General features: G+C 53.3%; 98 protein-coding genes, 1 pseudogene and 2 other annotated features (1 of these 101 only partly in view). Of the genes and pseudogenes, 82 read left to right on the forward strand and 17 right to left on the reverse strand.

Going from position 1 to position 96,859, the window contains the following annotated elements; genetic code table 11:
• A protein-coding gene (locus N0M98_RS04615) for a transglycosylase domain-containing protein (protein WP_259617072.1) crosses the window boundary here: on the reverse strand, window positions 1-496 show its 5' portion. It extends 2,639 nt beyond the left edge of the window; 496 of the gene's 3,135 nt are visible here — the first part of the coding sequence; the start codon lies at window positions 494-496; its stop codon lies off the left edge, out of view.
• A gap of 184 nt (window positions 497-680) precedes the next feature.
• Window positions 681-960 (forward strand) — a binding site (T-box leader).
• Window positions 961-1,011: 51 nt separating this feature from the next.
• On the opposite strand from N0M98_RS04615, the gene tyrS reads away from it, so the two are divergent.
• The 3 genes from tyrS to N0M98_RS04630 all read left to right on the forward strand — a co-directional run bounded on the left by tyrS (window position 1,012) and on the right by N0M98_RS04630 (window position 3,751).
• A complete protein-coding gene (gene tyrS, locus N0M98_RS04620) occupies window positions 1,012-2,268 on the forward strand; it encodes a tyrosine--tRNA ligase (protein ID WP_310943159.1) in 1,257 nt (418 codons plus the stop codon).
• Window positions 2,269-2,772: 504 nt separating this feature from the next.
• Window positions 2,773-2,958, forward strand: coding sequence for a DUF4177 domain-containing protein (locus tag N0M98_RS04625; RefSeq protein WP_249862696.1), 186 nt, complete (start codon window positions 2,773-2,775; stop codon window positions 2,956-2,958).
• 307 nt (window positions 2,959-3,265) lie between these two features.
• Window positions 3,266-3,751 carry an NUDIX hydrolase gene (locus tag N0M98_RS04630; protein ID WP_249862697.1) on the forward strand — a complete coding sequence of 162 codons (486 nt, stop codon included), beginning with the start codon at window positions 3,266-3,268 and terminating at the stop codon, window positions 3,749-3,751.
• Window positions 3,752-4,060: 309 nt separating this feature from the next.
• On the opposite strand, the gene rpsD is transcribed toward N0M98_RS04630, so the two are convergent.
• Window positions 4,061-4,660, reverse strand: a complete 600-nt coding sequence (gene rpsD / locus N0M98_RS04635; protein ID WP_249862698.1) for a 30S ribosomal protein S4 — start codon at window positions 4,658-4,660, stop codon at window positions 4,061-4,063.
• A gap of 355 nt (window positions 4,661-5,015) precedes the next feature.
• Between rpsD and N0M98_RS04640 the strand changes: the two genes are divergently transcribed.
• The 4 genes from N0M98_RS04640 to N0M98_RS04655 all read left to right on the forward strand — a co-directional run bounded on the left by N0M98_RS04640 (window position 5,016) and on the right by N0M98_RS04655 (window position 7,743).
• Window positions 5,016-5,609: a TVP38/TMEM64 family protein gene (locus tag N0M98_RS04640; protein WP_259617074.1), complete on the forward strand. Its 594-nt coding sequence runs from the start codon at window positions 5,016-5,018 to the stop codon at window positions 5,607-5,609.
• 30 nt (window positions 5,610-5,639) lie between these two features.
• Window positions 5,640-6,755 carry an aminopeptidase gene (locus N0M98_RS04645; RefSeq protein ID WP_249862700.1) on the forward strand — a complete coding sequence of 372 codons (1,116 nt, stop codon included), beginning with the start codon at window positions 5,640-5,642 and terminating at the stop codon, window positions 6,753-6,755.
• Window positions 6,756-6,846: 91 nt separating this feature from the next.
• Window positions 6,847-7,095: an HPr family phosphocarrier protein gene (locus N0M98_RS04650; RefSeq protein WP_249862701.1), complete on the forward strand. Its 249-nt coding sequence runs from the start codon at window positions 6,847-6,849 to the stop codon at window positions 7,093-7,095.
• 360 nt (window positions 7,096-7,455) lie between these two features.
• Window positions 7,456-7,743, forward strand: coding sequence for an Fpa/YlaN family protein (locus tag N0M98_RS04655; protein ID WP_249862702.1), 288 nt, complete (start codon window positions 7,456-7,458; stop codon window positions 7,741-7,743).
• A gap of 53 nt (window positions 7,744-7,796) precedes the next feature.
• Here the strand turns inward: N0M98_RS04655 and cax are convergent, their stop codons facing one another.
• Window positions 7,797-8,831 carry a calcium/proton exchanger gene (gene cax / locus N0M98_RS04660; RefSeq protein ID WP_249866510.1) on the reverse strand — a complete coding sequence of 345 codons (1,035 nt, stop codon included), beginning with the start codon at window positions 8,829-8,831 and terminating at the stop codon, window positions 7,797-7,799.
• 119 nt (window positions 8,832-8,950) lie between these two features.
• Between cax and N0M98_RS04665 the strand changes: the two genes are divergently transcribed.
• Together N0M98_RS04665 and N0M98_RS04670 are read left to right on the forward strand one after the other, a co-directional pair.
• Window positions 8,951-9,736 carry an SDR family oxidoreductase gene (locus N0M98_RS04665; RefSeq protein WP_249862703.1) on the forward strand — a complete coding sequence of 262 codons (786 nt, stop codon included), beginning with the start codon at window positions 8,951-8,953 and terminating at the stop codon, window positions 9,734-9,736.
• Between the two features lie 89 nt (window positions 9,737-9,825).
• Window positions 9,826-10,212 (forward strand): Asp23/Gls24 family envelope stress response protein, encoded by a 387-nt coding sequence (locus tag N0M98_RS04670; protein WP_249862704.1) that lies wholly within the window; start codon window positions 9,826-9,828, stop codon window positions 10,210-10,212.
• Window positions 10,213-10,368: 156 nt separating this feature from the next.
• Here the strand turns inward: N0M98_RS04670 and ftsW are convergent, their stop codons facing one another.
• On the reverse strand, window positions 10,369-11,544 hold the full coding sequence (ftsW, locus tag N0M98_RS04675; RefSeq protein ID WP_249862705.1) for a putative lipid II flippase FtsW: 1,176 nt from the start codon (window positions 11,542-11,544) through the stop codon (window positions 10,369-10,371).
• A gap of 13 nt (window positions 11,545-11,557) precedes the next feature.
• Window positions 11,558-11,905, reverse strand: a complete 348-nt coding sequence (locus tag N0M98_RS04680; RefSeq protein ID WP_249862706.1) for a YugN family protein — start codon at window positions 11,903-11,905, stop codon at window positions 11,558-11,560.
• Between the two features lie 201 nt (window positions 11,906-12,106).
• On the opposite strand from N0M98_RS04680, the gene N0M98_RS04685 reads away from it, so the two are divergent.
• The 7 genes from N0M98_RS04685 to N0M98_RS04715 all read left to right on the forward strand — a co-directional run bounded on the left by N0M98_RS04685 (window position 12,107) and on the right by N0M98_RS04715 (window position 23,223).
• Window positions 12,107-13,288: an amidohydrolase gene (locus N0M98_RS04685; protein ID WP_375295439.1), complete on the forward strand. Its 1,182-nt coding sequence runs from the start codon at window positions 12,107-12,109 to the stop codon at window positions 13,286-13,288.
• Between the two features lie 116 nt (window positions 13,289-13,404).
• A complete protein-coding gene (locus tag N0M98_RS04690) occupies window positions 13,405-13,839 on the forward strand; it encodes a CBS domain-containing protein (protein WP_259617075.1) in 435 nt (144 codons plus the stop codon).
• Window positions 13,840-14,015: 176 nt separating this feature from the next.
• On the forward strand, window positions 14,016-15,182 hold the full coding sequence (locus N0M98_RS04695) for a Gfo/Idh/MocA family protein (RefSeq protein WP_249862708.1): 1,167 nt from the start codon (window positions 14,016-14,018) through the stop codon (window positions 15,180-15,182).
• Window positions 15,183-15,304: 122 nt separating this feature from the next.
• Window positions 15,305-15,579, forward strand: a binding site (T-box leader).
• 51 nt (window positions 15,580-15,630) lie between these two features.
• A complete protein-coding gene (gene ileS / locus N0M98_RS04700) occupies window positions 15,631-18,723 on the forward strand; it encodes an isoleucine--tRNA ligase (RefSeq protein ID WP_259617076.1) in 3,093 nt (1,030 codons plus the stop codon).
• A gap of 150 nt (window positions 18,724-18,873) precedes the next feature.
• Window positions 18,874-20,673 carry a DNA repair helicase XPB gene (locus N0M98_RS04705; protein WP_375295440.1) on the forward strand — a complete coding sequence of 600 codons (1,800 nt, stop codon included), beginning with the start codon at window positions 18,874-18,876 and terminating at the stop codon, window positions 20,671-20,673.
• Window positions 20,670-22,691, forward strand: coding sequence for a helicase-associated domain-containing protein (locus tag N0M98_RS04710; protein WP_259617077.1), 2,022 nt, complete (start codon window positions 20,670-20,672; stop codon window positions 22,689-22,691). The genes N0M98_RS04705 and N0M98_RS04710 overlap by 4 nt, the downstream gene beginning before the upstream one ends.
• Before the next feature lie 79 nt (window positions 22,692-22,770).
• On the forward strand, window positions 22,771-23,223 hold the full coding sequence (locus tag N0M98_RS04715) for a YlbF/YmcA family competence regulator (RefSeq protein ID WP_249862710.1): 453 nt from the start codon (window positions 22,771-22,773) through the stop codon (window positions 23,221-23,223).
• 1 nt (window position 23,224) lies between these two features.
• Here the strand turns inward: N0M98_RS04715 and N0M98_RS04720 are convergent, their stop codons facing one another.
• A complete protein-coding gene (locus N0M98_RS04720; RefSeq protein ID WP_259617078.1) occupies window positions 23,225-24,244 on the reverse strand; it encodes an asparaginase in 1,020 nt (339 codons plus the stop codon).
• Window positions 24,245-24,292: 48 nt separating this feature from the next.
• On the opposite strand from N0M98_RS04720, the gene N0M98_RS04725 reads away from it, so the two are divergent.
• The 5 genes from N0M98_RS04725 (at window position 24,293) to galU (ending at window position 28,175) form a co-directional block, all read left to right on the forward strand.
• On the forward strand, window positions 24,293-24,559 hold the full coding sequence (locus tag N0M98_RS04725; protein ID WP_249862712.1) for a YlbG family protein: 267 nt from the start codon (window positions 24,293-24,295) through the stop codon (window positions 24,557-24,559).
• 262 nt (window positions 24,560-24,821) lie between these two features.
• Window positions 24,822-25,259 carry a hypothetical protein gene (locus N0M98_RS04730; protein WP_259617079.1) on the forward strand — a complete coding sequence of 146 codons (438 nt, stop codon included), beginning with the start codon at window positions 24,822-24,824 and terminating at the stop codon, window positions 25,257-25,259.
• Window positions 25,260-25,449: 190 nt separating this feature from the next.
• Window positions 25,450-26,361, forward strand: a complete 912-nt coding sequence (locus tag N0M98_RS04735; protein WP_249862714.1) for a selenium metabolism-associated LysR family transcriptional regulator — start codon at window positions 25,450-25,452, stop codon at window positions 26,359-26,361.
• A gap of 87 nt (window positions 26,362-26,448) precedes the next feature.
• The gene (locus N0M98_RS04740) at window positions 26,449-27,297 is read left to right on the forward strand and encodes a PHP domain-containing protein (RefSeq protein ID WP_249862715.1); all 849 of its coding nucleotides are present in this window, start codon (window positions 26,449-26,451) and stop codon (window positions 27,295-27,297) included.
• Window positions 27,294-28,175, forward strand: a complete 882-nt coding sequence (gene galU / locus N0M98_RS04745) for a UTP--glucose-1-phosphate uridylyltransferase GalU (RefSeq protein ID WP_249862716.1) — start codon at window positions 27,294-27,296, stop codon at window positions 28,173-28,175. Before N0M98_RS04740 ends, galU begins: the two co-directional genes overlap by 4 nt.
• A 198-nt stretch (window positions 28,176-28,373) precedes the next feature.
• Here galU and N0M98_RS04750 read toward each other — a convergent pair whose 3' ends face one another.
• Window positions 28,374-30,170 carry an Rqc2 family fibronectin-binding protein gene (locus N0M98_RS04750; RefSeq protein WP_259617080.1) on the reverse strand — a complete coding sequence of 599 codons (1,797 nt, stop codon included), beginning with the start codon at window positions 30,168-30,170 and terminating at the stop codon, window positions 28,374-28,376.
• Between the two features lie 224 nt (window positions 30,171-30,394).
• Here N0M98_RS04750 and N0M98_RS04755 point away from each other — a divergent pair, with 224 nt between their 5' ends.
• The 19 genes from N0M98_RS04755 (at window position 30,395) to spoVM (ending at window position 51,434) form a co-directional block, all read left to right on the forward strand.
• Entirely contained in the window at window positions 30,395-33,181 is a 2,787-nt protein-coding gene (locus N0M98_RS04755) for a calcium-translocating P-type ATPase, SERCA-type (RefSeq protein ID WP_249862717.1), read from the forward strand.
• 176 nt (window positions 33,182-33,357) lie between these two features.
• Window positions 33,358-34,227, forward strand: coding sequence for a diaminopimelate epimerase (gene dapF / locus N0M98_RS04760; RefSeq protein WP_259617081.1), 870 nt, complete (start codon window positions 33,358-33,360; stop codon window positions 34,225-34,227).
• 35 nt (window positions 34,228-34,262) lie between these two features.
• A complete protein-coding gene (locus tag N0M98_RS04765) occupies window positions 34,263-36,161 on the forward strand; it encodes a bifunctional homocysteine S-methyltransferase/methylenetetrahydrofolate reductase (protein WP_259617082.1) in 1,899 nt (632 codons plus the stop codon).
• A gap of 37 nt (window positions 36,162-36,198) precedes the next feature.
• Window positions 36,199-37,080, forward strand: coding sequence for a YicC/YloC family endoribonuclease (locus N0M98_RS04770; protein ID WP_249862720.1), 882 nt, complete (start codon window positions 36,199-36,201; stop codon window positions 37,078-37,080).
• A 134-nt stretch (window positions 37,081-37,214) separates the two neighbouring features.
• Window positions 37,215-37,475, forward strand: coding sequence for an extracellular matrix/biofilm regulator RemA (remA, locus tag N0M98_RS04775; RefSeq protein WP_009672664.1), 261 nt, complete (start codon window positions 37,215-37,217; stop codon window positions 37,473-37,475).
• Window positions 37,465-38,085, forward strand: a complete 621-nt coding sequence (gene gmk, locus N0M98_RS04780) for a guanylate kinase (protein WP_259617083.1) — start codon at window positions 37,465-37,467, stop codon at window positions 38,083-38,085. The genes remA and gmk overlap by 11 nt, the downstream gene beginning before the upstream one ends.
• Window positions 38,086-38,087: 2 nt before the next feature.
• Window positions 38,088-38,303, forward strand: a complete 216-nt coding sequence (gene rpoZ, locus N0M98_RS04785) for a DNA-directed RNA polymerase subunit omega (RefSeq protein ID WP_249862722.1) — start codon at window positions 38,088-38,090, stop codon at window positions 38,301-38,303.
• 58 nt (window positions 38,304-38,361) lie between these two features.
• Window positions 38,362-39,564: a bifunctional phosphopantothenoylcysteine decarboxylase/phosphopantothenate--cysteine ligase CoaBC gene (gene coaBC, locus N0M98_RS04790; RefSeq protein ID WP_259617084.1), complete on the forward strand. Its 1,203-nt coding sequence runs from the start codon at window positions 38,362-38,364 to the stop codon at window positions 39,562-39,564.
• Between the two features lie 9 nt (window positions 39,565-39,573).
• A complete protein-coding gene (priA, locus tag N0M98_RS04795; RefSeq protein ID WP_259617085.1) occupies window positions 39,574-42,150 on the forward strand; it encodes a primosomal protein N' in 2,577 nt (858 codons plus the stop codon).
• Window positions 42,151-42,225: 75 nt separating this feature from the next.
• Window positions 42,226-42,705 (forward strand): peptide deformylase, encoded by a 480-nt coding sequence (gene def, locus N0M98_RS04800; protein ID WP_249862725.1) that lies wholly within the window; start codon window positions 42,226-42,228, stop codon window positions 42,703-42,705.
• Window positions 42,702-43,643 (forward strand): methionyl-tRNA formyltransferase, encoded by a 942-nt coding sequence (gene fmt, locus N0M98_RS04805; protein ID WP_259617086.1) that lies wholly within the window; start codon window positions 42,702-42,704, stop codon window positions 43,641-43,643. Before def ends, fmt begins: the two co-directional genes overlap by 4 nt.
• A gap of 30 nt (window positions 43,644-43,673) precedes the next feature.
• Window positions 43,674-45,047, forward strand: coding sequence for a 16S rRNA (cytosine(967)-C(5))-methyltransferase RsmB (gene rsmB, locus N0M98_RS04810; protein ID WP_375295441.1), 1,374 nt, complete (start codon window positions 43,674-43,676; stop codon window positions 45,045-45,047).
• Window positions 45,048-45,107: 60 nt separating this feature from the next.
• Complete coding sequence (rlmN, locus tag N0M98_RS04815; protein ID WP_249862728.1) at window positions 45,108-46,193, forward strand: dual-specificity RNA methyltransferase RlmN; 1,086 nt, start codon at window positions 45,108-45,110, stop codon at window positions 46,191-46,193.
• Window positions 46,194-46,201: 8 nt separating this feature from the next.
• The gene (locus N0M98_RS04820; protein ID WP_259617116.1) at window positions 46,202-46,984 is read left to right on the forward strand and encodes a Stp1/IreP family PP2C-type Ser/Thr phosphatase; all 783 of its coding nucleotides are present in this window, start codon (window positions 46,202-46,204) and stop codon (window positions 46,982-46,984) included.
• Between the two features lie 6 nt (window positions 46,985-46,990).
• Window positions 46,991-49,219 (forward strand): Stk1 family PASTA domain-containing Ser/Thr kinase, encoded by a 2,229-nt coding sequence (gene pknB, locus N0M98_RS04825; protein WP_259617087.1) that lies wholly within the window; start codon window positions 46,991-46,993, stop codon window positions 49,217-49,219.
• Window positions 49,219-50,151, forward strand: a complete 933-nt coding sequence (gene rsgA, locus N0M98_RS04830; protein ID WP_259617088.1) for a ribosome small subunit-dependent GTPase A — start codon at window positions 49,219-49,221, stop codon at window positions 50,149-50,151. The genes pknB and rsgA overlap by 1 nt, the downstream gene beginning before the upstream one ends.
• Before the next feature lies 1 nt (window position 50,152).
• Window positions 50,153-50,806, forward strand: a complete 654-nt coding sequence (gene rpe / locus N0M98_RS04835) for a ribulose-phosphate 3-epimerase (protein ID WP_259617089.1) — start codon at window positions 50,153-50,155, stop codon at window positions 50,804-50,806.
• Window positions 50,807-50,813: 7 nt separating this feature from the next.
• Window positions 50,814-51,071 carry a hypothetical protein gene (locus N0M98_RS04840; RefSeq protein ID WP_249862731.1) on the forward strand — a complete coding sequence of 86 codons (258 nt, stop codon included), beginning with the start codon at window positions 50,814-50,816 and terminating at the stop codon, window positions 51,069-51,071.
• A 282-nt stretch (window positions 51,072-51,353) separates the two neighbouring features.
• The gene (gene spoVM, locus N0M98_RS04845) at window positions 51,354-51,434 is read left to right on the forward strand and encodes a stage V sporulation protein SpoVM (protein WP_014652194.1); all 81 of its coding nucleotides are present in this window, start codon (window positions 51,354-51,356) and stop codon (window positions 51,432-51,434) included.
• A gap of 161 nt (window positions 51,435-51,595) precedes the next feature.
• On the opposite strand, the gene rpmB is transcribed toward spoVM, so the two are convergent.
• Window positions 51,596-51,784 (reverse strand): 50S ribosomal protein L28, encoded by a 189-nt coding sequence (gene rpmB, locus N0M98_RS04850; RefSeq protein ID WP_028550362.1) that lies wholly within the window; start codon window positions 51,782-51,784, stop codon window positions 51,596-51,598.
• A 233-nt stretch (window positions 51,785-52,017) separates the two neighbouring features.
• Here rpmB and N0M98_RS04855 point away from each other — a divergent pair, with 233 nt between their 5' ends.
• The 7 genes from N0M98_RS04855 (at window position 52,018) to N0M98_RS04885 (ending at window position 59,566) form a co-directional block, all read left to right on the forward strand.
• Window positions 52,018-52,380, forward strand: a complete 363-nt coding sequence (locus tag N0M98_RS04855) for an Asp23/Gls24 family envelope stress response protein (protein ID WP_249862732.1) — start codon at window positions 52,018-52,020, stop codon at window positions 52,378-52,380.
• Window positions 52,381-52,446: 66 nt separating this feature from the next.
• Complete coding sequence (gene fakA / locus N0M98_RS04860) at window positions 52,447-54,204, forward strand: fatty acid kinase ATP-binding subunit FakA (RefSeq protein WP_510823043.1); 1,758 nt, start codon at window positions 52,447-52,449, stop codon at window positions 54,202-54,204.
• Between the two features lie 47 nt (window positions 54,205-54,251).
• Window positions 54,252-55,103 (forward strand): fatty acid kinase binding subunit FakB, encoded by an 852-nt coding sequence (fakB, locus tag N0M98_RS04865; protein ID WP_259617091.1) that lies wholly within the window; start codon window positions 54,252-54,254, stop codon window positions 55,101-55,103.
• Between the two features lies 1 nt (window position 55,104).
• Complete coding sequence (gene recG, locus N0M98_RS04870; RefSeq protein WP_259617092.1) at window positions 55,105-57,159, forward strand: ATP-dependent DNA helicase RecG; 2,055 nt, start codon at window positions 55,105-55,107, stop codon at window positions 57,157-57,159.
• 109 nt (window positions 57,160-57,268) lie between these two features.
• Window positions 57,269-57,556, forward strand: coding sequence for a stage VI sporulation protein F (locus N0M98_RS04875; RefSeq protein WP_249862735.1), 288 nt, complete (start codon window positions 57,269-57,271; stop codon window positions 57,554-57,556).
• A gap of 340 nt (window positions 57,557-57,896) precedes the next feature.
• Complete coding sequence (locus tag N0M98_RS04880; protein ID WP_259617093.1) at window positions 57,897-59,225, forward strand: right-handed parallel beta-helix repeat-containing protein; 1,329 nt, start codon at window positions 57,897-57,899, stop codon at window positions 59,223-59,225.
• Window positions 59,226-59,311: 86 nt separating this feature from the next.
• On the forward strand, window positions 59,312-59,566 hold the full coding sequence (locus N0M98_RS04885) for a DUF2164 domain-containing protein (protein WP_259617094.1): 255 nt from the start codon (window positions 59,312-59,314) through the stop codon (window positions 59,564-59,566).
• 42 nt (window positions 59,567-59,608) lie between these two features.
• Here the strand turns inward: N0M98_RS04885 and N0M98_RS04890 are convergent, their stop codons facing one another.
• Window positions 59,609-60,112: a Crp/Fnr family transcriptional regulator gene (locus N0M98_RS04890; RefSeq protein ID WP_249862738.1), complete on the reverse strand. Its 504-nt coding sequence runs from the start codon at window positions 60,110-60,112 to the stop codon at window positions 59,609-59,611.
• A 115-nt stretch (window positions 60,113-60,227) separates the two neighbouring features.
• Here N0M98_RS04890 and N0M98_RS04895 point away from each other — a divergent pair, with 115 nt between their 5' ends.
• A complete protein-coding gene (locus tag N0M98_RS04895) occupies window positions 60,228-60,941 on the forward strand; it encodes a DedA family protein (RefSeq protein WP_249862739.1) in 714 nt (237 codons plus the stop codon).
• Here N0M98_RS04895 and N0M98_RS04900 read toward each other — a convergent pair whose 3' ends face one another.
• The gene (locus tag N0M98_RS04900; RefSeq protein ID WP_249862740.1) at window positions 60,942-61,205 is read right to left on the reverse strand and encodes a YolD-like family protein; all 264 of its coding nucleotides are present in this window, start codon (window positions 61,203-61,205) and stop codon (window positions 60,942-60,944) included.
• A 194-nt stretch (window positions 61,206-61,399) separates the two neighbouring features.
• On the opposite strand from N0M98_RS04900, the gene N0M98_RS04905 reads away from it, so the two are divergent.
• From N0M98_RS04905 to N0M98_RS04935, 7 genes are all read left to right on the forward strand, one after another.
• Window positions 61,400-61,930 (forward strand): hypothetical protein, encoded by a 531-nt coding sequence (locus N0M98_RS04905; RefSeq protein WP_249862741.1) that lies wholly within the window; start codon window positions 61,400-61,402, stop codon window positions 61,928-61,930.
• A gap of 86 nt (window positions 61,931-62,016) precedes the next feature.
• Window positions 62,017-62,673 (forward strand): hypothetical protein, encoded by a 657-nt coding sequence (locus tag N0M98_RS04910; RefSeq protein ID WP_259617095.1) that lies wholly within the window; start codon window positions 62,017-62,019, stop codon window positions 62,671-62,673.
• A 338-nt stretch (window positions 62,674-63,011) separates the two neighbouring features.
• Window positions 63,012-63,467, forward strand: a complete 456-nt coding sequence (locus tag N0M98_RS04915) for a hypothetical protein (protein ID WP_259617096.1) — start codon at window positions 63,012-63,014, stop codon at window positions 63,465-63,467.
• A gap of 77 nt (window positions 63,468-63,544) precedes the next feature.
• Window positions 63,545-63,829 carry a hypothetical protein gene (locus N0M98_RS04920; protein WP_259617097.1) on the forward strand — a complete coding sequence of 95 codons (285 nt, stop codon included), beginning with the start codon at window positions 63,545-63,547 and terminating at the stop codon, window positions 63,827-63,829.
• A 9-nt stretch (window positions 63,830-63,838) separates the two neighbouring features.
• On the forward strand, window positions 63,839-65,119 hold the full coding sequence (locus tag N0M98_RS04925) for a glutathionylspermidine synthase family protein (protein WP_259617098.1): 1,281 nt from the start codon (window positions 63,839-63,841) through the stop codon (window positions 65,117-65,119).
• 17 nt (window positions 65,120-65,136) lie between these two features.
• Complete coding sequence (locus tag N0M98_RS04930; protein ID WP_249862747.1) at window positions 65,137-65,571, forward strand: DUF350 domain-containing protein; 435 nt, start codon at window positions 65,137-65,139, stop codon at window positions 65,569-65,571.
• A 27-nt stretch (window positions 65,572-65,598) separates the two neighbouring features.
• Window positions 65,599-66,477: an RNA polymerase sigma-70 factor gene (locus N0M98_RS04935; RefSeq protein WP_259617099.1), complete on the forward strand. Its 879-nt coding sequence runs from the start codon at window positions 65,599-65,601 to the stop codon at window positions 66,475-66,477.
• A 120-nt stretch (window positions 66,478-66,597) separates the two neighbouring features.
• On the opposite strand, the gene N0M98_RS04940 is transcribed toward N0M98_RS04935, so the two are convergent.
• Window positions 66,598-67,269: an SOS response-associated peptidase family protein gene (locus N0M98_RS04940; protein ID WP_249862749.1), complete on the reverse strand. Its 672-nt coding sequence runs from the start codon at window positions 67,267-67,269 to the stop codon at window positions 66,598-66,600.
• Between the two features lie 429 nt (window positions 67,270-67,698).
• The gene (locus tag N0M98_RS04945; protein WP_259617100.1) at window positions 67,699-68,040 is read right to left on the reverse strand and encodes a hypothetical protein; all 342 of its coding nucleotides are present in this window, start codon (window positions 68,038-68,040) and stop codon (window positions 67,699-67,701) included.
• A gap of 296 nt (window positions 68,041-68,336) precedes the next feature.
• On the opposite strand from N0M98_RS04945, the gene N0M98_RS04950 reads away from it, so the two are divergent.
• Window positions 68,337-68,756 carry an ester cyclase gene (locus N0M98_RS04950; RefSeq protein ID WP_259617101.1) on the forward strand — a complete coding sequence of 140 codons (420 nt, stop codon included), beginning with the start codon at window positions 68,337-68,339 and terminating at the stop codon, window positions 68,754-68,756.
• Window positions 68,757-68,788: 32 nt separating this feature from the next.
• On the opposite strand, the gene N0M98_RS04955 is transcribed toward N0M98_RS04950, so the two are convergent.
• From N0M98_RS04955 to N0M98_RS04965, 3 genes and pseudogenes are all read right to left on the reverse strand, one after another.
• Window positions 68,789-68,992 (reverse strand): hypothetical protein, encoded by a 204-nt coding sequence (locus N0M98_RS04955; RefSeq protein ID WP_259617102.1) that lies wholly within the window; start codon window positions 68,990-68,992, stop codon window positions 68,789-68,791.
• A 29-nt stretch (window positions 68,993-69,021) separates the two neighbouring features.
• On the reverse strand, window positions 69,022-69,936 hold the full coding sequence (locus N0M98_RS04960; protein WP_259617103.1) for a phosphotransferase: 915 nt from the start codon (window positions 69,934-69,936) through the stop codon (window positions 69,022-69,024).
• Between the two features lie 39 nt (window positions 69,937-69,975).
• Window positions 69,976-70,583: pseudogene (locus tag N0M98_RS04965) on the reverse strand (IS1595 family transposase); the annotation flags it as partial.
• A 592-nt stretch (window positions 70,584-71,175) separates the two neighbouring features.
• On the opposite strand from N0M98_RS04965, the gene rsmD reads away from it, so the two are divergent.
• Both rsmD and coaD read left to right on the forward strand, forming a co-directional pair.
• Window positions 71,176-71,736 (forward strand): 16S rRNA (guanine(966)-N(2))-methyltransferase RsmD, encoded by a 561-nt coding sequence (rsmD, locus tag N0M98_RS04970; RefSeq protein ID WP_249862756.1) that lies wholly within the window; start codon window positions 71,176-71,178, stop codon window positions 71,734-71,736.
• Between the two features lie 30 nt (window positions 71,737-71,766).
• The gene (coaD, locus tag N0M98_RS04975; protein ID WP_249862757.1) at window positions 71,767-72,270 is read left to right on the forward strand and encodes a pantetheine-phosphate adenylyltransferase; all 504 of its coding nucleotides are present in this window, start codon (window positions 71,767-71,769) and stop codon (window positions 72,268-72,270) included.
• Here coaD and N0M98_RS04980 read toward each other — a convergent pair.
• Entirely contained in the window at window positions 72,267-73,553 is a 1,287-nt protein-coding gene (locus N0M98_RS04980; protein ID WP_259617104.1) for a nucleoside recognition domain-containing protein, read from the reverse strand. The genes coaD and N0M98_RS04980 overlap by 4 nt on opposite strands.
• A gap of 135 nt (window positions 73,554-73,688) precedes the next feature.
• On the opposite strand from N0M98_RS04980, the gene N0M98_RS04985 reads away from it, so the two are divergent.
• The gene (locus tag N0M98_RS04985) at window positions 73,689-74,795 is read left to right on the forward strand and encodes a YlbL family protein (RefSeq protein WP_249862759.1); all 1,107 of its coding nucleotides are present in this window, start codon (window positions 73,689-73,691) and stop codon (window positions 74,793-74,795) included.
• On the opposite strand, the gene N0M98_RS04990 is transcribed toward N0M98_RS04985, so the two are convergent.
• Window positions 74,785-76,026: a nucleotidyltransferase gene (locus N0M98_RS04990; RefSeq protein ID WP_259617105.1), complete on the reverse strand. Its 1,242-nt coding sequence runs from the start codon at window positions 76,024-76,026 to the stop codon at window positions 74,785-74,787. The two genes, N0M98_RS04985 and N0M98_RS04990, sit on opposite strands and share 11 nt — an antisense overlap.
• A 122-nt stretch (window positions 76,027-76,148) precedes the next feature.
• On the opposite strand from N0M98_RS04990, the gene N0M98_RS04995 reads away from it, so the two are divergent.
• The 23 genes from N0M98_RS04995 to N0M98_RS05105 all read left to right on the forward strand — a co-directional run.
• A complete protein-coding gene (locus N0M98_RS04995; protein WP_249862761.1) occupies window positions 76,149-76,661 on the forward strand; it encodes a YceD family protein in 513 nt (170 codons plus the stop codon).
• Between the two features lie 36 nt (window positions 76,662-76,697).
• A complete protein-coding gene (rpmF, locus tag N0M98_RS05000) occupies window positions 76,698-76,871 on the forward strand; it encodes a 50S ribosomal protein L32 (RefSeq protein WP_171651660.1) in 174 nt (57 codons plus the stop codon).
• A 592-nt stretch (window positions 76,872-77,463) separates the two neighbouring features.
• Window positions 77,464-78,072 (forward strand): transcription factor FapR, encoded by a 609-nt coding sequence (fapR, locus tag N0M98_RS05005; protein ID WP_249862762.1) that lies wholly within the window; start codon window positions 77,464-77,466, stop codon window positions 78,070-78,072.
• A complete protein-coding gene (gene plsX / locus N0M98_RS05010) occupies window positions 78,056-79,054 on the forward strand; it encodes a phosphate acyltransferase PlsX (RefSeq protein WP_249862763.1) in 999 nt (332 codons plus the stop codon). Before fapR ends, plsX begins: the two co-directional genes overlap by 17 nt.
• Window positions 79,055-79,056: 2 nt before the next feature.
• On the forward strand, window positions 79,057-80,043 hold the full coding sequence (locus tag N0M98_RS05015; protein WP_249862764.1) for a beta-ketoacyl-ACP synthase III: 987 nt from the start codon (window positions 79,057-79,059) through the stop codon (window positions 80,041-80,043).
• Between the two features lie 114 nt (window positions 80,044-80,157).
• On the forward strand, window positions 80,158-81,084 hold the full coding sequence (gene fabD / locus N0M98_RS05020; protein ID WP_249862765.1) for an ACP S-malonyltransferase: 927 nt from the start codon (window positions 80,158-80,160) through the stop codon (window positions 81,082-81,084).
• A 40-nt stretch (window positions 81,085-81,124) separates the two neighbouring features.
• A complete protein-coding gene (gene fabG / locus N0M98_RS05025; protein ID WP_249862766.1) occupies window positions 81,125-81,865 on the forward strand; it encodes a 3-oxoacyl-[acyl-carrier-protein] reductase in 741 nt (246 codons plus the stop codon).
• Between the two features lie 124 nt (window positions 81,866-81,989).
• Entirely contained in the window at window positions 81,990-82,223 is a 234-nt protein-coding gene (gene acpP, locus N0M98_RS05030; RefSeq protein WP_249862767.1) for an acyl carrier protein, read from the forward strand.
• A gap of 148 nt (window positions 82,224-82,371) precedes the next feature.
• Window positions 82,372-83,610: a beta-ketoacyl-ACP synthase II gene (gene fabF / locus N0M98_RS05035; RefSeq protein ID WP_249862768.1), complete on the forward strand. Its 1,239-nt coding sequence runs from the start codon at window positions 82,372-82,374 to the stop codon at window positions 83,608-83,610.
• 89 nt (window positions 83,611-83,699) lie between these two features.
• Window positions 83,700-84,398, forward strand: coding sequence for a ribonuclease III (gene rnc / locus N0M98_RS05040; RefSeq protein ID WP_249862769.1), 699 nt, complete (start codon window positions 83,700-83,702; stop codon window positions 84,396-84,398).
• Between the two features lie 162 nt (window positions 84,399-84,560).
• A complete protein-coding gene (gene smc, locus N0M98_RS05045) occupies window positions 84,561-88,133 on the forward strand; it encodes a chromosome segregation protein SMC (RefSeq protein WP_259617106.1) in 3,573 nt (1,190 codons plus the stop codon).
• An 80-nt stretch (window positions 88,134-88,213) separates the two neighbouring features.
• The gene (ftsY, locus tag N0M98_RS05050; RefSeq protein WP_249862771.1) at window positions 88,214-89,224 is read left to right on the forward strand and encodes a signal recognition particle-docking protein FtsY; all 1,011 of its coding nucleotides are present in this window, start codon (window positions 88,214-88,216) and stop codon (window positions 89,222-89,224) included.
• A 116-nt stretch (window positions 89,225-89,340) separates the two neighbouring features.
• Window positions 89,341-89,691, forward strand: a complete 351-nt coding sequence (locus tag N0M98_RS05055; protein ID WP_249862772.1) for a putative DNA-binding protein — start codon at window positions 89,341-89,343, stop codon at window positions 89,689-89,691.
• Window positions 89,692-89,712: 21 nt separating this feature from the next.
• Window positions 89,713-91,086, forward strand: coding sequence for a signal recognition particle protein (gene ffh / locus N0M98_RS05060; protein ID WP_249866518.1), 1,374 nt, complete (start codon window positions 89,713-89,715; stop codon window positions 91,084-91,086).
• A 53-nt stretch (window positions 91,087-91,139) separates the two neighbouring features.
• Window positions 91,140-91,412 (forward strand): 30S ribosomal protein S16, encoded by a 273-nt coding sequence (gene rpsP, locus N0M98_RS05065; protein WP_249862773.1) that lies wholly within the window; start codon window positions 91,140-91,142, stop codon window positions 91,410-91,412.
• A 24-nt stretch (window positions 91,413-91,436) separates the two neighbouring features.
• Complete coding sequence (locus N0M98_RS05070) at window positions 91,437-91,667, forward strand: KH domain-containing protein (protein WP_249862774.1); 231 nt, start codon at window positions 91,437-91,439, stop codon at window positions 91,665-91,667.
• Window positions 91,668-91,816: 149 nt separating this feature from the next.
• Window positions 91,817-92,338 carry a ribosome maturation factor RimM gene (gene rimM / locus N0M98_RS05075; protein WP_259617107.1) on the forward strand — a complete coding sequence of 174 codons (522 nt, stop codon included), beginning with the start codon at window positions 91,817-91,819 and terminating at the stop codon, window positions 92,336-92,338.
• Window positions 92,338-93,084: a tRNA (guanosine(37)-N1)-methyltransferase TrmD gene (gene trmD / locus N0M98_RS05080; RefSeq protein WP_249862776.1), complete on the forward strand. Its 747-nt coding sequence runs from the start codon at window positions 92,338-92,340 to the stop codon at window positions 93,082-93,084. Before rimM ends, trmD begins: the two co-directional genes overlap by 1 nt.
• A 166-nt stretch (window positions 93,085-93,250) precedes the next feature.
• A complete protein-coding gene (rplS, locus tag N0M98_RS05085) occupies window positions 93,251-93,592 on the forward strand; it encodes a 50S ribosomal protein L19 (protein ID WP_249862777.1) in 342 nt (113 codons plus the stop codon).
• A 77-nt stretch (window positions 93,593-93,669) separates the two neighbouring features.
• The gene (gene lepB, locus N0M98_RS05090) at window positions 93,670-94,242 is read left to right on the forward strand and encodes a signal peptidase I (RefSeq protein WP_249862778.1); all 573 of its coding nucleotides are present in this window, start codon (window positions 93,670-93,672) and stop codon (window positions 94,240-94,242) included.
• 32 nt (window positions 94,243-94,274) lie between these two features.
• The gene (ylqF, locus tag N0M98_RS05095) at window positions 94,275-95,162 is read left to right on the forward strand and encodes a ribosome biogenesis GTPase YlqF (protein ID WP_259617108.1); all 888 of its coding nucleotides are present in this window, start codon (window positions 94,275-94,277) and stop codon (window positions 95,160-95,162) included.
• 79 nt (window positions 95,163-95,241) lie between these two features.
• Window positions 95,242-95,925 (forward strand): ribonuclease HII, encoded by a 684-nt coding sequence (rnhB, locus tag N0M98_RS05100; protein ID WP_259617109.1) that lies wholly within the window; start codon window positions 95,242-95,244, stop codon window positions 95,923-95,925.
• A 117-nt stretch (window positions 95,926-96,042) separates the two neighbouring features.
• The coding region (locus tag N0M98_RS05105; RefSeq protein WP_510823059.1) for a TP0910 N-terminal domain-containing protein at window positions 96,043-96,859 on the forward strand (817 nt) is incomplete at its 3' end.

The raw sequence follows: 96,859 nt of genomic DNA on the forward strand, positions 1-96,859 counted from the left end.
TCCGGCTGTCTTCACGGTCCAGGGACAAGAAAACGCGTCTGGCAAGCTGCTGGGTAATCGTGCTGCCGCCGGTCTGGACGTTCTCCCTTAACAGCTTCTGTACGACCGCTCGCGCCGTACTCCTGAAATCGATGCCGTGATGCTCGTAAAAATTGTTGTCCTCGATGGCGAACACCGCATCGAGCATAATTTGGGGAATGTCCTTCAGCTCGGCCATTCTGCGGTCTTCCTCCGAGCGCAGCTGGCCGATTACGGTATCGTCGTTAAAATAGACGAAGCCGGTCATCGCATTTTCCTGTACTTGCTCCATCATAAAATCTTTGCTGCGGACAGGGTCGTCCTTGACCAGCGCAGAGACGTATCCGAATGCGGCTCCGCCTCCGAGAAATCCCGCAATGATGCCGGCTATGAACATCCATTTGAGCGTGATCAGCGTGTATTTGCCTATGTTCCATAATATCTTTCCGGCCTTACGTTCTTTTTTCTCCATCTCCATGCCGATAAAAATCCTCCCGATTTTGGAAAACATACGTAGTTTATTATAGCACAAAGGATCATCGCATGGACACTGGCGTTGCTGACGATTCAATGACGCATGTTTGACAATCGAATCCATCTTGTGATATAACTTGGGTTAATCGCATACGACAAATGCTTTGAAGGACTTGGCGACCGGGCAGGAATGAGCTGTGCCGCCGCCGCGAGTAGAGTCGGGAATTCAGCTTGCAGAGAACCGGTGGGTGGTGCGAACCGGCAGTTGACCTTGATTCGAATTACCGTCCGGAGCAGGGGAAGGGAACGTTAGACCTTAACAAGTAGCTTCCTGCCGGGTTTGACCCGTTATCGTTTCAAAGTGAAAGCATACGACTTTTTCCCCGGTGATACCGGCTGCGGAAGAAGCCTCGTTATCAATGCTTTAATTAGGGTGGTACCGCGAGCAACAGCCTTCTCGTCCCTTTGTGGATGAGAGGGCTTTTTGTATTTTATTTTACTTACGAAAGGGAGTAGAGCATTGTGGACATTTTACAGGAACTGAATTACAGAGGATTGATTCATCAGTTGACCGACGAAGAGGGATTGGCCAAAAAGATCAGCGAAGAGCCTATCGTGCTGTATGCCGGGTTCGACCCGACGGCGGACAGCTTGCATATCGGCCATTTGCTGCCGATTTTATGCTTGAAGCGTTTCCAGATGGCGGGGCATTTGCCGGTCGCTTTGGTAGGCGGCGGCACCGGGCTCATCGGAGACCCGAGCGGAAGATCGACGGAGCGTTCGTTAAATACGCAGGATATCGTCGTTGAGTGGACCGACAAGCTGAAGAAGCAGCTGTCCCGCTTCTTGGATTTCGATTCGAGCGTGAATCCGGCACGGATGGAAAACAACTACAACTGGCTCGGCGATCTGAACGTCATTACCTTCCTGCGAGACATCGGCAAAAACTTCTCGGTCAATTACATGCTGGCCAAAGACAGCGTGGATTCCCGCTTAAGCAACGGAATTTCCTTTACCGAGTTCAGCTACATGATTTTGCAGGCTTACGACTTTTTCCGCATGAACAGCGATATCAACTGCTCCCTGCAGGTGGGAGGAAGCGACCAGTGGGGCAACATTACGGCAGGTCTGGAGCTGATCGGCAAATCGACGGGCAACAAGGCGTTCGGCTTGACGATGCCTCTCGTTACGAAAAGCGACGGCACCAAGTTCGGCAAAACGGCCGGAGGCGCGGTCTGGCTCGACGCCGACAAAACGTCTCCGTACCAGTTCTACCAGTTCTGGATCAATACGCACGATAACGATGTCGTGAAGTTCCTCAAATACTTCACCTTCCTCGCTCCGGAGGAAATTGCCCGCCTGGAAGAACAGGTGAGCGCAAGTCCGGAGAAGCGCGAGGCGCAGCGCGTTCTGGCCAAAGAAGTAACGGAACTTGTGCACGGAGCGGATGCGGCTCTGAGCGCAATTAAAATTTCCGAAGTTTTGTTCAGCGGCAACGTGGACACTCTGTCGGGCCGCGAGATCGAGGATGCGTTCCAGGATGTACCTTCGGCGGAAGTGACGGGCGAGATTGCGCTGATCGATTTGCTGCTGGCGGTCAAAGCGGCGCCTTCGAAGCGCCAGGCGAAGCAGGATATCGAGAGCGGAGCGGTTTCCGTGAACGGGGCGAAGGTGACGGATCTGAATAAAGCGCTGACGGCCGGCGACGGGATGGAAGGTAAATATATCGTCATCCGCCGCGGCAAGCGTAATTACTACCTCGCCAAGTTCGTGTAAAACGCGCTAAAGCCATGATAGGCTCGCGATAGTTGCATAGCTATAAACGGAAAGGTCTCGGGTCCCGTTCATCGCAAGATGAGCCGGGACGAGGCCTTTTTTAGTGTTTATGAATGCTGCCTGCAAGAACGAAGGGGACAAGCAAAGCGGAAGAGAGCTCCCGTTTGCCCTTCAGCAACCCAAAAGCCGCCCTCCATTAAAATGAAGGGCAGCCTTGAAGTCATCGATTACCGGCTGCAGAACTCGCTGACGACAAAAATCCCTGATATTTAAGGGCTTGCGGTCGTTGCCAAATCAATTAGCCCCACTCCGCTCATTATGTTTTGTTTTGTGAAGTTCCATCCATACCCGTCCTTTTGCGTGGGTAGACGCTCTTGGGGACGCAAGATAAAGGCGGCATTAAAGAAGCGAACACATGGTACTAAGGAGGGAAAGTGCTTTGTGGATTATTTCTGTTAATATGGTACCATAGTGAAAAAGCATGGTAGGGAGGTGGCAATTGGAGTGTACGAATACAAATATGTAGAAACATCATTAGGTGGAATTTTCACATCCGCAAAGCATCGAGAAACAATTGACGAAAATGCCAAAGAAGGATGGAAATTAGTACAGGTTTTACCGACAAACTATAATGGATATGGTAAACCTACTTCATACGAGATCATTTTTGAACGTCTCATTCAAAAATGATTTAGGAATAAGGATTGGACGGTTCATTAAATAAACGAGATACGCTCATAAATTAAAGCACTCAGCAGAGTGCTTTTTTTGCTATTGAAGTTCGCAAGTCAGCAGGTCTGGACGGAACTTATTGAATGAAGGGCAGATTAATTTAATGCTTGCAGCGCTCAAGATAAATTTGATAATGTATAAATACACAATTTTACATATAATTATGTGGAGTGGCTGGCTTAAGTAAAGTGCGACAGAATTTTTTCTCCTTTGTGTTCAAAAGGGCCAACGAGGAACGTTAGTGGAATGTTGAGGGGGGATTTCAATGTCAATAAGAACCAGAGTTGCATGTGTTGCAGTAAAAGATGGACATATAGTTCTCATGGAAAAGCTGATCCCTAGCTACTTCAACTATAATCAATTAACCCCACCTGGAGGTGGGTTGGAGCTCCATGAAACCCTTGAGGAAGCATGCATTCGAGAAATGGATGAGGAGACGGGATTAAGGATACATTGCCCCATTCTTAAAGGAGTTGTTTCATATATCAACTACAGTAACAACGATCATGCTGTAACATTTTTCTTTGTTACCGATGAAGTACACGGTGAGCTTATTACCAAAGAGCCTGAGAAGCATATTCCAAGGTGGGTCGAAATTGAAACATTAGCAGATAATAAGTTGGTTCCTTGTTATTATAAAGAATTCATAAAAATCATGCTAGACGAAAACAGTGGCATGCTCAATGCACGGTTAGAATGGAATAAGAAAGACTCTGATAAGAACTTTATTTGGAGTGTAAGTTTGAAATAACGGAGAACGATAGATGAAATACATGAGGGCACCTACATATTGTTGGCACAACGAAAATCACCGAATTTCAACGGAAATCGTTGAATTTATAGCGGATATGAAGTTAAATACAATATGGAAGTGTTCGTTCGTTATTCTGTGTGGAATAGGAGTATATGTTCGTGTTATTATGTCGGGAGGTTGCATTGAGATGAGCATGGGCGCATTATAATGCATTAAATTGCAATGTTTATTGTATAAAAAAAGCCCGAAACCGCTGATAACAGTGGTTTTGGGCTTTTTGTCGTAGCATCTTGCGCGTTAATTTTATTAACGGCTGTAGAACTCGACGATTTGCTTTTCGTCAATTTCTTGAGGCAATTCGGAACGCTCAGGAAGACGAGTGTATTTACCTTCTACGGAAGCGTCGTTGAATTCCAGGTAAGCCGGCAAGTAGTTGCGGTTTGCCAAAGCTTCTTTAACGGAAGACAAGCCGCGGCTTCTTTCGCGAAGGCCGATTACGTCGCCAGTGCTCACAAGGTAGGAAGCGATGTCCACTTTTTTACCGTTAACGGTAACGTGGCCGTGAGCTACCAATTGACGAGCGCCTGCACGGGAGTTAGCGAAGCCAAGACGGTAAACCAGGTTGTCCAGACGGCTTTCAAGCAGGATCATGAAGTTTTCGCCCGCGATACCTTGTTGCTTAGTTGCTTTGTCAAACAGGTTGCGGAATTGTTTTTCGTTTACTCCGTACATATGACGAAGCTTTTGTTTTTCTTGCAGCTGAATGCCGTAGCCGCTCATTTTTTTACGTTGTCCCGGACCGTGTTGTCCTGGAGGGAACGGACGTTTCAATTCTTTTCCTGTGCCGCTGAGGGAAATACCCAGACGACGGCTAAGTTTAAATTTAGGACCTGTGTAGCGTGCCATGTATAATGAGCTCCTTTTGGTTATAAAATGGTGGGTGGTTTCCTCGGGTGAAACATATGCCCGATTTCATTCAAAGCCCTAGACCGGAAACGGTCCGGCACCTGACAAGAATCTCAGCCGCTGTCTTGTCAGCAATGAAACCAGTGAGGGTGACACATGCCTCCACCATAATCGTGAGTCCCGTCGCCGGGAAGACGATCATCTCGACTTCTAATTCTATAAAAATTGCCTATCTATGTCAAGTGGTTCACTGATTTTGCATATCTGCTCCAAGAAAGCGGACAATGGCGCGCCGAATATGGAAATGAAGCGGAAAAGTGGTACAATGGTAGAATGAAAGAAGGGGGTATGTTTTTTGGCCGAATGGAATGTCAGGCATTTGTCCGACATTTTGCAATCTTGGGGACTGTTAGGACATGTGGCGGGGATGATGCTGGCTTATTTGCAGACTGTGCTGCCGTTTATCCCTTTTGTCATCGTCGCCGGGGCCAACGTGCTGATTTTCGGATTATGGCTCGGCTTTGCCGTCAATTATGTGATGGCGGTCTTGGGGGCTGTAAGCACATTTCTGGTGGCTCGCAATTACGCAAGAGGATGGGTGGAGAAAAAGCTTGAAAAATACGCTTATATCGAGAAATTCAACCAAAAATTAGAGCAAAACGGATTTCTTTACATAGCTGTTTCAAGGGTCATTCCGGTGCTGCCTTCCTTCGGAATCAATTTGGCGGCGGCGGTGATGAAGGTAAGAACGCGGGATTTCGTGCTCGGTACGATGGTCGGCAAATTTCCGATGATTTTTTTGGAATCGCTCATCGGGCATGATTTGTTGCATTTTCATCACAATAAAGGCAGACTCTTTCTGCTGCTGCTCATTTTTGTCGTTCTGATTCTCATCGGCAACATCTACAAGAAAAAATGGTTTGACAGCGGCAATAATAAAATAGGTTGAAACAAACTTGAAGCGAAAAGGAGAATGGACATGCGTGATCCCCGTTTACAACAGCTGGCCCGCAATATTGTCGGCTATTCGCTGGACGTGCAGGCCGGCGAAAAAGTTCTGATTGAAATGATCGGAGCGGAGCGCGAGATTGTTAAATGCCTCGTCGAGGAGGTTTATGCCAGAGGGGGCCTGCCTTATGTGGAGCTGATCGAGCCGTCCGTGCAGAGCGCTTTGCTGCAATCGGCGACTAAGGAGCATATCGAGCATTGGGCCGAAATGGATTTGAAGCGGATGAAGGATATGAACTGCTATGTGGCGATTCGCAGCGGCTCCAACGTCAGCGAAATGTCCGACGTGCCCAAAGACCAGATGAAGCTGTACGAAATGTATTACAGCAAGCCGGTACATTTGGAGCAGCGCGTGAAGAAAACCCGCTGGGTCGTCCTTCGCTATCCGAGCCCGTCGATGGCCCAATTGGCGAATATGAGCACGGCGAAATTCGAGGACTTTTATTTTGACGTGTGCAATCTCGATTACGCCAAAATGTCGGAAGCGATGAACCCGCTGCAGGAGCTGATGAACCGGACCGACCGCGTCCGCATCGTTTCTCCGGGAACGGACATTCAGTTCTCCATCAAAGGCATCGGCTCGGTCAAATGCTGCGGCCGCCGCAACATTCCCGACGGGGAAGTATACACCGCTCCGGTACGCGATTCCGTTAACGGGGTCATCCGCTACAATACGCCTTCCGTCAAAGCGGGAATTACGTTCGAGAACATTACGTTCCGCTTCGAAAACGGCAAAATCGTCGAAGCCTCCTGCAACGACACGGATCGTTTGAACGAAATTTTGAACTCGGATGAAGGCGCGCGTTATATCGGGGAATTCAGCCTTGGCTTCAACCCGCATATTTCCACGCCGATGAAGGATACGCTGTTCGACGAGAAGATCGACGGAAGTCTGCACTTTACGCCGGGTCAAGCCTATGAGCAGGCGGATAACGGCAACCGTTCCTCCGTTCATTGGGACCTTGTGCTAATCCAGCGTCCTGAGTACGGCGGAGGGGAAATTTACTTCGACGACGTGCTGATCCGCAAAGACGGCAGATTCGTCATACCCGAGCTGGAAGGATTGAACCCGGAACATTTGAAATAGTTGTTGCGTGTTATTCCTTTCCAATGTATCATGAAAAAGAAAGCGATTTATCTTTTTGATAAATGCTAGTAGTCGCATGGAGGGATTAGATATGACAAGTGCCAATAACGCTGCAATCGTAGAAATTTCACAAACCGCAAACAAATTCAGATCGTCCATCGTTTTACAGTACGATAACAAGTACATCGACGTGAAAAGTATTCTCGGCTTGTTCACAACGCTGCTAACAAGCAGCAATTACGATCTGCACGTTCACGGTCCGGATGCAGAGGAAGCCAAGAAGGCTATGGCTGAAGTGTTTAACAAACACAATCTTCAAATCAACAGCATTCAAGACTAAACCTGCCTACGACGGTATTTCCATTTCAGGATGGAAATGCCGTTTTTTTGTTGTTTAGGAAATGCTGCGCAGTAAATTCCTATGGATATCCGCGGGCTCCCCCGAAAGTAATGTCTAACTATAAGAACGATCGCAGCGGAATGGTTAGACGCCGAGCCAGTTGAAGCCGGATGCGGACGGAATAAGCTTCGGGGAAATCGCGTCGCTTTTGGGGGATTCGTTCTATAAAAGCCCGTTGTTGGCGGTGCTGAGCAGGAAATATAAGGCAAGTACGAAACTACGTGGTCAACTCTCTTGTGTATTGGTTCATTTTCGACTAATATTAAGCTATGAACTCGTACGTACAGGGGGGAAAGCTTGATGTCATCATCCGATTTGTTACTTGGCCTATCGCAGAAAGCGCTCCATCTTCTCCAAGAGGATGCCGATAAAATTGAAAAGCTCATCGAAGTACAGATGGAAAACTTAACAACACGCAAATGTCCTCTGTATGAAGAGGTGTTAGATACACAAATGTACGGGTTGTCCAGAGAAATCGATTTTGCCATAAGGGCAGAGCTGATTACGGAAAATGTAGGCAAACAGATCTTGGTTAAGCTCGAGCGCAACTTGGCACAGCTATATGAAGCCTTGAACAAAAAAGAGTAGCCTTCTTCATCGAAGGCCACTCTTTTTTCTTTTTTGGAGGCAGGATTACAAGATTACACCAGGAAAAAGGCGATGCCGAGGATGCAATAAACGACGAGTAGCAGAACGCCCTCGTACCAGTTGGTCGTGCCGTCCTGGGAGATCGACTTGGCGATAATGACGGACACGCCGATCGCTACAAGCTCGAAGGTGCTGAAAACGATGTTCATCGTTTTGCCGAAGAGCAGCGAGACGAGCACGAGAACGGGAGCGACGAACAGCGCGATCTGCAGACTGCTGCCGACGGCGATTTCGACGGCCGCTCCGATTTTGTTCTTGCGCGCCATCATCACCGCTGCGCTATGTTCCGCGGCATTGCCGATAATAGCGATCAGGAAGGCGCCTACGAACAGCTCGGACAAACCGAATTGATGGGTAATCGTCTCCAGCGTGCCGACCAGCCATTCGCTGGTGAAGGCGACCATGGCCGTCGCGATAATCAGGAACAGAATGGAAGCTTTCTTGGACCAGGCCGGTTCGCCGTGCTCGACGGCTTCGTCGGAAAGTTCATTTTTATGAGTAACCATCGAGAAATATAACCACAGCAAATAAGCCGCGATGAGGATGCATGCAACCAATACGCTTAAGTTGGACGTCTCGAAGTTGGTCAAGCTCTTGGCGAACGCCGCGGGGACGAATAGAGCGATGACGGCAAGCGTCATCAGCGAGCCGTTATGGCTGGCCAGCTTGACATTGAAATGCTGCTCTTTGTATTTGAGTCCGCCAAGAAACAGGCTCAGACCAAGCACCAGCAGCAGGTTCCCGATGATCGAGCCGGTAATGCTCGCTTTGACGATATCGAACATGCCGTCCTTCACCAGGAAGATAGCGATGATCAATTCCGCCGCATTGCCGAATGTGGCGTTCAGAAATCCGCCGAGCCGCTCTCCGGCGTAATGAGCCACGCTTTCCGTCGCTTTGCCGAGAAATCCGGCGACGAACACGATGGCGATACAAGAGATAATAAACTGCACTGTAGCGGACGCTATGCCGGTGTAATGGGCCAGCGCGCTGAGAACGAAGCTTGCGATCAGCCCGATGGAAAACATGCGATTCAAAACGATCACCTCTTATGGTAGAGTATACCTAAATGAGCAAAACCTATTCTAATATAACCATATTTTAGGATGATGTAAACTCGAAAAAAAGCCCAAGGAGCGTGCGTACAATGGATTTAATGCTGAGGGGAAAAACGGCGGTCGTCACCGCATCCAGCAAAGGTTTGGGAAGGGCCGTGGCGGAGCAATTGGCGGCGGAAGGAGCCGATCTGCTGCTGTGCAGCCGCAGCGAAGAGGCGATTCGGAAGACGGCGGACGACATACATAAACGATACGGCGTAAGAGTGGAATCGCTGGCTGTCGACGTCGGGAAAGCGGGGGATATTGCCAGGCTTGTCGAGACGGCCGCCGCTCGCTTCGAGACGGTCGACGCGCTAGTATGCAATGCGGGAGGGCCGCCGAGCGGAAGCTTCTTATCGTTTGACGATGAGGCATGGGAGAAAGCGTTCTTCGGCAATATGATGAGCGTCGTGCGTCTGATCCGCGGCTTCCATCCGCTGCTTGCCCGGCAAGGAGGACGGATCGTGACCGTCGCTTCCACCTCGGTCAAGACGCCGATTCCCGGGCTTGTCCTGTCGAATACGCTGCGTACGGGCGTTGTCGGTTTAATGAAGACGCTGTCGATTGAATTCGCACCGGACGGCATTCTGCTCAATACCGTTTGTCCCGGCCGAATTATGACGGACCGGATCGTCGAGCTGGATTCCATCCGGGCAGAACGGGATCAAGTGCCGCTGGAAGCCGTACAGGAGAAGCTGCGGCAGGATATTCCGCTCGGACGCTACGGGGAGCCGGAAGAGCTGGCGACGATAGCCGCTTACCTGCTTTCGCCGCGCAACAGCTATATGACAGGATCTGTGTTTTATGTCGACGGGGGAGCTGTTAAATCGCTCTAATCGGCTCAATTTGCCAAGATTCGGCCAAGTTTGCTTTCAGGCCGGGAAGCCATTACAATGGAACTATAACCCATTAAGGAGTGATCCGTATGTCCGAAGAAATTCAAGCAGGTCTCATTCGCATTTCCGATGATGTCGTTTCGACAATCGCAGGCTTGGCTGCGTTGGAGACTCCTGGGATCGCTGCAATGTCGGGAGGAATATCCGAAGGCTTGGCCAAACGACTCAGCGGCAAAAATGTGCAAAAAGGCGTTTCCGTCGAAGTAGGGCAGGTGGAAGCTGCCATCGATTTGCGAGTTATCGTCCACTATGGAAGCAAAATTCAAGAGGTTTGTCATGATCTTCAGCTCAACGTTCGCGAAGCGGTGGAGAACATGACCGGCTTGAACGTAGTGGAAGTGAACGTGAAAGTGGAAGGCGTCGCATTCCGTGAAGAAGAGAATGCCGCCATTGAAGACCCGCAGCGTGTGAAATAGGAGTTTGTCCGGCAAAATAGGCAGTCATTGTTCATTTGCCATGCACGAAAGCAACTCCGTCGGACAAACTCATAGACGAGTGGTTAATCCCCTTTCTACATACAGGAATCGGTCTAAGACGCACAACCCTTGAGCAAACACAAACAAAGAGAGCCCTTAGGCTCTCTTTTTCGTTGCGTTTTCTTTGTCCGGCTTGTTATGTTCGCGAGATAAGCTGAGCAAAATACCGATGCTGACTAACGTCACCAGCATGGATGATCCCCCATAGCTGATTAGCGGGAGTGTAACGCCGGTAAGCGGAATGCTGCCGGTAACGCCGCCGAGATTAATCAAGGCTTGTACCCCGATCATCCCGATGATGCCGATTCCCGCCAATGTGCCGAACGTATCGCTGCAGCGCAGAGCGATGAACAGCCCGCGCCATAAAAAAGCGAGATAAATCAAAAGGAATAGCGATGATCCGAGAAATCCCAGTTCTTCTCCGATAATAGCAAAAATAAAATCATTGTGCGCTTCCGGCAAATAATGCAGCTTTTGGATGCTTTGCCCGAAGCCTGCTCCGGTGAAGCCGCCGTGGCCGAACGCATATAAAGACTGGATCAGATGGTATCCGGTATCAAGCGGATCGTTCCACGGATTCATAAAGGACGTAAAGCGGTCCAGACGATAGTTTTTGCCCGGTTTCATCAAAGACGCGACGGCAACTACCGAAATGGCCGCGGCTCCCGCTGTTCCCAGATAGAACAAGTGCTTGAAGTTGGCGCCTCCGGCAATAATGACGATGGCGGAGCACATAACCAATATCATCGTCGAGCCCAAATCCGGCTGCAGCATGATCAGCGCCGAGATGAAGCCGACGATGACCAGCGCCGGGAGCAGCCCGCTGCGGAACTCCTGGAATTTATCCTCTTTCTTGGATATCAAGGAAGCCAAGTATAAAATAACCGACAGCTTGGCGAATTCCGCCGGCTGTATCCCGAAGCCTCCGATATAAAACCAGCTTTTGGCGCCGTTCACTTCTCTTCCTATAATGGGAACGAGCAGCAGCATGACTACGACCGCAATAAAGGAAGGGCGCACCCAATTTTTCAGCTTGCGAAAATCGATGTTCATGCAAAAAAACATGGCTACGGTACCCATCGCAACGAAGATCGCTTGTCGCACAACCAAGTACGAAGGGTCGTTAACCGATACCTTCGTATCCGGATCAATCTGTACAACTCGTACATATCCCATGCTTGCGCTGAATACCATAGCCAGACCGAAACAAACGAGTAAAAACGTTAAAAATAACAGCAAAAAATCCGGAGTGCCTCTTCGTGGGGAAGTCATGATGACCTCCGCTTTACTCGGACAATTCGGTTTTCAGCTGCGAAATTTTTTGCTGGGCGATTTTCAACACCGAATCGGGAATCGGCGATTGGTAGTCAAGACCGTGCGGGAATGTCGCTTTTCCGATGTAAACGTCTTCTATGTAAAGAATAGCATAGGGCGACTCCAGCTTACCGGTCTCCACACGGGCGTTCATGCGCAGGAAGTAATCGTTATGGGATGCTTTATCTTCAATTTTCAAATCATAAGTGGCGCGGTAATATTCCCACTGCCAGCGAACAAAGCCCAGCTTTGCGGTAACTTCGTCCAGATGGGCAAGATCGCTTTTAAGCCCTTTTAAGCCGTTGTTTTCAATAATCACTTGTTAAAGCCCTCCTAGAAAGTCAAGTCCAACTTTATCTAATTCTTTATTCATGATAGTATGTTTCCCAAACTTGTGCAAGCCTATTGCTAAATGTACAAGCGAAGTCTCAAGAAAAATTTGAAATTCTTGTGACACATGGATGTAAGAAAGCTTGGCATTTGGTAAAATGAAAAGAAAGTGAAACCGGAGGTAATGGCCATGGAACATTTGCTGCAAAAAGTGGATCTGTTATATCCGGAAATGGTCGGCTGGAGAAGATATTTGCACCAGCACCCGGAGCTCTCGTATCAGGAGACGGAAACGGCGGCCTATGTTGCCCGGCATTTGCGGGAATGGGGCTTGGACGTGGAGACGGGCGTCGGCGGAGGCGGCGTCGTAGGACGCCTGCGCGGCGGGGCCGAGGGTCCGACGATCGCTCTGCGCGCCGATATGGACGCGCTGCCGATTCAGGATGAGAAAACCTGTGAGTTCGCATCGAAGGTAAAAGGCGTCATGCACGCTTGCGGTCACGACGCGCATACGGCGACTTTGCTTGGCGTAGCCAAAATTATGGCGGAGCACCGCGAAGAGTGGAAAGGGAATATGGTGTTTCTGTTCCAGCATGCGGAAGAGCTGAGTCCCGGAGGGGCTCATGCAATGATAGAACAAGGCGCGCTGGAAGGCGTCGATTTTGTCTACGGCATTCATTTATGGACACCCTTTCCTGTCGGTACTGTTTATAGCAAGCCGGGGGCTATGATGGCCGCCGCGGATGAGTTCGAAATTACAATTAAAGGCAAAGGCGGCCATGGCGGCCTCCCCCATGAAACGATCGACAGCATTGCCGTCGCTTCGCATCTTGTCGTCAACCTGCAAACGATCGTCAGCCGCAGCGTCGATCCGACGCAGCCCTGCGTCGTGTCGGTCGGCTCGTTCCACAGCGGCACCGGCTTTAACGTCATCGCCGAGAAAGCGGTGCTGATCGGCACCGTGAGAACATTCGATCCGGAATTGCGCATGCAGGTGAAGGAAAGACTCGAAACGTACGTCGAGCAAACCTGTCGGATGTTCGGCGCCGATCATGCCGTAGAGTATAAGCTCGGCTATCCGCCGGTCGTTAACGATGCCGGCGAGGTGGAGCGCTTCTACCGTGCAGGCGCTTCTGTAGCCCCGGTGCAGACGTCGCCGCTTATTATGGCGGGGGAAGATTTCGCCTATTACCTGCATCACCGCAAAGGCTGCTTCATGTTTGTCGGAGCGGGAAACCCGGAGCTCGGCATTACGCATCCGCATCATCATCCCAAATTCGATATTGACGAAAGCTCCATGGCGATTGCGGCCAAATTGTTTATCAGCATGGCGGCGGACTGCCAAAACGGCTGGAATGCCGATAAGTGCTAAGCGCTTGTGCGCATGGACACCGTAGTTTCGGGAAAATCTATGTCTGCGCGGAAGAACGTCCAGCCGGCGGCTGCGGCGCGTCTGTCCGGGACTATACTCTTCAGGAGGGATTTTCCTTGAGCAGACCTTTAAAGGAAATAATGACAAAGGATTGCGCGACGGTGACACTGAAGGACAACGTCTATGAAGTAGCCGTCAAGATGAAGCAGGAAGATACGGGCTTTATTCCGGTCGTAGAAGGGAAAAAGCTGATCGGCGTCATTACCGACCGCGACCTGGTAATCCGCGGGTATGCGGCTAAGAAGGAAGGCTCTACGGCTGTCAAAGACGTGATGAGCAGCAACCAGATTACTTGCGCATCGCCGGAGACGACGGTGGATGAAGCGGCCAAATTGATGGCCAAGCAGCAAATCCGCCGTCTGCCGGTATGCGAAAACGGGGAGCTGGTAGGGATCGTGTCGATCGGCGACCTGGCGGTTCGCGACAAGTTCGAAGATGAGGCCGGCGAAGCGCTGAGCCAAATTTCCGAGAAAGACAAAATTCAGGTATAATTTATCTTGCTGTTATTAAAGGAAGAAGATCGGTCTTTATAAGATCGGTTTTCTTTTTTGTTGACTTTGAAAAATTTTTCATATTGTAATGTTCACGTGTGCATTATATAATGGAGGAGAACCGAAAATGCTTACATACGTTTTCGAATATAAGAATTGAGAGGCAGGGGACACGAATGGATAAAGTGCGCATCGGATTGATCGGTGTGGGCAATATGGGCAAAGGCCATACCGAGTACTTGGTGGGCAATCAAGTCAAAGGCGCAGAGCTGACAGCCATTGTGGATACGGATGCATCCCGTCTGGATTGGGTTCGAACGAACTATGGAGACAAGAACATTCAATTATTTGACGACTTGGACGCATTCTTCGCATCCAAAGCGTTCGACGCAGTGATTGTGGCGACGCCTCACTACGATCACCCTGAATCCGCCAAGCAGGCATTCTCTCACGGTTATCATGTACTGGTTGAGAAGCCGGCGGGCGTTTATACCAAACAAGTTCGCGAAATGAACGAAGCGGCCGCGAAATCCGGCAAAGCCTTCGGCATTATGTATAATCAACGGACGAATCCGTTGTATCAGAAGCTCAGAGACTTGATCACGTCCGGAGAGCTTGGCGAAGTTCGCCGCACCAACTGGATCATTACGAACTGGTACCGCTCGCAGAGCTACTACGATTCGGGCGGCTGGCGCGCGACTTGGGCCGGCGAAGGCGGCGGCGTGCTGATCAACCAAGACCCGCATCAGCTCGATTTGTGGCAATGGACGATCGATATGATGCCCAAACGCGTCAGAGCGTTCTGCGGCTTCGGCAAATACCGCAACATTGAAGTCGAAGACGATGTGACCGCTTATGTGGAATACGAGAACGGAGCGACCGGCTTGTTCGTTACAACGACGGGCGAAGCGCCGGGAACGAACCGCTTTGAAGTATCGGGCGACCGCGGCAAAATTGTGATCGAGGACAACAAGCTGACGTTCTGGCGTCTGCGCGTACCTGAGCCGGAATTCAACCGCGAATATAAAGGCGGCTTCGGTTCTCCGGAATGCTGGAAATGCGATGTGCCGATTGTCGGAGCTCCGGGTCCGGGCCACAAAGGCATTACGCAAAACTTCGTGAACCATATTTTGAACGGAACGCCGCTGCTTGCACCTGGCGAAGAAGGCATCAAAGGGTTGACCTTGTCCAACGCCATGCATTTGTCTTCCTGGATCGATAACTGGGTAGATCTTCCGATCAACGAGGATTTGTATTACGAAAAGCTGCAAGAACGCATTCAAAGCTCTACGGTCAAGAAAGAAGTCAAAGCCGTAGAAATGGACGTAAAAGGAACTCATTAATCGTTCATGAAAAGGCAACTTTCGGTCAAGCCGAGGTTGTCTTTTTTTGTAATATGAGCTTAAACTGACTTGACATCCGCGGCAAAATGTTTTATAAATGGATCAATGCAATAACCGATAAGTTACATTCGATGACGAGAAAGAGTAAGCCACGATCATGATCCCCAGAGAGCCGGCGCTTTGCTGAAAGCCGGCGTTCATGCCGCAGCCGAAAATCATCTCTGAGAAGTGAAGCTAAACGCGCTTGTTCGAATGGGCGCAAGTAAGCTTAACCGGGGGTCCGCCGTTACAAGGAACGCGTATGATGGTACGTTGACGAGTGCTGTGACAGTTCGCTTTTCCGGCGAAGCTGCCGCGGAACAAGGGTGGTAACGCGAGCTATAGACTCGTCCCTTCAGAGGGACGGGTCTTTTTTGTTGTTCAAATTTAAGTGAAGCAGGTGACGTTCATGCAAAAGGTCGATCCGAAAGAAAAGGCGAGAAGCCGGGAATTAAGAGTGCTGGAGCAGTGGCAGAAGGATGGAACGTTCAGGAAGTCGATGGCAAACCGGGAAGGCCGACCGAATTTCGTGTTCTACGAAGGACCGCCGACCGCTAACGGCGCTCCCCATATCGGGCATGTGCTGGGCAGGGTGATCAAAGATTTTATCGGCCGCTACAAAACGATGAAAGGATATCGAGTCGTTCGCAAAGCGGGCTGGGATACCCATGGCTTACCGGTCGAGCTTGGGGTGGAGAAGCAGCTCGGCATCTCCGGCAAACAGGAAATCGAGCGCTACGGCGTGGCGGAATTCGTGCAAAAATGCAAGGACAGCGTGTTTACGTACGAGAAGCAGTGGCGCGAGCTGACCGAGGCTATCGGCTATTGGACAGATATGGACCATCCTTATATAACGCTCGACAATCAATATATCGAGAGCGTATGGCACTTACTGTCGGAAATTCATAAGAAGGAGCTGCTGTACAAGGGACATCGGGTCAGCCCGTACTGCCCTTGCTGTCAGACGACGCTGAGCTCTCATGAAGTGGCGCAGGGCTATGAGGATGTGAAGGATTTGACCGCTACGGTCAAATTCAAACTGGAAGCAAGCGGGGAGGTTATCCTCGCCTGGACGACGACGCCTTGGACGCTGCCCGCCAATGTGGCGCTTGCGGTAAACGAACGCATCACTTACGCCAAAGTGAGGCAGCAGGGGGAAGTCTACATCGTCGCCGACAATTTGCTGGAGAGCGTGATGAAGGGCGAGTACGAGAAGCTAGGCACGCTGCAAGGGTCCGAGCTTGTCGGTCTTCGCTATATCCCGCCGTTCCGCTATGTCGAGGTTCCGCATGCGCATGTCGTCATCGAAGGCGATTTTGTAACGGACAACAGCGGCACAGGGATTGTCCATATTGCGCCGGCTCACGGCGAGGATGATTATAAAGCGGCGATGAAGCACGGCATCAGCATGCTGAGCGTGGTGAACGCGGCGGGGCGCTATATCGACGAGGTGACGGACCTGGCCGGCAAATTCGTCAAAGACTGCGACGTCGATATCGTCAAGCTGCTGGCGGAACGCGGACTGCTCTACGACAAGGAGCGCATGGAGCATAGTTATCCGTTCTGTTGGCGCTGCAAGTCGCCTTTGTTGTATTATGCGACCGAAAGCTGGTTTATCCGCACGACGGCGGTCAAGGAGCAGCTGATTGCGAACAACCGGCAGGTCGACTGGTATCCGGAACATATTCGCGAAGGACGCTTCGGCAACTTCCTGGAGGAGCTGGTCGATTGGAACATCAGCCGCAACCGCTACTGGGGGACGCCGCTGAATGTATGGCAGTGTCCGGACTGCGGCGGACAGCATGTGCCGGGAAGCATCCGCGATCTGCGCGAACACTCCGTAAACGAGCTGCCCGCCGAGCTTGATCTGCACAAGCCTTACGTCGACGAAATCAAGCTGAAGTGCCCTCACTGCGAGCGCGGCGTGATGGAGCGGACTTCTGAGGTGATCGACGTATGGTTCGACAGCGGCTCCATGCCGTTTGCGCAATACCACGTTCCGTTCGAGAACGATGACGTCTTTGCCGAGCAGTATCCGGCCGATATGATTTGCGAAGGGATCGATCAGACGCGCGGATGGTTTTTCAGTCTGCTGGCGGTGTCGACCTTGTTTAACGGGCAAGCGCCGTATAAAGCGGTTTTGTCCACGGGACATATTCTGGACGAGAACGGTCAAAAAATGTCCAAGAGCAAGGGCAACGTCATCGATCCGTGGGAAATCATCGGCGATTACGGAACCGACGCATTCCGCTGGGCCTTGCTCGCGGACAGCGCTCCGTGGAACAGCAAACGGTTTTCCAAGCAGATTGTCGCCGAAGCGAAGTCCAAGGTGATCGATACTATAGTCAACGCTCATGCATTTTATACGCTGTATGCCGCTATCGACGGGTATAAGCCGGAGGAGCACGCCGAAGAAGTCAGCGGCAATCGGCTGGACCGGTGGATTTTGTCCCGTCTCGCTCATTTGGTACAGGACGTAGGCAAAGGGCTGGAGGCGGTCGACTTCTTGAATCCGGCCAAGGCGATCGAAGCGTTCGTGGACGAAATGAGCAACTGGTACATCCGCCGCTCCCGCGACCGCTTCTGGGGCAGCGGCTTGTCAAACGACAAGCTGTGGGCGTACCAGACGCTGCACGAGGTGCTTCTGACGCTGGCGAAGCTGATGGCGCCGTACACGCCGTTTCTGTCCGACGATCTGTATCGTAATCTTGCGGGAGGCAGAGAGAGCGTGCACCTGGAAGACTATCCGGAAGCGGACGCTTCCCGGATCGATGCTGAGCTGGAGAGGGACATGGAAACCGTGCGCAATATGGTCGAGCTTGCCCGCAGCGTGCGCAGCGAAACCGGAGTGAAGACGCGCCAGCCGCTGTCCGAGCTGATCGTCGCGTTAGACGCGCCGCTCGATCTGACGGTTTATGCGCCGATCATTCAGGAGGAGCTGAATGTCAAATCGATTCGGACGGAGACGAGCGAGAACGGGCTGGTCGACGTTACGCTGAAGCTGAATTTGAAAGCGGCCGGGCCCAAATACGGCAAGCGGGTCGGCGAGCTGCAGCAGGCTTTGAAGGCGATGAACGCAGCGGAAGCGGCGGCGATCGTCAAGGCGGGCTCTTATGCTCACAGGCTGCAGAACGGGGAGACCGTGGAGCTGCCGCTTGAGGATCTCTTGGTCGAGAAGGTCGCCAAGCCGGGCTTCGCTTCCGCTTCCGGCTACGGGATGACGGTCGCTTTGAATACGGCGCTGACGCCCGAGCTGAAACAGGAAGGGCTCGTTCGCGAGCTGGTGCGGGCCGTGCAGGATTATCGCAAGAAGCTGGAGCTGCCCGTCGAGCAAAGGATCGATTTGCTGATGGACACGGATGAAGAGATGCGGGAGGCGGTTCAGGCCTTTGAATCGGTGCTGCTGGATAATGTTCTCATCAACCGCTACGAATTTGCCGGAACGGATGTCATGGATTATGTAGCCGCCGGGGAGAAGACGGTCGGCTTATCGATTCAATAAAGGGGATATACGAGGAAGGGGCTGCTCAGCCGAGCCGCTCCCTTTTTATCGTTTCATAATGAAGGCGATGTTTAATTTTTCCTGTTTTCCCTCATACTAAAATGAATAGAGCATTCGAGAAAATACGACAAACTTCGGGAGGGAACGGACATGCAGATGGATCCTAAACGACCGCTTATCGTACAAAGTGATTTTACCGTATTGCTGGAGGTGCGCCATCCCGAGTTCGACGTAGTCCGCGCGGGGCTGTCCCGGTTTGCGGATCTGGTCAAAACGCCGGAGCATATTCATACGTACCGGATGTCGGCGCTGTCGCTGTGGAATGCGGCCGCGGCCGGCATGAAGACGGAGGAAATCGCCGATTTTCTGGAACGCCATGCCAAGTTCGGCGTGCCGCCGCATATTAAACAGGACATACGCCGCTTCGTGGAGCGTTACGGTCTGATCCGGATCGAGAGCATGGGCGAAGATCTGCTGCTTATCTCCGACGATGTGGAGGCGATCAAAGAGATGGTTTCGTTTAAATCGCTCCGCTCCTACGGTTTATGCCAGTTGGACGCAAGAACGCTTCGCTTCTCTTCCTCCTTCCGCGGCGTGCTGAAGCAGGAGCTGATCAAACTCGGTTATCCGGTGGAGGATTTGGCCGGTTACTCCCGCGGCGAGGAGCTGCCGATCCGGTTGAAGTCGGACGGCTCGGCCGGGAAGGCGTTCCAGCTGCGCGATTATCAGCGTTCGGCCGTCGATTCGTTCTACCGCGAAGGAAGCATGCAGGGCGGAAGCGGAGTGCTCGTGCTGCCTTGCGGGGCGGGCAAGACGATTATCGGGATTGCGGCTATGGGCAAACTCAGCTGCGCCACGCTTATTTTGACGACGAACAGCACTTCGGTACGCCAATGGAAGCGCGAAATATTGGAGAAAACCGATGTGACCGAGGAGATGGTCGGCGAATATACGGGGACGATGAAGGACGTGAAGCCGATTACGATCGCCACCTATCAAATTTTGACGTACCGCAAATCGAAGGATGATTTGTTCGTTCATATGGATTTATTCAATAAACGGGATTGGGGCTTGATCGTGTACGACGAAGTGCACCTGCTTCCCGCTCCCGTCTTTCGCGTGACGGCCGATATTCAAGCTACGCGGCGGCTGGGGCTTACTGCTACGCTGGTACGAGAGGACGGGAGGGAGGAGGACGTATTCTCGCTGGTCGGCCCGAAGCGCTATGAGATGCCGTGGAAGGAGCTGGAGGGCAAAGGCTGGATCGCATCGGTCACATGCACCGAAATTCGGATTGCCCTGCCGGATGATGAAAAAGAACGCTATTTGACGGCGGAGCCCAGACAGCGAATCCGTATCGCCAGCGAAAACCCGGCCAAGCTCGGGATCGTGCGGGAGCTGCTTGTGAAGCATGCGGACGATTCAATCATTGTTATAGGACAGTATCTCGATCAGCTTAAAGAAGTTTCTGAAGCGATCGGAGCGCCGCTTATTTACGGGCAAATGCCCCATGAGGAACGGGAGGAGCTGTACCGCCGGTTTCGCTCCGGCGAGCTAAGGACGATCGTCGTCTCCAAGGTCGCCAATTTTGCCGTCGATTTGCCCGATGCCAGCGTAGCGATTCAAATATCAGGCAGCTTCGGCTCGCGGCAGGAGGAAGCTCAGCGGCTCGGACGCATTCTGCGCCCGAAAGCCGAAGTCAATGAGGCCAGCTTCTATTCCATTGTGTCCGCAGATACGAAAGAGCAGGATTTTGCCTTGAACCGACAGCTGTTTCTGATCGAGCAAGGCTACCGGTATACGATTGAAGACAGGACGGCCGAAGCCGCGGACAAGCGGGAGGACAAGAGCTTGATGCGCGTCCTTGACGAAACGGTACAAGGATCGTCCGGTCTGCATCGGACAGAGCCGCCGTATCGGGCGGAGGAAGAGGGGGCTGCAGCAAGATGAATCACGCCTATTTTTTGACTAGAATGCCGCAGACGCTGCGCCTGCAAATCGAGGCCGAAAGCGTCTATGCGCCTTGGCTGAAGCAGGGCGAGACGCTGGAGCGAATTTTCGCGAATCCGGCGATTATGGAGACGGTTTATAACCAAATGACGCTGCGGGAGCGCAAAGTGCTGCGGCTTATCGTCTCCTGCATCGGCTGCGAGCCGTTCGATGCGGCAAGGCTGGAGAAGCTGGCTCAGCCCGTCATGTCGGGGGCGGATGCGAAAGTCGGCTTTTTGCTGCTGCTCAGAAAAGGAATTTGCTATACGTTCCGCAAATCGTGGGGAGAGCATGTGTACGTCATGTCGCCGGACGCGCTGGCTTTATGGCAGCCGATTCTCTTGGAGGAAACGGCGGCTTCGGGCGGAGAAACGGCCGCGGAGCTGACGGTAACGGGGGGAGCGGGTCTTGCCAGGGAGCTTTTTCATACGCTGGTCTTTATCAGGGATCATCCGATCCGGCTCACCAAATCCGGCGCACTGCATAAAAGGCAGCTGCAAAAACTGGTCGAACTGTCCTCTCTGCAAGACGAATGGTTCACAGGCACAGGCATAAAATATGCTTATGCCGATACGTATCCTTACTCTATCGCCGTTATTTTGGAATTTTTGACACGGCTCGGTTTGCTCGATAAGCAAGGAGAGGAAATGCCGCTTAAGGATAGCGCCGTCAGCGGCTGGCTGTCTTTAAGCGAAGAAGAGCAGACGGCCGTCTTATACCGGATTTGGCAGCCTGTCGCCTTCCCCGGCGCGGTGTGGCTGCAGCATGCCGCATTATGGCTCGAGCGGCGCCAGGAAGGCCAGTGGATACAAGCTGCGGAGCTGCTGCAGTGGCTGATCGCTCATCAATTGGTCCATGCGGATGCAGCCGAGGGAGACGGCGCTGCGGTCGTCGATATGCTGGAGCGGCAATGGCTGTTTCCTTTGATTGCGTTCGGCTGGCTGGAGAAGGGAGAAACGGCAACTGGCAAGGCATGCTACCGGTGGCGCATCCGGCCGGGGAAAGACGGTTTTTCGTCCGACGAAGTTGATGCCGGCGAAGGGCGCTGGTATGTCCAACCGGATTTCGAGGTGCTCGTTCCGTCCGACGTGACGCTCGCCGCCCGCTGGGAGCTGTCGTATTTCGCCGACCATATCAAATCCGACCATGTCTCGATTTACAAGCTGAGCAAGGAAAGTGTGCAGCGGGGGCTTGAGAGCGGCCGCAGTCTTGAAGAGATGGCCGGACTTCTGGCGGATCACGCTCATTACGGGCTCCCCGACAACGTGCAATTGACGCTGGAGCAGTGGGCGAAGCCGTTCGGTCGGCTGCAGTTCGAGCAAGCGGTGCTGCTGCGCTGCCGCGACCAAGAGGCGGCCGATACGGTCCGCAAGCTGACGGCCGCAGCCGATTGCCTCGCGGAGGAGCTAGGAGAACGCGTATGGATCGTTCGTCCGGACCAGATTAACCGCTTGACCGGACTCCTGGACAAAGCGGGCTGGATGCCCGGCAAGTTGGCCATATCGAGCGGCAATCCCGCAGCGGCATCTCATTCCAGCGAGGCGGAGGAAGAAGGCGGCAAGGAGAACATTCGCTCCGGCAAGGCGCCGGAGGAACCGTGGAGGCCCGAGCCGGGGGACAAAGGTTTTATCTACGCCCGACATGCCATAGGCTACTTTGAGATGGAGCAGCGGCTGCCGAACGTCGCCGAATTGTATCCGGATTTGAACGGGATTCCCACCGGCTGGATGAAGGATTATCGGACCTATCACGCGTCGACGCGAAGGGAAATGGTGGAGAAGGCTATGGAATGGAAAGCGGCCCTGCAGGTAAGGCATAACGGCAAAGACCGGCTTATCGCGCCGCGCAAGCTGCAGGAAACCCGCGGCACATGGAGCATGACCGGACTTGACCAGGCGGAGCTGCAGGAAGTTTGCTGGCTTGCCGACGACGTGCAGGAGATGAAGATCATCTTACCTGGCATTAATGATAAATATTGATGCAACAAACCGGGCGAATGTATGTTATGATAGACTTGTCTACCAAGATGCAAAACAAACGGATAAGGCAGGTGCTACTATGGCAGTAATGGAAGCTCAGGCGTTGGATATGTCTGCCATTTTGACGCAGGCTTATGACTTGGGGGATATGATCAACGGCTCGGCCGAAACGGCCGATTACTTATATTGGAAGAAAGTTAAGGACGAAGACCCGCAGGTGAAAGAGCTGCTGAGGCTGTTTCAGAAAAAAAAGGATTTGTTCGAGGAATGCCAGCGATTCGGGCATTTTCATCCCGATTATCACAGCGCGCTCGATCAGGCCAAACAAATTCAGGAGCAGCTCGACAGCCTGGAGTCGGTCAAGCGGTACAAGGAGGCGGAGCGTCGCCTGGACGATCTTCTGTTTACCGTGTCGGAAATGATCGCCCGCAGCGTGTCGGATTCGATCAAGGTGCCCGGCAACGAGCTGCTTGCCTCAGGAGGAAGCTGCTCCACCGGGGGCTGTTCCGGCGGCTGCTCCAGCTGCGGTTAACCTATTTGATTCCGGGCGATAGCTTGAACACGGGAATTAGGCGTCCGACTTCGCGTTCATGGCGGTTTATAACAGCAGGGCGGTGAAATTCGCTTAAGCTGGCGATTTCGTGATCCAGCAGAGCGTCGAGCTGAATCAGCGCCTCCATCACGGCGGGGTACAGCGCGCGGGCCGACCCGTCCTCGATTTTGAGTGCGAGTCCCCAGCCTCTCTCGGGGATGGTCAGCGCGTATACGCCTTCGGCGCCCATCTTGCCGATGACTCGCCCGCGGGTAACCTCGGCGAGCCGGGTGTCGAACCGCCCCGTGCCGGCTACATAGTACGGCTGTGCGGCGATGGCCGCTACGATTCGCCTGCAGGCTTCCGCCCGCTGGGCGGGCAACGAATCCGGCGAGCCGAGTCTTGCGAAGGCATAAGCCAGCGCCGCAAGCGGCATGGCGAAGACGGGGACGCCGCAGCCGTCAACGGCAAGCGTAATTTGCGCCTCTGGCAGCCCGCACATCTCCGATACCGTCTGCAGCATAAGCCGCTGCACCGGGTGATCGGCCGATGTATACGTTTGCGCGGGAGCCTGCAGCCACAGGGAGAGAGCGAGCATGCCCGCATGCTTGCCCGAGCAGTTATTGCGAAGCGGGGTGAGAGGAACGCCATCCCGTTTGAGACGGTCGGCCGTCGGACGGTGGTAAGGTTCATGAACGCCGCAGCGCAAAGCCGATTCATCCAAACCGAGCGCACGCAGCGTTTGCAAGACGCAGGAGGCGTGCTCATCCTCCCCGTTATGGGAAGCGCAGATTAAAGCGATTTGGCGGTCGTCGAACGCATACTGCGCGGCCCCGCCCGACTCCAATAACGGAATCGCTTGCAGAAGCTTGGCGGCCGAGCGTGCGAACGTATAGTGAAGCGGGCTGCCGACGCTCGCGACGCACCGGCGTTCCGTATCAATGACGGCGAGATGCCCGCGATGCGCGCTTTCGGTCAATGCGCCGCGGACCGCTTCGACCATAATTTCCGAATCCATCATGATGGACCTCATCCTTTCATCTCCATTATAGAAAGAAGGTATTATAGCATGTTTACCGAACGAAGCGGACTGATTGTCTGGTTCAGCGATTTGAAAGCCGCGACCAAGCAACTGGAGCGTTATGGCAGCGTTCACTTTATTTCTAAGCGGCTGCATTACGCTGCCTTATATATTCATGCGAGCAAGCTGGAGGAAACCGTCAAGCAGCTGCAGAAGCTGCCGTTCGTCAAAAAAGTCGAACGCTCTTACCGTAACGAAATCAAAACGGAATATAGTAGTAATATGCCTGATAAAACAAGATTTTACACCCTCTAGAAGCGCGATGAAAAAGTGGCCGAAGATTCGATAGAGAGTTGGAACAGCGTAAGCGTTCGTCTTTGTCTCCTACGGATTTCTGCCTAAGGCAAAAAAAGTTGTAGAAAGCCTCCGTTTCCGGAGGCTTTTTCTTTTTTCTAAAGAAATTCTAAAGATTTTTTTATTTGGAATCTATTTTTAAATCAAGTACAATTGGAAATACATGCATTTATTTTGTACATAGGCGAAAAGGACTATTTTGCTGGGTGAGGGGTTGTGATTTATGAGGGATAAAACAGCACACCGTACAAGCAACAGCGATCCGTACTTCGTTGCCCTCGGCGACAAAAACATTGCGGACATCGTAATCACGAATCATGCCCGAATCCGTTGGGCCGATAGAGTTGAAAGCCGAAAGACCGGGTTTGACGACATCTGCGATTTTTTGTGGAGCCGGCTCAGAGAAGGGCAGATCAAATCCTATTACAAAAACGGGCAAGACGTCTATTTGGTGGAGGACGATCTTGTGATGGTGGCTGAATTCGTCCCCTGTGACATAAACGGCGCGACGGATTGCCCGCCGCTGCACCGGATGGTGATCGTCACTTTCCTCGGACGCATGTCCGAAACGATCGAATTGAGAGATTTGAAATCTTACTACTCCTGGCTGAGACATTCCCGCCGAATGACGCTTATCAAAAACAGCCGCAAACGCAGATAGTTTATTTATGAATCGATTGTGGGGCGTTCCGCTAACCGGAAGGCTCCTTTTTAGTTTTGGCGGATGCGGGCAACAGACGACTCGGAAAACGGCGGGCCGCAGACGAATTTTGCAGGAATGGCGGCAGCGGCTTTTGGGGGATGCGTTTCTTTGCTATAATAGGGGCTACCAAGCAGGCTGGAGGTAGGCGATGGCACTTAATTTTCATCAGCTTCATATTTTCTACACCGTTGCGGAAAAAGGCAGCTTTTCTCATGCGGCGCAAGCGCTTCATATGACGCAGCCGGCAGTTACGATGCAGGTGCAATCACTGGAGGAATATTTCGGCACGAAGCTGTTTAACCGCTCCACCAAAAAAATCGAGCTTTCGGAAGCGGGAAGAACGCTGCTGCCTTACGCCAAGCGGAGCATCGATCTGATGAAGGAAACGGATATCGGGATGTCCAAATTCACCCATATGCTGGAGGACCGGCTCTATTTGGGCGCAAGCATGACGGTCGGAGAATATATTTTGCCGCGGCTGCTCGGTCCGTTCGGTAAGGAATATCCGAACATTTCGGTCAGTATGAAAGTGATCAATACCCGGCAAATCCTAGAGGAAGTATTGAACCATCAGCTGAATTTCGGCTTGGTGGAGGCGGAGGTGCAGCATCCGGACGTTCATGTCGAAGCAGTGATGAACGACGAGCTGGTGCTCATTCTTCCGAAGGAGCATCCGCTGTCCGCCTGTCCGTCCGTCCAGCTTGAGGACGTTTTGCAATATTCGTTCGTGCTGCGGGAACAGGGCTCCGGCACCCGCAGAGTGATGGAGGAGGAGCTGGCCAAGGCGGGCATCGATCCCGGCGAGATGAAAATCGTTATGGAGCTGGGCAGTACGGGAGCGGTGAAATCGGCCGTGGAAGCGGGACTCGGCATTTCGATATTATCCCAATCGTCGGTCAAGCATGAAGCGGCGCTCGGCGTGCTTCAAGTCAAAGACATCGAAGGAATCCGCTTCTCGCGGAGCTTTTATGCGATTTATTTGAACTCGACCATTTTGCCGATTTCCGCGGTAACGTTCGTCTCGTTTCTTCGCGAGCGCGATTTAAGCCAGTGGCTATAATAATATAGGAAATGATACGCAAAATCCGCGCATAGAGTTGAACGCGGCATGAATCCAGGTTCGTTAGACAAAGGAGAGAAGCGGAACATGAAGTATGCCGATTTACATACCCATACGCTTGCTTCGGACGGGACGCAAGCGCCGTCCGACAACGTAAGATTGGCCGCGGAAGCAGGGCTTGCCGCCATTGCGATCACCGATCACGATACGGTGGCGGGCGTGGCGGAAGCGCTCGAAGCGGGCCTGCGTTACGGAGTCGAAGTGGTGCCCGGAGTGGAAGTCAGCACGATGTCGAAGGGCCGGGATATTCATGTGCTGGGGTATTACGTCAACCCTGAGGACGAACGATTTTTGCGGCGCCTGGCGGAGATCAGGGACGTTCGCGACCGGCGCAACGTGATGATGCTGCAGCGGCTGAACGAGCTCGGTCTGGACATTTCAATGGAAGATGTCGTCGCGTCTTTGCAGGTTTCGAAGAAAGACGGCGAGACCATCGGCAGGCCGCATATCGCCGACGCGCTTGTGCGCAAAGGCTATGTCGCCGATATGAAAGAAGCGTTCGACCGTTATCTGGGCGCGGACGGAGCGGCTTACGTCAATCCCCCGCGCATCGGTCCGGCTGTTGCGGTGCAGTGGATTCTGGAGAGCGGAGGCGTTCCGGTGCTTGCGCACCCGGGACTGTACGACCAGGATGAGCTTATAGAAGAGCTGGCGGGACAAGGGCTCGCCGGCCTGGAAGCATATCATTCCGACCATACGCCGCAGCAGGAGGAGCATTACCGGCAGATCGCCGAACGGCTTAATCTGATCGTTACCGCCGGCTCCGATTTTCACGGAGAACGGGGAGGCGTCGTGTTTCACGCGCCTGTCGGGGCAAGAAAAATCGACGTCTCCGTCTTGGAGCGGCTAGAGTCGGCAAGGAGGAGAGATTTATGAATGTCCGCAAAGCGATTATTCCCGCGGCAGGGCTAGGGACCCGTTTTTTGCCAGCGACCAAGGCGCAGCCTAAGGAAATGCTGCCGATTGTCGATAAGCCCGCTATTCAATATATCGTTGAAGAAGCGATAGCTTCGGGAATCGAAGATATTATGATCGTCACCGGACGCAGCAAACGGGCGATCGAGGATCATTTTGACAAATCGGTCGAGCTGGAAATGATGCTGGAAGAGAAAGGAAATCAGGAGCTGCTGAGTATGGTGCGCGAAGTGTCGAATTTGGCGGACGTCCATTATATCCGGCAGAAGCAGCCGCTCGGTCTCGGTCATGCCGTGCTGTGCGCCAAGAAATTTATCGGCAACGAACCGTTCGCCGTGCTGCTCGGGGACGATATCATCCAGGCGGAGCCGCCTTGTCTGAAACAAATGATCGACTTGTTCGACGCAACGGAGAGACCCGTTATCGCCACGCAGGAAGTACCGTGGGAGGAAGTCGACAAGTACGGTATCGTATCGCCGGCCGCGGTATCGGGCTCGCATCGGCTTATCGACGATTTGATCGAAAAGCCCGACCGGGATCAGGCGCCCTCCAATCTGGCCGTCATCGGACGGTATATCATTACGCCGGAAATTTTCGGGATTTTGGAGCGTTTGGAGCCGGGCAGGGGCGGCGAGATTCAGTTGACGGACGCGCTGCGGGTATTGAACAAGGAACGGCAGATGGTCGTGTATCCGCTTCAGGGCAAACGGTACGATGTGGGCGACAAGCTCGGTTATATCGAAGCGACGATCGAATTGGCTCTGGAGAGAGAGGATCTTCAGGGCGCGCTGAAAGCTTATTTGCGACAGCTGACCGAGCCTTGGCGCGGGAGCTGGTAGAACGGCGATATTCGTGCTTGCCGAGCGTACAGACGCTTATTGAACCTATTCGAAGCGTTGAATACGCCGGCCAAGCTCCACATTGTTGAGGGAAAGCCGGACTCATTCGAAACGGCGAAAAAACCGGAAAGAAAGTCTTCCGGTTTTTTTGTGTTGCTGCGGATTTTTTGTGAAAAGGTTAGGGACGAGCGCCGCTCGTCATTTGACCGCCGCCGGCATCCGCTTGATCGCGTCGACGTCGGGGGTGACGAACAGCGTCTTCTGATGATCGTAGATGACGAAGCCCGGCTTGGCGCCGTTAGGCTTGCGGACATGCCTGATCTGCGTATAGTCGACCGGCACTTGGCTCGATTCCTTGGCTTGGCTGAAATAGGCGGCCAAACGGGCGGCTTCCAGCAGCGTCTGCTCGCCGAACTGCTGGCTGCGGATGACGACATGCGAGCCCGGAATGTCCTTCGTGTGCAGCCATGTATCGGCGGAATGGGCCAGACGATTGGTCAAGTATTCGTTTTGCGTATTGTTTTTTCCGACGTAGATCGGAATCCCTTCGCTCGAAGTGAAGCAGGAGAGAACCGGCTTCTGGTTTGCCTTTTTCTTCTTCGTCTTCTTGCTGCGGTCGCGGATATAGCCCTGCTCGACAAGCTCCTCGCGGATTTCTTCAATGTCGCTCAGCGAGGCCGTACCAAGCTGCTGAAGCAAATTGTCCAAATAACGGATTTCTTCATGCGTATGCTCCATCTGCTCCCGCACCGCAATCAAGCTGTTTTTGCTCTTCGTATACTTTTTGAAGTAGCGTTGGGCGTTTTCCGAGGCGGTGAGCAGCGGATCGAGCGCGATGTTTATAGGGCGCTGCTCCTCGTCGTAATAGTTAATCACTTCGATCGTAGTATCTCCCTTTTGAATCTGATGCAAAGAGGCGGTGAGCAGCTCGCCCAAAATGCGGAATTTATCCGCATCTTGTCCTTCCTCCAGCGTTTCCTGCAGCTTCTCCAGCTTCTTCGCGTTTTTGCCGCGCTCGTTCTGCAAGAAGCGGAGCAGATCGGACACCCGCTGTTTAACGGTATCCCGCTCCGCCTTATCGCCGTAAAAAGCTTCCAGACATTCGCTCACGGTGGCATAGCTTGTCACCGCTCCTTCCAAATGGGTCAGCTCAATCACGGAGAAATAGGCTTTGCCCGATTCCTTGAGCTCGCAAATGTTCGGCTGCGCGTTTCCTTGCCGCAGCTGCTCCGTAACGGAACGAAACGGCTCCCATAAGATAGCCGCGTTATCTTCGGGCGTACGGGCCACGAGCAGCGGAGGCTGGCAGCGATGGACCAATTCCTTGGCGACCAGCGGACTGATGCCGCTCAGCCGGTTTACGATCCGCTGCTCCCACGTTTCTTCGCGAACCGCCGCGCCCTCCTGCTTCGGCTCCTCATCGGCGCAGGGTGCCGGAGAAGCGAGCAGAGCGACGAAGCGCTCCTTATCGAGCTCGAAAGGCTGGGCCTTATGCTGCTCCGGAGGGGCGACGTAACGGCTTCCCGGCATGACGATCCGGTAGCTGCTGATCGCCGGCGTGACGTGATGAATGCCGTCGATAATCGTTCCTGTGGCGGGATCGGTCAGAATAATATTGCTGTGGCGGCCCATGATTTCGATCACAATGACTTTGCTGCTTAAATCCCCGAGCTCGTCGCGCTGCCGGATTTGCATGTGGATCACTCTCTCCAGCCCTGGCTGGGAGACGCTCTCGATGATGCCGCTCTCGCAATGCTTGCGCAGAAGCATGCAGAACATCGGAGCCTCCATCGGGTTCAGAAAGTTTTGCTCCGTATAATGGACCCGCGGATATGTCGGGTTCGCCGAAAGCAGAAGCTTCAAGTTGCTGCCTTGAGCCCGCAGCTGCAGCACGATATCGTGCTCCGAAGGCATATGCACTTTATTGATTCGGCCGCCGACGCAGCTCTGCAACTGCTGCACGAGGCTGCGGACGACCAGTCCGTCTAACGACATTTCAATGACAACTCCATTCAAAAAATCAAGGATGATGAGCTAGCGGGAAAACCCCTCTACTATCATGCCATATTTTCGGCAAAAACTTAAGCGGCATTTCCTTTGGTGCTATTTTGCGGCTTGTCTGAATACATTTACTAAAAGAGGCTGTCCCCATGGCGGCGCTTTAACATGGCGGAATCAGAACAACCTTTTGGTACAACCTTTTGGGAGGGAATAAGCAGATGAGTCACAAGATGTGGTATCAAATGACGGCAGAGGACATTGTGCAGTCGCAAAGGACCGAACCGTCAACGGGACTCTCTTCAGAAGAGGCGGAGAAGCGTTTGGCGGAGCACGGGCGCAATGAATTATCCGAAGGAAAAAAAATATCGCCGCTAGCCCTTTTTCTAAACCAGTTCAAAGATTTTATGGTGCTGGTTCTGATGGGAGCGACGTTAATTTCCGGGCTTCTGGGCGAATACCTGGACGCAATTACGATCATTGCGATCATTATTATGAACGGGATTCTCGGCTTCATTCAGGAATTTCGGGCGGAGCGGTCGCTGCGCGCTTTGAAGGAGCTGTCCGCCCCTAATGCCAAAGTGCTTCGGCAGGGCGCCATCGAGCTCATTCCCGCACGGGAGCTCGTGCCGGGCGATGTGATTCTGATCGAGAGCGGAGATCGGATTCCGGCGGATCTGCGGTTTGTCGAGGCGAACGGCTTATATGTGGAAGAATCCGCTTTGACCGGGGAATCCGTACCTGTCGGCAAGCACACAGAGCCGCTTTCAGGCGACGAGGTGCCGCTCGGGGACCAACGCAATCTCGGCTTTATGGGGACGATGGTGACCCGGGGAACGGCCAAAGGGGTCGTCGTGCGAACCGGGATGAACACGGAAATGGGCAAAATCGCCGATTTGATTCAAAGCACGGAATCGACGGAAACGCCGCTTCAGCATCGGCTGGAACAGCTGGGTAAAATTCTGATTATCGTCGCGCTGGCTTTGACCGTCGTCGTGGTTATCGCCGGGATCGTTCACGGACAAGAGCCGTACGGCATGTTTTTGGCCGGCGTCAGCTTGGCGGTAGCCGCGATCCCCGAAGGGCTTCCGGCAATTGTCACCATCGCGCTCGCGCTTGGGGTGCAGCGGATGATTCAGCGCAAGGCGATCGTGCGCAAGCTGCCTTCGGTGGAGACGCTAGGCTGCGCCTCGGTCATCTGCTCCGACAAGACAGGCACTTTGACGCAAAATAAAATGACGGTCACGCATTTATGGGTCGGCGGCAATGTGATGGAAGTGACGGGCGACGGTTACGATCCGCACGGAGAGATTTTGGACCGCGGGAGTCATGTCGATCTGCGCAAAAATCAAATGCTGCGGCGGCTGCTGCAGGTGTCCGTATTGTGCAATAACGCCGTGCTGGTGGAGGAGAGAACGGATTCCAAGCGCAAGAAGCTGCCTGACGAGCAGCCGGAGACGCAGTGGAGCATCAAAGGCGATCCCACGGAGGGAGCGCTTGTGGTACTGGGCGCCAAGGCGGGCATGACTCACCAATCGCTCGAAGGGCTGTACCGCAGGTTGAGCGAGTATCCTTTTGACTCGGAACGCAAGCGGATGTCGGTGCTGGTGGAGCATCAGGGCGGGCGCATGGTCTGCACCAAAGGGGCGCCCGACGTCCTTCTGCAGCAGTGCAGCTACGTGCTGTGGGACGACCGCGTCATTCCGTTTACGCCGACGCTGAAGCAGCGTGTGCTTGCGGCCAACGAAGGGATGGCGAAAAACGCGCTTCGCGTGCTGGGCCTCGCCTATCGCGACGTGAAGGCGGCCGAGCGTTGCGACGCCGAAGAGCAAGTGGAGAACAATCTGATCTTCGTCGGGCTGACGGGCATGATCGACCCGCCGCGCAAAGAAGTCCGCGAAGCGATCTCGAAATGCCGCAAAGCCGGCATTAAGACCGTCATGATTACGGGCGATCATCAATCGACCGCGGAAGCCATCGCAAAGCAGCTCGGCATTATGCCGCCAAACGGCGGGATGGCGTTGAACGGCCAGCAGCTGAGCCAGATGAGCGAGGACGATCTGGACGGCAGCGTAGAGAATGCGTACGTATATGCCCGGGTATCGCCCGAGCATAAGCTTAGAATCGTCAAGGCATTGCAGCGCAAGGGCCATGTCGTGGCGATGACCGGCGACGGCGTCAACGACGCTCCCGCTATTAAGGCGGCTGATATCGGCATTGCGATGGGCATCAGCGGAACCGACGTTTCCAAGGAAGCTTCGGCGCTTGTGCTCAGCGACGATAATTTTGCCACTATTGTAGCGGCGATAGAGGAAGGGCGCGGCATTTACGAGAACATCCGCAAATTTATCCGATATTTGCTCGCTTCAAACGTAGGCGAAATCATGACGATGTTTCTGGCCATGATGGCCGGTCTGCCTCTTCCGCTGGTGCCGATCCAGATTTTGTGGGTCAATCTGGTGACGGACGGCTTGCCGGCGATGGCGCTCGGAATCGATCAGGCCGAAAAGGATTTGATGCAGCAGAAGCCGCGCGGAGCGCGCGAAAATATTTTTGCCCGCCGGCTCGGCTGGAAAATTATAAGCCGCGGCATTCTGATCGGGCTGTGTACGCTTGCGGCGTTCGTCATTATGCTGCATCAGGGAGGAGCCTCCGACGAGTCGGTGCTGACGAAGGCGCAAACCGTCGCGTTCGCCACGCTGGTTATGGCGCAGCTGATTCACGTATTCGACTGCCGCAGCTCCCGCTCGATCTTCCACCGCAATCCGCTGCAAAACATGTACTTGGTGCTGGCGGTCATCTCGTCTCTCGTGCTTATGCTTGCGGTATTGTATATCGAGCAGCTGCGTCCGATTTTCAAAACGGTTCCGCTCGATTGGAAGGACTGGATTATCGTGCTCGTCTTTGCCGGCATTCCGACATTCTTCATGGGCTTCGGCAGCGTCATGAGCAAGCCGTCCAAACGAAAAACGATGCGTTACGGCAGCGCCAAGCCTGCCGCCAGATAAACGTTCGCACATCCGGTTTGCGGGAGAACTGCCCGCAGGCCGGATTCTTTTGCATTTCCGCCCGATTTACGATAAAATTACCCGGATAAACTATGCATTTGCCCGGTTTTGCGTTATGATATTGGCTAAACCAAAAGAATGCGGCAGCAGGTCGGAGATCAGGGGAGAGAAGCGTTATGAACTTTACGAAAATGCATGGTTTGGGAAATGATTTTATCGTCGTCGCGGGGAAAAAAGAGCTGCCGGCCGGCGCAAGCGAGCTTGCGGTCCGGCTGTGCGACCGTTATTTCGGCATCGGAGCGGACGGCTTGGTATATATATTGCCATCGGAGAAAGCCGATTACAAAATGCGCATTATTAATTCGGACGGCTCCGAGTCGGAGCAGTGCGGCAACGCGGTGCGCTGCGTCGCCAAATACATTTATGAGTACGGCATGGTGGAAGCATCCCGCAAGGAGCTTACCGTCGAAACGATCGGAGCCGGGGCGCAAAAGGTCCAGCTGACGGTCGAGAGCGGCCGCGTGACGGCGGTTCGCGTCGATATGGGAGAACCGATTTTGCGCGGAACCGAAGTGCCGACGACCGTCGATTTGGATCAGGTGCTGAACCACCCGATCGAGGTGGACGGCAGACAGTTTCAGTTTACGGCGGTGTCGATGGGCAACCCGCACTGCGTCATCTATGTAGACGACGCGGCCCATTTCGACCTCGGGACGTGGGGGCCGAAGCTGGAAGTGCATCCGCTGTTTCCGCGCAGAGTCAACGTGGAATTCGTCACGGTAAAATCGCCGCAAGCTATGGATATGCGCGTCTGGGAACGCGGCGCCGGACCGACGCTTGCCTGCGGCACGGGAGCATGCGCAACGCTGGTAGCTTCGGTGCTGAACGGCAAATCGGAGCGGTCCGCGACCGTTTCGCTTAAAGGCGGCGATCTGTTCATCGAATGGAACGAAGCGGACAACCATGTGTATATGACAGGCCCTGCCGAGCAGGTGTTCGAAGGTCAGCTGTCGCTTCCGGGGCGGACGAGACGGATTCAGGATTAAAGGTATTTTTTCATGGGAAGGGCGAGGCGGAAGAAATGAAACTGGACTTGAGAGAAGCGCTCCGTCAGCATATTTTGGTCGGCGACGGAGCTATGGGGACATATTTGTATCAGATGGGCTTTCCGGTAGGCATCTCGTATGAAGAGCTGAATCTGCTTCAGCCGGATGTGATTATGGACGTTCATCGCCGTTATTATGAGGCGGGGGCGCGTATTATAGAGACGAATACTTTTTCCGCCAACCGCGAGAAGCTGTCGAAGTACGGCTTGGAGCAGGATGTGGAGGCGATTAACGTTGCCGGCGTCGAGCTGGCCCGCAAGGCGGTAGGGCATGACGCCTACATCGTCGGAGCCATCGGCTCCATTCGCGCAGGCAAGCGAAAAAACGTGCGCACGGCCAAAGTTAAGGAAGACTTGCGGCAGCAAATCGAAGTGCTGCTGGGCACCGACGTAGACGGCTTAATGCTGGAGTCGTTCTATGATTTGGAGGAAATGCTGCTGGCCTTGAAGGTGATCCGCAAGTTGGGCGACATTCCGGTCATTTGCCAGTTTGCCACGGAAGGCACGGGCACGACTCACGACGGATTTTCCTTGCAGGAGGCGTTCGCGAAGCTGCAGCAAGCCGGGGCCGACGTCGTAGGCTTTAACTGCCGCAGCGGCCCGAACGGGCTTCTGCGTTCCCTGGAGAGAGTCGCGGGAATGGACGCTCCGCTGCCGTTTTCCGTTTTTCCCAATGCAGGAACGCCGGACTATGTGGACGGACGGTTCACTTATGCGGCGACGCCGCAATATTTTGCCGAGACCTCGCTCAAGTTCGCCGATCTCGGCGCGCGGATCATCGGAGGCTGCTGCGGCACGACGCCTGAGCACGTAGCTGCGATTGCCGAGGCGCTGCAGGGCTATCAGCCGGATGCGACCCGGGTGGATCTGCTGCAATCGTCGGAAGCGAAAGCGGCCGTCGTGAGCGAAGCCGCGGCCGACCCGCAGCAAGGAGCGGCCGGGCAAGGGGCCGATTTCGCAGAACCGAGCATCATCGATCTGGTGAAGCAGCGGCATACGGTCATTGTGGAGCTCGATCCGCCGCGCGATCTGGATATTGAGAGGTTTATGCAAGGGGCGCGCGCGCTCAAGGATGCGCATGTGGACGCGCTGACGATGGCGGATAATTCGCTGGCCGTCACCAGAATGAGCAATTTGGCGCTCGGCTATCTGGTCAAGGAGCAGACGGGGCTTCGCCCGCTCATTCATATTGCCTGCCGCGACCGTAACATGATCGGGACGCAGTCGCATATGATGGGACTGCATGCTCTCGGCATCGACCATGTGCTGGCCGTAACCGGCGATCCGGCGCGTTTCGGAGATTTGCCCGGGTCCAGCTCGGTTTATGACTTGACTTCTTTCGAAATCATCCGTATGATCAAGCAGTTGAATGAAGGAATTGCTTTCTCCGGAAAGACGCTGAAGAAGAAGGCCGATTTTATCGTAGGCGCGGCGTTTAACCCGAACGTCAAATATTTGGAGAAGGCCGTTCAGCGCTTAGAGCGCAAAATCGAAGCGGGAGCGGACTATATTATGACGCAGCCGGTGTATAACGCCGAGCTGATTGAAAAGATCCATGAAGCGACGAAGCACTTATCCATTCCTATTTTTATCGGTATTATGCCGCTTGCGAGCGGAGGCAACGCGACGTATTTGCACAACGAAGTGCCCGGCATACAGCTGTCGGACGAAGTGCGCCGGCGGATGGGCGACCTGAAAGGCGAGGAAGGCCGGGCAGCCGGCGTGCAGATCGCCAAGGAGCTGCTCGATACGGCGATGAAATATTTCAACGGCATCTACTTGATGACGCCGTTCCTGTCCTACGATATGACGGTTCAACTGACCAATTACGTATGGGAGAAGGCGGGCAGATCTATTCCCACTTGTACCCATTGACAAAATGAATTAATATAGAATAATGGATGTGAATGCCATGGTTCGCAGTATGACCGGATTCGGACAAGCGAGCCGTTCTTTTGAAGGGTATGCCGTACAGATCGATATCAAGTCGGTCAATCACCGTTACTGCGAAGTTCAAGTGCGCATGCCCCGGGAATGGCTGAAATATGAAGATCTGCTGAAGCGCATGGTGCAGCAGGAGATCAAACGAGGCCGAGTTGACGTTTTTGTTACCGTAGAGCGTCAAGCCGATGCTGTAGGAACGATGGAGCTGAATTGGCCTTTGGCGGAATCATACCGGCTTGCCGCCGAGCAGCTTAGGGAGAGGCTCGGAGCCGAAGGCGCTATGACTGTGCAAGATTATTTGCAAATTCCCGAGCTGATTACGTTTCGTAAGGCCGCGCAGGCTGAAGAAGAAGTGATCGAACGGGAGTGGACGGCCTGCATCACGGATGCCGTTTCGCAGCTCCTGCTGATGCGCGAATCGGAAGGCAGCCATTTGGGCGAAGACACGAGACAGCGTGTGAAGACGCTGGAAGCGCTGCTGGAGCAGGCGAAGCGCCTGTCGCCTCAGGCGGTGCAGGACTATGCGGAGAAGCTTCGCTCGCGGATTCAAGAGCTGCTGCAGCAGCCTGTTATGGATGAAGTGCGGTTAGCCACGGAAGTGGCGGTATTTGCGGATCGTGCCAACGTGGAAGAGGAAATTACAAGACTGCAAAGCCATTTTCAGCAGTGCAGGCAGCTGCTGAGCTCGCCGGAGCCAGTCGGCAGAAAGCTCGACTTCCTGGTTCAGGAGATGAACCGCGAGGTGAATACGATAGGCTCCAAGGCTAACCATGCCGGCCTCACCGCCCTGGTGGTAGAGATGAAGGCCGAGCTGGAGAAAATGAGAGAGCAGATTCAAAATATCGAGTAATGCTTACGATGTAAGTTTTCCCTTTCGGGAAAACTCAGCTTATGCTTACGAAGTAAGCTTTCCCGTAGGGAAAGCCGAGCACATGCTTACGATGTAAGTTTTCCCTTTCAGGAAAACTCTTAGGAGGAAACAAGATGGCAATCAAATTAATCAATATAGGATTCGGTAACATTGTATCCGCGAACCGAATCATTTCCATCGTGAGTCCGGAGTCCGCGCCGATCAAAAGAATCATTCAAGAAGCGCGCGACCGTCACATGCTGATCGATGCGACCTACGGCCGCCGTACGCGCGCAGTGATTATTACGGATAGCGATCATGTCATCTTGTCTGCGGTGCAGCCCGAAACGGTGGCCCATCGACTTTCCAATAAGGACGATGATCATGACGAGTAAGGAAAAAGGGATTTTAGTCGTACTATCGGGACCTTCAGGCGTAGGGAAGGGTACCGTATGCAAGGCGCTTCGTCAATGCGCTCCCGAATTGATCTATTCCGTGTCCGCGACGACCCGCGAACCGCGGCAGGGCGAAGTGGACGGAGTGAATTATTTTTTCAAATCGAGGGAACAATTCCAGAAGCTGATTCAGGAAGACCAAATGCTGGAATGGGCCGAGTATGTCGGCAACTTCTACGGAACGCCCAGAAAATTCGTGGAAGATACGCTCAATTCGGGTAAAGACATCATTTTGGAAATCGAAGTGCAGGGCGCTTTGAAAGTAAAACAAAAATTTCCTCAAGGTGTGTTTATATTTCTGCTTCCCCCTTCGATGGATGAGCTGGAAAGCCGCATCGTCGGAAGAGGGACCGAGTCCGAAGAGTCGATCCGCAGCCGCATGTCCGTTGCGATGGGTGAAATCCGGCTGCTGGAGCATTATGACTATGCCATTGTGAACGATCGCGTCGAGCTGGCCTGTTCGCGGATTCAATCGATCATTGTGGCGGAGCATTGCCGAAAAGAACGAGTGGTTAGCAAAATAAAACAGTGGATGGCTGAGGTGAATTAAACATGTTATATCCTTCAATCGATAAACTTTTGGATAAAGTAGACAGTAAATATTCGCTTGTGGTGGCTGCGGCTAAGCGGGCAAGAATGCTGCGCGACGGCGCTAAAACCGAGGTGCGCAATAAAAGATCGCATAAATTCGTAGGTCTTGCTTTGGAAGAGATTTATGAGGACCACATCTCTTATGAGAAGCTGCAAAATAAAGAATTGATCAAGTAACCTTCACAACAACCCTCGTGGTTGTTATTTTTTTCTCGAATATTGGGGGTGGATCGGGATGTTGAATGGAAAAACGATCGTGCTTGGAGTCAGTGGAGGGATCGCCGCTTACAAAGCGGCGGCGCTGTGCAGCAAATTGAAGCAGGCCGGAGCCGAGGTGCGGGTGATCATGACCGAATCGGCGACGAAATTTATCGCCCCGTTGACGTTTCAGACGCTTTCCCGGCACGATGTCATTGTCGACACGTTCGATGAGAAGGATGCCTCCGTCGTTTCCCATATCGACCTGGCGGACCGCGCCGATCTGGTGGTCGTCGCTCCGGCAACTGCCAATATGATCGCCAAGATGGCGCACGGACTGGCGGACGACATGCTCAGCACGATGCTGCTGGCCACAACGGCTCCGGTTCTCGTCGCTCCGGCGATGAACGTCCATATGTATACGCATCCGGCCGTTCAGGCCAATATGCAGACGCTGGCTGAACGCGGCGTTCTGTTTGTCGAGCCCGGTACCGGACAGCTCGCTTGCGGCTATGTGGGGAAAGGCAGGCTGGAGGAGCCGGAACGGATCGCGGAGGCTATCGAGCGCTTTTTCGGCGAGAAGGAGCTTCTGCAAGGCAAAAAAGTGCTGGTTACCGCAGGCGGAACGGTGGAGAGGATCGATCCTGTCCGCTATTTGACCAATGATTCCTCGGGGAAAATGGGCTTTGCGATAGCCGAGGCGGCTCGCCTTATGGGGGCCGATGTGACGCTGGTCGTCGGAAAAGCATCGGTTCAGATGCCGGAAGGGGTTCGCACGGTGCGCGTGGAATCCGCTCAAGATATGCTGGAGGCGGTGGTCGGCCGGCTGCCGGAGATGGATATCGTCATTAAAGCAGCAGCCGTCGCCGATTACCGGCCTGCCGAGCAGGCGGAGCAGAAGATTAAGAAAAAAGACGCCGAAATGACGCTGAAGCTCGTGAAAAACAGCGATATTTTGCAAACGATCGGAAGCTTGAAAACGAAGCAGTTTATCGTCGGTTTCGCCGCGGAAACCCAATCGATCGACGAGCATGCGATGGATAAGCTGAAACGGAAAAACTGCGACCTGCTCGTAGCTAACGATGTGACGCAGGAAGGCGCCGGATTCGGTCACGATACCAATGTGGTACGCATTTATGATCGTAGCGGTCTGGTGGAAGCGTTGCCTGTCATGAGCAAGCGCGAGGTAGCCCGTCATTTGCTGTTAACGGTGGCGGATAGAATCAGGAAGGGAGATTAGGGCGAACGGATGTACGCAAAAGTTATTGTGGATGTCCCTGCGAAACAAACGAACCGCGCTTTCGATTATTTCGTTCCCGAAGCGATGCGCAGCTGGGTGGCGATAGGCAGCCGGGTAGGCGTCCCGTTCGGCCCGCGCAAAGTGCAGGGGTTCGTCATCGATCTGCACACGCGTTCGGATCTGGACCCAAGCAAGGTGAAGCCGATTTCGGAGGTCATGGACTTGTATCCGCCGTTGACCCCCGACTTGGTGCAGCTGGCCGGCTGGATCAGCCGGACGTATTTATGCCATGAAATTACGGCGCTGCAGGCGATGATTCCCGGAGCGCTGAAAGCCAAGTATGAGCGGCATGTAAAGGCTGCGGACGATTCCTTGGGCGGGAACGGGGAGTCCGGGCAGTTTGCTATGCTGCTGCCCGACCAGCGGGAAATGATCCGCTATGTGCGCGACAAGGGCTCGGTGCAATTGGAGTCGCTGCTTGAGAAGTTCGGCTCCGATGCGGCGCTGATCAAACAGCTGATGGCCGAAGGCCTGCTGTATGAGGTTCAGATGATCAAAGACCGGATGGCGGCGAAAAAGGTGCTGACCGTATTTCCCGCGGATAACACTGAGCTGCTAAAGGAAGCGGAGTCGCAGCTGCCTGCGAGAGCGGCGAAGCAGAAGGAGGTTCTGCGCTATTTGGCGGACCACCCGGCGCCGATCAAGCTGACGGAGCTGCTGCACGAGCTCGGAATCAGCGCGGGGACGGTCAAAAGTCTGGCGGACAAAGGCTTGCTTACGATCAAGGAAGTCGAAGTATTCCGCGACCCTTACGCCAAACGATCGTTCGCCAAAACCCGTCCGCTTCCGCTTATGCCCGAACAACAGCAAGTGTACGGGCGCATTTCCCGGGCGGTCGCAGCCCGCGAGCATCGCGTCTTTTTATTGCATGGAGTAACGGGCAGCGGCAAGACGGAAGTGTACTTGCAATCGATCCAAACCTGTCTCGATCAGGGACGGGAAGCGATTGTCCTTGTTCCGGAAATATCGCTCACGCCGCAAATGGTCGAACGGTTTAAAGGCCGGTTCGGCGACCAGGTCGCCGTCCTGCACAGCCGGCTGTCGCATGGAGAGCGCTATGACGAGTGGCGCAAAATTATGCTGAGGCAGGTTAGCGTCGTAATCGGAGCCCGCTCCGCCATTTTTGCCCCATTTACGAAAATCGGCCTCATTATTATAGATGAAGAGCATGAATCCTCGTACAAGCAGGAGGAGAGCCCGAAGTATCACGCCCGGGACGTGGCGGTAGCCCGTGCGTCGCAGCATGACGCCGTTGTCGTGCTGGGCTCGGCTACGCCTTCGCTCGAAAGCATGCACGGCACGCTCGCGGTTTCTGCCGCGGCGCGCAGGGCTGCGACCGGCGGCATGCCGGGAGGCGCGCCTGCGATTACCGAGGCGGGTGCGGCGGCTGCCGCCGACACCGCATTGAACGAACGGGTGCCGTTCGAGCTGCTCACCATGCATAATCGCGTGGAAGGAAGGCCGCTGCCTCCGGTACATATTATCGATATGCGGGAGGAGCTGCGTACGGGCAATCGCTCGATGTTCAGCCGCGCCTTGTATAAAGCGATCGAAGAACGGTTACACAAGAAAGAACAGACTGTTTTGCTTCTGAACCGGAGAGGGTACTCGACCTTCGTGATGTGCCGCACTTGCGGTTATGTGGCGCAATGTCCTCATTGCGATATTTCCTTGACGTTTCATCAAAGCTCGCGGGCGATTCGCTGCCATTATTGCGGATACGCGGAACGGGAGCTTACGGTATGCCCGAGCTGCGGCAGCGAGCATATACGCCACTTCGGCACGGGAACGCAGCGGGTGGAAGAGGAGCTCGGCAAGCTGTTTCCGGGCATCCGGGTCATCCGGATGGATGTCGATACGACGACGGAGAAAGGCTCGCATGAGAAATGGCTCACGATGTTCCGCAACCGGCAGGCGGATGTGCTGCTCGGAACGCAGATGGTGGCCAAAGGGCTCGACTTTCCGCATGTGACGCTGGTCGGGGCGCTGGCCGCCGATACGGTGCTGAATTTGCCGGATTTCCGTGCCGCGGAGCGCACGTTTCAACTGCTTACTCAGGTGGCCGGCCGGGCCGGCCGGCACGAGCTTCCGGGAGAAGTCTTCGTGCAAACCTATGCGCCGGAGCATTACAGCATCATCAGCGCAAGCAGGCATGATTACCGCAGCTTCATCGACAAGGAAATGACCTTGCGCAAGCTGCATGAATACCCGCCGTTTCACCGGCTCATTCTCATTACGCTCAGCCATGAGCAAATTCCGCTGCTTATGCGAACGGCGGAATCGATGGCGGTTCGGCTCAAAGAGCTTTCCAAGGAAAGCGGCCTGTCGCAGGTTGAAATTTTGGGCCCGGTGGCGTCGCCCATCGCCCGAATCAAAGATAGATATCGGTTTCAATGCATGATAAAATATCGGGGAGAAGCTTCCATCTCCGGCCTCGTTAAGCGGGCGGTCGCTTCGTTTGAGGACGTGGAGAGGCAGCATAAAATGACAATCAGCGTCGATGTGGACCCGCAGGTGCTTATGTAGCCCGGCTCGTCCTTGACGTGTTGAAATAGATTGACGAAACATGGAATCCCCTCTCATAAGAAAGGTGTGTTTATAATGGCAATTAAGATGATTGTGAAAGATCCCGATCCGGTATTGCGCGAAGTAGCCAAGCCGGTTACCAAAATCACTTCTAACATTCATAAGCTGCTGAACGATATGGCCGATACGATGTACGACGCCGAGGGAGTGGGCTTGGCGGCTCCGCAGATCGGCATTTTGAAGCGGGTGATCGTGATGGACGTCGGAGACGATCACGGCTTGATCGAGCTGATCAATCCCGAAGTGATCGAGACGGAAGGGGAACAGTTCGGACCGGAAGGCTGCCTCAGCATTCCCGGCAAGACGGGTGACGTCCGCCGCGCGAACCGCGTGAAGGTCAAAGGGCTTGACCGGGACGGCAACGAGATCGTTATTGAAGGAACGGAGCTGCTGGCCCGCTGCATTTTACACGAGGTCGATCATCTGAACGGAGTTTTGTATACGGATTTGGCGGAGAAGATGTACCGCAGCGAGCCGCAAGGCGGTGAAGCATGAGAATCGTATTTATGGGCACGCCGGACTTCGCCGTGCCTTCTTTACAAGCGCTGCTTGAATATGACGGGGCCCAAGTGGTCGGCGTAGTGACCCAACCGGATCGTCCGGTTGGGCGCAAGCGCATCTTGACGCCGACTCCGGTCAAGGTGGAAGCGCAGAAGCACGGTATTCCGGTGCTGCAGCCGGAGCGGCTGCGCAGGCCCGAGGCGGTGGAACTCGTCAAAGAGCTGAAGCCGGATTTGATCGTGACAGCCGCCTACGGACAAATACTGCCCAAATCGGTGCTGGATATTCCTCCGTACGGCTGCATTAATATTCACGCGTCGCTGCTGCCCAAATACCGCGGCGGAGCGCCGATTCATCACGCGGTGATGAACGGGGACGAGGTAGCCGGCGTCACGATCATGTATATGGCCGAGGGGCTCGATACCGGCGATATGCTTACCCGGGTCGAAGTGGCCATCGAAGATACCGATACGACGGGTACGATGTTCGACAAGCTGAGCGTGGCGGGAGCCGAGCTGCTCAAGCGGACGCTGCCGGAGCTGGCGTCCGGGCGTATTCAAGCCGAACCGCAAAACGAAGCCGAAGCGGTATATTCCCCTAATATTACCCGGGAGCAAGAGCAGATCGATTGGAACAAGTCTGCTGTCGCCATATGGAATCAAGTCAGAGGGCTGAATCCGCGCCCGGGAGCTTACACGTTATGGAACGGAGACGTGCTCAAAGTTTGGAGCTGCCTTAAACCGGAAGCGGGAGCAGAGAATGCCGCCGCGGCTCCGGGAACCGTGCTCTCGGCGGACGAACGCGGCATTGTCGTCGCTGCCGGAGCCGGCGCTGTTACGATCACGGAGCTCCAGCCTGCCGGGAAAAAGGCGATGGATGCCGCTCAATTCGTTCGCGGAGGCCAATTGAAGGCGGGAACGGTGCTCGGTTAAGCGGGCTTACTTACAGGAGGCTTAGTCATAGTGAATACGAACTACCGGAAGACGGGCAAGAGCCCGATCGCTGCCGGACGAACCGGCGGAAGTCAGGCTGCCCGGACGGGATCGGCAAGGGAAGCGGCTCTCGATGTGCTGGTGCGCACGGAGCAGGACCGTTCATACAGCAATCTGCTGCTTCACCAAACGCTGCAAAAGTACAGATTGGACAAGGCGGATGCGGCGCTTGCTACCGAAATTGTATACGGCACGATCCAAAGAATGAATACGATAGACTATTTTTTGGAGAAATTCGTAGCCAAAGGGATGGCCAAGCTGCAGCCGTGGGTGCGCAGCTTGCTCAGATTGAGCTTTTACCAGATGATGTACCTGGACCGTGTTCCGGACCATGCAGTGGTCAACGAAGCGGTCAATTTGGCCAAAAAGAAAGGCCATCAAGGCATCTCCGGCATGGTGAACGGCGTGCTGCGCAATGTCATCAGGCAAAAGGACGGGCTCGTGATCCCGGACGGTTTGCCGGAAGCGGAGCGAATCGCGCTTCGGCACTCCCATCCTGAATGGATGGTGCGGCGCTGGCTGCGGCAGCTGGGAGCGGAGCGGACGGAGCGGGTTTGCGAGGCGAACAACCGGCCGCCCCGGGTCAGCATCCGCGCCAATATCATGAAGATCGGACGGGACGAGCTCGTCAAGCTGCTGCTTGAAGCCGGCTTGCAGGCGGAGCCGTCGGAGCTGGCTCCGGCCGGAGTCGTCGTCAGAGGCGGCGGCAACATGGCGCTCACTCCGTGGTTCGAGCAAGGGCTCTTCTCGATTCAGGACGAGAGCTCGATGCTCGTTGCCGAGGCCGTCGATCCGAAGCCCGGAGAGAAGGTGCTCGACTGCTGCGCGGCGCCTGGAGGCAAGACGATGCATATGGCCGAGAAAATGGGCGATCGGGGCGAAATATGGGCTTGCGATATCCATGAGCATAAGGCGAAGCTGATTCGCGAGCAGGCGGAGCGACTGGGCCTTGCTTCGGTGCGTACCTTGACCGCAGATGCCCGCAAGCTGCCGGAGCTGCTTCCCGAAGCCGGCTTCGACCGGATTTTGCTGGACGCTCCTTGCTCAGGGCTCGGGGTCATACGCCGCAAGCCGGATATGAAATGGTCCAAACGGGAAAGCGAGCTCGGCGATATTTGCGTCATCCAGCGGGAGCTGCTGTCGCAGGTGCACCGGCTGCTGCGTCCAGGCGGCATTTTGGTCTATAGTACCTGCACGATAGAGCATGACGAGAATCAAGGAATGGTTGACCGCTTTTTACAGGATCATCCCGAGTTTGAGCCGGCTGCGGAGCCGATGCAGATTTATCCGTACGAGCACGAATCGGACGGATTTTTCATAGCCAAGCTGCGCAAACGAGCGTAATCGTGAGAATTATGTTAAAATCATTACGTATGATTAATAGATAAACAGGTTGTGATAACGATGGAATCCACAAATAAAAAAACACAGTCAGCCAGTCTGAAGCCTTACGTGTATGATCTCACGCTCGAAGGCTGGCAGGAATGGGCCCAATCGAACGGCGAAGCGGCGTTTCGCGGCGGCCAAATTTTCGATTGGCTGTATGTGAAAAGAGTTTCAAGCTTCGACGAGATGACGAATTTGTCCAAATCGCTGCGCGACAAGCTGAAGGAGCAGTTCGACTTCGTAACGCTGACCGAGGTGGCGAAATACGAATCGAAGGACGGCACGGTTAAATTTTTATTCGAGCTGTCCGACAAAAATGCGATCGAAACCGTCATCATGAAGCATAATTACGGCAACAGCGTCTGTGTCACGACGCAGGTCGGCTGCCGGATCGGCTGTACGTTCTGCGCTTCCACGCTGACCGGACTGAAGCGGAACCTCGCCCCGGGGGAAATTATCGCCCAAATCGTCAAAGCCCAGCAGCTGCTTGACGCCAAGAACGAGCGGGTGAGCAGCATCGTCATCATGGGCATCGGCGAGCCGTTCGAAAACTACGATGCGATGATGACGTTCCTCAAAGTCATGATTCATCCGAAGGGCTTGAACATCGGCCAGCGCCATATTACGGTATCGACCAGCGGCATCGTACCGAATATATACCGGTTTGCCGACGAGAGCACGCAAATCAATCTGGCGATTTCGATCCATGCGCCCAACGACAAGCTGCGCTCCAAGCTGATGCCGGTGAACCGCCGGTTTCCTTTTGACGAGTTGATAGAGGCCTGTCGTTATTATGTCGCCAAAACGGGACGGCGCATTACGTTCGAATACGCGTTGATGGGCGGGGTTAACGACCAGCCGGAGCATGCGGAGGAGCTTGCGCAAGTGCTCAAGCAGTTTCCGATGGCGCATGTCAACTTGATCCCCGTCAACTTTGTATCCGAGCGCGATTATGTGCGCACGCCTCGGGACGACATCTTTACCTTCCAGCGTATTTTGGAGCGCAGCAAGGTTAACGCAACAATACGCAGGGAGCAGGGAAGCGATATCGCGGCAGCCTGCGGCCAGCTGCGTGCTAAGCATATGGAGTCGAGTGCGAGGTGAGTAAAACCATGGTGAGAACGGCCAACCAAACGAATGTCGGACGCGTCCGAATGGTCAACGAAGACAGGGCGTTTGTTCAGGATGATTTGAACGGATTTGTATTGGCCATTGTGGCCGACGGCATGGGGGGACATCAGGCCGGCGACGTAGCCAGCCAAATGGCGGTCGATATCATTCAGGGCGAGCTGCAGTCTCTGCCTGCCGGAGCGTCGGTAGAAGAACGCAGACGGCGCGTGAAGAGCGCCATCGAGCTGGCTAACGAGAAAATTTTCGATTTTGCCTCCCAGCGCGAAAATTATTTCGGAATGGGAACGACGGTCGTCACGGTGCTCGCCGACGAGCATGCGCTGGTCATCGGCCATATCGGCGACAGCAGAGCGTACAAAATCAACGACGGCGCGATCGTACAATTGACGGAGGACCACTCTCTGGTCAACGAACTGGTCAAAAACGGGCAAATTACCCGCGAGGAAGCGACGCATCATCCGCGGCGCAATGTGCTGACCAGAGCGCTCGGCACGGAGGCGACGATCGAGGTCGATATACAGGATTTGAACTGGAATCAAGGAGATCTGGTGCTTATTTGCAGCGACGGTCTCAGTTCTTTGATAAGCAGCGAGCAGCTTCTGACGCTGGTCAATGGCAGCGGAGAGCTTGAGCATGCGGCTTCGCAGCTTGTGAACGAAGCTTTGGAGGCGGGGGGCGATGACAACATTACCGTGGTGTTGGTCAGCAATACGGCGAATCCTTTGACGGGAGATGCAGATCATGTTAACGGTGAAGCGGGGTGATGATGAATGATAGGTAAGCAGCTGGGAGGCCGTTATGAAATTCTCGAACGTGTCGGCGGCGGCGGTATGGCCATTGTGTATAAAGGACTCGATATTTTACTCCATCGACACGTTGCCGTCAAAGTTCTGCGCCAGCAGTATGTGCACGACGAGGAATTCATCCAGCGCTTTCGCAGGGAAGCGCAGGCGGCCGCCTCATTATCCCATTCCAATGTCGTCAGTATTTACGATGTAGGGCAAGAGGAAGATATTCATTATATCGTCATGGAGTACATCGAAGGCACGACATTGAACGAGCTGATTAAGGAAAAAGCGCCTTTGCAGGTCGAGGAAGCCGTACACATCGCCAGCCAAATTTGCGACGCGCTCGACCATGCGCATCATAATCAAATCATTCATCGCGATATTAAGCCTCATAACATTCTGATCGGCAAAAACGGCAGAATCAAGGTTACCGATTTCGGCATCGCCCGCGCCGTCACCTCTTCCACGATAACGCAAACCGGCTCCGTCGTCGGTTCCGTCCATTATTTCTCGCCCGAACATGCCAAAGGGACGTCTACGGGAGAACAGTCCGACCTGTATTCGCTCGGTATCGTCATGTATCAGATGCTGACCGGCCGACTCCCTTTTTTGGGAGAAAGCCCGATCAGTGTGGCGCTGAAGCATTTGCAGGAGGAAGTCGAGGAACCGCGCAAGGTGAACCCGCTCATTCCGCAAAGCGTGGAAAATATTATTTTGAAGGCGATGCGCAAAAATCCGGCCGAGCGGTATCGCTCGGCCAAACAGATGCTGGACGATCTGGACAGCTGCCTGCTGCCTCACCGGCGAAACGAAGCGAAATTGAACTTTATGGATGAAGACGAGCTGGACGAGGAGAAGACGCGAATTATACCGGCCATCAGACCGGGGCAATATATGACGGGCAAGGACGAGGATGACGAAGAGGAGTCTTCCCCTCCCGCAGAGACGCAAACGAAGAAAAAGAAAAACAAATGGGTCAAACCAACGGTCTGGATCATCATCCTGCTTATCCTGCTCGGCGCCATGTGGTATGCCGTCGGCATCGTGAAAGCGAGATTTACGGTCCAAGAAGTGGACGTGCCTACTGTGGTCAACTTGCCGCTGACTGAAGCCCAGGCCAAATTGAGCGCCGTTCATTTGGAAGCGGATATCGTGACGGAAAGCTCCAAGGATGTGGCCAAGGATGTCGTCATCCGGCAAAGTCCGCAGAACATCAAGGTCAAGCTTCCGAATAAGGTGCAGCTAGTCGTCAGCAAAGGCATCGAGAAGCAAAAGATGCCTTCCGTGGTCAACCAGAACCTCGCCGACGCGAAGACGGCGATTCTGAATCTCGGCGTGAATGCGGATCAGATTTCAACCGAGGATAAGTTCGTCGACGCCGAGCCGGGCACAGTGATCCAGCAGACGCCTGGCGCCGATGAAGAAATAGATCCTTCCAGCGTTGCGGTCAAGCTTATTGTAAGCAAAGGGCGGGAAAGTATCAGTATGCCGGATTTGGTCGGTTTAACCGAGGCGGAGGCCAAAGCGCGCATTGCGGTCAGCAATCTGAAGCTAGCGGCGGACGGCATCAGCTATGAGACCAGCTATAAGCAGCCGCAAGGCAAAGTTATAACGCAATTCCCTTATAAATATAAAGACGAGGTGCCGCCGGGCACCGAGATCAAGCTGATCATCAGCTCCGGTTATCCTCCGGAGGCCGGTCAGATGACGATCGCCATCCCTGTGAAGCCGGCCAAGGAAGGCAAGGCGTCGACCATTAAAATCATTTTGAGCGATGCGGCATACGACAACTACGATTACAAAACGCTCACGAATGTGACGAAGGCGACGACGGCGGATGTCAATCTGGTCGTATCGCCGGATAAAAATGCGACCATCACCATCAAACAGGATAATGTCGTTTCCGATATGATCACCGTCACTTACCAGGATTTCCTGGCGCAGAAAAGCGGAAAGCCGTTCAATCCGGTGTTGTCCGGTCAGGGAGGCAGCCAGGCGACTCCAACGCCTACGCCTTCTCCGACCCCTACGCCGTCTCCAACGCCGGGAGGAGCGGCGAACCCGCCGGCTAAAGGCGCGAGCGGCGGTACCGGGGCCGAGGCAGGAAGCACGGCATCCGGAACCGCCGCAGGCGGGGGAGGCACGACGAACGGCACGGCAGCTTCGGCAAACACACCGACAAGCAATTCCACCAATACAGGAGGCCATTAATGCCAGCGGGTTTAATCGTAAAAGCGCTCAGCGGATACTACTATGTGCTTTCGGAAGAAGACAACGTCACGACATCCATTCAGTGCAGAGCCCGCGGAATCTTCAAGAAACGCGGCATCTCTCCGCTGGTGGGAGACAGGGTTATTTATGAGCTGACGGAGAACGGGGAAGGAACGGTGGATGAGATTCTTCCCCGCTCCTCCGAGCTTGTCCGGCCGCCGGTAGCCAATGTGGAACTGGCTGTGCTTGTATTCGCCGTGCAGGAGCCGGCGCTCAATTTATCGCTGCTCGATAAATTTCTCGTACATACGGAAAGCTCCGGACTCGAAACGATCATCTGCCTGACCAAGCAAGATTTGATCAGCGAGGATGAAGATGCGGGACCGCCGGCCAAAGGGGAAATGATGTCGGACAGCCTGAAGGAGCTCGTGAAGCTGTACGAGTCTATCGGTTACCAGGTTGTCGTGACCAGCGCCAAATGCGGGATCGGTATCGATCCTGTGCTGGAGCGGTTAGCCGGCCGGATCAGCGTATTCGCCGGACAATCCGGCGTCGGCAAGTCGTCCCTGCTCAACGCAATGGTTCCCGGCTTGCAGCTGGAAACCAATCAAATCAGCATGAAGCTGGGCAGAGGCAAGCACACGACGCGCCATGTGGAACTGATCCGGTTAACCAACGGCGGTCTTGTAGCCGATACGCCCGGCTTCAGCACGCTGGATTTTCTGCAGATCGAAGAGGCGGAGCAGCTCAGTTCCTGCTTCAAGGAATTTGAGTCGTATGCGGCGGAATGCAAGTTCCGCGGCTGCCTGCATCTTCACGAGCCCGGCTGCAAAGTAGCGGAGGCTAAGGATCAAGGGTTGATAGCGGCTTCGCGCTATGAGAATTATTTGCAATTTTTGGGGGAAATCAAAGATAGAAAGAGGAGGTACTGAGATGCTGATTGCTCCATCGATATTATCAGCCGATTTTTCCAAGCTGGGCGAGGAAATTGCCGATGTGGAGAAAGGCGGGGCGGATTGGATCCATGTTGACGTTATGGACGGGCATTTCGTGCCCAACATCACGATCGGACCGCTCGTTGTGGAGGCTATCCGCCCGCGGACATCACTGCCGCTCGATGTGCATTTGATGATTGAAAATCCGGATGCCTATATTCCGGCGTTCGCCAAGGCGGGCGCGGACTTGATCTCCGTTCATGTGGAGGCGTGCCGGCATTTGCACCGCACGCTCCATTTGATCAAAGAGCACAATGTCAAAGCGGGGGTCGTGCTGAATCCGGCGACTCCGCTCTCTTCTCTCGAGCATGTCATGGACGAGACGCTGGACCTGGTGCTTATTATGACGGTCAATCCCGGCTTCGGCGGACAGCAGTTCATTTCCGGCATGCTGCCGAAAATCGCCAAGCTGCGTTCCATGCTGAACGAGCGGGGACTTGCCAAGGTCGATATCGAAGTCGACGGCGGGATCAACGCGGAAACGGCCCGTCAGGTTACTGAGGCGGGGGCGAACGTACTGGTCGCCGGCAGCGCGGTATTTAACCGCAGCGATCGTGCCGAAGCGATTCGTCAGATCCGGAACGGGGTGTGAGAACCGGTTGAAATTTCTTATCGTCGTGGGATATAGTATCGTTTGCGCTTTATTGCTCGCCTTATTTTCCCATATCGAGGACTTGTTCAAATATATTTTCTCGTTAGGCGCGCTGTTCACCGGCATTCAATTTTTCAAGCGGCACGAGGGCCGCGGCATGCGAATTGCGTTTGTCGTCACGACAATCGTGCTGTATTTCTTATTTGCCGTAATCTATGCGTTTTACTTGGCTATGAAGACGGTTCAACTGCCTGCGGCTTCGTAAATTTGGTCGTTTGCTCCCGGGGAGCGGACGGCCGCCTGTCATAATCCGGCTTGCGGCCGCATAACATGGTTACAAAAGTTTAGGCTTTTGTAGCCTTTTTTTGTTGCCCGGAAGACACCTGGGATAGGCACGTTTTGCAAATAGCCGAATATAATAAAGTATACGGGTTTGGGCTTCATCAGAGTCCGGCGGCTTACGCGGAGCCAAGCAAGGGCGGTTGCAACCGCCGCATGCACTTTGCGCAGAAGCGTTTCTTTAGCAAATCTGGAGGAGGGGTAGGGAATGAAATTTTACACAATCAAGCTACCGAAATTTTTGGGCGGATTTGTAAAGGCCGTACTTAATACATTCAGTAAAAACTGATCGTATAAGAGAGGAACACATACTTAAGAACGGCCGCAGGAGAGCCCCTCGCATTCATGCCGATTTGAAAAAGCGTCGCAGTTCTGCCGCTAGGGCTTTCTTTCGTACAACTAAAAAAAAGCACCTGCCAGCAGGTGCTTTTTGTCTATCTGAGGTAATGATTACACACGAGTCACTTTTCCGGATTTCAAAGCTTTCGTGCTTACATAAACGCGTTTTGGTTTACCGTCCACCAGAATACGAACTTTCTGAACGTTAACACCCCAAGTGCGCTTCGATTTGTTATTAGCGTGGGACACATGGTTACCTGTTCCTGGTCCTTTGCCAGTAATGAAACATTTGCGGGACATTGCAATACACCTCCTTAACAGCCTCGATGACAACTTGTCTTCTAAAGCGATATCTCCGTAAGTCAAACCTGTTAAAAAACACACTCAAATATCATATCACAATGGTATAAAAGACGTCAACGCCACAATGATGTTTTTATGGGTGTTTCACCAAATTTTATTTATTTCTTGCGTTTGATATAGTAAAATGAAAAATAGTCCATCCTAAAATCTATACACAAGGAGCTGTAACTATGGCTATCGAACTGGATGCGGAATATGGCACGATTTATATTACCGATGAAGTTGTTGCCGTGCTGGCGGGATCGGCTGCTTTGGATTGTTATGGACTTGTTGGGATGGCGTCGCGCAATCAGCTTAAAGACGGCATTGCGGAGCTGCTTCGCCGGGATAATCTGAGCCGGGGCGTCGAGGTTCGCCGAAATCCGGAGGGAACGCTGGCCATCGATCTGTATATCGTCGTAAGCTACGGCACCAAGATATCGGTAGTGGCCCACAATGTACAGACGAAAGTGAAATACGTATTAAACGAAGTTGTGGGGCTTCAAGTGGAGTCGGTGAACATTTATGTTCAAGGCGTTCGGGTCGCTCAGTAAGGTCAAGAGAATGGGCGGCGGCAGCGCAAGTCGTACCTTGTCTTGGCAGGAAGGGGAATGGTTTTTTTGAGTAAGCGCTTAAACCTAATTAACGGAAATGACTTTATCCGCATGATGGAAAAGGGAGCACAGCAGCTGAGAGACAATGTGGACAAAGTCAATGCGCTCAACGTGTTTCCTGTTCCCGATGGAGATACAGGAACCAATATGAACCTGACTTTGACTTCCGGAGTAGAGGAGCTGAGCAAGCGCCCTTCCGCTCATATCGGCAAAGCGGCCGATGCCTTGGCGAAAGGCCTGCTTATGGGCGCGCGCGGCAATTCGGGCGTCATTCTGTCGCAATTGTTCCGCGGTTTCGCCAAATCGGTATCGGATGCGGAAGCCGTCGATGCCGAGAAGCTGGCTGCAGCTCTGCAGAGCGGTGTCGATATGGCCTATAAAGCCGTGGTCAAACCGGTGGAAGGCACGATCCTTACCGTTTCTAGGGAGGCTGCCAAGCACGCGGTTCAGCAGGCCAAACGGACGCATGATCTAGTGGAACTGATGAAAGAGACATGGCAAAAAGGACAAGAAGCTCTTTCCCGAACGCCGGAGATGCTGCCTGTGCTCAAGCAGGTCGGCGTCGTAGATGCGGGAGGCCAAGGCTTGCTGTATATATACGAAGGCTTCGTACAAGCTCTTCAGCTGCTTTCTGCGGGAGCGGAAGCGGGCGATGGCGCCGCGGGGCCGTATGCGGGTTCTTCGGACGGGATCGCAGCGCCCGATGAGCCGGCCCATCGCGAGGCGGCCCGGCCGCAGGCTAAACTGGCCACGGAGGATATCGAGTTCGGATATTGCACGGAATTTATGGTAAGGCTGAATCCGGTAAAAACGGCTGCAAGCGAGTTCGACGAGGGCTTGTTCCGCAAGGAACTGTCCGCTTTCGGCGATTCTCTGCTCGTTGTGGCCGACGACGATCTCGTCAAGGTGCATATCCATGCCGAATATCCGGGCAGCGTGATGAATCTGGCTATGAAATACGGCGATTTAAGCCGGATCAAGATCGAGAATATGCGCGATCAGCATACGCATTTACTGCATGAAGGAAACGGGTCGTCCGGCGAATCACTATCCGACGGGGGAACGTCTGCCGCATCGTCCGCAGAGGAAGCGGGACGCAAGCTCAAGCCCTACGGCTTCGTCGCAGTTGCTGCCGGTCAGGGAATAGCCGGCATCTTCGCCAGTCTCGGCGTTGACAGGGTGCTGCAAGGCGGCCAGACGATGAATCCGAGCACGGAAGATATCGTGACGGCGATTCGGGAAGTCCATGCGCATACGGTGTTCGTGTTCCCGAACAATTCGAATATTATTTTGGCGGCTCAGCAGGCGGTCGAACTTGTGGAAGATAAACAAGTAATCGTGGTTCCTGCGAAAACGATCCCTCAAGGCATCGCCGCCGTCATCGCATATAACGAGCATGCGGCGCCGGACGAAAACGCGGATGCGATGAAGCAAGCTATCCAGCAGGTGCAGTCTGGACTCGTCACTTGCGCGGTCCGCGATACCCGGATCGATGAGATCGATATTAAACAGGGAGATTACATCGGCATTTATAATCATCGGATTGTCGTGTCGCATCCCGATTTGCTCGCATCATGCCACGGTCTTATAGATCATATGCTGGCCGGCGGGGCGGAGCTCGTCACCTTCTATACCGGCGAGGAAGCGGATGAACAGCAAACCGAATTGCTGGCGGATTACGTGGAACAAACGTACGGCGATGTCGAAGTAGAGGTTCATAACGGCGGACAGCCGCTATATTATTATATGATTTCTGCGGAGTAGCTTCATAGGCTGGGCTTCAGACTGAATGTATGGGTGAGGTGAACGGATTGAGTCAGGTACGGGTTGTCACGGACAGCACGGCCGATATTCCCCCCGAGGTGCGGGAAGCATTGAATATCGAATTGATACCGTTAAAGGTTCACTTTGGAGTCGAAACGTACAAAGACTCCGTCGACATGGGGCCGGAAGCTTTCTTTGAAAAGCTGGCCGCATCTTCGTCGCTGCCCACGACTTCCCAGCCTTCGCCGGTTGAATTCGTGGAAGCGTATAAACGGGCAGGCGCCTCAGGCGCTTCCGTCATCTCGATTCACCTGTCGTCGCGGATGAGCGGGACTTATCAATCGGCCTTATTGGCCAAGTCGATGCTGGAGGAGGACGGCTGCGACTTGTCGGTCGTCGACTCGCGTACGGCCTCATACGGTATCGGCATGCTGGTGGTTTGCGCGGCCGAAGCGGCGCGCGAGGGCAGGAGCAAAGAAGAAATATTGGAAATGATCGATACGATCCGCCGGCAAACCAAAATTTATTTTTTGGTCGACACGCTGGAATATTTGCAAAAAGGCGGGCGGATCGGCAAGGCGGCTGCGCTGCTGGGCTCTCTTCTGAATATTAAACCGATCTTGTCCATATCCGAGGAAGGGGAAGTGTTCCCGGTAGATAAAGTGAGGGGGCAGAAGAAGGCGATGGGCCGTATCGTGGATTTGTTGAAGGCCGATTACGGCGACAAGCCCTTGCACGTCACGGTAGCGCACGCCAATAACAGGCTTTACGCCGAGGAGCTGAGCGCATTGTTGAAGCAACACTTTGTCATAGAGAGTTTGGGTTATGCCACCATAGGTCCCACTATCGGGACGCACGCCGGTCCCGGAGCCGTCGCTGCATTTGTGAGACCGGCTTAAGATGACGCTCGATTTATACCGGATTCCGGTCAAGGACGTCCACGGGGTCAAGGGCAAGAAACCCGAAGAGCTGCTTGCTCTTGGAATCTCCACTGTCGGAGAACTGCTGGACTATTATCCTTTTCGTTATGAAGATTATACGCTGCGCGATTTGACCGAAGTGAAGGACGGCGACAAAATTACCGTTCAGGGAACTATTGTCGGAGCGCCGCAGCTCCAGATGTACGGCCGCGTGAAATCGCGGCTCACCTGCAAAATGATGGTGGACAAGCTGTTTGTGACGGCCGTCTGGTTTAATCGGCATTATTTGAAGGATCAGTTGAAGACGGGCGAAGATATCGTTCTTACCGGAAAATGGGATCAAAAAAGGCTGCATCTCACCGTATCGGAGTCCGAATTTCCGGGAAAAGGGACATCGCAGATCGGGACGCTGCAGCCTGTTTATTCTGTGGCGGGGGCAATCACGCAGAAGTGGATGCGCCAGACGATGAAGCAGGCGCTGACGCAGTACGGGGGAATGATTGCCGAGGTGCTGCCCCAGGAGCTGCTCGACAAGTACGGACTGATGGCGCGTAAGCAGGCGGTTGCGCTGCTGCATATGCCAGGCACGATGGAGGAAGGCCTCCGCGCCCGTAAGCGGATGGTGTATGAGGAGCTGTTTTTATTTCAGCTGAAAATGCAGGCTTACCGGGCATTAAATCACGACAGGGCCGACGGGATCGCCCACCCGCTTGACCTGCCGGGGGTAAGAGCTTTTGTGCGGGCGCTGCCGTTTACGTTAACGGGATCGCAAAAACAGGTGCTTGCCGAAATTTTGCATGATCTTCAGCAGCCGTACTGCATGAATCGGCTTCTTCAAGGCGATGTGGGAGCGGGCAAGACGGTCGTTGCCGCAGCGGCGCTGTTTGCCGTCGTCAAAGCGGGCTATCAGGGCGCGCTGATGGTTCCGACGGAAATCCTTGCCGAACAGCACAAACGGTCGCTGGAACGCCTTTTCGAGCCGTACGGCATTCAAGTGGCGCTGCTGACCGGAAGCTTGACCGCCCGCCAGCGCAGAGAGGTGCTGGGCGCGCTGCAGATGGGGCTTGTCGATGTGGCGGTCGGAACACATGCGCTCATTCAGGAGGATGTGTTCTTCCGCAGCCTAGGTCTCGTCGTTACGGATGAGCAGCACCGTTTCGGAGTCAATCAGCGAAGCATTCTCCGGCGCAAGGGGATGAACCCGGACGTGCTTACGATGACCGCAACCCCAATTCCGCGGACGCTGGCGATTACCGCTTTCGGCGACATGGACGTATCGACGCTGCGCGAGCTGCCGAAGGGCCGCAAGCCGATCAAGACGTATGCGGTCACTCACGATATGCTGGAGCGCGTGATCGGGTTCATTCGCCGCGAAGTCGAGGCGGGCAGACAAGCCTATGTCATTTGCCCGCTCATCGAGGAATCCGAGAAGCTGGACGTTCAAAATGCGATTGATGTGCATGCCCAAATTCAATTCGCATTTCCCCAGTTCCACGTCGGGTTGCTGCACGGGCGGATGGCTGCGGCCGAGAAGGATGAGATCATGCGCGAATTCAGCGAAAATCGGGTTCAAGTGCTCGTGTCGACCACCGTTATTGAAGTTGGGGTGGATGTGCCGAATTCGACGCTGATGGTCGTGTACGATGCCCACCGGTTCGGTCTGTCACAGCTGCATCAGCTGAGGGGGCGCGTCGGGCGGGGAGAGCATCAATCCTACTGCGTGCTTATCGCCGATCCGAAGAACGAGGTCGGCAAGCAGCGGATGAAAGCGATGACCGACACGAACGACGGCTTCGAGATCGCCCGCCGCGACTTGGAGCTGCGCGGCCCCGGAGATTTTTTCGGAACGAAGCAGAGCGGGCTTCCCGATTTTCGGATCGCCGACATGGTCACCGATTTCGAGGTGATGGAGCAGGCCCGCGACGATGCCGCCGGGATGGTGAAGCAGCCTGAGTTTTGGACGGGCGCCGGATTCGGAATGCTTCGCGAGTTTTTGCGCCGTGAGAATATTTTTGACAGCGAATTATTGGATTAACACCTAATCTTGCCTTCGGGGCTATAATATAAGGCACATGTCCGAGCTCTCCGTCATAAACTTACAAAAGAGGCTGGCTACCAGATCTTTGATCGGAGGTGTTCGTGACATGAGCTATCAAAAATACGGTTTCGATCCTGTTTTTGTCGAACGGGTCAAGCTGAAAATGAAAAATCCCGATACGAAAGAACGTATCAAGATGATTTTGCAAGGTGTTACGAAAGCGGATTTGCAGGATAGGGCGAAGGTCAGACGATTCGTATCTATGCTGTCCAAGGTGCTAGGTGAACGGTTGACCGATCAGCAAGCAGAGCATATGGTCAATTTCGTCATCGCCCAGCGCATCGATCCGAATAATACATTTCATTTGATCAAGCTTTGGGGGATGTTCCGCTGAACCTTCGGCACAAATAATGGAATTTATCCCGGATAATAATTATAAAAGCTGCTGCTGCGGAGCCTTTCGTTTTGCAAAGGCTTTTCGGCAAAGCGTTCCTCAACAGACCTTCGGGTCTGTTTTTTTTCGGTTCGGCGCGTTAAATTTTACCAAAGTATTCATGTGTTCGGTGGAAGATCATTTCGGAAGCGGCCGCCCGCCTGCTTTTATGAAGGACAAAAGTAGTAGACGGTTTCTCCATACGGCGCAGTTTGTCACGCGGGATACGGGCAAGGGTTGCCAGCGCAATCTATCAAAGTTATAATTTTCATAGAAATCCAAATAGGGGGAGGAGCTGCAAGTGTCGACAATCGAACCGCAAGACAACGAGGGAAAAAAAACGATGACAAGAAGGCAACTGCTTGCTTCGGTCGGAGCGGCGGGAGTGCTGCTTGCCGCAGGCGCCGGTCTGCCGGTCAAGGTTCAAGCCGCCAAATCTACCGTTCCGGTGACCGATAACAAGCCTTGGTATAATGTAAAAGACTTCGGAGCTGTGGGAGAGGGACTTTACGATGACGATGCTCCGTATATTCAGGCTGCAATTGATGCGGCTGCGAGTAAAGGAGGGACGGTTTATTTTCCGCCGGGCAGTTATTGTATCAATCGCGGCATCATTATGAGATCGAAGGTTCATCTATTGGGGGCAGGAGCGGAAGTTACCGAATTGAAGGCGGGAGACACCAATTTGCTTATGCTATTCAGCGGCGGCGGGGTCGGTTCCTATTCGATAGATGGAATTACGTTCTCCGGCAGAGGGCCGAGCGGAGCGACGGGCGATATCGTAGAGCGCGGAATACATATGCTGGAAGGTTCGCATATTACGATCAGCCGCTGTATATTTACCGATTCGGCGAACGGAGTCCGGCTTGTTCGCTCAAGACATGTGACGGTAACCGATTGCACCTTTTTGAGAATTTTGGGCTCGGAAAGTCCTGCTGAAGGATTCGGTATCGTCCTCGAAGGCGGGAGCAATCATATCATTAAGGGGAATCATTTTAAAAACGTTACGAAAAGCTGTATTTGCCTTAATGCCGGAAGTTCCTATTCGCTTATTTCCAACAATGTGATGGAACAGTGTCAGGATGCGGCGATTCTCATGTCATCGAAGCTGAGCGCATGCTCTTATCATCTGATCGAAGGCAATCTGGTGACGTCGGAAGGACTGCAGGAGTCGGCGTCCAGCTCGACCTACGGAATTCGCCTCAAAGACGCTTGCAGCAACAACACGATCGTGAACAACGTCATTACGCGTCCCGAAAAGGGAGGCATTCAGCTTGAGGCCGGAGATAACGCGGGCGACGACCGTCCTTACGGCAACACGATTACCGGCAATACCGTTAACGGAACAATCTGCGGCATCGCCGTTATTAACGGGGATGCCAACTCGGTCAAACATAACGAGGTCCGGCGCGTGCAAACCGGCATCCTGCTCAATACCGCAGGGGAGGGCGGAAGCTCTTCTGCGAAGCGTAACGTCGTAACGGGCAACAGCTTGTATCAATGCTCCGTCGCCGCAGTGAAAATCGCTTCCGCACAATGCGAGTCGAACAGCGTGTTCGGAAATGCAGGCTATGAAAATGCGGAAGGACTTGCGGATAGCGGTACGAATACAGCTACCGCAGGGTTCTAAACGTGCCGATCGCCGTCTTCCAATCTGTTTTGGGGGACGGCTTTTTGCACTCGGATCTAAACTATAACGGAGGATGACGAACGTATATGATGAGTGTCAAGCTGCCCAAAGAACAAAAAGATCGCTTAGTGACGGAATTGCAGCAATATTTTGACGAGGAGTTCAGCGAGCCGATAGGGAATTTGGCTGCCGAGCAGCTGCTCGATTTTTTCATCCGGCAGGCCGGTCCGCATATTTATAACCAAGCGGTCCACGATTGCCGTCAGTTCGCGATGGAAAGGTTCGCTGCCATGGAAGAGGAAATGTGTGCTTTGGAAAAAACGCCTCCGTCAAAACGGTAAGGTTAGGAAAGGCGTTTTATCGGGAACAGGCTCTTTTTCAATTTAGGACTTGCGGCTGCTTCGCAGCAGGCGGTTGACCGTTTCCCTTCTTAAGCCGATCAGCTGCCCGATCTCCTCTTGAGTTAATACTTCCTTTAAAGATAACGGCGAAGCATGTTCGGCGAACCATTCCTCAAGTTTGTTCAGCTTCTCCGAAGGGGTTATAAGGGTCAATTGATCGATGCGCTGCTGCATCATTCTCAGTTTGCTTTGCAGCAGCATAGCGATTTGCTGGCATTTACCCGGATTGCGCTCCAGCTCTCCGTACCATTCTCTAGCTGGGATCACGGTGATTTCGCTTGTTACCAGCGCGATGGCCGTTCCGTGATATTCTTTCGGACTGATCAAAGAATGATGGGGGATCGTTTCGCCCGGGACGACGATATTGAAGAGAAACGGACTTCCGTCTTCATGAATCCGCACGATTTTGAGCAATCCGCTCCGCACATGGTACAGCGGGCCAGTCTCGCCTTGCCTGAATAAAGTTTCGCCTTTATGTAAAATCATGTCATCCTTCACCTCAGTGGTATGATAACACGGACCGGGCCGTCCGTCTATTGCAGCCGCGCCCTTATAGCTCCCATTCCGTCCGGACGATCGGGCAGGAAGGGGATTTTTTGTCATGTCTAAGGCAACAATGACTTTATGGTTTATTTGCGGCATGAAAATGACCGGTATCATATCGCTTATTTTTTGGAGGCGTAAGGAAGGAGCAGGCCATATGGAAGCGAAGCTGATGTATTTATTGGTTCATTACGGTTATTTCGGATTATTCGGCGTGCTGATGCTCGGTATCGTAGGCGTGCCCATACCGGACGAGGTTGTCATGACGTATGCCGGTTACTCGATTTACAAGGGGGAGCTTCACTATATCCCGACGGCGCTCGTTTCAGTTGCGGGCAGCTTCACAGGGATGTCTATCAGCTACTGGGCCGGTTATTGGATGGGATATCCTCTGCTGATCAAGTACGGCAAATATGTGCATATAACGCCCGGCAGGCTGCAGCGTTCGGAGCAATGGTTCCGCAGATTCGGCAAATTTGCCGTGACTATCGGCTATTTCGTTCCCGGCTTGCGGCATCTTACAGCTTTGTTCGCGGGTGTCAGCAGATGGCCGTACGGTACGTTCGCTTTGTTCGCGCTCCCGGGCGCCGTTATTTGGGCCGTCACCTTCATTACGATAGGCGTTCTGATCGGGGAGCATTGGAAACGAGTTATTTTTGAAATTCACCGGTATTCCGTGCTTACGGTTATTGCGGCAGCAGGTCTGCTGGTCATCGTCTGGTTGCTGAGTCGGTGGCGCAGCCGTAAAGGCGGGCGAACGAATGAAAACTGATCATCCCGGCTCCGCATCCAGCACTTCCTCCAGGCGAAGCATGCGGATATGTCCCTCCGATTGAATACGAATCCGCCCTTGAACCGTATCGATGTCGCGGATAATCCCGGTTCGGGGCGTTTCGCGGCCGTGCTCAAGGCAGATGATCCGCACCGGCCTCCTGCTCCTCCATGCTTGCAAGATCGTCTGCGACAACCGCTCCAGCTTGTCCTCATCCGGCCGAGGCCGTTCCGCTGCATAGAGAGCTTTTCTATGCTCGATCAAACGTTCCTTATGCCGGAAGCATCATGCGAGACGATTCCCACAAAATGTTTTTGCCGGCGGTCAGCAAGTACTAATTGCTATTCAACTATTTTTAGTGTAACTAATAAATAATGGTAATTTTATTATATATTTACAAAAAAAGTTTTTAATAGTATATTATATTTGAAATTAACTTAATAGGAGAGTGCTAATTTATGCCTAATTTTTTTCGATCACTGTTATTGGTAATTATCTTTGTTTTTTGTATTCAATTCTCAGCATTTGCGGAATCTAGTCAATTAGTAGGTAGTACTGATACTAGTCAGGTTTTACAAACGAAAGTAGTAGAGATGAATGAACCTGTCGATGGCGTTATAGCTATTTATAAAGATGATGCTGAAGTATCTACACAAGCATTTGCGGTAGGGACTATATCTTGCCGAGCAGTGGAGTGGTATCAAGATTGTAAATGGAATGTTTCCATGGTTGGTGATACAATTAACTACATTGATTTGGTAATGAATTATGAAAAAGTGGATGCAGATGGTTTAATCATACCTGCTGGTTCGGATACCTTTAAGTATCCGCTAAACCCTGCAAAAACTAGTTTTGGAGATGTAGGAACAGAGTATCAACCTACTGCCGGGAACTACAGAGCAACAATTGGCGGGAAACTCTATGGAAGGGAAGGTACATACACATTAGTCACAATAAAATCGGCTGTAGTATATGTTCCTGAAACCTAAGTATGGTATAAGAAAAGTAACTGTTGAAAAGCAGTTATTTTTCTTTTTTCTTAGTAAGAAAATGGAATGAACGGGAGTGTTGTTCAGTGAATTGGTTAGAAATTATTCAAAGCCCTACGTATTTAAGTAATAGTTCTTCCAGCTACGATAGTATTCGTCTAATCAATTACGAGGGGGACAATGCTAATGTAACCCCCTTAGCTCAGTTTTTTTTGGCGCCGGTTGCTCTAAGTGAACCTGATTTAGTAACCCAAATACCAACACCATCTTCCCTGTCATATAATCGGTTCTTAGAAGAAATTGCTGTTCATTTTAATAAAATAAAAGTTGTTTATAGCGGCGAGATACCTCATACGTTAATGTTAAGTAATTTAAAGGATAGTTCTAGATTGAATATAATAGGGCTTCATAGAAGAAACGAACTAAACCCAGTGGTTTCTGAATTATATGGAAATTTAGGTTTACGTCCAAGAGGTTTTATGAATAAAACAATATACATGAAACTCAAAAAAGAATATATACCACCCGTAAATGTTGAACAATTTGATGCGGCATGGAACTGGCTGGAGTCGTCCTATGCTCAAAACGATGGTTACATTTGTCTTACTCCCACAAATTGGATGTTATCGGAGCGATTAAAAGAAAATATTAGTTTGAGATACTTCGTTTCAAGATGCAAGGATATTATACTTGTGGTCGATGAACCAACCAATTCCATTATTGGGTTAGATTTGTTGTTTTAATAAAAACCAAAAAGGATTAGATGATGGCAGCCGGCCTTCATAGAGTCCCCCCGTTTCACTTAGGGCACAAGAGACATTGTGAGAGCTTATGTTTGATGGATTCGTCGTAGACTTAGGACATTGAATCTAGAAGTAATCTGGAAAAGCGGAAGCGTCCGCCTTTGAAAGCGGTATAGCCTGAGCCTCTCGCTGCTATTGAAATTACCGGTGAACAGCATCTATAACCGCCCTGAGGCAGTCCGAAAAATGAGCGGATAGAACTATAAACCTTTTGACACGCGGCGCGTATTACTTTACAGTTATTTACTACATAGAACCGAATGGAAGGAGAACGGACGTTGGCACGACTGGAATATCGTTTATATGAAGAGGGCAGCAGCGAGTTTCCTCTGCTGTATTATTACGATCGTATCGAGAGAGACGAGATCGCTTTGCGGTTTGCCTGCGACTATTTGGTCAAGGAAGGCTCTGTATACGAGAAAACCTCCAACGCGGTGGAGGATGGCTGTTATGTCATTTACGTCAAGCAAGCCGAGGATGAAAAAATCGTGCCGTTTTGGGGAAAACCGGATGGAGCTTTACCGGAAGGGATCAAGCTGGAGCTGAGGGAATATCGCGAGTTTACGACCGATTATCGTCTGGTGTATACGTTCAGCTTCGCGGACAGCCTGGAGGCGATGCTGCATCTATCTGCGAACTATTTGTATGCCGACGGAAGAGAATGGAACCGGACTTCCACGGAGATCGACGAAGACAGAGAGACGTTCGTCTTTTACGCCGAGCCGTCGGCGTAAGGCTTACGAAGCAAGTTATTCATGGAAAAAGCGAAGCTTTTTACTGCTATGAATAACTCTTAGGAGGGCAAATCATCTTGGAACACCAAAAGCAAGGGAACACCCGCAAAATGCTCGTCCTGTTTTTGGGCGCGGCGCTTGCAGCGGCAACCGGCTGCTCGAATACGGCAAATTCCAATTGCGTCGATCGAAACGGGGACGGGTACTGCGATAACGGCAGCGGAGGCGGAGGCTCTACATCGAGAGCCTTCTTCGGCGGAGGAGGCTCCGGCAAATCCGGAACTTCGGAAGGCTCGTCCTCCATTTCGGACGGTTCCTCCTCGCATGGGGGCATCGGCAGCAGCGGTTCCAGTTCCGGATAGGAGGACGGGATGATGAGAAATGACGATGGTAAAACCTTAACCGCGTATGCGTATCCCAAACGACGAGAGGCGATTTACGACCAGTTGCGCGCAGAAGGAATTTTTACTTGGGATTGTATGTACGACGAAGAATATGCGCTCGCCTGCATTCACCGGATCGACCGCGGGCTGCACCGGCGAATGCAGGAGGCCGCAGAGCGTCTTGGCGGTATTTTTGCCAAAACGGTGGCCATCGTTCAACAGGCCGATACGGTTCTTCTTGAGGAGCTCGGGGTGCCTGAAGCCGCCGTCGCCGCCGTTCGACTGAGTTTCGGGCCGCTTATGCCGGCACCTACTGTTATTGGGCGCTTCGATTTCGCGGCGGACGAAGACCGGATTAAGATGCTGGAGTTCAACAGCGATACGCCGACCGGGATCGTGGAAGCGTTCCATGTCAACGGCGCCGTATGCAGCGTCTACGGAGCGGAAAACCCGAATGCGGGCTGTACGCACAGGCTCGCCGAATCGTTTCGCGCCGCGATTGCGGCTTACCAAGATGCAGGCTATGAGACAAGGCATATTTATTTTAGCGCTCTGGATTGGCATATCGAGGATGCGGGAACGACCCGTTATTTGCTGCGAACATCAGGACTGGCTTCGGATTTCGCACCTCTAGCGGATTTACGCGTAAAGGACGATCGGCTCTGGGTACGGCTCGAGGATGACGTTCTGGCTCCGGTGGATGTGCTATATCGATTGCATGCGCTGGAGAAGTTGGCCGAAGACCGCGACGAGGACGGCTATCCCACGGGAGAGCATACGCTGAGGCTCATCGCGGAGCGAAAGCTGGCGGTGATCAATCCGCCTTCCGGCTTCGCCGCCCAGACGAAGGCGCTGCAGGCGCTAATCTGGAATTTGCACGAAGCGCAGCAGTTTTACACGCCGGAGGAGCATGCATGGATCGAAGCATATATGCTGCCTACCTATTTGGAAAACCGGTTTGCCGGAACAGGCACGCCTTATGTCGTCAAGCCGATCTATGGACGCGAAGGCAGCGGGGTGACGATCTTTGGTGCGGAAGGCCAAACGATCGAGCGCAGCGAAGAGGAAGAATATTGCGATCAGCCGATGGTTTATCAGCGGTATACGGAGCTTCCGCAAGTTCGCTTCGAAACGCTGAAAGGTGCTGGAAGCGGCAGGCTGTTATGGGGCTGTTTTCTGATCGGAGGCCGCGCTTCGGCGGTTGTCGCCCGGGTGGGAGGGCATATTACGAACAATGGCTCCTACTATTTGCCGGTTGGCTTTATATAATAAGGGGGAAACGCATCATGTTGGAGTTGCAGTCCATCGTTAATTTTTTGATTTATTTGGTTGTGACCGTGCCTCTTGTCGGGCTTGGGATCGTTCTATTTACGTTGACTACGCCCTATAACGAATTCAAGCTGATTCGCGAGGGAGGGGAACTGTCCGATCCGGTCAAGGTGCAGGCGGCCCGTGCCGCGGCTTACGATTTGGGCGGAAAAATCATCGGACAGGCGGCGGTGCTCGCTTCGGCGGTCTATCATTCGCTAGGCTTGGTAGACCTGATTATATGGGGGTTACTCGGTATCGCGTTTCAAATCGTTATTTTTTACATATTCGAGCTGCTTACGCCTTTCAAGGTCGTAGCGGAAATTCCGAAAGGCAACGTGTCCGTCGGCTTGTTCTCCTTCTGCCTGAGTTTGGCGTCGGGCTTGCTGATGGCTTCGCTGATCAGTTACTAACCCGAGATGGAGGGGCGGCACATCGTCATGGATTTGGACGCGCTGTATACGGAACATAAAAGGCTGCTGATTTCCGTCGCTTACCGGATGCTGGGCTCGCTCACGGACGCCGAGGATGTGGTGCAGGACGCTTTTGTCGCTTTGCAGCAAACGCAGACGGAGGATGTGCGTCATCTGAAAGCGTATTTGGTCAAAATGGTGACGAACCGTTGTCTGAACCTATTGAAATCGGCCCGCAGGCAGAGAGAAGTTTACGTCGGTCCGTGGCTGCCCGAGCCGCAGGCCGACTTGACAGGCGGCGATAGCCCGGAAGAGCAGCTGGTTCGCGACGAGAACGTGTCCTATGCGCTGCTTGTGATGCTGCAGCAATTAACCCCGGCGGAGCGGGCGGTGTTTCTGCTGCGGGAGGTGCTGGATTACGATTACGCCCAAATGGCGGATATTCTCGGCAAATCAGAGGCGAATTGCCGCAAAATTTTGAGCCGCGCCAAGCAAAAAATGAATCCCGAGGCCGTTTCTGCCGCACCCAAAGGCAACGAAAACGGCGAATTCGCCAAAGCCTTCCTGGCAGGATCGCGAACGGGAAATTTTCGTCCTTTCGTCCATATGCTGATCGAACAGGCGACGTTGATCAGCGACGGCGGGGGCAAAGTGCGGGCCGCCATATTTCCGATCTATGGTAAAGAGCGGATTCAAGCATTTTTGGAAGGAATTTATTCCAAGGGCAGCTTGTCCGGAGAACTGCGTCAAGCCATCATTAATGGAGATCACGGCCTGGTGCTGATTGAGCAAAATAAGCCCAGAATCGCCGTATGCTTCAAAGCTTTTCATGGGAAGACGAAGGATATAGAGCATGTCTATTTGATTAGCAATCCCGATAAATTGGCGCATATACGGCTGAACTGAAGAAGCGGGGAGAGGGAGTACGCCCATGCTGAAAAGCGAAGAGCCGCCCCGCGTAAGCGGTGGCGGCCCTGAATCCAATCTTGCGCAGGCGCTTCTTGGAGACGCAGATTCAAGATTGCGCTATCGTTCGGCGATATACGGGACCGCGACAATATCCAAATCCGTCTCGTCCCAACTGCCGGCCCGGTCCCAAAGAGCGGTCGGCAGCTCGCATAACGGCGGGTTCGCCGTAGAATGAAGCCACTCCCGCAGCAACTGTTTATTGAACAGCCCGGGATCGAGCCATGTATCGACCTGCTCTTCGTTTAAGATTAACGGAACGGTATCCTCCAGTCCGGTACTGAAGTTCCTAACCTTTCTCGTAAGAATGGCGCAGGTGCGCAGCTGCTCTCCGAAGGAGCCGCTCCAGACATCGTACACGCCGGCCATCGCAAACGTTTGGCCTCCCGGGATTATGAAACGCGAAACCTGCTCCTCCTTGGCATTCGGACGGTATACCTTGTCGAAGCTGCTGCCGGGAATGATGCAGCGCTGTCTCTTGAGCAGATGGTCGAAGGCCCGCTTGCCGAATACGGAGGCGCTGTCCGCAACAATCGAATCCTGTGCCCAGAAGGGCATGAGTCCCCAGCGGTATTCATCGAGAATGCGTTCGCCGTGCTGTACGACAACAGCGGCAATCGGTTGCTGCGGCTGCAAGCTGCGCTGGTTCGCATAGTAAAACAGCGCTTTGGACAAACCATATCGATCTTGCAAATCGGATAATTCGGCATGTAAAGTAAATCGGTCGCACATAATCGAGAGCTCCTCTGCTTTTATTGGCCATTGACTGAAGTTACTTCTCCCCAGTATTTGCAGCAGATGGTAAAATCATGTGCGGGCAAAAAAATTCAAGCTGTTTTCATCTAATTTTAAGGTTATCTTCATTGCAATTTAATGAACCATAGTTAAAATAATAATCGTTGATCCCACATTCAACATATATCACGTTTTTCCCTGCTGTCGGCTGCCATCGACGAAGCAGGGATTTTTTATAGGCAAAAAACAATCAATTAAAGTCTCGAAAGCCGGAAATGCAAATATTTTCGTGGAAAAAGATGGATAAAATAAAACAGGCCCGTCTTGCGACGGGGCCCATTCATGGTTAAGGAAAAGTAACAAATCGATGTATAATTGCGACTAGTAGATACCTGTTTCGGATACGACGATTAAAACTCGACATTTTTACTTGTTCGCTTCCTCTTTAATATAAGTGTCACCATGGACAACAATTACTTTGGTTTTATCCGTTGTGTTATGCTCATCATAAGCTATTTCATCTTGACTGAAGTTTTTTTCCATATGCAAAATTTTGGCATATTGGCCGTCCTTAGTTACAATAAAATCAGGATGTTTATGGTCTTCCAGTATCGCTTCAGGAACAGGCTCAAAAGTAACGTCATTTTTATAATTTTTATATTTCTCAGCTAAGCTTTCTTGGGCGGCATTACTTGAAATTACACTAGTCAAAGCAATAGCACTAATAGTCAAAACAGCAATCCCCCAAGTAATTGTTCTGGTTGTCATAGTGATCAAGTCCTTTCTTAATATTGAAGTATAACCGTTTCCGTAGGCATACTTGTTCGATTTATTGTTCACAATTACCAGGTAAACAGGCTTTTCTGGTGTACCTTGTGGAACGTTAGTAAATACGATTTGTTTGGCGGTATTAGTAACATTACCAACTATATGAATTATCGAAGAACTTCTTGGACTAAATTGAGGGGAACTCTGCCATATGTGCAGTTATGTGCGGGTAACGCCTGACTAATTGACTGTGTTACAATGATAAGATATTATTTTTTAAACAAGGAGAATTCACTATGTCAGTAGAAGAAGTAGTGCGACGATTTTTTGAGAAGGTTCGTTCTGGTCAAGAACCGGATGCTGCACACCAGTTAATGGCGGAACGAGTTTTGGCACATCAGATTACTTCGGAAAATGAAGTGACCGTTGAAAGGTCACCGGCCAATTACGCGGATCATGTTCGCGAAATGATAGAAATTTACGGTACCTTCAGTCTAACTATACAAGAATTTTTAGTGCAAGATGATCGGGTTTATGTGCGTTGGAAACAATCTGGAATCCACATTGGGGAAGTAGACGGATATACACCGACTAACAAACCCGTCGTAGAGATCGCAAGTGCAGTCTATCGTGTAGAAAATGAGAAAATCGTAGAATATTGGATACAAATTGACCGCGAAGGAATTCGTATTCAATTGGAACGCAACAAGGAATAACAGTTGAATCATTGAACTAAGGGTACGATAGCTCAATGAACCGCCTTTTCAGCAAGGCGGTTTTCTTTAATAATAAAGCCTATGTTAAATTCTAATGTTGATATTTGACCATAAGAAAACCGCATTCGTTGAAAAGGCGGTTTATTGCTATCGTGTCCCTCAACATAAAGCGGCATCAAAGAAGGCGGATCTACCTTATCGCGGCCTTTAAACGACAAAATGGTGCCGATAGCCATAGCCCCATAGCCGCAACGAAATAATGAGCCTAATCCGACAGTGCCCGCATGATGTTAGATTTCGCCTCTGCCGCAATCGCTTCATTCCCGTCATCGACCGCTTGCATTAAGATCAGTATGGGGATGTATACCGCGATCAGCCGCGCCAGCAGCTTCGTTTCCTCATCCGCTCCTCCGTACGTTTCGAAAAACACGCCGCGAGCGTAAGGTGGTAAAAAGCTATAAGCAACGCTCAAATCGCAAGCCGGATGGCCTACGCTCAGATCGCCCCAATCAATGATGCCGGAAACGATCCCGTTCTCATTCACAAGCATATTTTTAAAATGGAGATCGCCATGTAGCAGTGCATTCACCGCCTCGACACGGTCCTTTTGCAGCCTGCTAATATACGCTTCGATCACACCGGACTCCTCCGGCGACAAGTGTTCAACCACCTTCGATAGAAAGCCCTCCAATTTCATTTTACGCGATGCGATGTCCGTCAAGTTTCGATGATCTTGCTGAACTCCGCACTTCAGCGCCGCCTGCACCGGAAACTCATGCAATCTCCGCAAAAATTTCGCCAGCGTCTCTGCCGATAAAGCCCGGCGTTCTTCCGTCACACCGATTGGGAAATCTCCTGGCACGTAGGCATAGCCAAGAAATGGTGCCGGGTATTCGTCACTTGCTTCGCCATAAAACAACGGTTTCGGATAAGGGATGGTCATATATGCCTCCAGCTTCGGCAGCAGCTTCCCTTCCATACGAATCGAGCCAACTGCAATCGTTCTTCTTGGAAACCGGAACACGTACTCGTCACCGATAAGAAAAACCGTATTGTCCCAGCCCCAGCCCAATCGCTTCACTTGCTTCGATGACAGCTGAGGGAATTGTCTGCCGATCAGCGTCCGCGCCTGCTCTTCGTTAACCTCCCACTCCGCATCCCATACCTTCGTTCCTCCCATGAATTGTCTGCCTCCTCGTTCCTTACGTTATTTAGATGTTTACATTCCGTGGAAGTTACGCATAACTGCCCGTTTAACAAGAATAAGCAGAAGGCGAAGTTTGGTGTTCGTGTCGGTCACAGTAAACAGGCACGATTTGACCAACATATTTTTCTTATTCGATGCGGTATTCTCATACTCCTTGCTGTCTAAGTATCGAAACCAAGCCAAATAGTGCTGTAAATATTTCGTTGCAACACCATTGAAGCGATCCATCCATTTCTTCAAGCGGCACGTTGTTTTCCGTCGGACTTGAATCGGTAATGAGTCATGCCTTTTGAATTCGCATAGGAGCTAAATGCCCTCCATGAATCAGTGCATACACGTTTGAGTCAGATAGATGACCACCAATCGCTTCGTCGAATTTTTGTAGTCCGAATACGTCCACGCCCAAGTACGCCAGAGTAAGTCATTTTCGGACGGTCACGGGCAACCAGCACGCACACTTGATCGTGGCTTATACCACGATATTTCGCTTTGCCGCCACGTTTACGAGGCTTGCGTTCGGCAATATTCCGCTTGCCCTTTTCAGAGTAAAGAAAGTAGGTCTCGTCCATTTCAACAATATCTTGAAATGCTTCTGTTGGAAGCAGCTTCAGAGCGGAAAGTGCCACTCCCTTGGTTCGGGACTGCAAAAAGTAGATAAGTTCTCGCTTTCCATTATCGCCCAACGTATCAGCAAGCTTTTTCAGTTCCTTAATCTCCGAACGGTTATATTGCCCTTATTATAGAACTTTTGTTCGTAATTATCAAAATTTAACATAGCCTTAATAAAAGAAAATAGATCGAAGGTTGTTCGGTTGTATACTTTGCTCGATTTAGTAAAAATATACCATGTATGAAATTATTATGAAAGATATGTGAATTTTCTTTCATGCAATAAAATCTTTAAAGGGGAATGAAGCCCAGAGGAAATATCGGGGCTTTTTGTTAATAAAATCCACGGTACATTTATAAGGGTTCCTAAAATAAATCAGGCCCCGTCTTGCGACGGGGCCCATTCATGGGAGAGGAGAAACCGGACGAAGAGCTTATGGGGAACGTAAGCCTTCTCCGCGGTTGTCTACGACATTTTCGGATGTCGATGATATAAGGATAGACACATTTCGGGCGATCTATACATAGGCACTGATATTTTTTTGTGCAAAAGTTTACGTTTGTGGTACGATAGCATTACTATCCGGTAGAAGGTGGAAATCAATGAGAGTCATATCAGGGAGTGCCAAGGGAAGGCCATTGAAGGCTGTACCTGGCATGGGCACGCGGCCTACCACCGATAAGGTGAAGGAGGCTATTTTTAGCATGATCGGCCCTTATTTCGAAGGAGGTCATGTGCTGGATCTGTTCGCAGGCACCGGCGGATTAAGTATTGAAGCGCTGAGCCGCGGAATGGAGAGAGCGGTGTTGACAGACATCGACAAGAAGTCGATCGACACGATCCGGCAAAATTTGCAGGCGACCGGATTCACGGACCAGGCCGAGATATACCGAAACGACGCGCAGAGAGCCGTCAAGGCATTAACGAAGCGGGGAGTCAAATTTGATCTGGTGTTTTTGGACCCGCCATACCGGCTCAAACTGGTTCGGGAGCTGGTGGAGCAATTGGATGAGGCCGATATGCTGAATTCCTATGCGACCATCGTTATGGAACATGATGCCGAGGATGCTTACGAGGAGCCGATCGGCCGTTTGGAATGGGTTCGCAGAGCCGAATACGGAGACACGGCCATAACGATTTATAAAAACAAAGCGCAAGAGTAGCGGCATTTGTCGGAGGAGTTGACTGAATTTATGAGTATTGAACATTTCGGAATGAAGATCGCCGTATATCCGGGCAGCTTCGACCCTGTGACGAACGGCCATTTGGATATCATTCACCGGTCGGCTAAAGTATTTGACAAGCTGGTTGTGGCCGTTTTGAATAATACGAGCAAAAATCCGCTGTTTACGTTGGAGGAACGCACCGAGCTGCTTAGAAAAGTAACGAGCGATTTGCCGAATGTGGAAATTGACAGCTTTCGCGATCTTCTGATCAACTATATGAAACAAAAAAACGCGCACTTGATCGTGCGCGGTTTGAGAGCGGTATCCGATTTTGAATACGAATTGCAGATGGCTTCGATGAACCGGAAGCTGGATGAGCATTTTGAGACGTTTTTCATGACCTCGACACCGCAATATTCGTATTTGAGCTCAAGTATCGTCAAAGAGATCGCCCGCTTCCACGGGCCGGTTACGGGTCTCGTTCCCGAACAGGTCGAGAAGGCGCTTTTGCTGAAATACGCGCCTCGCTAAAGACTGGAGCCGCGCCGGTTATGGCGCAGAGCAAAGGCGGCGAAGACGGACAAGAGCAGCATCAGCAGCAGAATGCCGCTAAACCAGAAGAACGCAGGCGTCAGGAGAGGCCACAAGTTCCATTCTTGTACGCTCAGGGGCGCAGGGGCCGAGCCGGGCAGCCATACGGGAATGCCTGACGACAAGAGACCGTTCAGCGGCCTCCAAAAAGCGGCGGTCGCAATAAAAGAAAATGCCGCATGCAGAAGCCTCGACTTCAGGAAAGCGGTATATCGGATGTCTGTTCCCAACGTAAAGCTTTTCATCTGCGCGTGGGTGGATAACCCTCCCCAGGCGAGCAAGGCGCTGAGCAGCGCATAAGGCCATGAACCGGGAAACACTTCCGCCTGGCCTACTGCGTATGCGCCCAAATGGGGCTCGAACAATCCGGGAAGCAGCGCGGCGATGACCGAATTTACTTCCTGGGGGGTACCGAATCCTGCTGCAGAGAAGGCAAGTCCGATAAAAGATAACACTTCCGACATCGACAGCGCATGAACGAGGACGGAGAACATCATCATAAGCCCGCCCACAGCCATCAGCTGCTGTACCGAATGGGTGACGGAATCGCCCAGCAGCTTGCCGAACGTGCGCCCGTCCTTTGCTTTGGCGACGTGGAACGCGTAGGCGCTTCTGGAAAACAGATTGGTTGCGGTTGAAGCTCGCTGAAGCTCCGCCCGCTTCTCGGCGATATCCGCGGCAAGCGGATGACGGGAATGCGAAATGCGCTGCCATACGCCGACAAGCAGCGCCGAACCGTAATGGAGAAGAGCCAGCGCCAGTCCGCTTTGAGCATTGTGCAGAAAACCGACGCCGACGACGGTGATCAGGAAAACCGGGCTCATCACATGGCTCAAGGCGAGCAGACGCTCCGCCTCGTCCCGGCTTACAAGCCGATCCCGCCTTAACGTTCCTACGGCTACGGCACCGGAGGGCGTACCGGATGTGCAACCGACCGCGATGGCCCATCCGCCGATGCCGGGCAGACGGAACAGAAGGCGCAGCAACGGGTCGAACAGAGCTCCCAACGCATGGAGAATACCCATTCCCCGCACGATTTCCGTCACAATGAAGAAGGGCAGCAGAGCAGGGAAAACCAGCTTCCACCAGATGGTTAATCCTTGCAGGGACGATTGAAAAGCGCGATCGGGAAATAAAATAATACATACGACCAATAACAGAGCCAAGCAACCGAGCGTCAAGGTTGTCATGCGCTGGGAGGATAACATTTTTAAGCCGGCCATCAGCTATCAACTCCGATTCCAGGATGATGGTACATGTTTACGCTTTGTCCGTATCGTTTAGACCAAGCAGCGGCAACCATAATCGGGGCGGCTTGCGCAATAGGGATAAGCATACGGCTTTGAGGGGAGAAAAGGATGGAAGACAGAAGACATATCCAACGGGCGTCGCGCATCGTCGTTTCCGTTTTTATCGCTATCGCTTTGGTGTACGCGGTGTATTTTTTACCGCTGCCCTTGTTCATTTTCTCCGCCGGCACGGCTGAAATCCTTCAGCCGATGGTGCATGCCAAGCAGAACTATGAGGAGCGGGGTTCCTTTATGTTAACGACCGTCAGGGTAAGCGATGCGACGGTATTTAGCTATCTGCTGTCGTTCGTGAGGCCGTATGAGGAGCTGCACAGGAAAACGGAGCTGCTGCAAAAGGATGAAACCGAGCAGGAATATACGCAGCGGCAGGAAGTGAATATGCTCTCATCGCAATCCAGCGCGATCCAGGCCGCATATCACAAGCTGAACATTCCTTACAAGATCAGCAATGACGGCGTCGTCATTATGCAGGTATTCAAAGAATTTCCGGCGTTCAAAGTGCTGCAGCCGGGCGACTTTATCGTCAAGGTGGACGACACTCCGGTTGAAAAGACCGAGGATTTGCAAAAGCTGCTGAAAAGCAAACAAGCCGGAGATTCCGCAGCGATCACCTACAAGAGGAAAAAAGTAACGAAGACGGACTCGATCCAGCTGGCGGTGCTGCCGGCTGACGAAGGATCGTCTCAGGATAAGTCTGCCGAACGCCGCGTCGGCCTCGGCGTCGTCCCGGCCAATATGCAGAGCGTAAAAGCCGAAGACGAAACGAAGCAGGTGAAGATTAAAGCCGGGGATATCGGCGGGCCGTCGGCGGGGCTTATGTTCACGCTGGAAATTATCAATAAGCTGACGCCGGAGGATATTACGAAGGGCTATAAAATAGCCGGTACGGGAACGATCGACGAGAAGGGCGTCGTCGGGGTGATCGGAGGCATTCAGCATAAGGTTATCGCCGCCGACAAAGCGGGGGCGGACATCTTTTTCGCTCCGAAAGACTACGTTGCTTCAAGCGGGCAGAGGATAAATAATTATACCGACGCCGTCCAACGGGGAGAAGATATTCATACGAAGATGAAGATCGTCCCCGTCGGAACGCTCGACGACGCGCTGCAATATTTGAGCGGACTGCCGGACAAGGAGAACGCCGCTAAGGGCTGATCTGAACCGGCGGCTCGTAATAATCGCGGAACAGATCGCGTTCCGACGCGGCATGATAACCCAGCGCGTAAATGGACGTAGCCTGAATATCCATCTGCAGGAACGGCGAGGGTTCGGACACGGCGGCCACTTTGGTGACGACCGGAACCTTCGCCGTTCGTTTCATGATCCGAAGCAGCTGTTTGCCGCGGGCGCTGAAACCGAGCACTCGCAGATACGGCACGCCTTCCCGAAGCGCGGCGGGCGAGAGATCTTCTTTCGTATGGTTAAGCAGAATGCGCAGCAGCATCCGCTGAAGCTTGGTGCGCGTGTAGCGCTTTGTCTTCAGCAGGCCGAGGAGCTGCTCGACCAGCCGGCCGGAGTCCGGGGAGAGGGAGGGCAGCGCCTGTTTGATCCGGTGCTCCAGCCCTTCGCTGACCTCGTGAAGGGAGGCGAGCTGGGCAGCGCTGCGGTTCAGCAGCTGAAGCAGCAAGGGCCGATCATAGCGCTCCCAGCCGATCGGAGCCCTGCCGGCCGCCCATTCCCGGCGCAGCACCTCCATCGTGCCTTCCGGCACGTAAGGCACGATATCCTCCAGCGCTTGACGTTCAAACAGCATATGCCTAAGCGCGGTAGCGCTGGCAATGCGCCGGTCGGTGATGTCAAGCTGGTTGTAGCCGGCTTTCTGCCGGGTGATCGTCAGCGGCTCTATCCGGCTGCGCAGCCGCTTGAGGGCGATAAGATAATGAAGCCCTAAGGTGTTGTTGGGCCTGGCCAGCTCAGAAGCTTCCGTTCCGGGCATAAAGCGGGCTACGGCTTGCCCGTAGGCGGCCGGATAGGGAAGGCCCGCTTTGAGTTCCCGCTGCAGCAGCTCGCGGAACTCGGGCGTCTCCGAGTGCAGGGCTTCCGTGGCGGCATGCAGCCAGCCGATGTCGCCGCTCTCGCTGCCGAAGCACAGGCTGTCTACGGCGCCTGTCGCCTCCAGCGCGGACACGGCGCCGAAAGCGAACCATTCCGCCGGCTGCGCGGAAAAGGCGACAGGCAGCTCCAGCACGAGGTCTACGCCCATGCGCAGCGCCATTTCGGCGCGCGCCCATTTGCCGGTCATGGCCGGCTCGCCGCGCTGCAGGAAATGGCCGCTCATGACGGCTACGACGGCGTCCGCGCCCGATACCTTTTTGGATTGTTGGAAATGATAAAGGTGTCCGTTATGCAAAGGGTTGTATTCAACGATAAGCCCGACGGTTTTCATGGCAGCTCCTTTTGCGGTTTTGGCAATGTTTTCATTATGATTCACTATAGCATGAACTGAAAATGTTGACAAAATGGAAGGATTATCGCTATAATAATCTTTGTTTGTTTGGGGTGATATTCATGTTCATTCGTTTAAAAGAATTGGCGAAGACAACAAACTCGGTCGCTATCGATGAGACCATCGATTTGTCCGATGTTTTGAAGCATCGCACCGATTTGCTCGGTTTCGGCCAGGTCGAGGCGCATCTGTCAGCCCGCCATACAGGCGAGAACGCTGCCGAGGTGACCGGAAGCTTGGAGATTGACGTGGAGCAGCCTTGTTCCCGTTGTCTGGAGCCGGTGAAGCAAAGGCTGGACATTCCTTTTCATGAAACGTTTGCTCTTGCTGCAGATGAATCGGAACCGGAAGACGAAGATGAAGACATTCATTTCGTCACGGATGAGAAGATAGAGCTCATGCCCTACGTAATTGAAAATGTACTGGTAGCTTTACCGTACGCGCCGCTGTGCGAGGAAGAGTGCAAAGGGTTATGCCCTGTTTGCGGAAGCAATCGCAATATGCATGAGTGCGGCTGCAAGCAGGATACGACCGATCCGAGGCTTGCCGGACTGGCGGATTTTTTTAAGCAATAAGGTTGGCAGGTTGAATTCGTTGAAGGAGGTGGGAATATGGCAGTACCTCAAAGGAGAACATCCAAAACGCGCCGCGACAAGCGCCGGACTCACTTTAAATTAGTAGTACCAGGCATGGTAAAGTGCGACAGTTGTGGTGAATTGAAATTGGCTCACCGCGTTTGCAAAGTGTGTGGTTCTTACAAAAAAAGAGAGATCATCAAGCAATAGTTTATGCCACAAAACGATAGTACTTCATCAGACGGTGAAGTGCTATTTTTTTGCGGTATTAGCTCTTTACGGTCATCCCCCTGTCTTGGGCAGGGAGGCTGGCGGATGTTCGCAATGGATAAGGGAAGCGCTCTTAAAAGCGGAACCCGCGGCAAAATTGGGGGATTTTTTTACTTCCCTTTTCATGCTCAATCCATTATACTATCTCTTATTACTTGGTCATAAGATATAGTAACATCCACCTCGGAAGAGCGGCTTCGTCTTAACGCGAGTGACGGAATACTTGAGCCTCGGACGGGACGACAGCACAGCCGTATTGGTTTTCTGGCGAAAACTTTATATACAAGCCCCAAGGCCTTTAACGGCTGGGCGAACTGAGCGCGGAATGAAAAAAAGAGATGGCGGAGGAGCGTCCGTCCCTATTGACCACATTGGAATGTTAACCGTTCTTTGCAGCGATAAAGCGGCGTTAAACAGCATTCTGATCGGCGAGTAAATCACTCTCTAAACGCGGTCGCTCCTCTTCGGAAAACCTCGGTAGAGGGTTATCTCATAAATATATAAATGATCACAGGATACATACTAAGTAAAGGTGGTGCTCGATATCGAACGCCTTCCTAAACGTCAGCGTCAGCAGCAGTTGGCCAAAGCGATTGAAGACAACCCTTTTATAACCGACGACGAATTGATGCGCTTGTTTCAGGTCAGCATACAAACGATCAGGCTGGATCGGCTGGAGCTCGGCATACCCGAACTGCGGGAGAGAATCAAGCTGATGGCGGAGCAATCGTACGATCAGGTGCGCTCGCTGCCGCTGCATGAAGTCATCGGCGACGTGATCGACCTGCAGCTCGACAAGAGCGGTATCTCCATGTTTGAAATTCGCGAGGAGCATGTTTTCTCCAGAACGAAGATTGCTCGCGGACACCATATTTTCTCGCAAGCCAACTCTTTGGCCGTTGCTTTGATCAACGATCAAATCGCCTTAACCGCGGCGGCGGACATCCGATTCGTGCGTCCGGTCAAGCTTGGCGAGAAATGCGTAGCCAAGGCCTACGTCCGTTCCATATCTAAAGGCAAGGCCAAGGTAGAGGTTTTTACTTACATTGGAGAAGAAGTCGTTTTCCAAGGAAATTTCATCATATATCATTCAACTAGAGATCGTTCGGAGGGAGGAGAGCCTGATGCGGATAGCGATTGATGCAATGGGTGGAGACCATGCCCCCGATGTCGTGGTAACAGGAGCGGTCGAAGCGGCGCGCGAGTGGGAAGACACTACGATTGTGCTGGTAGGGGATTCCGCCAAAATCGATGCGCTGCTAGGGAAAGACAAGCCGGCCAACGTGATCGTTCGGCATGCGAGCGAAGTGATTGAGTCGGACGACGAGCCGGTGAAGGCGGTTAGAAGGAAAAAGGATGCCTCGATGGTGGTGGCGGGGCGCATGGTGAAAGACAGGGAAGCCGATGCCATGATAACGGCTGGCAACACCGGAGCGCTGATGACGATGGGCGTGCTGGTGATCGGGCGTATCAAAGGAATTACCCGGCCTGCGTTGGCGCCGATGATTCCTACATTGAACGGCACCGGAATGCTGGCTCTCGATCTGGGGGCGAACATGGATTCCAGTCCCGAAGAGCTGGTTCAATACGCGATTATGGGCAGCATTTACCGCAATAAAGTGCATGGGGTTCATCAGCCGAAAGTCGGGCTGCTCAATGTAGGAACCGAAACGATGAAGGGAAACGAGCTGACCAAAGCGGCCTATCCAATGCTAGAGCAGGCGCCGGTTCATTTTATCGGAAACGTGGAATCCAGGGACGTGCTTAACGGGCCGTGCGACGTGATGGTTTGCGACGGCTTCGCCGGCAATATTATGCTCAAAGCGTTGGAAGGGGCGGCTTCCACCATTTTCTCCGCGTTGAAGACGGAGCTGACGAGAAGCTTCATGACCAAGCTGGCCGCCGTGATTCTGAAGCCGGGATTAATGAAATTCCGCCGTTCCTTCGATTACAGCGAGCACGGGGCGGCTCCGCTTCTGGGCGTGGACGGGCTTATCCTTAAAAGCCACGGATCATCCAACGCCGTCGCCATCAAAAATGCCGTTCGTCAAGCCCGTATCGCAGTGAAAAATGAACTGGTGCGCAGTATATCTACGGAATTTAGTAACGGGAGCGAGATGTGACTATGAGTTTACTACCGGTAGGCATTATCGGAACTGGAAAATACGTACCCGACCGGGTATTGACCAATCGCGATTTGGAAAAAATGGTCGAGACCAACGACGAATGGATCGTCACCCGAACCGGCATTCGTGAACGCCGTCTGGTCAGCGCGGAGCAGGCGTCCTCCGATCTTGCCTATGAAGCGTCGCTCAAGGCGCTTGATGCGGCGGGAATCAGCCCCGAGCAGCTCGATTTGATCATTGTAGCGACGATTACGCCCGATATGGCGTTTCCATCTACCGCCTGCATTTTGCAGGAAAAGCTGGGAGCGAAGAAAGCGGCCGCTTTCGACTTGTCCGCCGCTTGCTCAGGTTTTATCTACGGTTTAGCCAATGCTTCCAATTTCATTGCAGTCGGTACTTATAAACATGCGCTTGTCGTAGGCGCGGAATGCTTATCGAAAATTACGGATTATACGGACCGCAATACTTGCATTTTGTTCGGCGACGGGGCCGGTGCGGTCGTGCTTGGCCAAGTGCCGGAAGGCCGCGGCTTCCGGTCGTTCGAGTTAGGGGCCGACGGGGGCGGCGGCGAGCTGCTGCGCATCCGCGGCGGCGGATCGCGGTGTCCTGTTTCTCCGGAGAGCATCGAAGGCAAGCAGCATTTCATCTATATGGCGGGCAGCGAGGTGTTCAAATTCGCCGTGCGCATTATGGGCAGCGCGGCGGAGGAAGCTCTGCGCAAAGCCGGCATCGAGAAGAAGGATATCGATCTGCTGGTGCCGCACCAGGCTAACATACGCATCATCCAATCGGCGTTGAATCGTTTGGAGCTAAGCGAAGACAAATGTATGATCAATCTGGATAAATACGGCAATGTCTCCGCAGCCTCGATTCCGATCGCGCTGGCGGAAGCGGTAGAACAGGGCAGAGTGAACGAGGGCGATCACATCGTGCTGGTCGGTTTCGGCGGCGGCCTGACTTGGGGCGCATCTGTCATCGTCTGGTAAGCATCGACGTTTTATAAATGCAAGCTTACGTCTGGCATAAAAGATACGGCGCAAGTTCTCCCGGATATTCCGCTTCGGCATGACGGGAGAGCTTCGCGGGAGGAGTTGTCGAATATGGGAAAAGTGGCATTCGTATTTCCCGGCCAAGGCGCGCAAGCCGTTGGCATGGGAAAGGACATCTATGAATCCGATCCCGCGGCGAAAAGCATTTTTGACCGCGCGGACGCAGCTTTGGGCTATGCGTTGTCATCCATCATCTTCGAGGGACCGGATACGGAGCTAAAGATTACATATCATACGCAGCCGGCGTTGTTAACCGCCAGCGTAGCGTTCCTTGAATTGTTCAAGAACAAAGGAATCCGGCCCGATTATGTAGCGGGACATAGCCTTGGAGAATACAGCGCGCTGGTCGCGGCGGGCGTGCTGAGCTTTGAAGACGCGGTGCGCACGGTTCGCGCTCGCGGAGAATTTATGGAGCAGGCGGTGCCGAGCGGGCAAGGTGCGATGGCTGCGGTGCTCGGCGGAGAGCGCGAAGCGCTTCGGCAATTGTGCGAGGACGTATCCCGGGAAGTCGGCGTAGTGGAGCTGGCCAATATGAACTGTCCGGGACAAATCGTTATCTCGGGCAGCAAAGAAGGCGTGCAAGCGATCGTGGAACGAGGCAAAGAAATCGGAGCCAAGCGGGTCATCCCGCTCGAGGTGAGCGGTCCTTTCCATTCTTCCTTGATGAAATCGGCTTCAGAGCGTCTCGCAGACGTTCTGGCGGGCATTCCGATGGAAAATGCGGCTGTTCCTGTCGTCGCTAACGTTACCGCGCGTCCCGTACAGCAGCCGGACGAAATACGTCAGCTGCTCGTCGACCAGGTTCATTCTTCCGTCCTTTGGGAGGACAGCGTGGCTTGGCTGATCGCGCAAGGCGTCGATGTTTTCGTTGAAATCGGCTCCGGTACGGTGCTGGCGGGTCTTATTAAAAAAATCGACCGCTCGGTAAAAGTATACTCCATCAACAGCAAAGAAGCTCTTGAGCAGTTCGCGCTGTAAACCGCTTCAAACGAATCATATATGCTAGGGAGGGAATTCGATGTTGACAGGAAGAACAGCCCTTGTGACGGGAGCATCCCGGGGCATCGGGCGCGCTATTGCGCTTGTTTTGGCCGAGGCGGGAGCCGACGTGGCGGTCAACTATGCCGGCAGCGAAGCTGCGGCGGCCGACGTGGTGAGCCGGATCGAAGCTATGGGACGCAAGGCGTTCAAAATAAAAGCCGACGTGAGTTCCTCTCAGGAAGTCGACGATATGTTTAAGCAGGTGCTGGAGCATTTCGGCAAGCTGGACATTTTGGTGAATAATGCGGGCATCACGAGAGATAATTTGATTATGCGAATGAAGGAAGAGGAATTCGATCAGGTTATCGCCACGAACTTGAAGGGCGTGTTCAACTGCGTGAAAGCTGCGACGCGTCCGATGATGAAGCAGCGCTATGGCCGGATCATTAATATCTCCTCCGTCGTAGGCGCGCTGGGCAATCCGGGACAAGCCAACTATGTCGCGGCCAAAGCCGGAGTGATCGGCATGACCAAAGCGACGGCCAAGGAGCTCGCTTCCCGCGGCATTACCGTGAACGCGGTGGCACCGGGCTTTATCGAGACGGATATGACCGACAAGCTGTCGGAAGACATGCGGTCGTCTCTGCTGCAGCAAATTCCTTTGGCTCGCCTCGGGCAGCCGGACGATATCGCCAAAGCGGTGCGGTTTCTCGCCTCGGATGACGCGTCCTACATGACCGGTCAAACGATTCATGTGGACGGCGGCATGTACATGTAAGGGTAACATTGTTTCCGGGCAAGACGCGCAAAAATTCGCAAAATTGTTTTTTTTCGCGAAGGATGCGCTTGCTCTGGCAATTTGTCCATAAGTTAAGTATAATACCAAGGAGGAGGTGAACCGGATGTCCGATGTTTTAGATCGCGTGAAACGTATCGTCATCGATCGTCTTGGTGTAGAAGAGGCAGAAGTTACCCTCGAAGCATCTTTTAAAGATGATTTAGGCGCTGATTCTCTAGATGTAGTAGAATTGGTCATGGAATTGGAAGATGAGTTTGATATGGAAATCTCTGATGAAGATGCAGAGAAAATAACTACGGTAGGTCAAGTAGTTGAGTACATAAAATCTCATACTTAGTTGGTATAAGTCCCGTTTTGTTCTTCTAGACGGGACTTATCTCCATTCAGCCTAAACGATATGCGGTCACTAAAAGAAGCTTGACTACGAATAAATACTATTGTGAGCATATACATAACTTTGTTATTTGAGATAGAGGTGGATTAGCGTGAAGCAACGAGTAGTCATAACAGGCATGGGCGTCATGACCTCCTTGGGGCATGATCTCGAAACATTCTGGGGCAACCTGATGGCGGGCAAATCCGGAGTAGGTAATATAGAACTGTTCGATGTAAGCGAATATCCGACGCGCATTGCCGCAGAAATTAAAGATTTCAATCCCGAGCAATATTTTGATAAGAAAGAAGCACGGCGGATGGACCGCTTCGTGCAGTTTGCCGTCGCCGCGAGCTTGTCCGCTCTGCAGGATGCGGGATTAAACGTTAAGGAAGATACGGACCCTGAGCGCGTAGGCGTGTATGTCGGCTCCGGCATCGGCGGCTTGTCCACTTGGGAAGAGCAGCATAAGATTTTGCTGGAAAAAGGTCCGAAGCGGGTCAGTCCGTTCTTTATTCCGATGATGATCGCCAATATGGCTTCCGGCCAAATTTCGATGCTTACCGGAGCCAAAGGGCCGAACAGCACCGCGGTAACCGCTTGTGCGACAGGTACCCACTCCATCGGCGATTCGTTTAAAATGATCCAGCGCGGCGACGCGGACGTCATGATCTGCGGCGGAGCGGAAGCGACGATCAGCCCGACGGGCGTAGCCGGCTTCTGTGCGCTTCGCGCCATGTCCACGCGCAACGAGGAGCCTGAAAAAGCGAGCCGTCCGTTCGATGTGGACCGCGACGGATTCGTTATGGGCGAAGGCTCTGGCATTCTCATTCTCGAATCGCTCGAGCATGCGCAAAAACGCGGAGCCCGCATTTACGGCGAAGTGATCGGCTACGGCATGAGCGGAGACGCTTACCATATGACCGATCCCGATCCGGACGGCGCGGCGCGCTGTATGGCCAAGGCGATCAAAGACGCCGGCATTGCGCCGGAGGAAGTCGATTACATCAATGCCCACGGAACGTCGACGCCGGTCGGAGACCGTTCCGAAACGACGGCGATCAAGAAAGCGCTGGGCGATCATGCTTATAAAGTGGCGGTCAGCTCGACCAAGTCGATGACAGGCCATCTGCTCGGAGCCGCCGGCGGCGTCGAAGCGCTGATCTGCGGATTGACGCTGAAGCACGGTTACATTCCGCCGACGATTAATCTGGACAACCAGGACCCGGAATGCGATCTGGATTATGTGCCTAACACCGCCCGTCAGTCGGACGTAACCGTGGCGATGTCCAACTCTTTCGGTTTCGGCGGTCATAACGCAACGATTATTATGAGGAAATTCGAGCAATAACGATTTCCGGCAAGCGATGCGTGACAGCAATTGCCGCGCCGCGCTTGGCGATAATTTATGATACGGATGTCCGAGTAGGTGGTGAAAGCATGCATCGAAACCTAAAGCAGCTGCAAGCGGCGCTCAATATTACGTTCCGCAAACCCGAGCTTCTACGGCAGGCGTTTACGCATTCCTCCTATGTGAATGAACATCGCGTCGGCAATTATAAGGATAACGAACGGTTGGAGTTTTTGGGCGATGCGGTGCTTGAACTGACCGTATCCGAATATTTGTTCGATACGTATCCCGAACGTTCTGAAGGGGAATTGACGAAGCTGAGGGCATCGATCGTATGCGAGCCTTCGCTCGTCGGCTTTGCCGAGGAGCTGGAATTTGGCTCTTACGTGCTCCTGGGCAAGGGCGAGGAGCTGACTGGCGGCCGTACCCGGCCTGCCTTGCTGGCTGATGTGTTCGAATCGTTTATCGGAGCTTTGTACTTGGATCAAGGCTTGGAGGTAGTTAAAGCGTTTTTGCGCAAACACGTATTTCCGAATTTGCCTCATCAGGGAAAGCTGCTGACGGTCGATTTCAAGACGCATCTGCAGGAATATACGCAGCAGCATAATATGGGCGTATTGGAGTACAAGATCGTTGACGAACGCGGGCCTGCTCATGAACGCGAGTTTGTGGCTCAGGTTCATGTGAACGACACGCTGCTGGGGCAAGGCTCCGGCCGCTCCAAAAAGGAAGCGGAGCAGCATGCGGCGGCTCAGGCGTTGGAAGCGTTGAAGGTTCATATTCAATAACGCGTTACAAGCAAGAGGGATGCAGCGGGGCAGCTTACGGGTTGCCGCCGGTGCTTTTTTCTTTGATTGGGGCATCGCCCGAGTTGTTTTTAAGCGAAGTCGAATGATGGACTTTATTCTATGAAAAGGGAATGTGTGGTACAATAGCGTTGAGGTGAGACGATGTTTTTAAAGCGTATTGAGCTGTCAGGTTTCAAATCGTTCGCCGATCGAACGGAGCTGGAATTCGTACAAGGAATTACAGCAGTAGTGGGTCCGAATGGCAGCGGCAAAAGCAATATTTCCGACGGCATCCGGTGGGTGCTGGGGGAACAAAGCGCAAGAAGTCTGCGCGGCGGTAAAATGGAAGACATTATTTTCGCCGGCAGCGATGCGCGCAAAGCGGTCAATTATGGCGAAGTGTCGCTCACCCTTGATAATACGGATCAATCGTTGGCGCTTGAGTTCAACGAAGTGACGGTTACGCGCCGCGTTCATCGCAGCGGGGACAGCGAATATTATATTAACAAGCAAGCATGCCGGTTAAAGGACATCACGGAGCTGTTTATGGACACCGGTATCGGTAAGGAAGCCTATTCGATTATCGGACAAGGCCGGATCGAAGAAATTTTAAGCACCAAATCGGAGGATCGCCGGGGAATCTTCGAAGAGGCCTCGGGGATTGTTAAATATAAATCCCGCAAGCGCGAGACGGAGAAGAAGCTGCAGGAAACCGAGCAAAACCTGCTGCGCATTCACGATTTGGTCGTCGAGCTGGAGGATCAGATCGAGCCGCTTCGAATTCAATCGGAGAAGGCGATCCGCTACAAAGAGCTGAAGGAACAGCTGAAGAGCAGCGAGATCGCGATGTACGTGTACCAAATCGAGCAAATCTACAGCTCTTGGACCGAGACGAACGCCAAAGTGGAGCAGTTGAAAAAAGAGCAGGTCGAGCTGTCGGCCGTAGTCGGACAACACGATGCTCACCTGGAAAAGCACCGCTGGGAAACGCGGCGTCTGGAGCAGGAGATCGAGGGGCTTCAGCAGCAGCTGCTGCAGATTAGCGAGGATTTCGAGAAATGCGAAGGACAAGGTGAAGTGCTCAAGGAACGCAAGAAAAACTATGCTTCCAATCAAGCCCAACTGCAGCAAGCGGTGTCTTCGCAAGAGCAGCGCATCGTTGAGAAGGACGCGGAGCTGACGCAGTACCGTGAAAAGATCAAGGCGCTTTCGGTGGAGCTGATCCAATTCCAGGCTAAATTAAAAGCCGAGGAGGACCGTCTACTGGGCGTCGCCGGAGGAATCAGCAGCGGAGAGGAAGATCGTCTGAAGGGCGAGCTGCTCGAAACGCTGAATCAGATGGCGAATGCGCGCAATGAAGTTCGTTATACGGAACAACAGCTGGAAGCTCTCTCCAAGCGGCTGGACAGGATCGGCGACGAGCATCGCAGGTGGAAAGATCAGCAGGAGGACATCGCCAAGAGGAAGCGGGAGCTGGAGAAGCGGTTGACGGATGTCATCGCCGAAATAACGGAGGCGCGCAACCAATATATCGAGCTTACGCAAGGGCTGAAGTCAAAGCAGCTGATGTCCGAGGAGTCGCAGTCTACCGTTCGCAAATGGGAACAGAAGCTGGATGCGCTGACTTCGCGCCGCGATACGATGCGCGAGATGGCAAACGACTACGACGGCTTTATGCATGGCGTCAAAGAGGTGCTGAAGGCGAAGGACCGCCGCGATCTGCGCGGCATTCACGGCGCCGTGGCCGAGTTGGTCAAGGTGCCGGCCGATGTGGAGGTCGCGATGGAAACCGCTTTGGGCGGAGCGCTTCAGCACGTTGTCGTTGACAGCGAGGCAAACGGGCGCGAGGCGATCGCTTTTCTGAAGCGGCGTCAGCTCGGACGGGCGACGTTTCTGCCGCTCGACGTCATTCGCGGCCGCTCGATTCCGGAAGCGGAGAAACGCGCTATCGAAGGAATGGAAGGATTCGTCGGCATCGGCGCCGATTTGGTGAGGTATGACGAAACGTACCGCCAAATCGTCGGCAGCTTGCTCGGCAATGTCATTATTGCCAGCCAGTTGGAGGTAGCGAACCGTATCGCCGCAAGGGTGCAGTATCGCTACCGCGTCGTGACGCTGGAAGGCGATGTGGTCAACCCCGGCGGTTCGATGACCGGGGGCAGCCAGCAGAAGAAAACGACGAGCCTGCTCAGCCGCCAGCGGCAAATCGAGGAGATGGACAAGGAAATCGCCTTGTCCGAAACCCAGCTGAAGCAGCTGCGCACGAAAGCGGAGCAGGTGCGCAAGGAAATAGCGACGGAAACGCAGACGCTTGAGGAACTGCGTCAAGCGGGCGAGACGCTGCGGATCGAAGAGCAGCAAATTCGCGCCCGACTGCAGCCGCTTGAAAATGAAGCGAAGCAGGTCGCAGACCAGCTCGCGCTGTACAACGAGGACGGCGACGCCCTCGACGCAGAGCGGCGCGATCTGACGGCTCGCCGTGAAGCCGCCCTTGAGTCGTTGGAGCGGCTGAAACAGGAGGAAGCGATCGTCCAGCAGGCGATCCGCGAGGCGGAGCTGGCCCGCAAGGCAGGGGAGCAGGCGAAGGAGGAGCTGCAGACGCAGCTGACCGACCTGAAGATCAAGGTCGCTTCGCAGTCGCAGGAGAAACAGTCGATGCAGGATCAGGAACGCAGGTTGTCCTCGGAGCTGAACGCTTTGAAGAACGAGCTTGATCTGAATCGCAGCTTGCTCCAGCAGCTTGAGCTGGATATGTCCAATCATCAGCAGGAATCCGTTCTGCAGATCGAGCTGCTGAACACGCTCAAGCTGAAGAAGCAGCACTGCACCGAGCAGCTGGACCTGAAGCGGGCGGAGCGGGCCGGCTGGCTGTCCAAGCTGGAGCATGAGGAGAACAAAACGAGAGAAGAGCGCAATCAGCTGCGTCAGGTTGAGGAGCATCTGCATCAAACCGAGGTCCGGGTCAACCGGCTGGACGTAGAGCTGGAAAATCTGCTGAAGAAGCTGGCCGACGACTACGAGCTGAGCTTCGAGCTGGCCAAGGAGCGTTATCCGGTTCCGGAGGATGTGCTGGGCGCGCAAAATCTCGTTCGCGATTTGAAACGGGAAATTTCGTGGCTCGGAGAAGTCAACTTGGGCGCGATCGACGAGTTTGCCCGGGTCAATGAACGATTCCAGTTTTTGAGCGAGCAGAAAAACGATCTCGTCGAGGCAAAAACGACGCTGTACCAAGTAATCCGCGAAATGGACGAGGAGATGTCCAAACGATTCCGGACGACCTTCGATGCGATACGTTCGCATTTTGTCGTCGTATTCTCCAAGCTGTTCGGCGGCGGACGAGCCGACCTGATTTTGTCCGAGCCGGACAGTCTGCTCGATACGGGCATCGAGATCGTTGCTCAGCCCCCGGGCAAAAAGCTGCAAAATTTGCAGCTGCTCTCCGGCGGAGAGCGCGCGCTGACCGCGATTGCGCTGCTATTTTCGATCATCCGGGTGAAGCCGGTGCCGTTCTGCGTACTGGACGAAGTCGAAGCGGCCTTGGATGAAGCGAACGTCACCCGTTTCGCCGAATATTTGCGCGAATTTTCGCAGCAGACGCAGTTCATCGTCGTTACCCACCGTAAAGGGACGATGGAGGAAGCCGACGTGCTGTACGGCGTTACGATGGAAGAGGGCGGCGTGTCCAAGCTCGTCTCGGTCCGCCTGGAAGAGGACGAGGCGATTATCGCCAGCTGATGAAGGACAGGGGAACTTGCGCGGGAAGCGGCTTCGAGCAGAAGCTTATATATAAGTCGAAGAAGAGAGGGCTATAGCGGATGAGTTTTTTTAAACGGTTGAAAGAAAGCATCTCCACCAAAGCGGAGGCGGTAACGAATAAATTTAAAGAAGGCTTGGCGAAAACCCGGGACGTGTTCGTCGATCGGGTGGAGGATTTGTTCAGCCGCCGCAAAAAAATTGACGAGGATTTTTATGAAGAGCTGGAGGAAATTTTGATCGGCGCGGACGTAGGCGTCAACACCGTGATGAAGCTGATCGAGGATTTGCGCTCCGAGGTGCGCAAGCGCAAGATCGAACAACCGAGCGAGCTGCAGCCGATTTTGTCCGAAATGATTATCAAGCTGCTGAAGGGTGAGGAGAACGCTTCGCTGAATATGGCAAGCTCCGGACCTACCGTCATCCTGTTTGTCGGCGTAAACGGCGTCGGCAAGACGACGACGATCGGCAAGCTGGCCCATCATTTGAAATCGCAAGGCAAAAAGGTGCTGCTCGCCGCAGGGGATACGTTCCGCGCCGGAGCTATCGAGCAGTTGGAAGTATGGGGGCAGCGGGTCGGCGTCGACGTCATCAAGCAGCAGGCGGGCTCCGATCCCGCGGCCGTTATGTTCGATGCGCTGCATGCGGCCAAAAACCGCGGCGTCGACGTGCTGCTCTGCGATACGGCCGGACGTCTGCAAAATAAAGTGAATTTGATGGAAGAGCTGAACAAAATTTATCGCGTCATCCGCCGCGAGGTGCCCGATGCGCCTCATGAGGTGCTGCTGGTGCTGGATGCGACGACTGGGCAAAACGCATTGAGTCAAGCCAGACTGTTCGACGAGAAATCGGGCCTCACCGGACTCGTGCTGACCAAGCTGGACGGGACGGCCAAAGGCGGTATCGTCGTGGCGATTCGCCAGGAGCTGCAGCTGCCGGTGAAATTCGTCGGACTGGGCGAGAAAATGGACGATCTGCAGCCGTTCGATTCCGATCAGTTCGTACATGCGCTCTTCAGTAAATGGATTCCCGAAGGGGAGCAGGAGCAGGGGGAGGAATCGCTGAATTCCTAGCGCGGGCAAACGATTTTTGGGTGACAAGGAAAATAGCTTGACATCGATTCGCGTTTTGGGTATTATAGGTTCTGTTGCTCCTGTAAAGTGTTTTACCTTAACGGAGGCGAGGCACTATGGCGGAAGAAAATGTACTGACCAAGACGAACCGCATTAACTTGCTGTTTGACTTTTACGAGAAGCTGCTGACAGAGAAGCAGCAAATGTTTTGCAAGCATTACTTTCACGACGATTACTCGCTTGGCGAAATCGCTGCGGAGTTTCAAATCAGCCGCCAGGCCGTCTATGAACATATAAAGAGAGCGGAAGCGGTGCTCGAGGAATACGAGACCAAGCTGCAGCTTCTGTCCAAGCATGAACAAAGGCAGCACAAAGTACAGCAGCTTGACGCTCTGCTCGGCGGATTGCCGGAAGAAGAGCGGCAGCAGGCGAAACGCCTCGCGAGCGGCTTGCTGGATCTCGACTAAAGCTCAAGAGGTGAAATGGCCATGGCATTCGAAGGATTAGCGACCCGGTTGCAGAATGTGTTCAGCAAGCTGAGAGGCAAAGGAAAGCTAACGGAAGACGATGTTAACGAGGCGCTGCGCGAAGTTCGCCTCGCGCTTCTTGAGGCCGACGTCAATTTTAAAGTCGTCAAGGAATTTATCGCCAAGGTAAAGGAACGCGCGATCGGACAAGAAGTTTTGCAGAGCTTTACCCCTGCGATGGTCGTGGTCGATATCGTAAACAAAGAGCTGACGGAGCTTATGGGCGGAACGCAAAGCAAGCTGGCCCGTTCCAACCGGCCGCCTACCGTCGTGCTCATGGTCGGCTTGCAGGGTGCCGGTAAAACGACGGCGACCGGGAAGCTCGCCAAAATGCTTTTGCAGCAAAACCATCGTCCGCTCCTGGCGGCCGGCGACATCTACCGCCCCGCTGCGATCAAGCAGCTCCAGGTGCTCGGCGAGCAGTTGAAGGTGCCCGTGTTTACGATGGGCGATCAGGTAAGTCCGGTCGAAATCGCCAAACAAGCGCTGCAGCATGCCAAGGATAACGGTAACGACTACCTGATCGTCGATACCGCAGGCCGATTGCATATTGACGAAGGCCTGATGGACGAGCTGAAGCAAATCGTCGAAGCGATCAAGCCGGACGAGACGCTGCTCGTCGTCGATGCGATGACAGGGCAGGATGCGGTCAATGTGGCCGAAAGCTTCCATAAGCAGCTTGCGCTGACCGGCGTCGTGCTGACCAAGCTGGACGGAGATACGCGTGGCGGCGCCGCCATCTCGGTTAAGGCGGTTACGGGCTGCCCGATCAAATTCGCCGGGATCGGCGAAAAGCTGGATGCGCTGGAACCGTTCCATCCGGACCGGATGGCGTCGCGTATTCTCGGCATGGGGGATATGCTGACCTTGATCGAGAAAGCGCAGGCGGGCATCGACGCGGAGAAAGCGAAGGAAATGGAGCGCAAGATGCGCACCGCAGAGTTCACCTTCGACGATTTCCTCGATCAGATGGAGCAGGTCAAGAAGCTGGGGCCGCTCGATCAAATCTTGGATATGCTCCCCGGAGCGAACAAGATGAAGGGGATGAAAGACCTCAAGGTGGATGACAAGCAGATGGCGCGCATCGCGGCTATCGTCAAATCCATGACCAAGGAAGAGCGCGCGAATCCGGATATGCTGAGCCCTAGCAGACGCAAGCGGCTTGCGGCCGGCAGCGGGAATTCGGTGCAGGATGTAAACCGATTCATCAAGCAGTTCGACGATATGCGCAAGATGATGAAGCAGTTTTCCAGCATGATGGGCCCGAAGGGGCCGAAGGCGCTCAAAGGATTAAAAGGCAAGCTGGGTAAAGGAATGAAGTTCCCGTTCGGTTAATCGGCGGGAGCGTGATCATAAGCAGTTTATTCTATGTGGGAGGTGATTTTAAAGTGGCAACACGTATTCGTCTTAAACGTATGGGCGCTCATAAAGCTCCATTTTATCGTGTGGTAGTTTCGGATTCCCGTTCTCCGCGTGACGGTCGCTTCATCGAAGAGATCGGAACTTACAACCCGGTTGCAAAACCAGCTGTTGTAAACATCGACGAGGAAAAAGCGCTGAAATGGCTTCAAACTGGCGCTCAAGCTTCCGATACCGTTCGCAGTCTGTTCAGCCAAGCGGGTATCATGACAAAGTTTCATGAATCCAAACTGCAGAAGTAATATTCTGCCGATTCGGAGGGTTGTATGAAAGATCTTATCACCGTTATCGCTAAGGCGTTGGTTGATCATCCCGATGAAGTAAAAGTGAACGCGGTGGAGGACGACCGCAATATTACATTCGAGCTGTCCGTTCATCCCGACGATGTCGGAAAAGTGATCGGCAAGCAAGGACGTATTGCCAAAGCCCTTCGTACCGTAGTCACTTCGGCTGCAGTAAAAGAAAGCAAGCGTGTCTCGGTTGAAATTGTGTCTTAAGGGACATTATGAGAGTTAGGAGCGATCCTAACTCTTTCTTGCCATATAGGAATGCTTCTGTTTAAACCTGCCTCTACGCGCGGTCATTCAGTCCGAAGATCCCGATAGAGGTTTTCTCTATATATTTATTTGTTTGCCGGAGGGGCAGAATGAGCGAAAAATTGTATACAGTTGGAAAAATCGTAAATACTCATGGTATCCGGGGGGATTTGAAAATCGTTCCGCAGACGGATTTTCCCGATGAGCGTTTCGCTAAAGGCAGCGCTTTAGTCTTTTTCGATCCGCAAAAACAAACGCGTATGCCGGTAATCGTGGAATCGGCGCGCGAGCAAAAAAAAATGTTTGTCGTCAAATTTAAAGGCTTCGACAACATCAACGACGTGGAGAAGTACAAAGGGTGGCTGCTCAAGGTGGAAGAGCAGTATTTGAGCGAGCTGCCGGACGATGAGTTTTATTATCACGAAATCATCGGCTGTACGGTCGTTACGGACGAGGGCGAGGAGCTCGGCAAGATCAGCGAAATTTTATCGCCGGGAGCCAACGACGTCTGGGTCGTCGAGTGCGAGAAAGGAAAGCCTGTGCTGCTCCCGTATATCGACGAGGTCATACTTGAAGTGGATGTGGAGAACAAACGGGTGAAGGTTCACCTGATGGAAGGCTTGCTGGATTGATGAGAATCGATGTTTTAACATTATTTCCGGCGATGTTCGACGGCGTGTTTTCTTCGAGCATTTTGGGCAAGGCGAGGGAAAAAGGCATCGTCGAGCTGAATACGGTCAACTTTCGCGATTTTTCGAACAATAAGCATAGCACGGTCGACGATTATCCTTATGGCGGAGGCGGAGGCATGGTATTGAAGCCTGAGCCGATCTTTGCCGCCGTAGAGTCGCTGACGGACCCGCTTGCAAGCAAGCCGCGGATCATTCTGATGTGTCCCCAGGGAGAACCGTTTACGCAGCGCAAAGCAGAGGAGCTGTCCGGAGAAGAGCATCTGATTTTCATCTGCGGACATTACGAAGGCTATGACGAGCGAATACGGGAGCATCTCGTCACGGACGAGCTATCGATCGGCGATTATGTGCTCACGGGCGGGGAACTGCCGGCTATGGTCGTCATTGACAGCGTAGCCCGGCTTCTGCCCGGCGTGCTCGGAAACGAAACCTCGGCCGTAACGGATTCCTTCAGCACCGGCTTGCTTGAATACCCGCACTATACCAGACCGGTGCAATTCCGGGAATGGGCGGTGCCGGATATTTTATTGTCCGGGCATCATGCCAATATCGAAAAATGGCGCAAGAAGCAGGCGATTGAGCGCACATGGCGCAAACGCCCCGACCTGCTCGCTAAGTATCCGCTAGGCAAGGAAGAGCGGCAATGGCTGCAGGAATTGCAGGACGGCAAGGATACGAGTTCGTAAATCCGATGCAACTTTTGCAAATACAAGTTGTAATTGGCCCGGAGATATGCTAATATATACAACGTTGTGGCATTTTTGCCCGATTACGGTGGTCCTCTACGCATAACAACACGAATGGCAACTGCAGAGGCGGAATGAACACCTGTGTGGAAGGAGGGAGTCATACATGAGTTTGATCCAGGAGATTACAAAGGAACAACTTCGCCAAGATCTGCCTAGCTTTCGTCCAGGCGATACAGTGAAAGTCTACGTAAAAGTTATCGAGGGTTCCCGCGAACGTATTCAGCTGTTCGAAGGTGTTGTTATTAAACGCCGCGGCGGCGGAATCAGCGAAACCTTTACCGTTAGAAAAATTTCTTACGGTGTTGGCGTAGAAAGAACGTTCCCAGTACATTCCCCGAAGATTGACAAGCTTGAGGTGGCTCGCCGTGGTAAAGTTCGTCGCGCGAAGCTGTACTACTTGCGTGGTCTTCGCGGTAAAGCGGCAAGAATTCAAGAAATTCGTTAAGACGAAACCAATGGGGGGCTTGTTTACCAAGCCCCTTTTCGTTTTTCGCAGATTATTGGAGAGAAGGGCAGGTCTGTATGGAGCAGGAACAAACTGTGGACAAATCGAATCCGCTCAAGAGCGAAGCTTGGGAATGGATCAAGGCGCTGCTGATTGCCGCGGCTCTCGTGTTTTTTATACGATGGTTGATTTTTGCTCCGTTCATTGTGGAAGGGCCGTCCATGGAGCCGAATTTTTATACCGGTGAACGACTTATCGTCAACAAAATGATTTACTCCTTGCACAAGCCGGAACGAGGCGAAGTCGTAGTGTTCCATGCTACGAAGGAGAAAGATTACATAAAACGCGTCATCGCCCTCCCGGGAGAAACGGTGAAGGTAGAAGGCGACAAAGTGTATGTGAACAACAAGGTGCTGGACGAACCGTATTTGCAGAAGGCATTGGATGACGCCGCTAAAAAAGGGGTGCCGTACAACACGAGAAACTTCCCGGAGAAAACGGTGCCGGAGGGCATGGTGTTCGTGATGGGGGACAATCGTTCCAATAGCCAAGACAGCCGGGACATCGGACCTGTCGAGTACGATAAAATTGTCGGTCGCGCCGATTTGATCTTCTGGCCGTTCGATAAAATCAGCCTGGTGCATTTCTAGAAAATAGCAGTAAAAAAAGTTGAGGTGACCGTATGACGATTCAGTGGTTTCCAGGTCACATGACAAGAGCCCGCCGGCAAATTCAAGATAAATTGAAGCTGATCGATGTGGTGATTGAACTGTTGGACGCACGGATTCCGTTATCCAGCAGAAATCCGATGATTGACGAAATATTGCAAAATAAGCCACGGCTTGTTTTGCTCAACAAGAGCGATCTGGCAGACCCGGATGTGACCGCAAAATGGGTTGCCTATTTCGCCGGAGAAGGGCTGCAGGCGCTTCCCGTCGACGCGGCGACCGGCAATCAGATGAAAGAAATTATGGCTCGCTGCAGGCAGCTGATGGCCGCCAAAATTGAAACTCAGCTGCGCAAAGGGATCAACCCGCGCGCCATTCGCGCCTTAATCGTAGGCATTCCCAACGTCGGCAAATCGACGCTGATCAATCGGCTCGCGGGACGAAAAATTGCCGCTACCGGAGATAAGCCCGGCGTTACGAAAGGGCAGCAATGGATCAAAGTGGGGACCGAGATGGAGTTGCTCGATACGCCGGGCATTTTGTGGCCAAAGTTCGAGGATCAGCAGGTAGGCATGAGACTTGCCGCCACCGGCGCGATCAAGGAAGAGATATTGCATCCCGAGGATATCGCCTTTTATACGCTGCGCTATTTGACCGTGCACTACGGAGGGGCGCTCAAAGAGCGCTTCGGTATCGACAAGATGCCGGACGATCCGGAAGACAACGATGCGGTGATCGAAGTGATGGAAGCGATCGGACGCAAACGGGGCGCTCTGGTCAGCGGGGGCAGGGTCGATCTGGAGAAAGCGTCCTTGACGATTTTGCGGGAGCTGCGAGCCGGAAAAATGGGCCGGATCAGCCTGGAATCACCCGACGATGTAAATGAAGAAAAGCCACTCTAACGTTAGATGTCAGAGTGGCTTTTTTCTATGTATATTTTGCTGGAACGACGGGTATCCGGTACGGCGGCTTTCTAGTATAATGGGCATACGGGCAAGGCTCGGAAAGTACGCCGGGATACTGGTGAAAGAAAGGGAAGGCTTAGTTATGTTATTGGAACATGAACAGATGCTCTGGGAGCAGGGCGTCGAGCATATAGCGGGGGTCGATGAAGTCGGGCGGGGGTGTTTGTTCGGCGACGTCGTGGCCGCAGCGGTTATTTTGCCCAAAGGTCTCGTGCTGGAGGAAATCGACGATTCCAAGAAGCTGAGCCCGAAAAAGCGGGAGCAGCTGTACGAACTGATCGAACGGGAGGCTGTCGCAATCGGAGTCGGCGTCGTGGACGTAGCGACGATCGAAGCGATCAACATTAAACAGGCGGCGCGTCTTGCGATGAAGCAGGCCGTCGAGAAGCTAAAGCCGGCGGCGCAATATTTGCTGGTCGATGCGGAGAAGGTGGACGTTCCGCTGCCGCAGATGGCCATCATTCACGGAGATGCGATGAGCCAGTCGATTGCCGCCGCTTCGATCATCGCCAAAGTGACGCGGGACCGGATGTGTCTCCACTGGGACCTAGAGTACCCCGAATACGGACTGGCCCTGCACAAAGGCTATGCGACCAAGCTGCACCGGGAAAAAATTCTCGAATACGGGGCGACGCCGCTTCATCGGCAGACGTTTTTAAAAAATCTGCTTGCGCAGCAGGAGCAGTTGGAATTATTTTAACTCATAGAATACATAAGTTGCCGTTTTTTCGTTCCATCGGGTGTAAAAAAAAGCGCCGGATGCCGATATAGAGTCATACGCTGCAATGCTGAAATTAAGTTTCGGGAGGGAGAGCCCGTGAATATAAGCGGAATGATCAAAAGCTTTCTCGGCGACGCCCAGCCTTCAGAGCCGAAGACGCTGGAGCTGAAGACGGGAGAAGTGGTAAAAGGGATGGTCGTCCAGCTTATAAGCGAGCGGGATGCGATCATCAATATTGGCGGCGTGCAGGTAAGAGCGCAGCTGGAGACGCCTTTGAAGCAGGGCGAGGTAACGATGCTGCAGGTACAGCCGGAAGCGGCCGCCGGTAAAATCATATTGAAGCCGCTTCAAGCATCGGCCGTGCAAATCGCCGACGGTTCTTTGGCCGACGTGCTGAAAAATTTGGGCTTGCCCGACAATACGGCAAACCGCCAGCTCGTGCAGGCGCTTCATCAGGCGGGAGTTCCGCTGTCGAAGGAGAACGTGCAGCTGTTCGCGCAGCTTCAGGCGCAGCTGCCCGCAGGTATGGCTCAAGAGGAGTGGCTTCCAACGGCGGCGCTTGCTTTCCAAAAAGGGATTCCGTTAACTGCGGACAGCGTGGGCGCTTTGAAGCAGGCGATGGCGGGCCCAGCGTTTCACGAAACGCTGCGGCAGCTGGAAGCCCAGGTAAGCGGCCTGCTTGACGGCCGCAGCGAGCTGTCCGCCGGAACGCGAGCGGCGCTGGACGCGTTCCGGCAGGTCGTGGCCGGGATGAAGGAAGCGTCGGGACAGCTGCTTCCTTCATCCGGGGGCGCCAATGGCGCCATGGCGGCGACCGGCCCGCAGGGCGGCACCGCCGCTATGCCGGGCAGCGCGGCGGATCGCGCCGCCGCAGCAGCGCCGCAGCCGCCTTCGGCCGGCGGCGGGCTTGTCC

The organism is Paenibacillus doosanensis, assembly GCF_025060755.1.
Classification (GTDB): Bacteria; Bacillota; Bacilli; order Paenibacillales; family NBRC-103111; genus Paenibacillus_S; species Paenibacillus_S doosanensis.

Excerpts from the sequence above, each read along its gene's own strand:
- N0M98_RS04645 (WP_249862700.1), top strand. The coding sequence starts at position 5,640 with ATGCGTGATCCCCGTTTACAACAGCTGGCCCGCAATATTGTCGGCTAT.
- ylqF (WP_259617108.1), top strand. The coding sequence starts at position 94,275 with ATGACGATTCAGTGGTTTCCAGGTCACATGACAAGAGCCCGCCGGCAA.
- N0M98_RS04990 (WP_259617105.1), bottom strand. The coding sequence starts at position 76,026 with ATGAAAACCGTCGGGCTTATCGTTGAATACAACCCTTTGCATAACGGA.
- def (WP_249862725.1), top strand. The coding sequence starts at position 42,226 with ATGGCAATTAAGATGATTGTGAAAGATCCCGATCCGGTATTGCGCGAA.
- N0M98_RS04730 (WP_259617079.1), top strand. The coding sequence starts at position 24,822 with ATGAGGGATAAAACAGCACACCGTACAAGCAACAGCGATCCGTACTTC.
- ftsY (WP_249862771.1), top strand. The coding sequence starts at position 88,214 with ATGAGTTTTTTTAAACGGTTGAAAGAAAGCATCTCCACCAAAGCGGAG.
- N0M98_RS04725 (WP_249862712.1), top strand. The coding sequence starts at position 24,293 with ATGTTTACCGAACGAAGCGGACTGATTGTCTGGTTCAGCGATTTGAAA.
- N0M98_RS04650 (WP_249862701.1), top strand. The coding sequence starts at position 6,847 with ATGACAAGTGCCAATAACGCTGCAATCGTAGAAATTTCACAAACCGCA.
- fabG (WP_249862766.1), top strand. The coding sequence starts at position 81,125 with ATGTTGACAGGAAGAACAGCCCTTGTGACGGGAGCATCCCGGGGCATC.
- N0M98_RS04980 (WP_259617104.1), bottom strand. The coding sequence starts at position 73,553 with ATGGCCGGCTTAAAAATGTTATCCTCCCAGCGCATGACAACCTTGACG.
- recG (WP_259617092.1), top strand. The coding sequence starts at position 55,105 with ATGACGCTCGATTTATACCGGATTCCGGTCAAGGACGTCCACGGGGTC.
- N0M98_RS04960 (WP_259617103.1), bottom strand. The coding sequence starts at position 69,936 with ATGGGAGGAACGAAGGTATGGGATGCGGAGTGGGAGGTTAACGAAGAG.
- plsX (WP_249862763.1), top strand. The coding sequence starts at position 78,056 with ATGCGGATAGCGATTGATGCAATGGGTGGAGACCATGCCCCCGATGTC.
- galU (WP_249862716.1), top strand. The coding sequence starts at position 27,294 with ATGAATGTCCGCAAAGCGATTATTCCCGCGGCAGGGCTAGGGACCCGT.
- rpmF (WP_171651660.1), top strand. The coding sequence starts at position 76,698 with ATGGCAGTACCTCAAAGGAGAACATCCAAAACGCGCCGCGACAAGCGC.
- gmk (WP_259617083.1), top strand. The coding sequence starts at position 37,465 with ATGACGAGTAAGGAAAAAGGGATTTTAGTCGTACTATCGGGACCTTCA.
- N0M98_RS04740 (WP_249862715.1), top strand. The coding sequence starts at position 26,449 with ATGAAGTATGCCGATTTACATACCCATACGCTTGCTTCGGACGGGACG.
- N0M98_RS04940 (WP_249862749.1), bottom strand. The coding sequence starts at position 67,269 with ATGTGCGACCGATTTACTTTACATGCCGAATTATCCGATTTGCAAGAT.
- N0M98_RS04685 (WP_375295439.1), top strand. The coding sequence starts at position 12,107 with ATGGAACATTTGCTGCAAAAAGTGGATCTGTTATATCCGGAAATGGTC.
- N0M98_RS05070 (WP_249862774.1), top strand. The coding sequence starts at position 91,437 with ATGAAAGATCTTATCACCGTTATCGCTAAGGCGTTGGTTGATCATCCC.
- rsgA (WP_259617088.1), top strand. The coding sequence starts at position 49,219 with ATGCCAGCGGGTTTAATCGTAAAAGCGCTCAGCGGATACTACTATGTG.
- pknB (WP_259617087.1), top strand. The coding sequence starts at position 46,991 with ATGATAGGTAAGCAGCTGGGAGGCCGTTATGAAATTCTCGAACGTGTC.
- rpmB (WP_028550362.1), bottom strand. The coding sequence starts at position 51,784 with ATGTCCCGCAAATGTTTCATTACTGGCAAAGGACCAGGAACAGGTAAC.
- spoVM (WP_014652194.1), top strand. The coding sequence starts at position 51,354 with ATGAAATTTTACACAATCAAGCTACCGAAATTTTTGGGCGGATTTGTA.
- N0M98_RS04945 (WP_259617100.1), bottom strand. The coding sequence starts at position 68,040 with ATGACAACCAGAACAATTACTTGGGGGATTGCTGTTTTGACTATTAGT.
- N0M98_RS04855 (WP_249862732.1), top strand. The coding sequence starts at position 52,018 with ATGGCTATCGAACTGGATGCGGAATATGGCACGATTTATATTACCGAT.
- rsmD (WP_249862756.1), top strand. The coding sequence starts at position 71,176 with ATGAGAGTCATATCAGGGAGTGCCAAGGGAAGGCCATTGAAGGCTGTA.
- ffh (WP_249866518.1), top strand. The coding sequence starts at position 89,713 with ATGGCATTCGAAGGATTAGCGACCCGGTTGCAGAATGTGTTCAGCAAG.
- N0M98_RS04950 (WP_259617101.1), top strand. The coding sequence starts at position 68,337 with ATGTCAGTAGAAGAAGTAGTGCGACGATTTTTTGAGAAGGTTCGTTCT.
- fmt (WP_259617086.1), top strand. The coding sequence starts at position 42,702 with ATGAGAATCGTATTTATGGGCACGCCGGACTTCGCCGTGCCTTCTTTA.
- rnhB (WP_259617109.1), top strand. The coding sequence starts at position 95,242 with ATGGGCATACGGGCAAGGCTCGGAAAGTACGCCGGGATACTGGTGAAA.
- remA (WP_009672664.1), top strand. The coding sequence starts at position 37,215 with ATGGCAATCAAATTAATCAATATAGGATTCGGTAACATTGTATCCGCG.
- N0M98_RS04875 (WP_249862735.1), top strand. The coding sequence starts at position 57,269 with ATGAGCTATCAAAAATACGGTTTCGATCCTGTTTTTGTCGAACGGGTC.
- rnc (WP_249862769.1), top strand. The coding sequence starts at position 83,700 with ATGCATCGAAACCTAAAGCAGCTGCAAGCGGCGCTCAATATTACGTTC.
- N0M98_RS04930 (WP_249862747.1), top strand. The coding sequence starts at position 65,137 with ATGTTGGAGTTGCAGTCCATCGTTAATTTTTTGATTTATTTGGTTGTG.
- N0M98_RS04765 (WP_259617082.1), top strand. The coding sequence starts at position 34,263 with ATGAAACTGGACTTGAGAGAAGCGCTCCGTCAGCATATTTTGGTCGGC.
- trmD (WP_249862776.1), top strand. The coding sequence starts at position 92,338 with ATGAGAATCGATGTTTTAACATTATTTCCGGCGATGTTCGACGGCGTG.
- rlmN (WP_249862728.1), top strand. The coding sequence starts at position 45,108 with ATGGAATCCACAAATAAAAAAACACAGTCAGCCAGTCTGAAGCCTTAC.
- N0M98_RS04935 (WP_259617099.1), top strand. The coding sequence starts at position 65,599 with ATGGATTTGGACGCGCTGTATACGGAACATAAAAGGCTGCTGATTTCC.
- N0M98_RS04890 (WP_249862738.1), bottom strand. The coding sequence starts at position 60,112 with ATGATTTTACATAAAGGCGAAACTTTATTCAGGCAAGGCGAGACTGGC.
- N0M98_RS05055 (WP_249862772.1), top strand. The coding sequence starts at position 89,341 with ATGGCGGAAGAAAATGTACTGACCAAGACGAACCGCATTAACTTGCTG.
- fabD (WP_249862765.1), top strand. The coding sequence starts at position 80,158 with ATGGGAAAAGTGGCATTCGTATTTCCCGGCCAAGGCGCGCAAGCCGTT.
- N0M98_RS04925 (WP_259617098.1), top strand. The coding sequence starts at position 63,839 with ATGATGAGAAATGACGATGGTAAAACCTTAACCGCGTATGCGTATCCC.
- N0M98_RS04750 (WP_259617080.1), bottom strand. The coding sequence starts at position 30,170 with ATGTCGTTAGACGGACTGGTCGTCCGCAGCCTCGTGCAGCAGTTGCAG.
- N0M98_RS04885 (WP_259617094.1), top strand. The coding sequence starts at position 59,312 with ATGATGAGTGTCAAGCTGCCCAAAGAACAAAAAGATCGCTTAGTGACG.
- ileS (WP_259617076.1), top strand. The coding sequence starts at position 15,631 with ATGCAAAAGGTCGATCCGAAAGAAAAGGCGAGAAGCCGGGAATTAAGA.
- N0M98_RS04655 (WP_249862702.1), top strand. The coding sequence starts at position 7,456 with ATGTCATCATCCGATTTGTTACTTGGCCTATCGCAGAAAGCGCTCCAT.
- N0M98_RS04665 (WP_249862703.1), top strand. The coding sequence starts at position 8,951 with ATGGATTTAATGCTGAGGGGAAAAACGGCGGTCGTCACCGCATCCAGC.
- N0M98_RS04995 (WP_249862761.1), top strand. The coding sequence starts at position 76,149 with ATGTTCATTCGTTTAAAAGAATTGGCGAAGACAACAAACTCGGTCGCT.
- N0M98_RS04715 (WP_249862710.1), top strand. The coding sequence starts at position 22,771 with ATGGCAGTAATGGAAGCTCAGGCGTTGGATATGTCTGCCATTTTGACG.
- ftsW (WP_249862705.1), bottom strand. The coding sequence starts at position 11,544 with ATGACTTCCCCACGAAGAGGCACTCCGGATTTTTTGCTGTTATTTTTA.
- N0M98_RS04820 (WP_259617116.1), top strand. The coding sequence starts at position 46,202 with ATGGTGAGAACGGCCAACCAAACGAATGTCGGACGCGTCCGAATGGTC.
- rplS (WP_249862777.1), top strand. The coding sequence starts at position 93,251 with ATGAGTTTGATCCAGGAGATTACAAAGGAACAACTTCGCCAAGATCTG.
- N0M98_RS04670 (WP_249862704.1), top strand. The coding sequence starts at position 9,826 with ATGTCCGAAGAAATTCAAGCAGGTCTCATTCGCATTTCCGATGATGTC.
- acpP (WP_249862767.1), top strand. The coding sequence starts at position 81,990 with ATGTCCGATGTTTTAGATCGCGTGAAACGTATCGTCATCGATCGTCTT.
- smc (WP_259617106.1), top strand. The coding sequence starts at position 84,561 with ATGTTTTTAAAGCGTATTGAGCTGTCAGGTTTCAAATCGTTCGCCGAT.
- priA (WP_259617085.1), top strand. The coding sequence starts at position 39,574 with ATGTACGCAAAAGTTATTGTGGATGTCCCTGCGAAACAAACGAACCGC.
- N0M98_RS04695 (WP_249862708.1), top strand. The coding sequence starts at position 14,016 with ATGGATAAAGTGCGCATCGGATTGATCGGTGTGGGCAATATGGGCAAA.
- N0M98_RS04770 (WP_249862720.1), top strand. The coding sequence starts at position 36,199 with ATGGTTCGCAGTATGACCGGATTCGGACAAGCGAGCCGTTCTTTTGAA.
- N0M98_RS04705 (WP_375295440.1), top strand. The coding sequence starts at position 18,874 with ATGCAGATGGATCCTAAACGACCGCTTATCGTACAAAGTGATTTTACC.
- N0M98_RS04895 (WP_249862739.1), top strand. The coding sequence starts at position 60,228 with ATGTCTAAGGCAACAATGACTTTATGGTTTATTTGCGGCATGAAAATG.
- N0M98_RS04905 (WP_249862741.1), top strand. The coding sequence starts at position 61,400 with ATGCCTAATTTTTTTCGATCACTGTTATTGGTAATTATCTTTGTTTTT.
- N0M98_RS04755 (WP_249862717.1), top strand. The coding sequence starts at position 30,395 with ATGAGTCACAAGATGTGGTATCAAATGACGGCAGAGGACATTGTGCAG.
- N0M98_RS04710 (WP_259617077.1), top strand. The coding sequence starts at position 20,670 with ATGAATCACGCCTATTTTTTGACTAGAATGCCGCAGACGCTGCGCCTG.
- coaD (WP_249862757.1), top strand. The coding sequence starts at position 71,767 with ATGAGTATTGAACATTTCGGAATGAAGATCGCCGTATATCCGGGCAGC.
- rpoZ (WP_249862722.1), top strand. The coding sequence starts at position 38,088 with ATGTTATATCCTTCAATCGATAAACTTTTGGATAAAGTAGACAGTAAA.
- N0M98_RS04985 (WP_249862759.1), top strand. The coding sequence starts at position 73,689 with ATGGAAGACAGAAGACATATCCAACGGGCGTCGCGCATCGTCGTTTCC.
- rpe (WP_259617089.1), top strand. The coding sequence starts at position 50,153 with ATGCTGATTGCTCCATCGATATTATCAGCCGATTTTTCCAAGCTGGGC.
- N0M98_RS04630 (WP_249862697.1), top strand. The coding sequence starts at position 3,266 with ATGTCAATAAGAACCAGAGTTGCATGTGTTGCAGTAAAAGATGGACAT.
- N0M98_RS04720 (WP_259617078.1), bottom strand. The coding sequence starts at position 24,244 with ATGATGGATTCGGAAATTATGGTCGAAGCGGTCCGCGGCGCATTGACC.
- cax (WP_249866510.1), bottom strand. The coding sequence starts at position 8,831 with ATGTTTTCCATCGGGCTGATCGCAAGCTTCGTTCTCAGCGCGCTGGCC.
- lepB (WP_249862778.1), top strand. The coding sequence starts at position 93,670 with ATGGAGCAGGAACAAACTGTGGACAAATCGAATCCGCTCAAGAGCGAA.
- dapF (WP_259617081.1), top strand. The coding sequence starts at position 33,358 with ATGAACTTTACGAAAATGCATGGTTTGGGAAATGATTTTATCGTCGTC.
- N0M98_RS04955 (WP_259617102.1), bottom strand. The coding sequence starts at position 68,992 with ATGGCTATCGGCACCATTTTGTCGTTTAAAGGCCGCGATAAGGTAGAT.
- rimM (WP_259617107.1), top strand. The coding sequence starts at position 91,817 with ATGAGCGAAAAATTGTATACAGTTGGAAAAATCGTAAATACTCATGGT.
- rpsD (WP_249862698.1), bottom strand. The coding sequence starts at position 4,660 with ATGGCACGCTACACAGGTCCTAAATTTAAACTTAGCCGTCGTCTGGGT.
- coaBC (WP_259617084.1), top strand. The coding sequence starts at position 38,362 with ATGTTGAATGGAAAAACGATCGTGCTTGGAGTCAGTGGAGGGATCGCC.
- N0M98_RS04735 (WP_249862714.1), top strand. The coding sequence starts at position 25,450 with ATGGCACTTAATTTTCATCAGCTTCATATTTTCTACACCGTTGCGGAA.
- N0M98_RS05015 (WP_249862764.1), top strand. The coding sequence starts at position 79,057 with ATGAGTTTACTACCGGTAGGCATTATCGGAACTGGAAAATACGTACCC.